Here is a 112,703-nt window from a genome sequence, read left to right on the forward strand (position 1 = left end):
AGCATCGCGTGCGGCGCACCGCGACGGCACCGTGGATCGAGGCGGAACTGGCCGCGGCGGTCGCGTCGGAAGACGTGGACCGGGCCGCGATGCTGATCGACCTGGCCCGCGATCTGGAACGCGACATCGACCTGTCGGCCGCGGAGGCGATGATCGCGGCCCGCGAGGGGTGGCTGGCGAGCGCCGGCGATTGCGCGGCCTGCATGGCGGACATCGCCGCCTGCCCCACGCTGGCGCATCTGGCGAGTTGCGCCGTGCCCTTCGAGATGTCGCCCCTGGGTGATGCGAACGCGCTGCGCCGCGCAGGCGTGGCCTGGGCCTCGGGCGCGGAGGTCGACAGGCTGGACGCGGGGTTGGCGCTGGTCGGGCTGGCGGCAACGGGGGCGGTTCTGGTGACCGGAGGCACGTCGGTCACGGTCAAGGCGGGGGCGGGCCTGCTGCGGACGGCGCGCCGGATGGGCAGCCTGACGCCGTCGCTGGCACGGCATCTGACGATCCCGGTGCGCTGGTCGGCGGTGCCGGCCTATCTGCGCGGCGCCGCGCCGCTGGATACCGTTACGGACATGGCCCGGCTGTCGGTCGCCACCGCGATCGCGGCCGACATGGGGCGGGTGCGCGAGGCCACTTCGACCGCGGAGGCGCTGCGCCTGGCGCGGCTGGTCGACACGCCGACGGACGCCGCGCGCCTGGCCCGCGTGGCCGAGGCGATGGGGCCGCGCACGGGCCGCACGCTGGCGGTCCTGGGCAAGGGTCGGGCGTTCCGGGCGACCCTGCGCCTGAGCCGCGCGGCGGCGGGGACGCTCGCGCTGGCCTGGCTCTGCATGGTGCAGATCGGGGCGATCCTGGCGGCGCGGCTGGGGGCCGCGGTGCTGCGGGCACTGACGCCAGCGCCGCGTGCGATGCCCGGAGCCCGTGCCGCGACGCCCGCCCTCGGCCCGGCCGGACCGCGACCGCGCCGCTAGCCAGTGGACAGCGCCCCGCCGCGGCGTCATTCTGCCCTTCGCCAAGTCCGGGGGAGCCCATGCGCAAGTTTCTGGTCGTTCTCGACGACAGCCGCGAATGCCTGAACGCGATGCGTTTCGCCTCGCTCCGCGCCCAGCACACGGGCGGCGGCGTCGAGGTCCTGTCGGTGATCCCGCCCGATGAGTTCAACCACTGGATCGGCGTCGGCGACATCATGCGCGAGGAGGCCCGCGAACGCATCGTCGCGCATTTCGAGGTCTTCGCGAAATGGATGCGCGACAAGCACGGACTGGAGCCGCACCTGGTCATCCGCGAGGGCGAGCCGGTGACCGAAATCCTGGCCCAGGTCAGCGAGGACCCCGAGATCGGCGTCCTCGTTCTGGGTGCCAGCGCCGACGGCAAGGGACCGGGGCCGCTGGTGTCGCAGTTGACCCGGTCGGCCGGGACCCTGCCGGTGCCGATCACCATCGTGCCGGGCGATCTGTCGAAGGAGCAACTGGAAGGGATCGCCTGAAATATCTCGGAATACTGGTTGAATGCCGCAGCCACGACCAACCCTTTCCGCGATCTCGACCGAATTACCTGCACCATGCAACGTATGATCCGCATTGCCCTTCTCCTTCTCCTGGTGGCGTTCCCGATACAGGCCGACCCCAGTGATCGCTTCGACGCAAACCGCCTGACGCGGGAGGATACGCGCTTCCTGCAGGCCGCGTTGTCCTTCAGTGGATTCTATGTGGGTCTGATCGACGGCGCGTGGGGCGCCCGAAGCGCGGACGCGTTGCGAGCGGCCGCCGGCCCGACGCCGACTGAGGCCGAAGTTCTACTTACTCTGCATCCGTTCATAGCCGACTTTGAGACCGCGACCTGGCAGGACCTGAACTTGGAAGGAACGTCGGCGCTGCTGCCAATAGGCATCTTGATCCGAGATGAGGGGCCTGACTACGCGGAGCTTCGGACCCCGGATCGAGATCTCATCGTGCGCCATATCTGGCGAACGGCAGACGGCACATCCGAAATGCACCGTTGGCTGGAGCAGGCCCACACAGCGCCCGTTCCCGTCTATCGAGCGGATACGGCCGAGGCATATGTAACGAAGGGCAGGCTCCCGTCGGGCGACGAGGTCTATCTGCGTACGATCACCCGCGGCGGATATTTCGAGACAGTCCTTGTGCAGTGGTCGAGGCGGCAGGCGGCTCGCGCCCGGGTCGTGGTCGCGAGCCTTACGAATAGCCGGGTCGATCCCCTTGTCCTACCGGACTATGGCTACTTCGCCGCCATGATGGAATCGCCGCCCCGGGGGTCCGCGCCGCCCGCGGCCGGCGTTTCGAACGAGCGCTCAACCGGCTCCGGTACGGGCTTCTATGTCAACGATACCGATATCGTCACTGCTGCCCATGTTGTCTCCGAATGCGCGCGGCTGTCTTTGGCGGACAACTCCCCGCTGCTTCTTCTGGCTGCCGAAAAAAAGACGGATCTCGCCGTGCTCCGCGCCGCCCGACGTTCGAACTCGTGGCTGGAACTCGGAACGGAAGTTCGCGCGGCACTCGGTGCACCCATCGTGGCGGTCGGTTTTCCCTATGCTGGCATGTTCCGACAAGGACTGAGCGTAACGCGCGGCAACGTCAGCGCCATGAAGGGACTGGCTGGTGAAGATCACGTCCTGACTTTCACGGCGCCCGTGCAACCGGGAAACAGCGGAGGTCCGCTTTTGGATGGCGATGGTCGAGTCATCGGCGTGATCAGTTATCGGGCATCGGACCTTTGGACCTTGGAGCAGTCCGGCACGATTCCCCAAAACATGAATGCGGCCACTGCCCTCGAGCCTCTACGCCAGTTTCTTGCTAAAGCCCGGGTTGAGTTTACCGTGCCTGATACCCCCAGCCGCGACCTTTCGCGCGGGCTTCCGATGGCGATCACAGACCCGGTTGTCGCAGTGCAGTGCCACCCTAGCTAAAGTAGTTCCAGCGCATTGGCCGGATGCGCACGGACTGCTGGGTTCGGATCCCGCAGCAGATGGGGGATTGCCAATGATTTGCAGGATACCTGCCGCCTTTGTCAGCGTCGTTCTGTGGTTCGTGACGGCGATCGGCGGTGCCAATGCACAGTCGATCTCGCTCGCGCAGGATTTCGACGCGCGCGACCTGACGCGGCAGGAGGTTCAGATCGTTCAGGCCGCGCTGGCGCATTACGGCACCTACGACGCGCTTCTGGACGGTGCCTGGGGTGGGGGAAGTCAGCGTGCGCTCGAGACCTACGTCACGCGCGAACGGGGCGGCGACGGCCCCGATTTCGACGACGTGCGCGCATTGCTTCGGGGGTTCGAGCGCGAGCGCCGCCTTGGCGGCTGGGCCCCGGTCTATCACGCCAGGGCGCAGGTCGGTCACCTGTTGCCGCTGGGCCGGCTGACGCGATCCGATACGCCAGAGGAGACGCGATACGCCACCTCGGACGGCGGGCTGGTCATCGTCAAGCGCAGCGGTTTCGTCCGCCCCTACGACCTGCACGACGCCATCGAGGCGGATTCGCAGCCGGGCACGACCCCCTACCGCACCGAGAGCGACCGCCGGATCATCACCGCGGCCCGCATGCGCGGCGGACGCGACGCCTATGTCCGCTCCGACCGCGACGATGGCGGATGGGAAACGCATATCGTGATCGCGGACGCGGCCCATGCCGACGATCTTCGACTGATCGCTTCCAGCTTCCAACGCGCGCCGGCGGTCGAATTGACGCCGCCTGCCGGGGGGACGCTGGACGCGCTGCTGCATGCCGATGGCGGTCGGCTGCCCGTCCCGGAACGCCCGCGCCCGCCTGAGCCGCGCGCGCCCGAACGCGAGGCCTCCTTCGAGGAGTTGCTGGTCGGGCTCATGGGGAGCGTCCTGGCCGAGACCTTGAGGCGCGAAAGCGACCGCGACCGCGACGAGGACGACCGCGAGGATTCCGAGGCCGAACGCCTGCGCGAACTGGCCCGCGAGCGGGAGCGCAGCCGGGGCGCGGCGTCGGGCTTCTATGTCAACACGACCGACATCGTCACGTCGGCCCAGGTTGTCGGGGCGTGCGAGCGGTTGGAACTGGTCGACGGGACGTCGCTTTCGGTGATCGGGCGGGACGACGCGGCCGGTGTCGCGGTGCTGGCCGCGCCGGGGCGGTCGGCGCACTGGCTTCCGGTATCGCCCCGCGCCGCAGAGCGCGGCGCACAGGTGCGCCTGCTGTCGCGCGCGGGCCTGGAGGGCGCGCGGGTCGCCGCCCGCGACGGCCGGATCCTGGGCGATGCCGACCGCCGGGGCCGGTTGCGTCATGACGTCCGCATCGCGCCGCGCGGCGATGGCGGCCCGTTCCTGTCGTCGGACGGACGGGTGATCGGCGTGGCTTTGCCGCCCAGCGGCGCCGCCGAGGATGGCGGGACGCTGTTGCGGGACGACGCGTTGCGCGGGCGGCTGGACGCGTTCGGCGTGCCCTATTCCGACGGGCACACCCGGCGCACCACGCTGACCCGCGACACGCCCCGCGCCCTGTCACGCGCCGTCGTCGCCATCCGCTGCGACGGATAGGGGCCGTTTAGAATCGTTCCAACTTATTGACAGACGGCGGACGGAGGATCACATAAGGCCCCTGAACCGGAGGTGCCCCATGTTCATCCAGACCGAGACGACGCCGAACCCGGCCACGCTGAAGTTCTTGCCGGGGCAGACGGTCCTCGACACCGGAACGGCCGATTTTCCGACGCCCGATGCGGGCGCGAAATCGCCCCTGGCACGGCGTATCTTCGACATTGGCGGCGTCACCGGTGTGTTCTTCGGCAACGATTTCGTGACCGTCACCAAGGATGACGACACCGAATGGGACCATGTAAAGCCCGCGATCCTGGGCGCGATCATGGAGCATTACCAGTCCGGCGAGCCGGTGATGGAAGGCGAGGCCCAGACCCAGCACGCCGCCAACCACGACGAGGCCGACAGTGCGATCGTGGGCCAGATCACCGAATTGCTGGACACCCGCGTGCGCCCCGCCGTCGCGCAGGATGGCGGCGACATCACGTTCCACGGCTTCGACCGGGGCGTGGTCTATTTGCAGATGAAGGGGGCCTGTGCGGGCTGCCCCTCGTCGACGATGACGCTGAAGATGGGCATCGAGAACCTGCTGCGCCACTATATCCCCGAGGTGCTGGAGGTGCGGCCCGTCGGGCTCTGACCCGTTGGTGCCGGTCTGACGCGGCACGGCCGATGACGAACGGCGCGGCGCGGCATCGCGCCTTCGGATAGGATTGGCAGGTCGCATGGACGCACCGATCGTTCTGGGCTTCGACACGTCGGGGCCATGGGTGGGAACCGCGCTGTTCCAAGACGGCGACGTGCGCGCGGCGGACTATACCGACATGGCGCGCGGCCAGGCCGAGCGTCTGCTGCCCGCGATCGAGGAGACGCTGGCCGAGGCCGGCGTGACGCTGCAGGACCTCGATTGCATCGGGGTCGGGGTCGGTCCGGGGAACTTCACCGGCATCCGCATCTCGGTTGCAGCCGCACGCGGCTTGGCGCTTGGTCTGGGCATTCCGGCAATCGGCGTATCGCTGCTCGACGCGCTGGCGTTCGATGCACCGCGGCCCGCCCTGACCACGCTGAACGCGCCGCGCGACCGGCTCTATATCCAGCGGCACGGCGCAGGAGCGGAGCGCGGGCCGGCCGTCATCGCGCGCGGCGATCTGTCCGGATGGGTCCTGCCGGGGATCACGCTGGTCGGGCAGGATTCACCCGACCTGTCCGCCGAATACGGCATCCCCCACGCGCCGGCCGCGTTCGCACCGGCATCGGCGATCGCGCGCATCGCGGCGCGGCGGTTCGGGGATCCACAGCCGCGCCCTGCCCCCCTCTACCTGCGTCCGGCCGATGCGGCCCCGCCCTCGGACGCGCCGCCGGTCATCCTGCCGTGACGCCCGATGAGATGGCCGCGTTGCAGGCGGCCGCCTTCGATGGCGCGACACGCTGGTCGGCCGCGAGCATACGCGCGGCATTGGCGGCGCCGGGCGGCTTCGCCGTCGTGCGCGCGGACGCGTTCCTGTTGGGCCGGGTGGTGGCGGACGAGGCGGAGTTGCTGACGCTGGTGGTGGGTGCCGGAGCGCGGCGGCGCGGCGTCGGCCGGACGCTCATGGCCGGGTTCGACGACGTGGCGCGCCGGCGCGGCGCCAGACAGGCATTCCTGGAGGTGGCGGCGGACAATGCCGCGGCGCTCGCGCTCTATCGCGGGGCGGGCTGGACCGGGGCGGGCCGCCGCGCCGCCTATTACGGCGACGTCGATGCCCTGATCCTGCGCAAGTCGTTCTGACGAGGGGTCACGGCCCCCAGACTCCGGTTGACCTTCGCCCTCCCCTGCGGCCTTATCGCCTGCATCAATCGCGGCGCGGGGGGCCGCCATCGGTCCAACCCCGCGCCCATTCGACGGGAGAGACCAATGACAATCACCAAGACCCTTCTGGGTGCGGCGGCGACCATCGCCCTGACCGCCGGCATGGCCACGGCCGAGCCGGGCCTGATCATCGACCTGGGCGGCAAGTTCGACAAGTCGTTCAACGAGAGCGCCTTCAACGGCGCGCAGCGGTGGGCCGAGGAGACCGGCTCCGACTATGTCGAGACCGAACTGGCCAACGAGGCGCAGCGCGAACAGACCATGCGCCGCATGGCCGAGCGCGGCGCGAACCCGGTCGTGGTCCTGGGCTTCGCCAACGGCTCGACCCTGGAAGCGGTCGCGCCGGACTATCCCGAAACCGAGTTCGTGATCGTCGACATGGTGGTCGACGCACCGAACGTGAAGTCGGTCGTGTTCTCCGAGCATGAGGGCAGCTATCTGGTCGGCATGATGGCCGCGATGGCGTCCGAGACGGGCACCGTCAGCTTCGTCGGCGGGATGGACGTGCCGCTCATCTCCAAGTTCGCCTGCGGCTATGCCCAGGGCGTCAAAGCGGTGAACCCCGACGCCAACGTCATCGTCAACATGACGGGCACCACGCCCACCGCCTGGAACGACCCGGTCAAGGGCGCCGAGCTGACCCGCAGCCAGATCAGCCAGGGATCGGACGTCGTCTTCGCCGCTGCCGGCGGCACCGGCATCGGCGTGCTGCAGGCCGCGGCCGACGCCGACATCCTGTCGATCGGCGTCGACAGCAACCAGAACCACCTGCATCCGGGCGAGGTCCTGACCTCGATGGTCAAGCGCGTGGACAACGCCGTCTACGACGCCTTCAAATCCGCGACCGAAGGCACGCTTGAGCCCGGGATCGCCGTCATGGGTCTCGACAACGAGGGTGTGGGCGTCGCGATCGACGAGAACAACGCCGACCTCGTCACCGAGGAGATGACCGCCGCCGTCGAAGAGGCGAAGGCCAAGATCGCCTCGGGCGAGATCGAGGTGCACGACTACCTTAGCGACAACAACTGCCCGGCCTACTGATGGGCGACGCGTCCCCCGGAGAGATGCTGCTCAAGCTCCTCTCGGCCTGGAACGAGGCCGATCCGGGGGCCCGCGACACGATCCTGGACGAGGCCCTCGCGGCCTCGTTCACCTATGAGGACCCGCACGCCCCCGACCCGATCCAGGGCGCGCAGGGGCTGGCCGGGTTCCTGACCATCTTCCGCAAGAACCTGCCGGACGCGATCCTGCTGCCGCAGGGCGCGCCGCGCGTCACGCATGACACCGCGATGGTCGCGGCACGGCTCGACCGGTCGGGCACGCCGTTCGCGCGCCTCGTCTTCGTCGGAAGCGCGGGGTCCGACGGCCTGACCCGCGTCACCGGCTTCGTGGAGAGCGAATGACGGACCACCGCGACACCGACCTCGCGATCGAACTGCGCGGCATCTCCAAGGCGTTCGGCCCGGTTCAGGCGAACAAGGACATCTCGATCCAGGTCAAGCGCGGCACGATCCACGGCATCATCGGCGAGAACGGGGCCGGCAAGTCGACGCTGATGTCGATCCTCTACGGCTTCTACCGCGCCGATGCGGGCGAGATCTTCATCGGCGGCCGGAAAACCGAGATCCCCGACAGCCAGGCCGCCATCGATGCGGGCATCGGAATGGTGTTCCAGCATTTCAAGCTGGTCGAGAACTTCACCGTGCTGGAGAACATCATCCTGGGCGCCGAGGACGGGCGGCTTCTGAAACCTTCGCTGAGCAAGGCGCGCAAGCTGCTGCGCCAATTGGCCGACGATTACGAGATGGATGTCGACCCCGACGCGGTGATCGAGGATCTGGGCGTCGGCCGCCAGCAGCGCGTCGAGATCCTGAAGGCGCTCTACCGCGAGGCGGACATCCTGATCCTGGATGAGCCGACGGGCGTGTTGACCCCTGCCGAGGCCGACCACCTGTTCCGCATCCTCAACGGGCTGCGCGACGAGGGGAAGACGATCATCCTGATCACCCACAAGCTGCGCGAGATCATGGAGATCACCGACACCGTCAGCGTCATGCGGCGCGGCGAGATGACCGCCACCGTCAAGACCGCCGAGACCTCGCCCGAGGAGCTGGCCGAGCTGATGGTGGGCCGCAAGGTCCTGCTGCGCGTCGACAAGGCGCCCGCCACGCCGGGCGATGTCGTGCTGGAGGTGGAGAACCTGCGCGTGGTCGACGACCAGAAGGTCGAACGCCTGCGCGGCATCGATCTGACCATCCGCAAGGGCGAGATTTTGGGCATCGCCGGCGTATCCGGCAACGGTCAGTCCGAGCTGCTGGAGGTGCTGGGCGGTTATGCCAGCGGCACCGGCACGATCCGGGTGAACGGTCAGCCGATCGACCTGACCGGCCATGCCAGCGACGCCCGCACCCGCCGCGCGCGCGGCATCGCGCACGTGCCCGAGGATCGCCAGCGCGAAGGCCTCGTCATGGATTACCGCGCTTGGGAGAACGTGGGCTTCGGCTATCACGACGACGCGCGTTTTTCATCCGGCCTGTTCATGGACAACGCCGCCCTGCGCGAGGACTGCGCCGGCAAGATGGAGCGCTTCGACGTCCGCCCGCCCGATCCAAACCTGGCCGCCAAGAACTTCTCGGGCGGCAACCAGCAGAAGATCGTCCTGGCCCGCGAGATCGAGCGGAACCCCGACCTGCTGCTGATCGGCCAGCCGACGCGCGGCGTGGATATCGGCGCGATCGAGTTCATCCACCAGCAGATCGTGGCCCTGCGCGACCAGGGCAAGGCGATCCTTCTGGTCAGCGTGGAGCTGGACGAGATCATGGCCCTGTCCGACCGGATCGCCGTCATGTTCGACGGCCGCATCATGGGCGAGCGCCTGCCGTCCGAGACCGACCAGGGCGAGCTGGGGATGATGATGGCGGGCATGGCCGGGAAGGACGCGGCATGAACGACGCGCTGCCGAAATGGGCCGACATCGCGCTGATCCCGCTGATCAACCTGCTGCTGGCCCTGATCGTCAGCGGTCTGGTCGTGGCCCTGATCGGGAAGGACCCGTTCGAGGCGCTGTATATCCTCGTCAACGGCTCGGTCGGGTCGGCCTATGGCTGGGGCTACACGCTGTTCTACGCGACGAACTTCATCTTCACGGGCCTCGGCGTCGCGGTCGCCTTCCACGCGCGGATGTTCAACATCGGCGGCGAGGGGCAGGCGGCCTTGGGCGGGCTGGGCGTCGCGCTGGTGCTGCTCTACGTGCCCTGGCCGCACTGGACGGTCGCGCTTTTGGCGGCCAGCATCGGCGCGGCGCTGTTCGGGGCGGCCTGGGCGGCGATCCCGGCCTGGCTGCAGGCGCGGCGGGGCAGCCATATCGTCATCACGACGATCATGTTCAACTTCATCGCCTCGGCGCTGATGGTCTATCTGCTGAGCCGCGTCCTGCTGGTGCCGGGCGCCGGCGGCTCGCCCGAGACGGCCCGCTTCGCCGAGGCGGTGCGCCTGCCCAACGCCTATGACGTCATGCCGTGGCTTGGCTTCAGCCGGTCGACGCCGCTGAACGTGTCGTTCTTCCTGGCGATCGCATCCTGCGTCTTCGTCTGGGCCCTGATCTGGAAGACACGCCTCGGCTACGAGGTCCGCGCCTTCGGCCATTCCGAGCCGGCCGCGCTCTATGCCGGCATCTCGCCCACGCGCATCATCATGGTCGCCATGCTGATCTCGGGCGGGCTGATCGGCCTGATGGCCACGAACTCGGTCATGGGCGAGGCCGAGCGTCTCGTCATCGACCCGGTTCAGGGCGCGGGCTTCGTGGGCATCGCGGTCGCGCTGATGGGCCGGTCGCATCCCGTGGGCGTGTTCCTGGCGGCGCTGCTCTTCGGCGCGCTCTACCAAGGCGGCGGCGAGCTGACCTTCGAGATGAACGGCATGACGCGCGAGATGATCCTGGTGATCCAGGCGCTCGTGATCCTGTTCACCGGGGCGCTCGACAACATGGTCCGCGCGCCCGTCGAAGCGATGTTCCTGTCGCGCCGTCGCCGCCCCGAAGCGGCCGAGCCGACCTCGCCCAAGGGTGCCGACAACGACCCCGTCACGAAGGTGGAGCCGTGATGGACCTCGCCCCCTTCCTGCCGGGCTTCGCCGCGGCCTACGCCATCCTGCTCGTGGCCGCATCCTCGCCCGGTCCGGCGGTGGCGATGCTGCTGGGCATCGGAACCGCGCGGGGCCGCGGGCCGGCGCTCGTCGCCTCGGCGGGGATCGCGACCGGCAGCGTGGTCATCAATGTGATCACCCTGGTCGGCGTCGGCCTGCTGCTGCAGCAGGCGGGCTGGGCGATGACGCTCCTGCGTCTCGCCGGGGCGGCCTATCTGCTCTGGTTGGCCTGGGGCTCCCTCCGCAAGGCCGTCGCGCCCCCGGACATCCGTGTGGCCGAGGTTCCGGCCGTGTCCGCATGGCGGTATTTCGTCATGGGAATGCTGATGCAGGTCACCAATCCCAAGGCGATCGCGTTCTGGCTGGCCATCGCCGCCGTCGGCGCGACCCGCGGCGGCGGGGCCTGGGTGATCGCGGCTTTCGTGGCCGGGGCCTGGCTGATCTCCTTCGCGTGCCACGGGGCCTGGGCGGTCCTGCTGTCGGCCGCACCGGTGCGCCGGTTCTACGCCCGGTTCCGCCGATGGGTCGAAGGCGCGCTTGGCGGGTTCATGGCGTTCATGGCCTTCCGCCTCGCCACTGAAAGGGGCTGAGATGGATATCGCCGACATCATCCAGATCCTCGACTCGACCCTGCGCCTGGCCACGCCGCTGCTGTTCGCCTGCCTCGCCGGCCTGTTCTCGGAACGCGCGGGCATTTTCGACATCGGGCTGGAGGGCAAGATCCTCGCCTCCGCCTTCATGTCCGCTGCGGTCGCCTTCTACACCGGCAACGTCTGGCTCGGCCTTCTGGCCGGGATCGGCGCATCCCTGGTGCTGGCGGCGATCCATGGCGTGGCGTCGATCACGTTCCGCGGCAACCAGTTGATCTCCGGCGTTGCGCTGAACTTCCTGGCTTCAGGGCTGACCGTCGTGATCGGCGAGGCCTGGTTCGGCCTCGGCGGGCGCACGCCGCAACTGGAAGGCGCCGGCCGCTTCCAGGAGGTCGCCCTGCCCTTCGAAGCGGCGCTGCGCGATGTCCCTGTGCTGGGACCGATCTATTCGGACCTGCTCTCGGGCCATTCCATCCTGGTCTATGTCGGGCTTCTCTGCGTGCCCCTGACCTGGTGGATCTTGTTCCGCACCCGGTTCGGCCTGCGCCTTCGCGCGGTGGGCGAGAACCCGGCCGCCGTCGACACTGCCGGCGTCAGCGTGATCGGCCTGCGCTATGCCGCGGTGATGATCTGCGGCGTCCTGTGCGGGCTTGCCGGGGCCTATCTGGCCACCGCGCTGTCGGCCGGTTTCGTCAAGGAGATGTCGGCCGGGCGCGGCTTCATCGCGCTGGCCGCGCTGATCTTCGCCAAGTGGCGACCCTGGTACGCGCTGGGGGCGACGCTGCTCTTCGGGCTGCTGGAGGCGCTGGGCAACCGGTTCCAGACGATCCAGCTGGGCGACCTGACGGTGCCGACGCAGTTCATGCAGGCGCTGCCCTATATCCTGACCGTCGTGATCCTGGCCGGTTTCGTTGGCCGCGCCATCCCGCCGCGCGCGGGGGGCGAACCCTACGTCAAGGAACGGTAACGGGGCGCGCCCTTTATGACCAACCGGGAAAAGGACGTAAGTCCAACGCACGCACCGGCGCAGCCTGCCCAACCCGGTATTTGACACCGGCGGCGGCAAACCGTTTAGAGAACGGGACCACCCCGCGAGGTGCCCGTTGCAGATCTACCTTCCCATCGCCGAGGTTTCGGTCAACGCGTTCCTGCTGCTGGGGCTGGGCGGATTGGTCGGCATCCTGTCGGGGATGTTCGGCGTGGGCGGCGGGTTCCTGATGACGCCGCTCCTGTTCATGATCGGCATCCCGCCCGCCGTCGCCGTCGCGACCGAAGCCAACCAGATCGTCGCCTCGTCCTTCTCGGGGGTGCTAGCGCATTTCAAACGGCGAACGGTCGATCTGCGCATGGGGGTGGTACTGCTGATCGGCGGCCTGATCGGCGCGGCGCTGGGCGTGCAGGTCTTCGCGATCCTGCGCGAGCTGGGTCAGGTCGATCTGCTGGTCAAGCTCTGCTATGTCGTTTTCCTGGGCGTCATTGGCGGCCTCATGTTCATCGAGAGCCTGAACGCCATCCGGCGGGCGCGCTCGGCGGGCCCGATGCAGCGCACCGTCCGGCGGCAGCGCGGTTGGATCCACGCGCTTCCGCTCAAGATGAAGTTCCGCACCAGCGGTCTCTACATCTCCGTCATCCCGCCGCTGCTCGTGGGCCTGTTCGTGGGCATCCTGGCGGCGATCATGGGCGTGGGCGGCGGCTTCATCATGGTGCCGGCGATGATCTACCTGCTGGGGATGCCGACCAAGGTCGTCGTCGGCACCTCGCTGTTCCAGATCATCTTCGTTACCGCCTTCGCCACGCTGCTGCACGCGACGACGAACTATACGGTCGACATGGTGCTGGCGGTCCTTCTGCTGGTCGGCGGCGTGGTCGGCGCGCAGGTCGGCACGCGGATCGGCACGCGTCTGAAGGCCGAACAACTGCGCATCCTTCTGGCGTTGATGGTGCTGGCGGTCTGCGGCAAGCTGGCGCTCGATCTGCTTCTGGAGCCGGCGGAACTCTACTCGATCGGTGCCGGGGGGGGTCACGGGTGATCCGCCTGCTCACCCTGCTCGCGGCCGTCCTGATCGGAACCGCACCCGCCCGTGCCGAGGATATCGTCGCCGATCTCAGCCAGGACCGGGTCGCCATCTCGACCAATTTCGACGGCTCGGAGATCCTGATCTTCGGGGCGATCCGACGCGAGGCGCCGCGCCGCTTCGACAGCAAGATGGCGATCATCGTGACCGTGGCCGGCCCGCCGGAGTCGGTGGTCGTGCGCCGAAAGGAGCGTCGTCTGGGCATCTGGGTGAACACCGCCTCGGTGGAGATGGCCGGGGTGCCCAGCTTCTATTCCATCGCCTCCTCCATCCCGCTGGCAGAGGCGCTGACACCCGAGGCGGACGCGCGCTGGCACATCACCACGGCCAGCGCCCTGCGCGGCCCGTCCATGGCCACGACCCCCGGCGGCGACCCCGACTTCCTGGAGGCGCTGATCCGCGTCAACCGCGCTTCGGGCGCCTATGGGCGCGTCGAAGGGGCGGTGGCCCTGCGCGACGGGACGCTCTTCTCGACCGAGATCGCGCTGCCGGCGGACCTGACCGAAGGCAACTACGACGCCCGCATCTTCCTGACCCGCGACGGAGAGGTCGTCGACAGCTATGCGACCTCGCTCTACGTCTCCAAGGTGGGATTGGAGCGGTGGATCTATGCGCTGGCCCATGACCAGCCGCTGATCTACGGCCTGCTGTCGCTGTTCATCGCCATCGTCGCGGGCTGGCTCGCCTCCGCCATCTTCCGCTTCGTCCGGGTCTAGCGGCGTCAGCCCCGGCCGACGAAGGGCATCGCATTGGCCATGATCGTCATGTTCAGGACGTTCGTCCCTTCGGGCAGCGAGGCCATGTGCAGGACGGCACGCGCCGCGTCCTCGGCCGACATCATCGGCACGCCGGCATCGCCCGCCGCCCGCGCGGCGGCGTCCAACTCCTCCAGCAGGGGCGTCCGCGCGTTGCCGATATCGATTTGGCCGCAGGCGATGTTCAGGTGGCGCCCGTCCAGCGCCAGCTGACGGGTCAGCCCGGTGATCGCATGCTTGGTGACGGTATAGCTGACGGCCCCCGGGCGCGGGGCGTGCGCGCTGACCGATCCGTTGTTGATGATGCGCCCGCCACCCTGCGCCCGCATGACGCCGAACGCGGCGCGGGCGGCCAGGAACATTCCCGTCAGGTTCACCGACAGGGCATGTTGCCAATCCTCGACCGAGGTCTCGTCGATCGGTGCCGCCGGCACGAAGACGCCGGCATTGTTGAACAGCACGTCGAGGCGCCCAGCGGCGCGCGCGAAATCCGCGACCACGCGCGTCACGGCGTCGGGGTCGGTGACGTCGCCCGGCAGGACGTGGGCGGCCGGATGACCCCCGGCCACGGCGGCCAGCGCATCGGCCCGCCGCGCCATCAGGCCGACCGCCCATCCGGCGTCCAGAAACAGGCGCGCGGTGGCCGCCCCGATCCCGGAGGAGGCGCCGGTGACGAGGATGCTGCGGTTCATTCGGTCTCCTCCTGCGAAAGGGTCAGGGGCGCGGGCTCGGCCCTAAGGTCCGACGTGTCCAGCGGCCTGCGGGGCATCGCCAGCGCATAGCGTCGCACCCAGATCAGCCGCGTGACGGCGCGCGTGATCGCGACATAGGCCAGGCGTTTCCAGAGTTGCTGCCCCGCCTCCATCCGGCCGGCGCGACTGGCGGCATAGAGGTCGGGCGCGAAGACCTGCACCGCGTCCCACTGGCTGCCTTGCGCCTTGTGCGTCGTGACGGCCGCGCCATGCAGAAAGGCCGCACCCATCCGCGCGGCGAAGGGCAGGAAGGGCTCCTCCTCCTCGGGGTGCTCGATCTTGACGATGGAACTGACGCTGATCTCGGGCTCGGGGGCGCCGACGACATGCAGCTTGCTGAAGCCGGGCTTGCGGCCGGGGCCCAGATAGACGACCTGCGCACCCTTGATGAGGCCCCGCGCCTCAAGGTCGATGCGCCGCTTGCGATGCTTCAGCGGCAGTTCCAGCCCGTCGCAGATCAACGGCTCCCCCGGAAGAAGCTGTGTGTCGTCGGCCCCGTGCGCCTGACGAAAGGCCCGGATCAGGCGGATGCGGGTGGCATTGCGCCAGACCAGGACGGGTGAGCGCGCCATCAGGTCGCTGTCGACGCGGGCGGCGACCTCGACCCGGTCATCGCGCGCGGCCGCGTCCTCGACCATCCGTTCGAAATCCTGGAAGTCCAGCGCCGGATCGCCCAGCGCATGCGCCAGGTCGAGGATCGGGCTGTCCGCCTCCTGCCGGTGGACACGATCGAGATGCAGGTGGTCGTCGCCCGCGAAGCGATCGAACACCATCCGGCCGGACTGGTTCACGGGGGCGAGCTGCGCCGGATCGCCGAAGAGGACGAGTGTCGGAAAGATCTCCTTCAGGTCCTCGTATTGCTTGTCATCGAGCATCGAGGATTCGTCGACGAACCCGATGTCGAGGGGGCTGTCCCGTCGTTTCCATCCGGTGATGAAATCCGATCCGCGCAAGCCCGCCGCGGCCAGTGCGCCGGGGACGGACCCGGTTTCGTCGAAAACACGCTTGGCCCGGTCCATCGCCTCGTCGGTCAGGCCCTCGACCGTGGTGGGCCGGTCGCGGTCTCCGGCCAGCCATTCGGCCAGCTTTTCGTATTCCGGGTCGTAGACAGGGGTGTAGAGGATGCGGTGGATCGTCGTCGCCGGCACGCCGCGCGTGCGCAGGACGCTGGCCGCCTTGTTGGTGGGCGCCAAGACGGCCAGCGTGCGGCGGTCGCGGCGCTTGCGCTCATAATCGCCCGAGACGAGGTCGAGCCCGGCCCCGCGCAGCGCCTGCACGAGCTGCGCCAGAAGCAGCGTCTTGCCCGACCCGGCCTTGCCGGTGACGGCGAGCACCCGGCTGTCGTCATCCTCGCGCGCGGCGGCGAAACCTTCGACCAGGTCGATCCCGCTCTCGCCCAGAACCTCGGCGATGCGGTCCCATGCACTGGCCTGATCGGCTGAGAGGGCGGGGGCGCTGCTGTCCACCGCCCCCTTCTACCCGGTCAGGCGCGGACGGGAAGGGGCAGCCCTTCCAGCGCGGTCTCGAAGGCGCGGCGCAGGGCCTCGGGCTCGATCCCGGTATCGGCGCAGAGCTTGGCATGCACCTCCTCGGAGAAGGTCCAGAGCCCGGCGGCGATGCCGTCGCGGTGCCCCAGCATCTCGGGCGACCAGCCCAACCGGCGATAGACGCGCACCATGGGCCGGTCGAACACGCCCAGCGACTGGCGCACGCCGATGGCGAGCCCCAGTTCGGATGCCGCGAGGAGCAGCATCTGCGCCACCCGGCCCGACGCGTTGGGCGACAGGCAGAAGCGCGTGCATTCCCAGACGTCCGGGCTGCTGATCGGGCGGTGGTCGACGAGATGCGGGAAGATCTCGGCCAGCATGGTCCGGCCGGTGGTAGGCAGGAACCGCATCGAGCCGGCGTGATGGCCCTTCTCGTCCTCGACCACGACATAAAGCGGGTCGAGAACGTCGTACTGGTCGGTCTCCCAACCCATGTCGTCCACGGTGACGTCCCACCCCATCCGGTCCCGGAACTGCGTTGCGCGATCTCGGAACATTTCCGCTGCCAGTTCGGCATGCTGTTCCATCTGTGAGCCGTAAAAGTAGCGGATCATTGGTCTCTCTCCTGTCAACAGTGACAGGATTGAGTCTGCGCGTTGAAGTTTAGGAAAGGTTAACGTGGCAAAAATTGGGCAAAAACCACGTGATTCCGCCGATATACGGCTGGATTTCCGGTCCGATCAGGGAATTTGTCGCCCCTTCGGGGACTGATTCGTTTACCTTTGGGGCGCATTTGCGGCGGCGCGACGCGGTGTGCAACCCGCGCCGCGTCCGCCTGATCGTCGGTCCCGCCCGGGGATCAGTCGGCCTTGCCGGCCTCCAGCACATCCTCCAGCGTCCGCAGGCCCGTCACGGGCGCCTGGACCAGCACCGCCATGTTGCCCGGCTTGTGCTGGTTGCGGCGCATCTTCATATGCGCCTCCGGCAGGTCGTCCCAGGCGAAGCATTCGGACATGCAGGGGTCGAGCCGCCGTTCCACCATCAGGTTGTTGGCCGCGCTCGCTTGCTTGAGATGCGCGAAATGGCTGCCCTGGAGCCGCTTCTGGTGCATCCACATGTAGCGGACGTCGAAAGTCAGGTTGTAGCCGGTCGTCCCGGCGCAGATCACGACCATGCCGCCCTTCTTGCACACGAAGGTCGAGACGGGGAACGTCGCCTCGCCCGGATGCTCGAACACCATGTCGACATTGTTGCCCTTGCCGGTGATGTCCCAGATGGCCTTGCCGAACTTGCGCGTCTCGGCGAACCAGGTGGCGTATTCGGGCGTGCCCACGGTCGGCAACTGCCCCCAGCAGTCGAAATCGTTGCGGTTGATGACGCCCTTGGCGCCCAGACCCATCACGAAGTCGCGCTTGCTCTCGTCGCTGATGACGCCGATCGCGTTGGCACCGGCGGTATTGATGAGTTGGATTGCGTAGGAGCCGAGGCCCCCCGACGCGCCCCAGACGAGGACGTTCTGGCCGGGCTTCAGGTCGTGCGGCTCGTGCCCGAACAGCATGCGGTAGGCCGTGGCCAGCGTCAGGGTGTAGCAGGCCGACTCTTCCCAGGTCAGGTGGCGCGGGCGCGGCATGAGCTGCTGCGACTGGACGCGGGTGAATTGCGCGAAACTGCCGTCGGGCGTCTCGTAACCCCAGATGCGCTGGGTCGGCGAATACATCGGGTCGCCGCCGTTGCATTCCTCGTCGTCGCCGTCGTCCTGGTTGCAGTGGATCACGACCTCATCGCCGACCTTCCACCGCTTCACCTTGTCGCCCACGGCCCAGACGATGCCGGACGCGTCGCTGCCCGCAATGTGATAGGGTGCCTTGTGGCCGTCGAACGGACTGATCGGCACGCCGAGCGAAGCCCAGACGCCGTTGTAGTTCACGCCCGCCGCCATCACGAGAACGAGGACGTCCTGGCTGTCGAGTTCGGGGATCTCGACGACTTCCTGCTGCATGGCGGTGTCGGGCTCGCCATGGCGTTCGCGGCGGATGGCCCAGGCATACATCTGCTTGGGGACATGGCCGAGCGGTGGCATCTCCCCCATCTCGTAAAGGTCTTTGGCCACGGCGTCGTAGGAAAGCGGGCCGGGTTGCGTGTCGAGCGCCATGTCAGTGCCTCCTGAAGCTATGCCGCGTCGCGGAATCGCAACGCTGCGCTGCAACAGCGCTAACATTCGTATCGCAACATTCCAACCCCGGGTCGGGACATTATGAAACTTTATGACCCATCTACAGATCCCGGAAGCGTGTTCGCGTAGAAGGCAAAGACGTCTTCCCACCCCTCCTCCGGCGTGATCGCGCCCCCGTCGAGGCGCAGCGCCCGGCGTACTTCCAGCATGCGGAGCGCGACCAGCGCGGTCTCCCGCGCCTCGCGGTTGGCGTGGTGGACGACGTGGCCGGCGGCGCGCCAGGCATCCGCGTGCGCGTCCAGATGGGCGGCGACTGCGCTCACGTCGCGGGCCCCGGCATGCAGCGCCTCGCAGACCAGCGCCATCGGCAGGACGGGCAGGACCTCGGCGATGCGGTCCATCAACTCCTGCCCGAGCGCGGCGGCCGGATCGGTCGCGCCCTGCCAGCGGAAACGGTGCAGCGACAGCGGCCGCCCGAAGGCCACGGCGGCATAGCCGAACCGGCTGAACCGTCCGGTCACGCGCAACTGGATGTGGCGCCAGAGATAGCGAACCACCATCCACCAACGCAGCCGGAACGCGCCTGCCCCATCCGTCCCGGCGGCGATCAGGACGCGGTCCTCCAGCACACGCTCGTAATTCACGGCCACCGGCACGAAGATCACGTCGCGCGCCTCCTCGATGTCGTGATCGGCCAGGATGTAGCTGAGGATGCCGAGCTTCGGCGGTTGCAGCGCCCCGTCACGCGACAGCCGACCCTCGGGGAAGACCGCCTGCGTCACGCCGTTCCGCGTGGCGATCTGGACGTAGCGCGCCAGGATCCGACGATAAAGCGGGTTGAGGTCGCGCCGTCGCACGAAATAGCCCCCCATCGCCCGGATCAGCGAACCCAACGGCCACCGGCGCGCCCATTCGCCCACCGCATAGGCCAGCGCCGTGTGCCGCGCCGCCAGCCAGGTAACGAGGACGTAATCCATGTTGCTGCGGTGGTTGAGCACGAAGATTACCGTTGCGTCCCCGGGCAGGTCCTCGGTCGCCTCGGCCTCGCCCGTGACGCGCACGCGGTAGAGGCTGCGCGACAGCCAGCGCGCCAGCCGCGTGGCGACGCCGAAATAGAGCTGCGCCGAGAAGCCGGGCACGATCTCACGGGCATAGCGCCTGGCGGTCTCGAAGGCGACGGCCTCGGGGATGCCGGTCTCGCGCGCGTGGTCGAGAATGGCCTGCGCGACCTGTGGATCATGGGTCAGCCGGTTGATGGTGTCGGTCCGGCGGGCCAGTTTGAACGGCTGGATCGGGCGCTTGAGGCGGGCGTTCAGGCGCGTGACGAGACGTTCGGCGCGGCGGCGGAAGAACCAGCGGACCGAGGGGAACAGGAAATGCGACGCAAAGGTCACCGCCGCGAAGGCGAGGAGGAGCAGAAGCGCCCAGAGCGGTATCTCGACAGTGCGGAACACGCCGCGATCAGGTCCCGCCGACCGATGGATGCGCGTTGGTCTTCGTCACGCGGGGCGGGGTGATCGAGCATCCATGGATCACCTATAACACCGTATCGGCGCGGTCATACAGCCACCCTTGCCGCATCGCAGCGAATTGACGGGGCTGGACATGTCCTATATTTCCGCCTGAGGGAAACAATATTGCGCAAAGGCTCACCGTGATGCAGAAGGATCGGCCCTGGCTTTTCCGGACTTACGCGGGTCATTCGACGGCCGCGAAATCCAACGCGCTTTACCGGGCGAACCTGGACCGCGGGCAGACCGGCCTGTCGGTGGCCTTCGACCTGCCCACGCAGACCGGATACGACAGCGACCACGTTCTGGCCCGGGGCGAGGTCGGCAAGGTCGGTGTGCCGGTGGCGCATCTGGGCGACATGCGCACGCTCTTCGCGGATATCCCGCTGGAGAAGATGAACACGTCGATGACGATTAACGCGACGGCGCCGTGGTTGCTCGCGCTCTATATCGCGGTGGCCGAGGAGCAGGGCGCGGACGTCGCGGCCCTTCAGGGGACGGTGCAGAACGATCTGGTGAAGGAATACCTGTCGCGGGGCACCTATGTCCTGCCGCCTGGACCGTCGATGAAGCTGATTTCGGATGTCGCGGCCTATTGCTATTCCGAGGTGCCGAAATGGAATCCGATGAATGTCTGTTCCTATCACCTGCAGGAGGCCGGCGCGACGCCGGAGCAAGAACTGGCCTTCGCGCTCGCGACTGCGACGGCGGTTCTCGATACGCTCCGCGACCGCGTCCCGGCTGAGGATTTTCCCCGACTGGTCGGCCGTATCTCGTTCTTCGTGAATGCCGGAATCCGTTTCGTCACCGAAATGTGCAAGATGCGCGCCTTCGTGGAATTGTGGGACGAGATCTGCCGCGAGAGATACGGTGTCGAGGATCCGAAATACCGGCGGTTCCGCTATGGCGTTCAGGTCAATTCCCTGGGCCTGACCGAACAGCAGCCCGAAAACAACGTCTACCGCATTCTGCTGGAAATGCTGGCCGTCACCCTGTCGAAGAACGCGCGCGCCCGCGCCGTGCAATTGCCCGCATGGAACGAGGCCCTGGGCCTGCCGCGACCCTGGGACCAACAATGGTCGCTGCGCATGCAGCAGGTGCTGGCCTATGAAACGGATCTTCTGGAATACGGCGACCTGTTCGACGGATCGCCGGTCGTCGCCGCCAGGGTCGAGGCGCTGAAGGACGGGGCGCGGCAGGAACTGGCGACGCTGGACGCGATGGGGGGTGCGGTGGCCGCGATCGGCTACATGAAGGGGCGGCTGGTGGAGTCGAACGCCGAACGGCTCGCCCGGATCGAGACCGGCGAGACGACCGTCGTCGGCGTGAACGCCTGGACCAATGGCGAGCCGTCGCCGCTTGTGGGCGAGGATGGCGGCATCATGACCGTGGACCCCACCGTCGAAGCCGAGCAGATCGCCCGGCTGGAGGCCTGGCGCGCCGGTCGCGATGCCGATGCCGTCGAAGGCGCGCTGGACGCGCTGACCCGCGCTGCCCGTGCCGGGGAGAACATCATGCAGCCCTCGATCGCGGCCGCGAAGGCCGGCGTGACGACCGGCGAATGGGCCGGCGTGATGCGCGCGGTTCATGGGGAATATCGTGGTCCGACCGGGGTTTCGGACGCGCCCTCGAACCGCACCGACGGATTGGAGGCACTGCGCGCGGCGGTCGATGCCGTGTCGGACCGCTTGGGGCGACGGCTCTCGTTCCTGATGGGCAAGCCCGGGCTGGACGGACATTCCAACGGCGCCGAGCAGATCGCCGTGCGCGCGCGCGATTGCGGAATGACGATCCGGTACGAGGGCATCCGCCTGACGCCGGAGGCCATCGTCGCCGCGGCCGCCGAGACGGGCGCGCATGTCGTGGGCCTGTCCATCCTGTCGGGCAGCCACATTCCGCTGGTCAAGGATCTGGTGACGCGGATGCGCACTGGCGGGCTGGGGCATGTCCCGCTGATCGTCGGCGGCATCATCCCCGAGGAGGACGCCGCGCGGCTGCGGGCCATGGGTGTGGCCGCCGTCTATACGCCCAAGGACTTCGAGTTGAATGCCATTATGGCCGATATCATCGAACTCGCCGATCCCGATCGGATGGCGGCGGAATGAACGTTCTTGATTTCTGGATGATTCCATTCATAAGACAGGGTGGGGAAATCCAGAAACCGGGAAACTTGGAATGGCGAAATACGAAAAGATGACACGCGATGAACTCGAGAAAGAGCGGAACGAGACCGAGGCCCGCCTGCAGGAGATCGCGCGTGCGCAATCGGAATATGACGGCCGCCGTCTGAAGGAATTGCGCGCCGAAATCGATGCGATGCTCGCCAAGGAAGGCTATTCCTTCGACGACCTGGCGGGCGGAAAGTCCGGCAAGCGCAATACGGGCGGGCGCGCCAAGGCCCCGGCGAAGTATCGCCACCCCGAGAATGGGTCGATCACCTGGTCGGGACGCGGGCGTCAGCCCGGCTGGTACAAGGAAGCCCTGGCCGGCGGCGCCAAGCCCGAGGACATGGCGGTCTAGACCTTTCATCGGATTAGACGGAAAAGGGGGCGATCACGCCCCTTTTTTCATTTCCGGAGCCGTCCATGACCCCCCATATCCGCGCCGAAAAGGGCCAGATTGCCGAAACCGTCCTGCTGCCCGGCGATCCGCTGCGCGCGAAATGGGCGGCCGAGACGTTCCTCGAGGCACCGGAACTGGTGAACGACGTGCGCGGGATGCTGGGGTTCACCGGCACCTGGCGCGGCAACCGGGTGACGATCCACGGGTCGGGCATGGGGATGCCGTCGCTGTCGATCTATGCCAACGAGATGATCGCGCAATACGGGGCGAAGACCCTGATCCGGATCGGGTCCTGCGGCGCGATGCAGGAGCATGTCGGCATCCGCGACGTGATCCTGGCCATGACGGCGACGTCGATCTCGACCCCCTCGCGCGGGATATTGCGGGACCTGAACTTCGCGCCCTGCGCCGATTGGGACCTTCTGTCGGCGGCGCATCGCGCGGCCGAAGGCAAGGGGTCGAAGGTGCATGTGGGCGGGATCTATTCGTCGGACGTGTTCTACGACGAGCGGCCGGACCTGAACGAGCAGCTCACGCGTCATGGCGTCCTCGGCGTCGAGATGGAGGCGGCGGAACTTTATATCCTCGCCGCCCGCCACAAATGCCGCGCGCTGGCCGTCCTTACCGTCAGCGATCACCTGCTGACGCATGAGGCGCTGCCGGCGTCGGACCGTCAGTCGTCCTTCGGCGACATGGTCGAGATCGCGCTGGAGGCGGCCTTCGCCTGAGACGGCTGCGGGCGGCGGCGAAACCCCCGCCCCGGGCCGTCGGGGCCGTACCAATCCTCGTTCCGGGTCAGGATGATGGTCAGGGTCAGCGCCGCGAAGGCCAGCGTCGCCCCGGCCAGCAAAGCCAGGTCGGTCGAGCGCAGGATCAGGTAGAGCACAGCGTAGAGCACGACCAGCAACGCCCCCAGCACCCAGGTCCGCGTCCCCAGCTTCAGCCCGATCCATCCGAACAGCGTCAGCAGGCCGATCGTGGCCGCCGCCGATCCGACATAGGCGGGCGTGAAACCGACCTGTTCGGCATAGCCGACCATCAGCAGGATGAAGACCGACTGCGCCAAGCCGATCAGGATGTACTGCACCGGATGCGTCGGCCGGTCCTTCCGATCGAGCAGCAGGACCGTCAGGAATGTCAACGCGATGAACAGGATGCCGTAACGCGCAGCCCGCCAGGCCTTCTGGTAGAAGTCGTTGACCTGCACGAACGCGGTGCCGAAGGCCGAGTTGGCGTCCACGAGGCCGTCGCCGCGCGACACCTGCGGCAAGGTCCGCGCCAGATGCGGGACCGACCAACGGGCAGCGAACCCCTCGGGCCCGACCTCGTGCGCGTCCGGCAGGAACGCCCCGGTGAACCCCGGATCGGGCCAATCTCCCGACATGGTGACATCATTGTCCCGGCCCACGGGCACGACGAGGATCTCCTGCGCGCCGTTCAGCTGTAGCGCGATGGTGAAGTCGGCCGTGCCGGTCAGCGCACCGGTCGCCCCCTGGATGCCGCCCGCGCCGGCATCGCCATAGGGTTCGAGCTCGAGCGCGCCGTCCGGGCCGGCCACCCGCGCCTCGCCGCGCAGGCCGGCATTGCCCGTCAGACCCAGACGCAGAACGGCCGCCGCGGGCAGCAGACGCTCCCCCGATCGCAGCGCATCCTCGACGCGCGACAGGTCGAACCGCATCTCGATATCGATATCGGCGGAATAGACCGGAACCTCGAATATGCCGCGCCGACGTATATCCGTCCGCGTGTCCGCCCCGAGGCGCAGCATGTCGGGCAGCAGCAGGACAGACGAGACGCGCCCCCGTTCGCGCAGGGTGACGGTCTCCACCGTGATCTCGCCCGTCGCCGGATCGGTCCTCTGCCGTCGCTCCTGCCGCGTGACGTCGCCCTCGACGGGAATTACCAGATAGGGTCCGGTCAGTGTCTGCGGCCCGCCCCATTCGCGTCCGACACTCAGCCGGGTCTGTTCGGCATGGAAGTTCCGCTCCTGCACGATGCTGCCCGCGAAGAAGAGCGGGACGAACATCAGCAACGTCAGCAGACCGACGACAAGAAACCGGAACCCGGCAGACCGCATGAACACACCCCCCCGCTTTGGACGGAAGGGTGCCAGTTTCGCAGGCGATCTCCTAGAGGTGACGCAGGGTCAGATGACGACGCAGTCCAGCGGCGGGAAGCCGTTGAACCCGACCGAGGAATAGGTCGAGGTGTAGGCCCCGCAATTGCGGATCACGATCTTGTCGCCGGCCCGCAGCGAAAGCGGCAGCTGGATCGGGCGCTTCTCGTAGAGCACGTCGGCGCTGTCGCAGGACGGGCCGGCCAGAACGCAGGCGCCCGTCTCCTCGCCGTCGCGCGGCGTGCCGATCTGATAGCGGATCGCCTCGCCCTCGGTCTCGGCCAGGCCCGAGAAGCGGCCGATGTCGAGATAGACCCACCGGTGCAGGTCCAGCTCCGACTTGCGCGACACCAGCAGCACCTCGGCGGCGATGGCCCCGCATTCGGCGACCAGGCCACGGCCCGGTTCGGCCATAATCTGCGGCACGTCGCCGAAACGGTCGGCGATCAGGTCCATCACCGATGCGGCATAGACCGTCGGATGCTGGATCGCCTCGCCGTAGTAGGCCGGGAAGCCACCGCCGATGTTCAGAAGCTGCAGGTCGAAGCCCGCGTCCCGGGCGCGGTGCCAGATCGCAGCCACCTGATCCAGCGTGCCGGTCCACATCCGCGCCTCGCGGGTCTGGCTGCCGACGTGGAAGGACAGGCCATGCGGGACGAGGCCAAGTTCGCGGGTCAGCGACAGCAGGTTCAGCACTTTGTCGCTGGCGCAACCGAACTTGCGCGACAGCGGCCAGTCGGCCTCGGGGTTGTCGACGATTACGCGGATATAGACGCGCGCACCCGGCGCGTTCTCGGCGATCTTGACCAGCTCCTCCTCGGCATCGGCGGCGAAGAGGGTCACGCCGGCCTGATGCGCGAAACGGATATCGGACGCCTTCTTGATGGTGTTGCCGAAGGAGACCTGATCGACGTCCGCACCCTGGCCCAGCACCAACTCGATCTCGCCGCGCGAAGCCGCGTCGAAGCCGGAGCCGAGCCGGACCAGGCGCTCGATGATGGCAGGATGCGGGTTCGCCTTGACGGCATAGTGGACATGCGCGCGGCCCAGACCGGACGACAGGGCACGGAACTGACGCTCGACCGCGTCGACGTCGATCACCAACGTCGGATGGGCGAAGTCGTGGTTCGCGATATAGGACTCGACGCGGGACGGCGTGACGAATTCCGGACGGCCGAGGCCGGTTACTGCGTTCATGGGTCATCTCCGATCAGACCCGGCCATACCGGATGTCCCGGCGAAGACCGCTCAGTTCCAAGGGAGACGTTACCGTCGCTACGTAACCGTGCGTGAGCCGTGCCAGAGGCGCGTGCGTTGGCGTCTATGCGCGGCCACATGGGGCCAATCGACGAGTCGGTCAAGATGGAATCTTGCGAAATCGCCGCCGATCGGATGCGTCAGGGAACTTCGACGGCTCCCGCCCGGTTGTCGAGACGATAGCCAAGAACGGAGATAGCCGATGTCCCTGCCCCTCAAGATGCTCACCGCCCTGCCCCTGATCGCCCTCACGGCCGGTTGCGTGGCCGGCGGCAACGACCGCGTCGACACCCTCAGCGAGATCGAGGCCACGACGGATGACGACATCGACGGCGACGGCACCGTCCCGCAGGGCGGCGTCGAGGTCGCGGCCTCCGACTGACGCCTTCGGCACTCAGAGCTGCCGCTCGACCATCATCTTCTTGATGTTCTGGATCGCGCGCGCCGGGTTCAGGCCCTTGGGGCAGGTCTTGGCGCAGTTCATGATCGTGTGGCAGCGATAGAGCTTGAATGGATCCTCCAGATCGTCCAGCCGCTCGCCTGTCGCCTCGTCACGCGAATCGATGATCCACCGATAGGCATGCAGCAGCGCCGCGGGGCCGAGGTAGCGGTCGCCGTTCCACCAATAGCTCGGGCAGGCGGTCGAGCAGGACGCGCACATGATGCATTCGTAGAGGCCGTCGAGCTTTTCGCGATCGGCGATCGACTGGCGCCATTCCTTGGCCGGCGTGTTCGACTTCGTTTCGAGCCAGGGCATGACGCTGGCATGCTGCGCATAGAAATGCGTCAGGTCCGGTATCAGGTCCTTGATGACCGGCATGTGCGGCAGCGGGTAGATCTTCACGTCGCCGCGAACCTCGTCGATGCCCCAGGTGCAGGCCAGCGTGTTCACCCCGTCGATGTTCATCGCGCAAGATCCGCAGATCCCCTCGCGGCAGGAGCGGCGGAAGGTCAGCGTCGGGTCGATCTCGTTCTTGATCTTGATGAGACCGTCCAGGATCATCGGGCCGCAGGTGTCGAGGTCGACCCAGTAGGTGTCGAGCCGCGGGTTCTTTCCGTCTTCGGGGTTCCAGCGGTAGATCTGGAACTTGCGCAGGTTATTCGCCCCCTCCGGTTTGGGCCAGGTCTTGCCCACGGTGATCTTGGAGTTCTTCGGCAGGGTGAATTGAACCATGGGGTCCTCCTAGAGGGTGTTCAGCAGCACCGGCAGACCTGTCGTCGCGATGCAGTCTATGGTGGCGGGACGGCCGGCGATGTCCAGCACGATCCGGGTGGCGGCATCGGATGCGCCGCCGGCGGACGTGGCGAGGGTCACGATCTCGGACGCGGTGGCGTTGTCGATGATGCAGTTCGTCGCGGGCTCCAGCGGGACACCGGGGAACCGCTGCGCGATGATGGGGTTCACCGCCGCCTTTGCCGCGCCGCGCGCGACCTCGTCGGCCAACGGCGTGTTGCACGCGGCAAGCGCCAGGGTAAGGGCCAGGGGTTCAGGCCGCATCGCGGATCTCCTTCAGCCAGGCGGTCGGGTGGCTCTCATAACCCAACGATACCAGCGCATCGCCGTGGCGTTCGGCATAGGCCCGCGCCACGGAACGCGGCAGCAGCCGACGCCATTGCGACGGGGCGCCATCCGTGACGTGTCCTCTCCGTGCGGGGTCGTCCGCCTTCGCCAAGCCGCCGAACAGGGCATTGCGCCAGAAGGCGCGCGCGCCCTCCTCAACCTCGGGCTCGGTCAGGCCGAGGTCGCGCAGATGTTCCCGGAAGGTCCGGCCGTCGGTATCGGCGATCAGCGTCTCGTAACGCGCCTCGATCGTGTTCGGCCGGTCGTAGGGCCAAGCCAGCATCTCGGCCAGGGTGCCGGCATGCTTGCCGGACATCTCGAACATCAGGCGTTCCTCGGGACCGTCCAGCGCCCGCAGATGCTGTTGATATGTCCGGCCGTCCAGATCGTCGCGGGGTTCGTGCAGGAATGCCTCCTCCGCCCGCGTGGTGGTCAGATGGTACCGCATGCCCGACAGAAGCACGTCGCGTGGATCGCGGATCAGGTGCAGGAAGCGCGCGTCGGGGCGGTCGTGCAGCGCCGGCTGGAAGGCCGAGGACCAGCTGACCAGGAAGGCCCGGTCGCGGTCGGGCACGAGGTGCAGGCCCGACCTGGCGAAGGCCGGGTAAAGGGCCACGCCGATCACGTCGGCCAATTGCCGGAACACGGCGCGCATCCACAGCGTGCCGGTCTTGTGATGCGTCCCGATGCAGAAGATACGCGGCGCGATCAATTCCATGTCAGCGACTCGCCCGGTCGGAGGTGCAGGCGAGGAGTCCGGCGATCTCGGCCTCGCTCATGGGGGCATCGGGGTCGGCGGCCACGTCCGGCCTGCCGATCGATGCGAGGCAGGAGGCGAGCCCCGGCGTGACCCCTTCACCGGCGACCAAGGCGCGCCCGCCGGGCTGGCAGCCCGTCAGGAGGACGAGCGAGAGGCATGTCGCCACCGCCTTCATCGGCGCGAGTCCCCGAGCGATATTCCGAAGGTGGTGGGCGCCGGGCGACCCGCGGTCCGCCGCGCGATGCAATCGGCCAGGAAATCCTCGGGCGCCTGCGGGTTCAGAACGCGGTTCGTGATCGTGATGTTGCCGGTCGCAACCGGACCGTCATTCGAAACGCCCGCCCCGACATTGCCCGAGATGCCGTCGGCCTGCCGCACCTCGGCCTGGCAGGCGCGCGCGGCCCGGTCGGGCGTCATCGGCGAGGGGTCGCAGGCCGCCAACAGCGGCAGGAGGGCGAGCCGGCGGATCATCGCGGCAGCGCCTCACACGCGTCGAGCCGGCGCAGATCGGCCGCGGACCGGCTGACGATGGTCCCGTCCCGAACGGTCACGCCCTGGTCGCGCGCGCAATCCAGATAGGCCGCGCGGCGCGCCTCGGGCCCCGCGGGCACGCAGGTCGCCAGCGCCGCGAGCGTCGCGGCACCGCCGGCCCATCGCAGGATCGCACGGCCCCCGATCATCAGTAGACGCGCGCCTTCGGTGCGATCTTCTTGAGGTCGATGCCGCCGTCGTTATGGCTGGTCAGCGGGTTCATGTGCACGCCGCGATAACCCAGATCGGCCGTCATCGCATCGCCCTTGAACCAGGTCAGCGAATGCTTGCGCCAGTTCTCGTCATCACGGTCGGGGAAGTCCTCATGCGCATGCGCGCCGCGGCTTTCCCTGCGGGCCTCGGCGGCGACGACGGTGGCGACGGCGTTCGGCATAAGGTTCGCCAGCTCCAGCGTCTCCATCAGGTCGGAGTTCCAGATCAGCGTGTTGTCGGTCACCTGCAGGTCGTCGAGCTTGCCGGCGATCCCCTCCATCTTCTCCTTGCCCTGGGCCAGCGTCTCGGAGGTGCGGAAGACGGCGGCGTCGTCTTGCATCGTCTTCTGCATCTCGAGGCGCAGCTCCGCCGTGGCGACCTGGCCGCGCGCATGGCGCAGCCCGTCGAACCGGGCGAGCGCCATCTCGACGGAGCGCATGTTGGGGCTGGGCACGGCGGCGTCGGGATCCACGATCTCGCCCGCGCGGATGGCCGCGGCGCGACCGAACACCACGAGGTCGATCAGCGAGTTGGAGCCGAGGCGGTTGGCCCCGTGCACCGATGCGCAACCCGCCTCGCCCACGGCCATCAGGCCCGGCGCCACGTGGTCGTCGTCGCCGGGCTTCGGCGCCAACACCTCGCCCCAGTAATTCGTCGGGATGCCGCCCATGTTGTAATGCACCGTCGGCAGGACGGGCACCGGCTCCTTCGTGACGTCGACGCCCGAAAAGATACGCGCGCTCTCGGAGATGCCAGGCAGGCGCAGGGCCAGCGTCTCGGGCGGCAAGTGGCTGAGATTGAGGTGGATGTGGTCGCCGTCCTTGCCGACGCCGCGGCCTTCGCGGATCTCCATCGTCATGCAGCGGCTGACGACGTCGCGGCTGGCCAGGTCCTTGTAGGTGGGGGCGTAGCGTTCCATGAACCGCTCGCCCTCGGAATTGGTCAAGTAGCCGCCCTCGCCCCGCGCGCCTTCGGTGATCAGGCAGCCGGCGCCGTAGATGCCGGTCGGGTGGAACTGCACGAATTCCATGTCCTGCAGCGGCAGGCCCGCGCGGGCCACCATGCCGTTGCCGTCGCCGGTGCAGGTATGGGCGGACGTGGCCGAGAAGTAGGCGCGGCCGTAGCCACCCGTCGCCAGCACCGTCATCTTGGCGCTGAACAGGTGCAGCGTGCCGTCGTCGAGCTTCCAGCAAAGCACGCCCTGACACACGCCGTCTTCGGACATGATGAGGTCGATGGCGAAGTATTCGATGAAGAACTGGGCTTGCTGCTTCAGCGACTGGCCGTAGAGCGTGTGCAGGATCGCATGGCCGGTGCGATCGGCTGCGGCACAGGTGCGCTGTACCGGCGGGCCCTCGCCGAACTCGGTCGTGTGGCCGCCGAAGGGGCGTTGATAGATCTTGCCCTCCTCGGTCCGGCTGAACGGCACGCCGTAATGTTCGAGTTCGTAGACCGCCTTGGGTGCCTCGCGGGCGAGGTATTCCATCGCATCCGTATCGCCCAGCCAGTCCGAACCCTTGACGGTGTCGTACATATGCCATTGCCAGCTGTCGGGGCCCATGTTCCCCAGGCTGGCGGCGATGCCGCCCTGTGCGGCGACCGTGTGCGAGCGGGTCGGAAACACCTTCGTCACGCAGGCCGTGCGCAACCCCTGTTCGGCCATTCCGAGGGTCGCGCGCAGGCCTGCCCCGCCGGCGCCGACCACGACGACGTCGTATTCGTGAGTCTCGTATTCATAGGCAGCCATAGCGGTTCTCCGAAGCTTACAGGGCCAGGCGGGCGAGCGCGTAGAGACAGGCGGCCGCCGCGGCGTAGCTGATGATATGCGTGACGACGATCAGGACCTTGCGGGTCATCCCGCGCGAATAGTCGGTGATCAGGACATGGACGCCCTTGGCGAAGTGCCACCAGCCGACGGCCAGCGTCAGCGCGGCCACGATCGCCGGGAAGGGCCGGGAGTAATAGGCCACGACCTCGGGCCAGGGCTCGCCCAGGGCGGCGCCGAAGGTAAACACAAAAAGCGGGACGAGGATGACCAGCGCCACCGAGGAGATCGTCACCCGCCAGTGCTGCGCGGTGCCGGTATGGGCCGAGCCGTAGAGGTCGACACGCTTACGGTCGGTCAGGAAAGTCTGTGCGGCGGATTTCATCTGTCGCCCCCTACAGCAGGATGACGGTCAGGACCGTCAGCAGGATCGAGCCGCCGATGCAGGCCCAGCCGAGCTTTTCGGCCGTTCCGATGTCGAGGCCGTGGCCGGTGTCCCAGATCAGGTGCCGGATGCCGGCCAGCGTGTGATACCACAACGCCCAGATCGAGCCGAGGAACACCAGCTTGCCGAACCAGGAGGTCAGCACCGCATCTGCGGTCGCGAACGCGTCGGGCCCGGCGGCGGCGGCCACGAACCACCACGTCACCATCAGGCCCGCCACCACCAGCGCGTTGCCGGAGATCCGCGTCAGGATCGAGGTGATGGAGGTGAGCTGCGGTCGATAGACCTGCAGATGCGGGCTGAGGGGGCGGTCCCCCCGGTTCACGTCGGCCATGCGGCGTCCTTCTTCTCTCGGCGTTCCGGAAGGGTTCTAGCGGTTTTGACGGCGGTGTCACGGGGTCGCGGGGTCGCAGCGCGCCGCCTCCCCTACCTTCGCAGGACCCGCCACGGCGTGTCGCGCCCCGTGCCCTCGCAAGGGCCGGCGCGGGGCGCACCGCGTGCGGGATCGCGGAACCCATGGGAAAATCACGGGTTCACCTCATCGAAGGACCGCACGAACGTCCTCGCCACGCGAGATCCGGAGAACACGATGATCGACCACGTAAGACATGACAGCCGCCAGGAGGCCGTCGCCCATGCCCGCGACCTGACCCATGACGGGATCGAACGGCTCTACGACAGTCGCGGGCGTGCCTCCTGGGGGGCGATCCTTGCCGGGACGGTCGTCGCGCTCGGCGTGTTCGTCCTGCTCAGCCTCGTGGGAATCGGCCTGGGCCTGTCCATCTTCGAGGCCGACGAGGCCACGCCGATGAACGGCAGCCTGACCACCACCGCCATCTGGCAGTTCCTGAGCCAGTTGATCGCGCTGGGCGCTGGGGGCTTCACGGCCGGACGCCTGGCCGGCGTGCTGCATTCCACCGGGACGATGCTGCACGGCGCGACCGTCTGGGCGCTGACGACGCTGGCCGCGGTCTGGCTGGCCACGCAAGCCACGATGGGCATCGTCAACGTCGCGGGCTCGGCGGTGACGTCGCTGGCAAGCGGGACGGCATCGGCGGCGCGCGCGGCGATCCCCGACGACTTCTCGCTGCCGGATCTGTCGCTCGGCTCCATCTCGCTCGACGATCTGCCCGAGGGCGTGCAGCAGACCCTACGCGAGAACGGCATCACGCCCGAGAACTTCCGCGCCGAGGCGCGCGAGGCGTTCCGCGCCGTCATCTCGCAGCAGGAGCAGGCCCGCATCCGCCGTCAGGCGAGTTCGACCGCACAGGACATCCTGTCCAATCCGACCGATGCCATGCAGGAGGCGGACCAGTTCGTCGAACAGGTGTTCGGCCGCGGCGGCGTGCTGGGCGAGGAAGACCGGGCCGAGGCCATCGCGGTGATGGAGGACCGGTTCGGGCTGAGCGCCGCGCAGGCCGAGGAATACGTCACCTATGTCCAGACCCGCGCCGAGGAGCTGCAACAGGAGGCCGCGGCCGCGATCGACGAGGCGCAGCAGGCCGCCGTGGACGCCGCGGATGCGGCCGCCGACGCCGTCGCGACCGCCGCCTGGCTGGCCGCGCTGGCCTCGCTGATCGGGCTGGGCGCCGCCGTGGCCGGGGCCGCCGCCGGACGTCCCGCCCGGGCCTGACCGGGCATCGCCACATCGGTCCGGGCGGTCCCGTCCCGCCCGGACACGAAATCTTCACCCGGTCCGTCGAAAGGAATCCCGCATGTCGAAATCACACGATCAGATCTGGGAGGAGTGGGGCGACCTGGTCAACATGGCCCCGAAGGAGCTGGAGGACTGGCTCGAGACCGAGGAGAGCAAGTCGGTCGGCGCGGATTCCGGCGACGGCGAGTCGAAGGGTCACAAGTCCGGCGAGCGCATCATCGAGATCAAGCGCACCAACAAGGACGACCTGAGCGACGATGACTGGGACCACATGGCGAAGGTCGTGGGCTACATCAAGCGCCACAAGGCGCAGGGCGGCCCGGATGACGACATGGAACATTCGGACTGGCGCTATTCGCTGATGAACTGGGGCCACGACCCCAAGAAGGACTGACGCTCAGCGACGCGCGCGGGCGCCCCGCATCAGGGCGTCGACCATCTCGTCGCAGATCACCATGCGGTCGTCGTAGTGGTAGTAGAAGGCGTTGTCCTCGCCACAGGCCTCGACCGTCAACGGGGTCCGACGCGGCAGGGCAATCATTCGGTTGAGGCGGTCGATATCCGGCGCCAACAGGTGCAGCGCCTTGCCGGCGCCCCGGACACGCAGCGTGGCCGAATCGGCCTCACTCGGCTTCAATCGTTCCAGGACCGGCGCCCAGGCCCGCCGCAGGCTGCGCGCGCTCGCCGCGCAGGTCCGTGCCACGAACGGGGGCATGCCGAGGGCGCGGGCCAGATCGCCCCGATGGGCCGGGGCCAGCCCGTACCACAGGCAGATCGCCCGGGCCGTGCGTTGCGCACCGGGCATGTACTCGGCCCAGGGGTCGAAGATCTCGGCCGCCGCCTCGTCGCGCCCCAGGAGCGTCACGTCGCGGATGATCCGGTCCATCTCCGCGTCGGAATGAAGCCGATCGGCCAAGAGCAGTGCGAACCCGTCCGCCGCCGTCTCCTCGGTGCTCATCAAGGGAACATCCGCCTGATCGATCACCGCGTGCCCCATTTCGTGATAGAGGGTCATGCGCAGGTTGTTCAACACGAACTCCGCCGCCGCCGGCGAGGCGGCGAGACAGGCGATGAGCAGGGTCGCGAGGCGAAGCATGCCCCATCTGACCCGGTGCGGGCAGGGCTGGCAAGGCCGCCCGGCGGCGGGTCACCCGGGCATCAGCACCCAGTAGTCGAGGTCCAGCAGGACGTCCGGCAGATAGGCACCGGCGTCATCACGCAGCGCGAAGGCCGCGCCCCGGGTCGCAACCGTGCGCAGCCGCAGCGCCCCGATCCCGTCGCGGAGCCGGGCCACGTCCAGCACCTCGGACCAGGCGCGCACGGTGTCGCCGGCAAAACACGGGTTGGCATGCGCGCCGGCATTTATCGCCGCGACGAACTGCGCGTTGGCCAGCCCGTTGAACGACAGCGCGCGCGCCAGGCTGATGATGTGACCGCCATAGATCAGGCGGCGGCCGTCGGCGCGATGGGTGGCGTCGAAATGCACCTTGGCCGTGTTCTGCCACAGACGGGTGGCCAGCATGTGCTCGGCCTCCTCGACGGTGACGGCGTCGACGTGGTCGATACGCTCGCCGATGGCATAGTCCGACACCCGGTGCGGCTCGCCGGCCAATGTGAAATCGTAGCCGTCGAAATCCAGGCCCTCGGGCACGCAGAGCGCATCGGCGGGCACGGCATCGCCGAGACCGGGGATCACCGTTTCGGGCGCGGGGGCGTCGATGTCCCGCTTGCGGACCATGACCCAGCGGACATAGCTCAGCACCGGGTCGCCCGTCTGGTTCAGCCCGGTCGTGCGCACCCAGACGACGCCCGATCTGCCGTTGGAGTTCTGCTTCAGCCCGATCACCTCGGACTCGGCGCGCAGCGTGTCGCCCGGCCAGACCGACCGCAGGAAACGCCCCTCGGCATAGCCCAGATTGGCCACCGCGTTCAGCGAGATGTCCGGAACGGTCTTGCCGAACACGGTGTGGAACACCGCGAGGTCGTCCATCGGGCTGCCGTCCAGCCCGCAATCCAACGCGAAGGCGTCCGAGGACTGCACTGCGAACCGCTGCGGATAGAGCGCGGCATAGAGCGCGCGCTCCCCCTCGGCGATGGTGCGCGGCACGGCATGGCGGATCGTCTCGCCCAGGCGGTAGTCCTCGAAGAAGCGGCCGGGGTTCGTCTTGCTCACTGTGCGCCCAGCTTCATGTCGGGGGCGTAGTCGGCATCGACATCCTTGGTCACGGCCTGCGCGCAACGCATCACGCCCGCCGCATGGTCCCAGGCATAGGCGGGCGAGCCATGCAGGACCCAACCCCTGGCCAGCGCCTCCGACACCTTGTGGCAGAAGGCGGACGTGTCCTCGGCGGTCAGCAGACGATAGAGCGTGGTCATCGGTTCCTCCGGTTCGGGTGTCAGATGCCGGCCGGCGACGGCCCGATCCAGCCATGGATCAGGAACACGACGACGAACAGCGCGACCGACGCGACGACGGCCGTGATCTCCTTGCGGATCGGCGGCGGATGGGCCGGGGTCCAGGCGGGCTGGACCCGGTTCAGCACCACGATCTCGGCCATGGCCCAGACCAGCAGGCCGCCGAACAGCAGGATCGACGCGACATCGCCGTTTGCCAACAGATGGGCCGCGGCCCAGACGATCACGGCGGTCAACTGCGGATGGCGAACCACCCGCGTCACCCGCGTCTTGGCACCACTGGCCGCGAACAGGTAGAACGCCCCCAGCACCGCCAGGTTGTTGACCGGATAGACCCAGGCCCCGAACGCCCAGACCGGGTCGTAGGGTGCCCATCGGTATCCGAAGATCATCACCAGGATCGACAGCAGCAGCAGACCCGTTACCAACCCCTTGCCCGCATCGCCCATCCGGGCGCGGATGTCGGGGGCCGCGCGCTTGAAGAAATGTGCGCCCGACCAGAGCGCGATGCCCAGCACGATCAGCAGATATCCCATCTCAGCCCTCCAGCGCCGCGATCGCGTCCATCCTTGCCAGCACCCGGCGGGCGCTGTCCACATGCAGGTTCTCGACGATGCGCCCGTCCAGCACGGCGACGCCCTGCCCTTCGGCCACCGCGGCGTCGTATGCGGCGATGCGGCGGCGGGCCAGGTCGACTTCCTCGGGGGTGGGGGCGAACACGGCGTTCGCGATTTCGACCTGTGCGGGGTGGATCAGGGTCTTGCCGTCCATCCCCAGGTCGCGGCCCTGCTCGCATTCCGCGCGCAAACCGTCCGCATCCTTAAAGGCGTTGAACACCCCGTCGATGCAGGGGATGCCGGCCGCCCGCGCCGCCAGCAGGCAGGTCTGCAGCGCCGTCATCAGCGGCAGCCGGTCGGCGCGGTCGCGGCAGCCGAGGTCCTTGGCCAGATCGTTCGTGCCCAGCACCAGTCCGCCCGTTCCCGGGGCGTGTGCGATGCGCGCGGCGTCGAGGATGCCCTGCGGCGTCTCCATCATCGCCCAGATCTGCGTGTTGTCCGACACGGCGCTCGCGGCGGCGGCGATGTCGTCGGGCCCGTTCACCTTGGGCAGCAGGATCGCGTCGGGCGCCAGCGGCGCGATGGCCGCCAGATCATCCGCGCCCCAGGTCGTGTCGGCACCGTTGATCCGCACGATGCGGAAGCGCGGTCCGTACTCGGCATGTCGCAGGGTCTCGGCCAGCGTCTCGCGGGCCTCTGCCTTCTCGTCGGGCGCGACCGCGTCTTCCAGGTCGAAGATGATCGCATCCACCGGAAGGGTCGCCGCCTTCGCCAGCGCGCGCGGCTTGGAGCCGGGGATATAGAGGACGGATCGAAAGGGGCGGTCGGCGGAATGCATCGGGGTCCTCCAGTCTGGCCGCTTGCAAGCATGCCGCGCAACGGATGGCAAGCGGAACGGCGGATGACGCATCTATGTTGCGGCGGCACCTGCTGCGATGCGGCAGGGGGGCCGGGCAGCGTTAACCAATTCTTCGGATTTCGACGTCAGGAGGTTCCGAGAAATTCCAACCACCGGAGGACCGTGTCCTTGACCCCGAACTCGATCCGCTTCGCCACGCTTGCCGCGATTGCCGGGGCCTGCCTCGTCACGCTTCCGGCAGTTGCCGGGGCCGATGACGCCTGCGGGCCGCGCGGGGGCATCGTCGAGCGTCTCGCCCGCCAGTTCGGAGAGACGCGCCGGGGCACGCGCCCGCGTGGCGATGGACAGATGGTGGAGCTCTTCGCCTCCGACGCCACGGGAACCTGGACGATGGCCGTGACCGCGTCCGATGGCCGGATGTGTCTTCTGGCCTCGGGCCGCGCCTGGGACGCGTCGTTGGCCGATGCGGCCGGGTCGGTCGAGGTTCGGACCTGAGGGCCGACGCCGCATCGAACCGCCTGCCGACGCCATCCCCGCCTGCCCCTTGCGCCCGGCCCTGCGCCCGCGATACCCCCGGCGAGGACAACCGACGGACATATCGGAGACGGAAATGGCCCGACCCAAGATCGCCCTCATCGGCGCAGGACAGATCGGCGGCACGCTCGCCCACCTCGCCGCCATCAAGGAACTGGGGGACGTCGTCCTCTTCGACATCAGCGAGGGCATTCCGCAGGGCAAGGCGCTCGACATCGCCGAGAGCGGACCGGTCGAGAAGTTCGATGTCAAGCTGAAGGGCACCAACGACTATTCCGACATCGCCGGGGCCGACGTCTGCATCGTCACCGCCGGCGTCCCCCGCAAGCCCGGCATGAGCCGCGACGACCTGCTGGGGATCAACCTCAAGGTCATGAAGGCCGTGGGCGAGGGGATCCGCGACAATGCCCCCGACGCCTTCGTCATCTGCATCACCAACCCGCTCGACGCGATGGTCTGGGCGCTGCGCGAGTTCTCCGGCTTGCCGCACCAGAAGGTCGTGGGCATGGCCGGCGTCCTGGACAGCGCGCGTTTCCGCCACTTCCTGGCCGAGGAGTTCGAGGTGTCGATGCGCGACGTTTCGGCCTTCGTACTGGGCGGGCATGGCGACACGATGGTGCCGCTCACGCGCTATTCGACCGTCGGCGGCATTCCCCTGCCCGACCTAGTCGAGATGGGCTGGACCAGCCAGGAAAACCTCGACGCCATCGTCCAGCGCACCCGCGACGGCGGTGCCGAGATCGTGGGCCTGCTCAAGACCGGTAGCGCGTTCTATGCCCCGGCCTCCTCGGCGATCGAGATGGCCGAGGCCTATCTGAAGGATCAGCGTCGGCTGCTGCCGGCCGCGGCCTGGGTCGACGGCGCGCTGGGCCTCAAGGGCATGTATGTCGGCGTGCCGACGGTCATCGGCGCAGGCGGCGTCGAGCGGATCGTCGACATCAAGCTGAACCGCGACGAGCAGGGCATGTTCGACAAGTCCGTCGACGCCGTGAAAGGTCTGGTCGAAGCCTGCCGCAGCATCGACAGCTCGCTCGGCTGATGCCCCGGACATCGCGCCCCGCCCCTCTCGGCGGGACGCGACACCCTCATGCGGGGGTGGATGCCCGCATAATGTGATCACGCCGCGTGAAAGCGTGATCACACCGCCTTGATTTCCTGTTTCAATCGTTCAAATCCGGGCATTTCCTGTTCCCAACCCGCCTGTCGTCATGCCAAGCCCGAGGGCGATCCATAACGAACCGAAGCGGGGCGCGACCCATGAACATCCACGAATATCAGGCCAAGGCCCTTCTGCGTGACTACGGCGCCCCGGTCAGCGACGGCGTCGCGGTGACGCGCGCGGCCGATGCCAAGGACGCGGCCAACCAGCTCGACGGCCCGCTCTGGGTGGTCAAGGCGCAGATCCATGCCGGTGGCCGCGGCAAGGGGTCCTTCAAGGAGGCCGACGCGGGCGAAAAGGGCGGCGTGCGCCTGGCCAAGTCCGTTGAGGAGGCCGCCGACGAGGCCAAGCGGATGCTGGGCCGCACGCTGGTCACCCATCAGACCGGCCCCGCGGGCAAGCAGGTCAACCGCGTCTATATCGAGGACGGCTCCGATATCGCGCGCGAGCTGTATCTCGCCTTGCTTGTCGATCGGCAGACCAGCCGCATCGGCTTCGTCTGCTCAACCGAGGGCGGCATGGATATCGAGGAGGTGGCGGCGAGCACGCCCGAGAAGATCGTCAGCTTCGACGTCGATCCCGCCACCGGCTTCCAGCCCTATCATGGCCGCCGCGTCGCCTTCGCGCTGGGGCTGGAAGGCGCGCAGGTCAAGCAATGCGTCGCCCTGATGGGCAAGCTCTATGCCGCCTTCACCGAAAAGGACATGGAGATGCTGGAGATCAATCCGCTGATCGTGACCGACAGCGGCGACCTGAAGGTGCTGGACGCCAAGGTCGGGTTCGACGGCAACGCGATCTACCGCCACAAGGACATCGCCGAGCTGCGCGACGAGACCGAGGAGGATCCAAAGGAACTGGCGGCCTCGAAATACGACCTGAACTACATTGCGCTCGACGGCGAGATCGGCTGCATGGTCAACGGCGCGGGCTTGGCGATGGCGACGATGGACATCATCAAGCTCTATGGCGCGGAACCGGCGAACTTCCTCGATGTCGGCGGCGGCGCGACGAAGGAGAAGGTGACCGAGGCGTTCAAGATCATCACTTCGGACCCGAACGTCAAAGGCATCCTGGTGAACATCTTCGGCGGCATCATGCGCTGCGACGTCATCGCCGAGGGCGTGGTGGCCGCGGTCAAGGAAGTCGGCCTGAAGGTCCCGCTCGTCGTCCGGCTGGAAGGCACGAATGTCGAGAAGGGCAAGGCGATCATCAACGAAAGCGGCCTCGACGTGGTTGCCGCCGACGACCTGAAGGACGGCGCGCAGAAGATCGTGAAGGCGGTGAAGGGCTAGGAAGATGGGGTTCAAGGACGCATTCGAGGCGCTGGGCTACACCCTCTCGAACCACCAGACGGACTGGTCCGCCGAGAACGCGGACGGCGTCTGCATCACGATATGGAAATGCGAGCTCAGCGAAGCGGCGAAGCCACATCTGGTCTACGATTTCGGCTTCGACGGAACGCCGCCGGATTGGACGAACAAGGTGGGACACACCAAGCGTCGCAAACACGTCGCCCGAGCGGTCGACGAGTTCGGCGGCAAGGTGGATGTCGTATTGCTTGACGGGCCGTCCGGCGGGCCGCAGACGGGTGCCCACCCCTGGATCAAGGAGACCCGCGGCAAGGGTTGGCGGATCACGCGCTTCAACGACATGGATCGCAGGCACGGATCGTTTCGGGCCGAGATCGACATGAGCCATGACCATGGGTGATCTGCCCGGAAGATCTCGCTATCTGGGCCTGGCCGCCGCGCTGGCGGCAATGGGACACGGGGTCCAGGCCGAGTCATCGGAGAAAGCGGCGCTTTCGGCCTTCGCCGACAACTGTCTTTCGCCGCACCTCACCGCGCGCGCAGCGAACGAAGCATTCGCCGGCCCGGAAATTCGCCACGACTTCTACGACCTCGACCCATTCTCCGCTCCCGCCCCTTCGCCGGCGGCCGGCATGCCCACCCCCGGCACCGACCGTCGCTGCGAAGTGACCTTCGACGGCGACCAGGGCGCGCAGGCGGCCGAGACTGCGCGGGCGGCGCTGGCAGCCGAGGGCATCACGACCGAAGCTCCGCTGCCCGCCACCCATACCGGTGCCCACCGGCCCGGCACGACGTTGCTGGCGGCGCGCGCGTTGAACCCGGGGCGCGTCGCGGTCGTTCACACCGGAACCCGCCCGGGCCCGAACGGCCCCGAGACATTCCTGCGCGTCGAACGCCTGACCCCCGAAGCCAGCCGCGAGGCCCTGAAATGATCCGCCTCCTTCCCGTGCTGCTGGCCCTCGCCGCCTGCGTGCCGGCCACCCAGGGCGGCTTCGGGCCCGGCGTCGCCGACATCGCCGCGCAACGGATGCGCTTCGCCGCCGAGGCGGTGTGCCTGAACAACCGGACCCGCGCCGGACAGGACCGTGCCGCCCGCGCGCTGAACTTCCCGGTTCGCGAACGCGACGGAGACGCGACCATCTACGCCAATCCCGGCACGCTGACCTTCGTTCGCATCGGCCCCGCCCCGGTGCAGACCTTCACTGACGACCAGGGCCGCCGGCAGGCCGTGGGCGGCGACGGCTGTTCCGTCGGCTCGCCCGCGGTGGGCACCGAACGGGCCAACCGCCTGGCCGGCGAAATCCTGGCGCCACGGCTGGTCGACGGCTCCGACACGCTGCTGGCGCCGCGGGGCGCGGGGCGCAACGTAGATGGCGGCGTCGGCTTCTTCTTCGACAACCTGTCCGTCACGCTGCCCGTGGCACGCACGACCTTCACCAATCCCGAAACCGGCGAGGGCGCGGCCTTCGACCATCCCGTCATCCTGATCGTCCACCGCTAGGGCGATCCGGCCCCGCGCGGGCCGCGACATCACACGACCAACGGAGGGGCCGATGGCCATTCTCATCGACGAAGAAACCAAGGTGATCTGCCAGGGCCTGACCGGGTCGCAGGGTACGTTCCACACCGAGCAGGCCATCGCCTACGGCACGAAGATGGTCGGCGGCGTGACGCCCGGGAAGGGCGGGCAGACGCATCTGGACCTGCCGGTCTTCGACAGCTGCCACGAGGCGGTGGCGAAGACCGGGGCGAACGCGTCGGTGATCTACGTCCCGCCGCCCTTCGCCGCGGATTCCATCCTGGAGGCGATCGACGCAGAGATACCGCTGGTGGTCTGCATCACCGAGGGCATCCCCGTCCTCGACATGATGAAGGTCAAGCGCGCGCTGGACGGATCGAAGACGCGTCTGATCGGGCCGAACTGCCCCGGCGTGATCACGCCCGACGCCTGCAAGATCGGCATCATGCCGGGCCATATCCACAAGCGCGGCAGCGTGGGCGTGGTGTCGCGGTCGGGCACGCTTACCTATGAGGCGGTCAAGCAGACCACCGACTTGGGGCTGGGCCAGTCGACGGCGGTGGGCATCGGCGGCGACCCGATCAAGGGCACCGAGCATATCGACGTCCTCGAGATGTTCCTGGCCGACGACGAGACGCAATCGATCATCATGATCGGCGAGATCGGCGGCACCGCCGAGGAAGAGGCGGCGCAGTTCCTTGCCGACGAGAAGAAGCGCGGCCGCTGGAAGCCCACCGCCGGTTTCATCGCCGGCCGAACCGCCCCCCCGGGCCGCCGCATGGGCCATGCCGGCGCCATCGTCGCGGGCGGCAAGGGCGATGCGGAGTCGAAGATCGAGGCGATGCGGTCCGCGGGGATCGTGGTGGCCGACAGCCCGGCGACGCTGGGCGAGGCGGTGAAGGAGGCGATTGGCTAGGGATGGGACCGCGCAAGGCAATCCTGACCGGGCTTCGCAGAACGTTTGACTTTACCGGTCGTTCGTCGCGATCGGAGTACCTATGGTTCGTCCTTATCATGACGGTCACGCTCGTGATTGCGATCGCCTTCTGTCATCTCTTCCTGGTGGGACCCTCGGCTTGGATCGGGACGGCCATCGTTGTGGCCCTGCTCTATGTTCCCGTCACATCGGCAGGGGTGAGACGCCTTCACGATGCGGGCTTTCGCGGTACTCTGATGCTTGATCCGCTCGTTCCAACGGCGAAACTTGCGATCGTCGTCGGCGTGCTTGCTCTCGTACCACCACTCTCGTGGTTAACAGGGGCTATATTCGGTTGGTCCATGGGTCTCGCCGTTGTTTTTCCGTTGCCGATCCTCGTGCTAGCGATCGGGATAGGGATTGGGCTGGCGATCACGGCAATCGGTACGCTCGTCGCTTTCACGAATACCGCCGCACATCTCCTGCTTCCCTCCAGGCGGACGCCGACATGATCCGCTCCGCTATGGCAACGGTTGTTCTCGTCACGGCAGCCACCCCCGCCCTCGCCGACCTCCCCGCGGCCTGCACCCAGGCCCCGACCTTCGCCGCCGCCCTCGCCCAGCTCGAAGCGGGCGGCTGGCAGACCCAGCCCCGCGACGCGACCTTCACCCAGGCCCAGACCGACGCGCTCGCATGGACGTTGATGACCCGCTACGTCGGCACCGATACCGGCGGCGAGGAGATCGCCACCCTCCTCGACCTGCAACGCGCCGCCGTCCCCGGCCTTCTCGCCCGCGTCGACGGCGACACGACTCTTTCTCGCGTCCTGCTCAACGGCGACGACGCCCTCACGATAACCCAGACGCGCACCGCGCCCGGCCGGATCGAACGCTCCTGTCGGCTGGCCTCCGCCGGGCCGGCGCCGGCAGGGCTCGACCTCATCGACACCAGCGGCATAGAGGGCGCGCCCGCGACGCTCGCCGAAACGCTCACCATCCTCCCCGAGGAATGATCCCATGACCGACCAGACTCCCAACGACGCCTTCCGCTCCACTTCCTTCATGCAGGGGCACAACGCGGAATATCTCGAACGGATGTATGCCCGCTATGCCGCCGACCCGTCCGCGGTCGACGAAAGCTGGGCGCAGTTCTTCGCGGCGCTTGAGGATGACGCCGCCGATGCGAAGGCCGAGGCGGCGGGGCCGTCCTGGGCACGCGCCGACTGGCCGCCGATGCCCGAGGGCGAGCTGACCGCGGCGCTGACCGGCGAGTGGCCGGCCGCGCCCGTCGACCCCAAGGAGGCACGCGCCGCCGGCGACAAGATCCGCACCAAGGCCGAGGAGACCGGGGCCGCCATCACCGACGAGCAGGTCCGCCGCGCCGTGCTCGACTCGATCCGCGCGATCATGCTGATCCGCGCCTACCGCATCCGGGGCCACCTTGCCGCCGACCTGGACCCGCTGGGACTGCGCGAACAGACCGACCATCCGGAGCTGGACCCCCGTTCCTACGGCTTCTCGGAGGAAGATCTCGATCGCCCGATCTTCATCGACAACGTGCTGGGACTGGAGGTGGCGACGCTCAACCAGATCGTCTCGATCCTGCGGCGCACCTATTGCGGGACCTTCGCGCTGCAATACATGCACATCTCCGACCCCGAGCAATCCGCCTGGCTGAAGGAGCGGATCGAGGGTCTGGGCAAGGAGATCACCTTCACCCAGAACGGCCGCCGCGCCATCCTCAACAAGCTGGTGGAGGCCGAGGGCTTCGAGAAGTACCTGCACGTCAAGTACATGGGCACCAAACGTTTCGGCCTCGACGGCGGCGAGGCGCTGATCCCGGCGATGGAACAGATCATCAAGCGCGGCGGACAGCTGGGCCTGCGCGACATCGTCATCGGCATGCCCCATCGCGGCCGGCTGTCGGTTCTGGCGAACGTGATGGGCAAGCCCTACAAGGCCATCTTCAACGAGTTCCAGGGCGGCAGCTTCAAGCCCGAGGACGTGGATGGATCGGGCGACGTGAAGTATCACCTCGGCGCGTCGTCCGACCGGGAGTTCGACGGCAACGTCGTCCACCTGTCGCTGACGGCGAACCCCTCGCATCTGGAGGCGGTGAATCCGGTCGTCCTCGGCAAAACCCGGGCCAAGCAGGATCAGCTGGGCGACCGCAACCGCACGCAGGTCGCGTCGATCCTGCTGCATGGCGACGCGGCCTTCGCGGGCCAGGGCGTGGTGGCCGAGTGCTTCGCGCTGTCGGGCGTGCGCGGTCACCGCACCGGGGGCACGATCCATATCGTCGTGAACAACCAGATCGGGTTCACCACGGCGCCGCATTTCTCGCGCTCCAGCCCCTATCCGACCGACAACGCGCTGGTGGTTGAGGCGCCCATCTTCCACGTCAACGGCGACGACCCCGAAGCGGTCGTGCACGCCGCCCGCGTGGCGACCGAGTTCCGTCAGAAGTTCGGCAAGGACGTCGTGCTCGATATCTTCTGCTATCGCCGCTTCGGCCATAACGAGGGCGACGAGCCGATGTTCACCAACCCGATGATGTACAAGCACATCAAGGGTCACAAGACGACGCTGTCGCTCTATACCGAACGCCTGGTCAAGGACGGCCTGATCCCCGAAGGCGAGATCGAGGACATGAAGGCCGCCTTCCAGGAGCGCATGGCCGAGGAGTTCGAGGCCGGGCGCGACTACAAGCCCAACAAGGCCGACTGGCTCGACGGGCGCTGGTCGCATCTGGACCGCCGCAACGAGGACGACTACGTCCGCGGCGAGACGGCCATCGCCCGCGACACGTTCGACGAGGTCGGACGCGCGCTGACCGCTGCCCCCGAAGGATTCCCGCTGCACAAGACCGTGGGCCGTCTGCTGGATGCCAAGCGCAAGATGTTCGAGACCGGCGAGGGCTTCGACTGGGCCACGGCCGAGGCGCTGGCTTTCGGCTCCCTCCTGACGGAGGGATACAAAGTCCGACTGGCCGGGCAGGACAGCACGCGCGGCACGTTCAGCCAGCGCCACTCCGCCTTCGTCAGCCAGCAGGACGAGGATCGCTACTATCCGCTCAACCACATTCGCGAAGGCCAGGCCCAGTACGAGGTGATCGACAGCGCCCTGTCGGAATACGCCGTCCTCGGCTTCGAATACGGCTATTCGCTGGCCGAACCGAACGCCCTGACCATGTGGGAGGCACAGTTCGGCGACTTCGCCAACGGCGCGCAGATCATGTTCGACCAGTTCATCTCCTCGGGCGAGAGCAAGTGGCTGCGCATGTCGGGCCTCGTCTGCCTGTTGCCGCATGGCTATGAGGGCCAGGGACCGGAACATTCCTCGGCGCGGCTGGAGCGGTTCCTGCAGATGTGCGGCTCCGACAACTGGATCGTCGCCAACTGCACGACGCCTGCGAACTATTTCCACATCCTGCGCCGTCAGCTGCACCGCGACTTCCGCAAGCCGCTGATCCTGATGACGCCGAAATCGTTGCTGCGCCACAAGCTGGCCGTGTCGACGACCGAGGAGTTCACCACCGGGTCCAGCTTCCACCGGGTGCTGTGGGACGACGCCCAGCAGGGCAATTCCGACACCAAGCTCGTACCCGACGACGAGATCAAGCGCGTCGTCATCTGTTCAGGCAAGGTCTACTACGACCTGCTGGAGGAGCGCGACGCCCGCGGCATCGACGACGTCTACATCCTGCGGCTGGAGCAATTCTACCCGTTTCCCGCGCTGTCGATGGTCAACGAGTTGGGGCGCTTCAAGCAGGCCCAGATCGTCTGGTGCCAGGAGGAACCCAAGAATCAGGGCGCCTGGACCTTCGTGGAACCCAACATCGAATGGGTCCTGACCCGGATCGGCGCGACCCATACGCGGGCCGTCTATGTCGGGCGCGCGGCGGCCGCCTCTCCGGCCACGGGCCTCGCCAGCCAGCACAAGTCACAACAAGCAGCGCTCGTGAACGAAGCGCTGAGCACGGAGTAATCCCATGACCGTCGACGTCAAAGTGCCCACCCTGGGCGAATCCGTCACCGAGGCCACCGTCGCCACCTGGTTCAAGCAGCCCGGCGATGCGGTCGCCACCGACGAGATGCTGTGCGAGTTGGAGACCGACAAGGTCACCGTCGAGGTGCCCAGCCCCGCCACCGGCACCCTGGGCGAGATCGTCGCGAACGAGGGCGATACCGTGGGCGTCGACGCGCTGCTGGCCACGATCCAGGAAGGCGCCGGCGCGCCCGCCTCCGACGAAGCGCCTGCGGCCGTGGCCGAACCCGGCTCCTCCGGCGACGCCGAAGACGGCGCGCCCACCGATGGCGGCGACGGCGAAACCGTCGACGTCATGGTCCCCGCCCTGGGCGAATCCGTGACCGAGGCCACGGTCGCCACCTGGTTCAAATCCGCGGGCGACAGCGTCGCGGCCGACGAGATGCTTTGCGAACTGGAGACCGACAAGGTCTCGGTCGAGGTGCCTGCCCCCGCCGCCGGCACCCTGACCGAAATCATCGCGAAGGAGGGCGAGACCGTCGCCGCCGGCGGCAAGCTGGCCGTCCTGACCGCGGGCGCCGGCGCCAAGCCCGCCGCGCCCAAGGCCGTCGATCCGACGCCCAACCCCGATGCCGGAAAGGCCGAAATTGAGGAGGCCAAGTCCAACGTGGCCGCGAAGGGCGATGTCGAGGACGCGCCTTCGGCCAGGAAGATGATGGCCGAGAAGGGGCTCTCCGCCGATCAGGTCACAGGCACCGGCCGCGACGGCCGCATCATGAAGGAGGACGTGCTGAAGGCCGCCTCCGCCGCGAAGGACGCCGTCGCGAGCCCGGCCCCCCGCGCGCCCAGCCCCGCCGGTGATGCCGACCGGGAGGAGCGGGTGAAGATGACCCGCCTGCGCCAGACCATCGCCCGCCGCCTGAAGGACGCGCAGAACACCGCCGCCATGCTGACCACCTACAACGAGGTCGACATGGGCGCGGTCATGGACCTGCGCGCCGAGTACAAGGACCTGTTCCTCAAGAAGCACGGCGTGAAGCTGGGCTTCATGTCCTTCTTCACCAAGGCCTGCGTCCATGCCCTGCGCGAGGTGCCCGAGGTCAATGCCGAGATCGACGGCACCGACGTCGTCTACAAGCACTTCGTCCATATGGGCATCGCCGTCGGCACGCCCACCGGCCTCGTCGTGCCGGTGATCCGCGACGCCGACGCCATGGGCTTTGCCGAGATCGAGAAGGCGATCAACGACATGGGCGCCAAGGCCCGCGACGGCAAGCTGTCGATGGCCGACATGCAGGGCGGCACGTTCACCATCTCGAACGGCGGCGTCTACGGCTCGCTCATGTCCTCGCCGATCCTGAACCCGCCGCAATCGGGCATCCTCGGCATGCACAAGATCCAGGACCGCCCCATGGTCGTCGGCGGCGAGATCGTCATCCGCCCGATGATGTATCTCGCGCTGAGCTACGACCACCGGATCGTGGACGGAAAGGGCGCGGTGACGTTCCTGGTGCGGGTGAAGGAGGCGCTGGAGGACCCGCGGCGGCTGTTGATGGATTTGTGAACACGCGAAAGGCCCCGTAAGAGCGGGCCCCACGAGGCTGGCCTGCAACTTGAAGTCGTCGCGACGGCCAGCCGCCCTGGTTAGGGTCTTAATGGGATACCGAAGCATTGCCCTGACATGCGAACAGATGGGCTGATATAGTCGTCATGTCAACGGCGGATCTCCAAGGCTGCACATGATACAAGTCACAATTTGGTTCAGATGAGCCTTGGAAAGCGTTGACGTCTGATATCTGCGCTTACCATTTTCGTCCTTTTTTCAAACGCAAGAGATCGAGCCTGTGAAATCCAACCGCGCAGATCATGTCGGCTTTCACCCTTCGGGGACGGTTTCCCCATGGCTCTGGAACGGGAAATGGGACATTTAACATGTAATGATAGCCCATGACTGGGTCAGGGGCCGTCGTACTCAAGGGAACGACAGTGCACAAACCAGCACGAACCTTTATCGGGCGGGAAACGACGATACAGAGACGGCGTTTCACCATCTCGGGGGCCTTGAAGCCTTGATCGAAATTGGCACACAGAATTGTTCCGCGTTTTGGGTGATATCTTATCGCCACGTAGGCTTTCCGTACTCTTCAGGATACCTTGCAAAGACCGGATAGGGAAACATCCCACCAACCTCAACGGACTTTGCCCCCATGAACCTCCTCACCCATCACACGCCCGCCTCCTACGACGCATGGAAAGCCGACTTCGATGCCCACACGGAGACCCGCATGAACGCGGGCCTCACCCTCCTTCAACTCTGGCGCGACATTGACGGCCCGGGCGTCACCGCGCTCTATGAGGTCAACGACCGCGGCAAGGCCGAAGGCTGGCTGGACCGCGAGGCCGCCACGGACGGGCCTATCGACGCCCGGTTCATGCGTACCGCCTGACCCTTCCGTCCGCCGCCCGCGCGGCCTAGATTGGGGCCATGCGCCTCGTCCTAGCCCTCTGCCTGGCCCTGCTGCCCGGACCCGCGCCGGCCGGGCCGCCCGACCTGGTGCCGCAGGACGCGCGGGCCGACCTGATCCGCGTCGACAAGTCCGGCCGGCGGATGGACCTGCTGCGCAAAGGGATGGTGATCGCGACCTATCCGATCCGGCTGGGCGAGGACGGCGATGACGGCCACAAGATGCGACAGGGCGACGAGCGCACGCCCGAGGGCAGATACACCGTCGACTGGCGCAACCCCGGATCGCGTTTCCACCTGTCGCTGCACATCTCCTATCCGAACGCCGCGGACCGGGCGCGCGCCGCCGCCGCGGGCGAGGATCCGGGCGGCGACATCATGATCCACGGCTTTCCCAACGGCTGGGGCCTGCTGGCCTGGCCGCTGCATCTTATGGGCGACTGGACCGACGGCTGCATCGCCGTCAGCGACGCCCAGATGCGCGAGATCTGGTCGCTGGTGCCCGACGGCACCCCGATCGAAATCCGCGCCTGATCGCCCACGACTCCACCCCGACAGATCGCCGCACTGGCACATGGTACCCCGAGCGGGCAAAAGGGGCCACGAAGACGATCGCCACAGGATGAAGACCGCGCCATGACACCCACGACCCGTGCCCTCGCCTTCTGGCTCGTCCGCGTCGGGATCGCCGTCGTGCTCGTCCTCGCGATCCGCGCCTGGCGCGGTCCGGACCCGATGCTGTGGTGGCTGGCGGGGGGCTATGCCCTGATCTCGCTCTTCACGACCTGGATGATGATCCGGGCGCGCCGATGACGCCCGAACTGACCGTCCTCGCGCTGGCGATCCTGCTGCAGGCCGTGCAGTTCGTGGCCTATGCCATCGGCGCCAACCGCGAATTGGGGCCCGGCTACACGATGTCGGCCCGCGACAGCGAGCCCAGCCGGTCGATGTCGCCCGCCACCGCCCGCCTGGGCCGCGCGTTCGGCAATCATTTCGAGGGGCTGATCCTGTTCACCGGCGCCGTCGTCCTCGTCACGCTGTCGGGGCAGGCGACGGGCTTCACCGCCGCCTGCGCCTGGATCTACCTCGCGGCGCGAGTCGTCTACGTGCCGGCCTATGCGTTCGGGTGGCGGCCGTGGCGGTCCTACATCTGGATCGTGGGGTTCCTCGCGACGGTCGCAATGGTTATCTCGACCCTGATCTGACCCGCTTCGCGTCCGCCGGGCGCAAAACGCAGACGATACGGGATTAATACGCGGCAGATACGCCGGCACCATTTCGGAGGCATCATGGCCCAATACGACGTCATCATCATCGGCAGCGGCCCCGGCGGCTATGTCTGCGCCATCCGCTGCGCGCAGCTGGGCCTGAAGACGGCGGTGGCCGAGGGGCGCGACACGTTGGGCGGCACCTGCCTCAACATCGGCTGCATCCCGTCCAAGGCGCTGCTGCATGCCAGCCATCAACTGCACGAGGCGGAACATAATTTCGCGAAGATGGGCCTCAAGGGCAAGACGCCATCGGTCGACTGGAAGCAGATGCAGTCCTACAAGCAGGACGTCATCGAACAGAACACCAAGGGCATCGAATTCCTGTTCAAGAAGAACAAGATCGACTGGCTGAAAGGCTGGGCCTCGATCCCGGCGGCGGGCAAGGTGCAGGTCGGCGACGAGACCCACGAGGCCAAGCACGTCATCATCGCCAGCGGCTCGGACGTGGCCCCCGTCCCAGGCGCCGATATCGAGGTCGACGGCAAGGTCGTGGTCGACAGCGAAGGCGCGCTGAGCCTGCCCAAGATCCCCGGCAGCATGGTCGTGGTCGGCGGCGGGGTCATCGGGCTGGAGCTTGGCAGCGTCTATGCCCGCCTGGGCGCCGAGGTCACGGTGATCGAATATCTCGACGCGATCACGCCGGGGCAGGACGCCGAGGTCGCCAAGCAGTTCCAGAAGCTTCTGCAGAAGCAGGGCCTCAAGTTCATCACCGGCGCCGCGGTGTCGAAGGTCGATACCAAGGGCGGAAAGGCCGCGGTGTCCTACAAGCTGCGCAAGGACGAGTCCGAGCACGACCTGAAGGCCGATATCGTCCTCGTCGCCACCGGTCGCAAGCCGCATACCGAGGGGCTGGGCCTCGACGCGCTCGGCGTCAAGCTGACCGGCCGCGGTCAGATCGCGGTCGATGACGACTACCGGACCTCGGTCGACGGGATCTATGCCATCGGCGACGTGATCGAGGGGCCGATGCTGGCCCACAAGGCCGAGGACGAGGGCATGGCCATCGCCGAAATCCTGGCCGGCCAGGCCGGGCACGTGAACTACGACGTAATTCCCGGCGTCATCTACACCCATCCCGAGGTCGCCAGCGTCGGCCTGACCGAGGAGCAGTTGAAAGAGGAGGGGCGGCCCTACAAGGTCGGCAAGTTCAGCTTCATGGGCAACGGTCGCGCCAAGGCCAATTTCGCCGCGGAGGGTTTCGTCAAGCTTCTGGCCGATAAGCAGACGGACCGCATCCTGGGCTGCCACGTCATCGGTCCCATGGCCGGCGACCTGATCCACGAGGTCTGCGTCGCCATGGAGTTCGGCGCCGCCGCCGAGGACCTGGCCCGGACATGCCACGCCCATCCGACCTATTCGGAGGCCATGCGCGAGGCCGCGCTGGCCTGCGGCGACGGCCCGATCCACGCCTGATCGGCCGGCCGAACGGGGGCGGGATTGCGGCGGCGCCGTCGCGTAAACCCCGGAAGAAAGTCATATTCGAGCGGCAGGTCTTCCCCGGTCCTGCCGCTTTCCCGTGACAGATATCCCGGATTGCCCAACACCACATCCATTTCCCGGATTACCCTTTGTACCGTCTGCCATTCCTCCTTTTCTCGCTGGCCGTGTTGCCGGCCGGACCGGCGTTCCCGCAGGGCGCCTGGGTTCCGCCCGATCTCGGTCGGCTGCCGGCCCCGGTCGCGGAATCCCTCCGTTCGATCCCGGTCGTCCCGATCCTTCTGGTCGTCCTGTTCGCGGCGGCCCTGGCCGTTGCCATCCGGCACAAGCTGCGCCTCCGGCGTCGCCAGATGCGGCAGAAGATCCTCGGCCTTCCGATCGGTCCGCGCTTCCTTGTCGTGGACGCGATGTGCCACGCATTGATACGATCGGGCCGGGTCGACCCCGACCATCTGGCGCGGGCGCATCAGATCGCGCGGGATACCACCGGGATGGATTTCACCAAAGATCATCTGCGCGAGGCGGCGCACCGGGCCGATCGCGTCCTGCTGCCGATGGATTTCCGCTGGATGCGCGCCGGTCTGACCCGCGAGGAAAAGCTGGTGATCTTCAATGCGACCGCCTCGGTCCTGCTGGTCGACGGGCCGTTGAAGCGGTCCGACCGTCGCTTCCTGCGGGTGCTGGTTCGCGGCCTCGGCGTCGGACGGCGCGAACTGCGTCGTCTCAGCCGCATGATCGACGACTGACGTCCGCGACCGCTCAGCCGGCGATCAGGCGCAGGCCCTGCGTCACGTCGGCCCGGACCGCCAGGCGCAATCCGGGTTCGTCGCCCGCACGCAGGGCCGCCACGATGAGGCGATGGTTCTTGGGCAGCTCGGTGCGGTTCAACCGCCCATAGAGCGCGCGCATCGTCGGGCCAAGTTGCAGCCAGACCGTTTCGGCCATGGCTAGCATCGCCGGCGCCTGCGCGCGCAGGTAGAGCGTGCGGTGAAACTCCAGATTGGTCCGGATGTATCCCGAGGCGTCGTGGCGCGCGATCTGTTCGGCGATGGCGCGGTTGATCGTCTCCATCCGGTCGACCAGCGCCAGATGGGCCCGAGGAAGCGCGCGCACCGCCAGCTCCGGCTCCAGCAGCGACCGAAGGGCGGCAAGTTCCTCAATCCGCTCGTTCGACAAGGCCGGCGTGGTCACCCGGCCCGAGGCCGAAAGCGACAGCGCCCCTTCGGCGACCAGCCGCCGCAGCGCCTCGCGCACGGGGGTCATGCTGACGCCGTAGTCGCGCCCGATCCCCCGCAGCGTCAACGCCGCGCCGGGTGCGAGTTCGCCATGCATGATACGGCTGCGGAGCGACCGGTACAGACGCTCATGCGCCGCCCCCGGCCCATCGGTCAACGTGTTCAGCATCATCGCGCCACCATGGCCCTAGCGCCCCCCGAAATCCACCGCATGCAGCGCCGCGCCCTCGCGCCGCAGCCAGTCACGCCGCACCGCGTAATCGGGCAGCAACGCCGCGACCTGCGCCCAGAATCGCACCGAATGATCCATATGCGCCAGATGCGCGACCTCATGCGCGGCGACGTAGTCCAGCACCTCCGGCGGGGCCATCAGCAGGCGCCAGCTGAACATCAGCTCTCCGCGCATCGAACACGACCCCCAGCGCGAGCGCGTGTCGCGCAGCGTCATGCGCGACGGCTCTCGCCCCAGAGCCGCGGCGTGCCGGTCGACCGCCGCGCGCAGATGGGTCTGGGCCATGGTCCGCATCAGCGCCCGCACGCGCGGACCGGCCCGGTCGTCATCCGCCACCGCGATCGCCGCGCCGGTATAGCGCGCCGATCGGCCGGGGCCCGCGATCACCGGGACCTCCCGCCCCAACAACGGCAGCGTACCACCTACCCGCACCATGCGCGGCGCGGGCGCGGCGGCCACGTTGCGACGGATCCAGTCCGCCTGCGTGGCCACGAAGGCCCGCGCCTCTGCGAGCGATGCGCAGGGCGGCAGCGTCAGGGTGACGCGCCCGTCCGAGCGGCCGACCCGCAGCGACAGTCGCCGGGCCCGCGCCGTCCTGCGAAGGATCACGGCGATTTCAGGTGCGCCGGGCACCGCGAGCGTGTCGGACATGCGCCCCTCCCTCGGGGCTTGCCACCCCTTGCGCGCTGTGGCATCCGCCCCCAATTCCCGGAACCCGGGGCGCACGGCGCGGCCGCGCCTGGACGAGATGAAGGAACCGACATGCCGAAGGAAGAATGGGGCGTCAAGCGGGTCTGCCCGACGACCGGCAAGCGCTTCTACGATATGAACCGTTCGCCCGTCGTCAGCCCCTATACGGGCGAGGCAGTCAACGTCGACACCGGAACCAAGACCCGGATCCTGGTCGCCGACAAGGATGACGCCGACAGCAAGAAGGCCAAGGCCGACGACGATCTGCTGCTCGATGACGACGATGTCGAGCTGGAGGAGGACGACACCGAGGAGGACGATACGGACGTCGTTCTCGACGATGATGACGACAGCGATACCGTCTCGCTGGACGAGATCGCCGATGTCGGCGGGGACGACGACGACGAGTGATCGCCGCCGCGCGATGACGGCGGCGGGGGCGGATTTTCCGCTTGCGCAGCCACCGGGCCTGTCCTAGATCGCAGGCCGGTCAGGGGCCTTAGCTCAGTTGGTAGAGCGCTTGCATGGCATGCAAGAGGTCAGGGGTTCGACTCCCCTAGGCTCCACCATCCTGCATTTTGATGATACGTGCCGGATAGTCTACGACTTCTGGCCATCGCGATCGTCTTCCAACCGTGTGGTGAACTTGACAGAACTGACGCGAACGGCGCCGCTCGTTACGTCTCAAGAGCGGTCGTTGGCAGAAAATGCGGCGAAGGTCTGCTTCGAGCCCAGATAGACCGATGCTGCGCCGAGAATGAACGTCCGGTTACGGCGTTGTCACACTTTGTCCGCCTTCCGATTGCCCGTAATTTGTCAGCGCTGCCAACCTTCCGTTGCCATAATGTCCTGTGCTTCACCTGAAACGAGAAAATCCACAAACTGTTGCGCCTCTGGATCGGCGTTCGGTGAAATGACGATGCTGACATCGCGATAAATAACGCGTTCTTCCGACATTTCGATCATCTCGAGATCGTCTTTCGTGATTGGCCAGTTTGGCCATGTAATCCAAGCATCAGCATCTTGATCGACAAACTGTTGATAACTCGCGCCCGAACCGAGCGCGTAGGCCACGATATTGCTGCGAAACTTCGCAATATCGTCCAGTCTGCCAAGGCGACCAGCAACGTCTTCCCAGACGCCGGTACCGGACGTGTTGTATACGCCAGCCCCTTCGGTCACGATGATCTTGACATCATCGGCTAGCAAATCTTCAAACCCATCGATCCCCAACGGGTTTCCGGCTTTCACGGCGATGACAGCGGGCCGCAGATAGATCGGCTCGACGTTGTCATGATCGAAGGCTGGATAGGTGAGCAAAAACGCGGTCATCGCCTGCTCGGCGGTGCCCCACAGAATGTCTGCATCGGCTTGCGCATCTGCCGTCCATGCCGCTTCAGGGCCAGCGACCACTTCCACGGTGTTGCCTGTCATCTCTTCCCAGACATCGGCCACTTGACGAAATGCCGTATGCGGTCCACCCGCGCCATACAGCTTGACGACACCATCGTTTGGAGCGTGCTCGATTGAAGCATCATGCAACTCGGTTTGACCCAATCTGTCAGCGAAAACATCTGCCTGTGCAGCGAGTGGGAGGACAAACGAAAGCGTCAGGGCAATCGGGAACGTGTTCGGTTTGAGAAGCATTGAAGTATCCTTGGTTCGAGAAAAGACCGTGATCGCTTCAATCTGAAATCGAGCGGGGAAGTCCGATATATTGGCAAACTCCCGGTTGGTCGCTTTGGTTCAAAACAATCAATGTCGTAGGCGCCCAGTTTACGGGAGAGCACAGGGACTTGAGCCCTGTTTCCGAGTTCTATTGGTCGATCCAAAGCAGTCATTCGAAACCAGATCGTCAACGACCGCTTCGTCCGCCTTGCGGACCTCTGCCTATGCCCCTCAATACGTCCGCTTTCGGCAGAAGTCGCAGTAAGGCATACAATCGGCAACGCCACAGCGGCGCAACTGATGGCCCATCTGGACACGGACCGCCCCGACATCCGCGCTGCCCTCGACGAGGGGCGGACAGGTCCGCTGCGCGAGGCTTTGTCCGACCTCGTCTGGCGCCATGGCCGCTCTCGCAGCCAGGTGGGGATCTTGGCGGGCATCGGCCGGGACCCGCGCGACCCGGGCGCGTACCTGACCTATCCGGGCACCAAGTTCGCCGGATAAGGGAAGCGTGGGGTCACGGGGCATGTGATCGGCATTCCGTCGTCTGTCGCCGGAGTCGATGCTGCCAGGGGGTCATGGGCAGGACGTCGAGGAACCGCGCCACGCCGCGTCATGGTGCATTTCTGATCTCGGGCCTCAAGAACGTCGATTTGTCCCGGAAGCCGGCGGACGGCGCTCGTCCATCCCGCGGTACGACCGAGGTCTCCCCTTGACGTGAGCGTCACGTTCGACAAGCTGAACCAATACGAAATTGGTTCGCAGGCAAATTCGTCGATCGGGGGCGGGGTGAGGGAAGGCTGGCAGACATCGAGACCGACCTGAATACGAAGAACCAGCCGCTCCTGTCGCTGGAAGGGCTGTCGCTGCGCTTCCGTGGGCAGGCGGCCGATGTGGTGGACGGCGTGTCGCTCGCGGTCGGGCGTGGCGAAGTCCTCGCGGTCGTGGGCGAGAGCGGGTGCGGCAAGAGCGTAACCGCCATGGCGCTGATGGGGCTTCTGCCCAAGGAGGCCGCGCGAATTTCCTCGGGCGCGCTGACGCTGGCGGAGGCGCGGTTCGATCTGAAGAGCGAGACGCTGCCGCGGGCGATGCGCGGCGACCGCATGGCGATGATCTTCCAGGAACCTATGACCTCGCTCAACCCGGTGTTTCGCATCGGGGACCAGATCGCGGAAGTGGTGCTTCGCCATCGCGGCGGCACCCGCGCCGCGGCCATGGACCGCGCGCGCAAGATGCTGGACCGCGTCGGGATCGCAGATCCCGGCCAGCGTCTGAACGAGTATCCGCACCAATCCTCGGGCGGCATGCGACAGCGCGTGATGATCGCGATGGCGCTGGCCAACGACCCCGAGATCCTGATCGCTGACGAGCCGACGACGGCGCTGGACGTCACCATCCAGGCGCAGATCCTCGACCTGATCCGCGACCTGCGCGACGACACCGGCATGGGCACGATCATGATCACCCACGATCTGGGCGTCGTCGCCGAGATCGCGGACACGGTGGCGGTGATGTACGGGGGCCAGGTCGTCGAGCGCGGACCGGTGGTGCGCGTCTTCGACGACCCGCAGCATCCCTATACGATCGGCCTGATGAGCGCGATGCCGCAACTCGACCGACCCGGCGGACGACTGGCCATCGTGCCGGGCACGGTGCCCACGATCGCGACCATGCCCGGGGGCTGCCGGTTCCGCACGCGCTGCGCCTTCGCCACGAAGACCTGCGCGGTGCGGCCCGCGCTGTCACGGACGGGGGCTGGCCACGAGGTCGCGTGCCACTACGCCCCGCTCGAGCACCACGTGTCCGTGGCGGAGGTCGCGACGTGACGGGGGAAATCATCCTCGAGGCGCGGGGCGTCACCAAGCATTTCGGCGGCGGAAGCTGGCTGCAGCCCGCGCCCCTGGTGCGCGCGGTGGATGACGTGTCGCTGCGGGTGCGGCGGGGCGAAACCTTCGCCATCGTGGGCGAAAGCGGTTGCGGAAAGTCCACGCTGGCGCGCGTGCTCATGCGCCTGACCGATCCGACGGATGGCAGCGTCACCTTCGAGGGGCGCGACGTGGGCGGCGCCTCGGGTGCCGATCTGCGCGCGCTGCGCGGCGAGATGCAGTTCATCTTCCAGGACCCGTTCTCCAGTCTCAATCCGCGCATGACCGTCGCGGCGCTCGTGGGGGAGCCGCTGGAAGTTCACGCACCGGGGATGTCGATCCGGGCCCGGCGCGACCGGGTCGCCGAGTTGCTGCGCCAGGTGGGTCTGCGCCCCGAGCATGGCGACCGCTATCCCCACGAGTTCAGCGGCGGTCAGCGGCAGCGTATCGGCATCGCCCGCGCGCTGGCTTCGGGGCCCAAGCTGATCGTGGGGGATGAGCCGGTCTCCGCGCTCGACGTGTCAGTGCAGGCGCAGGTTATCAACCTACTGGGCGATCTGTCGCGCGATCTGGGCCTGACGCTGATCGTGATCGCGCACGACCTGGGCGTGATCCGCCACATGAGCGATCGCGTGGCCGTGATGTATCTGGGCCGCATCGTCGAGAGCGGGACCACCGAAGAGGTCTATGCCAACCCGCGTCATCCTTACACGCAGGCGCTGCTGGCTTCGATCCCTTCGATGGCGGGCCGGACGGCGGACCACCGCGCGACCGTCATGGGCGAGATGCCCAGCCCGTCGGCGCCGCCGCCCGGCTGCCGCTTCCACACCCGCTGTCCGCACGCGCGCGACCGTTGCCGCAACGAGGTGCCCGATCTGGGGGATGACCCGGACGCGCACGGCACCGCCTGTCATTTCTGGCCCGAGATCGCGTTCGAGGCACCGCCTGCGGGCGGCGTGCGCCGGAGCCCCGCCGCCGAGGCGCGCCTTGCGCTGTGGCGCGCGGCGACCGAGGGCGCCCCCGTCACCCACCATCGGCTTATCCCAAGCGAGAGGACCTGACCCATGCCACATCTCAACACAGCCCTGATCGCGGCGCTGCTCGGCGCGACCGCGCTGAGCGCGACGCCCGCGATCGCCAAGGACCTTCGGATCGCGCTGCAATCCGATGCCGACGTGCTGGACCCCGATCAGTCGCGCACCTTCGTGGGGCGGATCGTCTACGCGTCGCTCTGCGACAAGCTGGTGGACATCACCCCCGACCTCGAGATCGTGCCGCAATTGGCCACCTCCTGGAGCACGTCCGAGGACGGCCTGCGCGTCACGATGCAGCTGCGCGAGGACGTGCTGTTCCATGACGGCACCCCCTTTGACGCGGACGCGGTCGCGCGCAACATCGAACGCTCGCAGACCCTCGAGGAATCGCGCCGCAAGTCCGAATTGGCCTCGATCACCGGCACCGAAGTGCTGGGTGAGTACGAGATCGCGCTCGACCTCGCGGGCCCCGACGCCACGCTGATGGCGCAGCTCGCCGACCGCGCCGGCATGATCATGTCGCCCAGCGCATTCGACGAGACGGGCGTCGACTTTGGCCTGAACCCCATTTGCTCGGGTCCGTTCGCCTTCGAAGAGCGCGTCGCGCAGGACCGGATCGTGCTGACGAAGTTCGACGACTACTGGAACGCGGATGCCATCCATTTCGATAGCGTCACCTTCCTTCCCATCCCGGACACGACCGTGCGTCTGGCCAACCTGCAGTCGGGCGATATCGACATGCTGGAGCGCCTGGCCGCCACCGATCTGGCGCAGGCCGAGGCCGATGACGGCATCGTCGTCGATAGCGCGGTGTCGTTGGGCTATCAGGGGATCACGTTCAATCTCGGCAATGGCGAACGAGGCGACAACCCCTGGGGCAACGACGCGCGGCTGCGTCAGGCGCTGAGCTATGCGATCGACCGCGAGGCGATCAACCAGGTCGTGTTCGACGGCGCCTTCGCGCCGGGCAACCAGTCCTTCCCGCCGACCTCGCCGTGGTACAATTCGGACCTGCCGGTCGAGGGTCGCGACGTGGAGCGCGCGCGCGAGTTGCTCGCCGAGGCGGGCTATCCCGACGGCCTCGAGCTGGAGGTGCAGGTCCCCAACACGACCGTGCCGCTGCAACTGATGCAGGTGGTCCAGGCGATGGCCGCCGAGGCGGGGATCGACATCTCGATCGTGTCCAAGGAGTTCGCGACACTGCTGGCCGACCAGTCCGCCGGTGACTACACCGCCAGCCAGGTCGGTTGGTCGGGCCGGGTCGATCCCGACGGGAACAACCACCAGTTCGCCACCACCGACGGGGGCATCAACGACTCGAGGTTTTCCGATCCGCGTGTCGACGAGCTTCTGAACGCAGCCCGTGTCGGCACGACCTTCGAGGCGCGCAAGGCCGCCTATGACGACGCGATGGCGATCATGCTCGAGGAGTTGCCGCGGCTGTTTCTCTACCACCAGACCTGGATCTGGGCCTATGACGACGCGTTGCAGGGCTTCGTGCCCTATCCGGACGGCATGATCCGCCTGGAAGGCGTCACCTGGGAGGAGTGATCCCCGCCCCCCGCGCCGGTCACGGCGCGGGGGTTCCCGTTCCTGCGTTCGGTGTCGCCCATGCTGCTGTTTCTGTTGCGCCGCATCCTGATCGCGGTGCCGACCATCTTCCTGATCTCGATATTCGTGTTCCTGCTGCAGAAGCTGCTGCCGGGCGATCCGCTGCTCGTGTTGGCGGGCGAGGAGCGGGACCCCGAGGTGCTGGAATTCCTGCGCGAGAAGTATCGCCTGAACGATCCGATCTGGCGGCAATACCTCGCCTGGATCGGCAATGCGCTGCAGGGCGATCTGGGCATCTCGCTTCGCACCAATCAGCCGGTGACCGAACTGATGGCCGAAAAGCTGCCGGTTACGATCCAGCTGGCGGTGATGTCGATGATCTTCGCGCTGACCATTGGGATTCCGGCAGGCATCCTGTCGGCGGTCAAGAAGGGCACGGCCACCGACTACGTCGCCAACGTCGTGGCGTTGTCGGGCCTGTCGATCCCGAATTTCTGGCTGGGCATCATGCTGATCCTGCTGGTGTCGGTGAAATGGCAGCTGCTGCCCGCGTCGGGCTACGTGCCGCTCTCGGAAGATTTCGGCCAGTCGATCCGCACCATGATCATGCCGGCCTTCGTGCTGGGCACGGCGTTGGCGGCGACGCTGATGCGGCATACGCGATCTTCCATGCTCTCGGTGCTCTCGGCCGATTACGTCCGCACCGCGCGGGCCAAGGGCCTGACCGAGCGGGTGGTCGTGCTGCGCCATGCGTTCCGCAACGCGCTGACGCCGATCGTGACGTTGACGGCGCTCCTCTTCGGAGAGCTGGTGGCGGGCGCGGTCCTGACCGAGCAGATCTTCACCATCCCGGGCTTCGGCAAGCTGGTGGTCGATGCGGTGTTCAACCGCGACTACGCCGTGGTCCAGGGCATCGTGCTGGTGACGGCGGTGGGGTTCATCGCGATGAACCTTGTGGCCGACATGCTCTATTTCGTGCTCAACCCGCGCCTGAGGGGGCAATGACATGACCGATGCCGCCACGCCCTCCACGATCACCGGCGCGACCGATCCCGTCCTCGCCGCCAAACCCGAGAACCGCGTCTGGAAGAAGTTCCGCCGCCACCGAAGCGCGCTGTTCGGCGGCGGCCTGGTGGTGTTCTTCGTTGCCATCGCGCTGCTGGCGCCGATTTTGCCGATCCCGGACCCGGCGGCAACCGATTGGTCCGCCGTCCGCCAGGCGCCCGGCTGGGATCACTGGATGGGGACCGACGAGATCGGGCGCGACGTGATGTCCCGCATGATCTGGGGCGCACAGGCGTCGCTGCTGGCCGGTGTGGTGTCGGTGGGCATCGCGGTGATGCTGGGGGTGCCGCTGGGCCTTGTGGCAGGGTATTTCGGCGGTTGGACGGATGCCGTCATCTCGCGTTGCACCGAGGCGCTCCTGGCGGCGCCGTTCCTCATCCTCGCCATTGCGCTGGCGGCGTTCCTCGGGCCGTCCCTGACGAATGCGATGATCGCCATCGGCATATCGGCCACGCCGATCTTTATCCGGCTGACCCGCGGGCAGGTTATCGCCGTCGCCTCCGAGGACTATGTCGAGAGCGCGCGGGCCATCGGGCTGCCCGTGCCGCGTATCCTGTCGCGCTACATCCTGCCCAACGTCCTGCCGCCGATCCTGGTGCAGGCGACGCTGACCATCGCGACGGCCATCATCGCCGAGGCGTCGCTGTCCTTCCTGGGCTTGGGGCAACAACCGCCGGCGCCGTCCTGGGGGTCGATGCTGAACACGGCCAAGAACTTTCTCAACCAGGCGCCGTGGATGGCACTCTGGCCCGGCGTCTCAATCTTCTTCGTCGTACTGGGATTCAACCTTCTGGGCGACGGGCTGCGCGATGCGCTAGACCCGCGCGAACATTGAACCGAGGCAAGGATGAGCGATTTCACCACCCGACCCGAGATACGCGGCACGTTCGGCGTCGCTACGTCGACGCACTGGATCGCCTCGGCCGTGGGCATGGGCATCCTAGAGCGCGGGGGCAACGCCTTCGACGCCGCCGTGGCCACGGCCCTGACGCTGCAGGTCGTCGAGCCCCATCTCAACGGCCCGGCAGGCGACATGCCCGCGATCTTCCATTCCGCCAAAACGGGGCGGACCGAGGTGCTCTGCGCGCAGGGGCCCGCCCCCGCGGCCGCCACGATCGAGCATTACCGTGCCGAAGGGTTGTCGCTGATCCCCGGATCGGGCCTTCTGGCAACGGTCGTGCCCGGCGCGTTCGACGGCTGGATGCTGATGCTGCGCGATCACGGCATCATGGAGATCTCGGACGTGATGCGCCCGGCCATCGACTACGCGCGCGACGGGCATCCCGTGCTGCCGCGCGTGGCGAACACGATCCAGGGGCTTGCCGGTTTCTTCGCGGAACACTGGCCCAGCTCGGCCGAAGTCTGGACCCCCGGCGGCGCGGTGCCCGAACCCCACGCCCTGTTCCGCAACCCCGACCTCGCGGCAACCTACGACCGTCTCGCATCCTCGGACGGCGACACCCGCGAGGCCCGCATCGACGAGGCGCGGCGGCAATGGCGTGAAGGGTTCGTGGCCGAGGCGATCTTCGACTATCTCGCGGATGCCGAGGTCCTGGATGTCTCCGACGCGAAACACCGGGCTGTCCTTGCCCCGGCCGACATGGCCGACTGGCGCGCCACCTACGAGGAGACGCTGACGCTCGAGTATCACGGCTGGACCGTCCACAAGACGCAGGCCTGGTCGCAGGGGCCGGTCCTGTTGCAGGCGCTGGCTATCCTGCGGGGCGTCGATCTCGGGGCGATGGACCCCAACGGCGCCGAGTTCGTCCACACCGTGATCGAGGCCGTCAAGCTCGCCTATGCCGACCGCGAGACCTACTATGGCGATCCCGACCACAGCAACATCCCGATGGATGAACTTCTGTCGGAAGATTACGCCGCCGCGCGCCGCGCCCTGATCGGGACGCAGGCCTCGACGGAGCAGCGGCCCGGCCGTATCCCCGGCTTCGAGGCGCAGGCGGATGCCTATCTCGACCGTGCGACCCGCGATTTCGGCGTGGGCCGCGTGGCCGCCCAGGAACCCACCATGTCGCACCTCACCGAAAAGCGCGGCGATACGGTCCATCTCGACATCATCGACCGCTGGGGCAACATGGTCGCCTCGACGCCTTCGGGCGGGTGGCTGCAGTCGAACCCGGTGATCCCCGGTCTCGGATTTCCGTTGAACTCGCGCGCGCAGATGTTCTGGCTGGACGAGGGGCTGCCCACTTCGTTGGCCCCGGGCCGCCGCCCGCGCACGACGCTGACGCCCAGCCTTGCCGAGAAGGACGGCCGGCGCCTCGTGTTCGGAACCCCCGGCGGCGACCAGCAGGACCAATGGCAGCTGATCTGGTTCCTCCGCTTTGTCCATCATGGGCTGGGCCTGCAGGAGGGGATGGATCAGCCGCTCTTCCATTCGATGCATTTTCAGGGCTCGTTCTTCCCGCGCGAAGTGCGCCCCGGCGAGATGATGATCGAGCCGGCCGTGGGCGAGGCGGTCATCGACGAGCTGCGTGCACGGGGCCATATCGTCACCGTGGCCGAGCCGTGGACCGTCGGCCGCCTGACGGCCGCCCTGCGCGAGGCGGACGGCACCCTTCGCGCCGCCGCGACGCCCCGGTTGATGCAAGCCTATGCGGTGGGCCGATGACCTTCTCCCTGATCGGACGCGACGACGACGGTGCCATCGGCCTGATCGTCGCCAGCAAGTTCTTCGCCTGCGGCGCCGTCGTCCCTTGCCTCTCGGGGCGGGTCGCGGTGGCCTCCCAGGCGTTCTGCAATCCGGTCTGGGGCACCGAAGGCCGCGCGCGGATGGAGGCCGGCGAGGGGGCCGAGGCCGTGCTGGCCGACCTCGTGGCCCGCGACGAGGGCCGGGCGATCCGGCAGGCCCATCTGATGGATGCCGAAGGCCGCTTCGCCGCCCATACCGGTGCCGACTGCGTCGACTGGGCCGGCCACCTCATCCGCGAGGATCATTCCGTGGCGGGCAACATGCTGACCGGTCCGAACGTGATCGAAGCGACCTCCGAGGCGTATGCGGCCGGCGGGGGCAAGCCTTTCCCCGAACGGCTGCTGTTCGCGATGCGCGCGGGCGAAGCGGCGGGCGGCGACAGGCGGGGACGCCAGGCGGCGGGCCTCACGATCCATCGGGGGGAGGCGCATGCCTGGCTGGACCTGCGCGCGGACGACGACGCCGACCCACTGTCCGAGCTGGGACGCCTATGGGACGTGGCGCAGGAGCGTTACGTACCGTTCTCCGAGGGCATGCCGACGGAGGATCGCTTTTCCGGCCACCCGATCCGCGAGGGCATCGACGCGGCCATCGCCGCCGCGGAGGCGCGGCGAAAGGCCGAGGGCCGGCCCAGCCGGTCGCGAGCGGTCGAGTACGAGTGAAGGACGGCGGCGACAGCACGGAGGCCGGCCTACGCGCCCGCCTGCTGGAGCTGATCGCCTCCGGCGGAGGCCTGGGCGAAGGCGGGCGTCTGCCCACCGAACGGGAGTTGGCGGAGCGGTTTGGCGTGGGCCGCCGCTCGGTGCGCCACGCGCTCGACACGCTGGAAGACGAGGGCCTCGTCTGGCGGCAGCAGGGCCGCGGGACCTTCGCCGGCCAGCCCGACGATCCGCTGAGCGATCTGGCGGCCGCCGTCATGACCGAGACGAACGCGCTCGAGGTGATGGAGGCGCGGTTGTGCATCGAGCCGGAGCTGGCCGCCCTCTGCGCGCAGCGCATGCAGCCGGGCGAGACGCTTCGCCTGCGCGCGCTGGCACAGCGGCGGCTGGAGGCCGACGACGCGGCGGCGATCGAGCTCTGGGACGGGTCGCTGCATCGCCTCATCGCGCGATGCGCCCGCAACCGGCCGCTGCTGACGGCGTTCTCGTTGCTGGATCGCATTCGCTCCGACCCCGATTGGATCGCCTTGCGCGCGCGCGGGCGGGATGAGGCCTCGATGCGGGCCTCCCATGCCGAACACATGACCATCATCGCCGCCATCGAGGCGCGCGATGCGGACGGCGCCCGCGCGGCGATGCGCGCGCATCTCGACACCCGGGCCGGTGCGCTGCGCAGCGGCGGGGCGCCGACCGGGGCCTGACATCCACCTGACGCTTCGGACCGTCGCCATGAGAAAATCGTTGACAAACACATCTCGGACTCACGACGATCAAGGCTAGTGAAACGTTTCAAACCCGGACGGGGGGCCAGGTTGCAGCCGTGATGCCGAAACTGTCCATGCGGGGTATCGTCAAGCGGTTCGGCGGTGTCGTCGCACTGGACGGCGTCGACTTCGACGTCCGGCCCGGTGAAGTCATGGCGCTCGTGGGGGACAACGGCGCAGGCAAGTCGACCCTCATCAAGACCTTGGCCGGCGCACACATGCCCGACGAGGGCGTGATCGAGATCGACGGCGCCCCCGTGCGGTTCACCTCGCCGCAGGACGCCTGGACGCGGGGCGTCGCCACCATCTTCCAGGAGCTTGCGCTGGCGGGAAAGATGACCATAGCCGACAATATCTTCCTAGGGCGGGAAATCACGCGCCGCATCGCGGGGGTGGAATTCCTCGACCGTCGCGCCATGCGCGACCGGGCGCATGCGCTGCTCAACGAACTCGACGTCGTGGTCCCCGACATCCACACTTGGGTCGAACATCTCTCCGGCGGGCAGCGGCAAGGCGTGGCCATCGCCCGCGCCCTCAATATCGACGCCGAGGTCATCATCATGGACGAACCGACCGCCGCGCTGGCCGTGGCGGAGGTCCGCAAGGTGCTGAACTTCGTCCGTACGCTGCGCGAGCAGGGCAAGTCCGTGATCCTGATCTCACACAACGTAGGCGACGTCCTAGAGGTCTCGGACCGCATTACCGTGCTCCGGCGCGGGCGGAGGACGGGGCTTCTGGAGACCGCGCGCACCACCCCAGAAGAGGTGGTGGCCCATATCACCGGCGCGGTGGTGAGCGAAGAGCGGGTCGAACCGGCCCCCTCCCCCTGAACCAGACCCAACAGGAGAGAGACCATGTCACTGAGAGCAACCATCGCGGGCGGCGTCGCCCTGACCCTGGCGGCCCTGCCGGTCGCCGCACAGGACGATACGACCCAGATCGCCTTCATCCCGCAGATCGCGGGCATTCCCTACTACATCGCCATGGAGGAGGGCGCCCAGCGCGCCGCCGAGGCTCTGGGCGTGGAATACGTGCAGGAAGGTCCGACCAGCACCAACGCCGCCGATCAGCTCCGGATCTTCGAAAGCTTCGTCAACCAGGGTTTCGACGTGATCGCCATCTCGCCGCTGGACGAGGAGACGCTGAAGCCCGCCATCTCCCGCGCCATCGAGGCGGGGATCGTCGTGCTGACTTCCGACGCCGACGCGCCCGGCAGCGACCGGCAGTTCTTCGTGGCCCAGGCGCTGGACCAGGATCTGGGCGAGACGCTGCTGAACGAGGCCGCGGACCGCATCGGCGAGAGCGGCAAGATCGCCATCGTCTCCGATTCACCCACGATCTCCTCGATGCAGAACTGGATCGCCGCGATCGAGGCGCGCGCCGCCGAGGCCTATCCCGACATCGAGATCGTATCGGTCGATCATACCGACGGTACGGCGCAGCGCGCCTATCAGTTCGCCACCGACGCCATGACACGCAACCCCGATCTCAAGGCGGTTCTCGGCATGGCGTCCACCACCTGCCCCGGCATCGCGCAGGCGGTCGAGGCGGCGGGCATGACGGGCGAGGTCCTGACCGCGGGCTTCTGTTCGCCCAACACCGCCCGCGACTACATCAAGTCGGGCGCGATGCCGTTCTCGGTGCTGTGGAACCCGGCCGATCTGGGCTACCTTACCGTCTGGGTCGGCAACCAGCTGGCCTCGGGCGGCACCATCGACGGCGACCTGACGGTCGAGGGGCTGGACGATCCCGTCCGCTTCCTGCCCGAGAACGACATCATCCTGCTGGGGCCGCCGGCGGTCTTCACCGCCGAGAACGTCGACGAATTTGACTTCTGAGGTCGCCCCCACGTCGAAGCGCCCCTCCCGCCCGGTTCGCATCGGGCGAGAGGGGCTCTTGCTGGTGGCGCTGGTCGTGCTGATCGCGGTCTTCGCCAGCCAGTCCGAATTCTTCCTGACCGAACGCAACCTGACGACGATCCTGCGAAACTCCGTCGATCTGGCGGTGATCTGCGCGGGCATGACCATCGTCATCATCCTGGGCGGAATCGACGTCAGCGTGGGGGGCATCCTCGCGGTGTCGGCGGTCCTGATCGGACGCGCCTACCAGATGGGGATGCCGGACTGGATCGTGGTGCCCGTGGGCCTCGCGGCGGGCGCCGCGCTGGGGGCGATGAACGGCGCGGTGATCGCGCGCACCCGGGTGCCGCCCATCGTGGCGACGCTGGGCACGATGTATATCTTCATCGCCGTCCTGTTCCTCGTGATCGGGGGCGTCTGGATCAGCGGCCTGCCCAACACCCTGTCGTTCCTGGTGCTGGGCGACGTGTTCGGCGTCCCGTCGGGGGTATTCATCATCGCGGGCGTCTACCTTGTGGCATGGGCGTTGCTTCGGCGGATGCCCTGGGGACAGCGGGTCGTGGCGATCGGCTGCGACGAGGGCGCGGCCCGTCTGGTCGGGATCCGCGTGGACCGCACCAAGATCGAGGCGTACGCGCTGCTCGGCCTTTTCGCGGGCCTGGCCGCCATCCTTTATGTCGCGCGTCTGCGCAACGTCGAGGTCAATATCGGCACCAACATCGCACTCGAAGCCATAGCCGCCACCATCCTGGGCGGCGCAAACATCCGCGGCGGCACAGGGTCGCTGCTGGGCGCGCTGATGGGCGTTGTCTTCATCAAGATGACCCAGAACGGCCTCGTCCAGATCGGCGTCTCGTCCCTGTGGGAAACCGTCGTCATCGGCGGCCTTCTGATCGTCGTACTGGTGCTGGACGCCATCGAGGAAAGGCGCGCCGGATGAGCGACCCTCTGAACCAGCGCCTTCTGTTCCTCGCCGGCCTTCTCGTCGCCGTCGCGGCCCTGGGCTCCGTGTTGTCGCCGTCCTTCCTTCAGGCTTCGACGGTGGGATACCTGCTGCAATACGTCCCCGTCCTGGGCGTTCTGGGCCTTGCACAGACCCTTGTCATGCTGTCAGGCGGGCCGGGGATCGACCTGTCCATCGGCGCGATCATGTCGCTCGTCGGGCTGGCCATCGCGGCGATGTTCGGCGCGGGCGTTCCGTTGTTGCTGGCCTGCCTGCTGGGCCTCGGGCTCGGCACGATCCTGGGCGCGGTGAACGCCGTGCTGGTTTGCGTGCTGGGCGTGCCGTCTCTCATGGGCACGTTGGCCACCTTCTTCGCCTATTCCGGGCTGGCGCTGGCCCTGACCGGCGGCGCGCCCATCGGCGGCATTCCCGACTGGTTCGGTACGCTGGCGCAGGGTCGGCTGATCGGCGTGCCGATCCACGTCTGGGCGGTGTTCATCCCGCTGGCGATCGCGCTGCATGTCCTGTTGTCGCACACCCGCACCGGGAGTCACATCTACGCTGCCGGAAACGACGAACGCGCGGCCTTCCTGTCGGGCGTCGCGGTCTGGCGGCTCCGATTCGGCCTGTATTGCCTTAGCGGGGCCATCGCGGGGCTTGCCGCGATCATGACCCTGTCCTGGTTCCAGGCCGCCCGTCCCGACGCGGGCGAGGGGATGGAGCTGCTTTCCGTGACCATCGCCGTGCTGGGCGGAGCGCATATCTTCGGCGGAATCGGGCGCATTTCCGGCACGGTACTGGCGATCCTGATCATCACGACGCTTCAGGTGGCACTGCAACTGGCGAACATATCCCAGGCGTGGCAGCTCGCCGCCATCGGTATCCTGCTCATCGGCAGCGTCGTCGCCGACAATGCCGTGGGCGACCGACTGCGCGCGCGCGCCCGACGCGCCTAGCCCTGCCAGCCGAACCAGTCGCGCTGCACCTCGGCCGCCGCCGTCCCCCGCCCGGGGTCGGTCACGTCCAGATCCAGCCGCTCGGCCACGGCGAGGCACAGCGCCTGACAGGCCAGCCCGGCGTCGAGCGCGGCCAGGAGCGGGTGGCCGTCGTCGAAGCCGGCCGCCCCCACCGTCACGCCCAGCCGCTCCAACCCGTGGCGCAGCGCCAGCGTCCGCGCATCGCCAGGGCCGCCATCGCCGCACAGCATGACGTGATCCCCCGGGCGCAGCATGAATTGGGCGCCATGGGCCACGTTCTCGCCCTCGAACGCCCAGGCGGGCAGGCCGCCGGCCTCGTGCATCTTGGCCGCCCCGTATTCCGCCGAGCCGAGCGCCGCGCCGCAGCCCAGGAAGACGAAGCGCGGCGCATCCGGCAGCCCCGCCGCCACTGCCCGCGCCGTGTCCAGGTGGGCGGACGTGCGCGCCGCGATTATCGTGCCGATGGCATCCGCATCCAAATCGCCCGCGAGCGCCGCGAGCGCGAGCACCGTCACGTGGTAGTCCAGCCCATGGGGGATTGCCCGGCTGATCGGTTCGTAGTCCAGTGGCAGCACCGCGTCCGCCACCTGCGCCAGTGCGCTGTCGGACTTCATCGTCACCGCCAGCGTCCGCGCGCCCGTCCGGGCGGCGGCCTGCACCGCGTCGACCGTGCGCCGGGTCGAACCGGAGATGGAGATCCCCACGACGAGGTCGCGTGCCGTAATCGGCGCATCCCATAGCATTTCCGCTGCGCTGGCAGGCCGGAGGTCGAGGCCCTGCCCCCGCCACAACCGCGCCACCGCGCGCGCCGCGAACAAGCTGTCGCCGCAGCCGCCAGACCAGACGGTCGTGCCGGGCGCGGGGCGCAGATCGCGCACGGCTCCGGTCAGGCGGGCGGCGATGGCGGGCAGAAGCTCCGGCTGCGCGTCCAGTTCGCGCTGCATCAAGGCATGGCTTTCCGTCGGGGTCATGGGCGGCTCCGGGTCAGGCATCGGGGCACAGGGCGGCCAGACCGTCGGGCGCCACCGGCCCGCGCTCCGTCAGGATCGAGGTGATCAGGGCGGGCGGCACGACTTCCAGTTCCGGCGCCTCGGTCGAGGCAACCTCGCCCGCGCGCAGCAGACCGTCGTAGCGGCGCGCCGCGGGCGACGGCAGGTCGGTGGCGTCCCGGTCGCCCACCTTGAACAGGTCCGCCGCCCCATGCACCGCCACGCCATGCGCCCGCGCCGTCCGCGCGGTCATGATCGAGCCGATCGTGTTCACGATGCCGCCGTCCCGCGACACGCTTTCCGCGCCCAGCAGCACCGCATCCGACCGGGCCATCGCATGGTCGATGGCCGCATCCGGCAGGAACAGGATCGGCACGTCCAGATCGGCCAGCGCGGTCATGTAGCGGCGCCCCCCGTCGATGGCGCGGCTTTCGGGAATGACGATCCGGTCCAGCCGCGCGGCAGAGGCGCGCACAAGATCGGCCACGGTACTGGAATAGTCGAAGATCAACGGTGCGCGCATCCCGGACAGCGCCCGTGCCCCGGCCGCAATCAGATCGCGGCGGCGGGTGGCGGCGGCCACGTCCCATTCGGCGGCCCGTGTGCGCAGCAGGTTGGCGGCGGCGGACGGGTTCATCCCATCCGCGCCCGCGATCTGCCACGACAGGGCGTTCGCCACGATAGGTGCCCCCTGCCCCCGCGTCTCCGCGATGAACCGCGCCAGCGAAAGTGCCTCGTCCCGCGCGGTCGCCCGCTCCATCGCGGCCAGCCGCGCCACCAGAGGTAGCGCCAGCGCGACATGGTTCGACGCGCCCAGCGTCCCCTCGTCGACGATATCCAGTAGCCCCTGCATCGTCTCCGCGTCGGGTGCGGGATGGCCCCGCGCCTGCGCCTGCGCGACGTAGTCGAACCGTCTGTCAGGCATCCCGCACCCCGTCCACATCGAGAAACGCCGCCATCTCGGCGGCGGTGGGCGCGCCTGCCTGCGCGCCGTAAGCCCGCGTGGAAAGGGCCGCCGCCGCGTTGGCCCGGCACAGGGCCGTGGCGTCGTCCGCGCCGTCCAGCATCGCCGACAGGAACGCACCCGCGAAGGCGTCGCCCGCGCCGGACGTATCTGTCACGGGGACGCGGTGGCCCGGGATCTGCGTGCGGGTGCCGCTCCGCTCCAGCATGGCGCCCTGGCGCCCGCGCGTCGTAATCACGGCCCGCCCCTCGGAGGTCAGCGGGCCCAGCACCGGCTCCACCGCCGCGCGGCTCCGGTCGCTGACGAACAACAGGTCGACGCTCGCCAGCAGGTCCGCCAGCGCGCCGCCCCCCTGCGGCAGGTCGGCAGGCAGGTCTGCGGCCTCGAGGTCCAGCGACAGCGTGGCCCCCGCAGCCCGCGCCATCGCCGCGACCGCCAGACCCGGATCGGCCCGCGCCACCGTCAGGTGGACATGGGCCACGCCCGCGAAAGCCGCTGCCATGATCTCGTCGGCGCGCGGCAGGAAGGCCGGGCTCATCACCTTGACCAGCGACTTCTCCCCCTCGTCGTCCACGAGGATCACGCAGAAGAACGTCGCCTCGCCGTGCCGCGTTGCCACATGGCTCAGATCCAGACCCTCGGACGTCAGCGCCGCCAGCGCTTCGCGTCCCAACGCGTCGTCGCCCACCGCCCCCAGAAGCCGCGTCCGCGTGCCAAGCCGCCGCGCGGCCACCGCAACGTTCGCGGCCATACCGCCGGGCGTCTGGGCGATCCGCCGCCCGTCCACCTTACCGTCGCGCGACGGCGGGGCCGGCACGCGTACGATCAGGTCCATGTCGATGTCGCCCACGCACAGGAGGCGGGCCGTCGCGTCCGCATCCATCCTAGACCCCCGCCGCGGCAGCCGCCGAAGCCCGCGTGCCCGTCAACGCCCCCTGCGCGCCCATCGTGGCGAGCGAGGCGCTGGCGCCCCGAACCGCCCGCGACAATGCGTCCTCCCCCATGTCCCCTGCCAGCCAGCCGGCGAGAAAAAGCCCCGTGAACGCGTCACCTGCCCCCGTCGCATCCACGACCTCCACCGGCGGGGCCGGACAATTCACCGGCGCCGCGCCGGGCCGAAGCAGCGTGGCCCCCTCCGCGCCCCGCGTCAGCACCAGCATCCCGCAGCAGGGATGGCCACCAGGCGGGCCGAAGGCGCGGCCGGGGTCGGCGGCGAGGTCGGGGGCGCGGGCGGTCATGGCCTCGAAGCTCTCACGGTTGAGCATCAGCACGTCGCAGAACCCCATCAAGGCGCGCAGCCCGTCAAGCGTCAGCCAGTCCGACGACAGCCCCGCCGAATGAACCGAGATACGGTGCCCCGCCGCGCGGAGCGATGGCTCCGCAGATTGCGCGATGTCGGCGTGGAACCCGTCGAAATGCACCACGACGGGCAACTCGCCGGGGGGGCGGCGGGCCAGATGGTCGACCAGCGTGTCGGCGCGGACCTGAAAAGGTTCGTTGATGATGGTGCGGCGGCCGCCCGGCTCCACCATGACGATACACCGCGAAAGGCGCGTCCCCGGCGCCTGCAGCGCGCCGCTCGGGTCGACGCCCCGTTCGGACAGCTGCTCCAGCGCCCAAAGGCTGTCGTCGTCGCGCCCGAGCTGGGTGACCATCTCGACGCCGATGCGTGCGGGGGGGTCTCCGGCTGCGGCGAAGGCGGCGACGTTCGCCGCGGGCCCGCCCAGCATCTTGGTAATGCCGTCGGAGGTGACGCGCTCGCCGGACTGGGGCGCGTTGCCCAGCATCACCATGTAGTCGATGGAAATGTATCCCACCGAGATCAGCCGTGGCAGGTCGGCCCGGGCCGGACGCCCGGGGACGGCGCGCCGCGAGATCAGGGAGCGTGCCATCGTGTTGGGCCGATATCCCAGGTCATCCGCCGCACAAGTCACCGCGCGCCGCGTGCCGTCAGACACGGCCTTGCTGCCATTGAGAACATGGGAAACGGTGCCCACGGACACGCCGGCCCGGCGGGCCACGTCCCGTATCGTGACGCGACGGGCGAACGGTTTGGGATCCGGTTCTGTCATGCCCAGCAAGCACCATGGCCTTTCGCGGACGCCACCCGTCCATCCGGTGAAACGGTTCACCAATCACGGGCCCATGTCAACGCCGCCGCGGCGCCTCGCAGGCTGGCCACCGTTGATGGCCGTGACGGCATCAGTTCCACGGCAATGGAGGGCGTCATCCTTCGTGCCAGGGCGTACCGGGGTCGGCGCCCTGAGGTGCGTGGTCGCCGCTGCCTCGTTCCCACCTCCGGAATACGTAGTCTTGCTTCCAAACGGGGGCATCGCCACGCCGCAATGCATCCATCTGGCCGCGACCTGCGTGCAACGCCCTTGTCTGGCCACGGGGGGGGCGATGGTCGCGGTCGAATGCAACGCGCCCGCCCCATCCGCGCCAGGCGCTCGGCCGAGCCGGCCCCGTGGATCTTCAGTCACGGCTGCGCCCCTGGATGAACGCGCGTGACACCGACGCCGATCCGGTCGGCGTGCCGGACGACACCTGCGCGGGTCAGACGCCGATCGATCAGGTTCGACAGGATGCCAAGCAGGGGCCGCGCCCGTCCAGTCCGCCGGGACCGACGCCACCTGTTCCGCCATGGAATTTATCGCTTCGGCACTCGTGACGTCCCGCGCGTCGGACTATCCGATGCCGATCACGTCCCCGCACCGAGGTGGTTGGTACCGTTCCGCTTCCGGGTCGACGTGGGGCTTGCCGCGATGCGGCGGCAGGGGCACGCGCTGGCCTGAAATACCTACCGGGACGCCTTCTGTAATAGCCCGATCAGCTCGTCGAACTTGGCGCGTTGTTCTTCGGGGTCTCCGCTCGCAATCGCGGACTCGACACAATGCTCGGCGTGGTTCTCCAGAACGAGCCTTTCGACGCCGAGTACGGCGGATCGTATCGCGGCCGTCTGCGCCAGGATGTCCATGCAGTAACGGTCGCTTTCGACCATCTTGGCGACACCGCGCACCTGTCCTTCGAGCCGTGACAGGCGATCCAGCGCCCTTTGCTTGTTGGCCTTCATGCGGCGGCACTCCTTTTTCGCGAAACCTTCGGGTGACATCTTGGCTATATACCCTATGCGGGTATATTGAAGTGACGGCAATGGCACAGCAGAACGACGCTACAATGGTCTTCAAAGCGCAGGTCATCACAGTGGCAGCGGCCAAGGCCGGTTCTTTGCGATGATCGGCGCCTCGACCTTGGTGATGCATGGCCCGATCCATCTCGATACCTACGCGCAGGACCACGTCCTTTTCTTGCAGACGCGGGCCCGGATGTCGCTCCACATGGGCGGCGTGCTGACGATCATCCAGGCGCGGCGAGATCGCGGAGATTGAAGCAGTCGGCGATGCAGCCCCCGGCACAGCCCGAACCGAACCCTGAGACGAAAGAGACCCATCATGCCCAAGGACACCCGAGACGTCGCCGATGTGACAACGGATCCCGCCACCGCCGCGACCGGCAAGACGGCCGTCCTCTACCGCATGGCCCTCCCGAACCATCTGTGCCCATCGGGCCAAAAGGCGCGCTGGCTCTTGAACCGCGAGGGCTTCGAGGTCGACGACCGCCTGTTCCGAGACCGCTCGGAGGTCGATGCATTCAAGAAGGAACACGACGTCTCCACGACGCCGCAGGTCTGGATCGAGGGCGAGCGGGTCGGTGGCTACGATGCCCTGCGCGCGCGTCTTACCGACCACGACCCGAACGCTAAGACCTACAGACCGGTGATCTACCTCTTCGCCGTGGCCGCCGCGACCGCGCTCACGCTGTCCATCGGTTTTCTCGGCGCCGTCACATGGCAGACGCTCGGGTGGTTCATCTCAGTCGCGATGATCCTGCTGGGGATGCAGAAGCTCCGCGATATCGAAGGCTTTACCACGATGTTCCTCAACTACGACCTGCTGGCGCGGAAATGGGTGCCCTATGCCTATATTTATCCCTGGGTCGAGACCGGGGCGGGCATTCTGATGACGGGCATGCTGCTGACCTGGCTTGCCGCCCCCGCGGCGCTCTTCATCGCCACGGTCGGCGCGATCAGCGTGTTCAAGGCGGTCTATGTCGACAGGCGAGAGCTGAAATGCGCCTGTGTGGGCGGCAACTCGAACGTGCCGCTCGGCTTCGTGAGCCTGACCGAGAACCTGATGATGATGGGGATGGCCATCGTCATGCTGATACTGATTGTCGTTTAAAGGGAGTGGCGGCAAACAGGGTTGCCGGTGACGGTGCGCGCGAAATGCGGCACGTCATATATCTCGACGAAGTTGCGGGAGCCGTCGCCTTCTACGCTGAGTATTCCGGTGTCCGCCCGCCACTTTCAGGGGCTATGTCGACCGCCAATCGATTGTGTACAAAACCGTCAGTCTGACGATCCTGCGGCACGACTAGAGATGGTTCCTGGCAAGGGACGTTGACGCGTTGCACAAGCGGAGAACAGGCAGCGCCGGCGAACGCGTAGCGGGCTACGCGTCGCGGAACGTATCACGGGCCGGCTCGCGACCTGCGCTTGTCACTCCACCTGAGAGTTCTCCTGCGCCGGCGCTGGTCCGGAAAGGCGTGGCCTATCCGGTGGTCGTGTAAGTCATGCCTCGGCTCCGTGAGGTCGCCTGAACTATGCCCTTAGGCAAGATAACTTGCATCTAAATGCCATACATGAAAGTATGCTTGCAGTTATTCCCGAGCCATCATGTCCCTCCTGCAGAAAATTTCCGGCCAGGCCCCGACCCTGACGCCCAGCGAGCGGCGACTGGTGGAGAACGTGATCGAGAGCCCCACGGCCGCGGCCCTTGGCACCGCGGGCGAACTGGCGCGCGCCGTGGGCGTACACGAGGCGACCGCGTCGCGACTGGCGAAGAAGCTGGGCTACGACAGCTATGCCGCCTTCCGCGACGCGCTGCGCGACGAGTTCATCGCCACGCGCGAGACCGCGACGCGGTTCGAGAAGACTATTGCGGAAGCCGGGTCCGACACGGTTCTCGGCAAGCTCGCGCGCGACGAGATGCAGGCCCTCGGCCGGATCGAGGAATTCATCACCCCCGACCGGATCACCGAAATCGCGGCCCTCCTGATGCGCGCCAACCGCATCTTCATCTACGGCTACGGCAATGCCGAGGTTCTCGCCCTGATGATGGTCAAACGGTTCCGACGCTTCGGCAAGGACGTCCAGCAACTCGACACCGACCCGAGGGGGTTGGCCGAACAGATGCTCGGCCTCGCGGCGGGCGACGTCGTGCTCAGCTTCGCCTTCCGCCGACCGCCGCGCGGCTATGCCGCCCTGATAGAGACGGCGCGCGAAATCGGTGCCGAAACGATCATCGTATCGGGCAAATCGGGCGCGCTTCTTTCGCCGCCCCCCGATCACATCCTGACCGCGCCCCGCTCCGGCGACCAGGATGCGTTCCAGACCCTGACCGTGCCGATGACGGTGTGCAACGCGCTCGTCATCGCCGCCGGCCTCACCGCGAAGGACGAGTCGCTCAAGAAACTCGACCGCCTGGGGCAATTGATCGAGCGCTTCGACTAGGAAAACGAGGATTCAAGGGAGGATCACATGACGTCCCGCAACGCAACGCGCCTCGGCGCGATCGGTATTCTGTTGTCTTCGGCCGCGCTGGCCGATGGCCATCTGGATGAAATGGGGCCGGAGGAGTTGCTGCCGCTGGCGCAGGAGGAAGGGACCGTGACGGTCTATTCCTTCACCAGCCGCATCGGCCGCGTGGAGACGGCCTTCGAGGAGGCCTATCCCGGCATCGACCTGCAGGGCTTCGACATCTCGTCGACCGAACAGATCGCCCGGCTTCGGGCCGAGGCGCAGGCCGGCGTGACCAACGCGGATGTCGTTTATACCTCGGACACGCCGGTTGTCCTGGGCGAGCTCCTGGAGACCGGCATTGTCAGGCCCTATGTTCCGCCGCGCGTCGCCGAGCGCGTGCCGCAGAACTACCGCGAACCCCTTCTCGCGCAACGCCTGTCCACCAAGGTCCTGATGTATAACGAGGAGGCCCATCCCGACGGCGCCCCCGTCACCAACCTGTGGCAATTGACGACGGAGGATTGGCGCGGGCGCGTCGTGATGGTCGATCCGCTGCAGCGGGGCGACTACCTCGACCTGATGACCGAGATCGTGCTGCGCGCCGACGAGATGGCCGGGGCCTACGAGGCGCAGTTCGGCAAGGCGCTCGCGCTGGATGGCGCGACCAATGCGGGCGAGCAATTCATCGTGGACCTGTTCGCCAACAACGTGATCCTGGTCGGGTCCACCGATGACGTGAACGTGGCCGTCGGCGCGACGGGGCAGGAGGCCCCGCCCGTGGGCTTCACCAGCTATTCCGACCGCTGCGACAACGAGGACGAGGGCTGGGCCCTGCAGGTCGCCAACGAAGTGGAGCCCGCGCCGGGCATCATCTTCCCCGCCGTTTTGGCCCTGGCGGCCGAACCCAACAACCCCGCCGCCGCGCGGCTCGTCATCGACTTCCTGATGGGCGACGAGAGCGAGACCGGCGGCCCCGGCCTCGCGCCCTTCTACGTCGCCGGGGACTACGTGACGCGGACGGACATTCCGCCGCATCCCGATGCGGTCCCGCTCGACACGTTCAACGCCTGGCGGATCGCACCGGCCGAGACGGCGACGATCCGGGCCGAGATCGGCGACCTGATCCTGACCCTGCAATAGCGGATCCCGCACCGGGGATGGCATTGGGTCCGCCCCCGTGCCGTTCTCGACCCACTGAACAGGGGTGATCTCGATGGCCAATGCTGCCGCGCGCCGACAGGGCCGCCGGGTGATCTTCCGGCAGGGCACCATTCTCAAGGCGGGCGTCCTGGCGATCCTGATCGCACTGATCGTCCTGCCGCTCCTGCGCACGGTGCTGTTCACGCTGCAGCCCGACACCATCCGCGCGTGGTCGGACGTGCTCACGGGGCGGCTTTCGACGAACCTGTTCTACAAGCCCCTGGGCAACACCCTGCTGATCGGCGTGGTGGTATCGACGGGCTGCGTGTTGCTGGGCGGGTTCCTCGCCTGGCTCGTGGTGATGACCAATGTGCCCTATCGCCGGATCATCGGCGTGATGGCCACCCTGCCCTTCATGATCCCGTCCTTCGCCGCCGCCCTGGCCTGGGGCGCGCTGTTCCGCAACGACCGCGTGGGAGGACAGGTCGGCTGGCTGCAGGGACAGGGACTCGACATCCCGGATTGGCTGGCCTGGGGCCTGGTACCGACGCTGATCGTGCTGACGCTGCACTATTTCAGCCTGGCCTTCACCATCATCGCCGCGGCGCTGGCCACCGTGAACTCCGATTTGGTCGAGGCGGCGCAGATCGCGGGCGTCAGGGGGCGGCGCATCCTGCTGGGCATTATCCTGCCGGTGACGATGCCCGCCCTGGTGGCCGCCGGATCGCTCTGCTTCGCGGGCGCGGTCTCGAATTTCGCCACGCCGGCGCTGCTGGGATTGCCGGTGCGGATGCAGACGCTGTCGACCCGTCTGTTCGGCATGATCGAGGTGGGACAGGTCGGGCGCGGCTACGTCATCGGCATCCTGCTGGTGCTGATCTCGGGGGCCTTTCTGTGGGCGGGCAACCGCATCGTCTCGGGGCGTCGCTCCTATGCCACGATTACGGGGAAGGGCGGGCGGGCCAAACGCTTCGACCTGCGCGGCGCACGCTGGCCGCTTTTCGGCGCGGCGATGGCCGTGCTGCTCGCTTCGACCGTGGTGCCGGTCATCGTACTGACCGCGTCCAGCCTCGCGCCCTCCTCGGCCAACCTCTTTTCGGGCTGGACCCTGCACTACTGGACCGGGCGGAGCGACCCGTCCTTCGCGCAGGGCATTCCCGGCATCGCTCATAACGAGGATATCGTGCGCGCGCTGACGGTCACGCTGGCACTCGGGCTCTGCGTGGCCATTACCGGCATGATCGTGGGGCTGCTTGCGTCCTACACAACGGCGCGGTTCCGCGAGGGCTGGATGTCGGCGGCCATCACGCAGATCAGCTTCCTGCCGCTCTTGGTGCCGGGCATCGCGTTCGGCGCGGCCTATATCGCCTATCTCGGGGCGCCCATCGGGCCGTTCCCCGCACTCTACGGCACCTTCGCGCTCCTGGTGATCGCGGGCACGGCCTACCTGCTGCCGTTCTCGGTCCAGACCGGGCGGGCCGTCATCCAGCAGGTCGGCGGCGAGCTGGAGGAGAGCGCGCGCATCACCGGGGCGGGCTTCGTGCGCAGGCTGGCCGCGATCACCGTGCCGCTTGCGATCCGCGGATTGACGGCAGGCGGCATCCTGATTTTCGTCAAGATCATCCGCGACCTGTCGTTGGTCGTGCTGCTCTTCACGCCGACGATGCCGGTCCTGTCGGTGCTGGCGTATCGCTATGCCTCCGAAGGGTTCGGCCAGTTCGCCAACGCGATCACGGTGGTGATCCTGTTCCTCTCGCTCGCCGCCACGCTGATCGCCAACCGCCTGCAATCGAAATCCCAGCCCTGGCTGCAAAACTGAAGGGACCCCATGCTTGAAATCCGACACCTCACCAAGCGTTTCGGCGATTTCGCGGCGGTCCGCGATGTCTCGATTTCGGTGCCCGGCGGCGCGTTCCTCGTCCTGCTGGGCCCCTCGGGCTGCGGCAAGACCACACTTCTCCGGATGCTGGCGGGACTGGAGTTGCCCAGCGAAGGGCAGATCGTGTTCGACGGTCAGACCGTGTCGGACGGCGACCGCGACTGGTCCGTCGATCCGGCCCGGCGCAATTCGGGGCTGGTGTTCCAGTCTTACGCGCTCTGGCCGCACATGTCGGTGCGCGGCAATGTCGAATGGCCGCTCAAGGTCATGCGGATGCCGAAGGCCAGGCGCGCCTCGCGCGTCGCCGAGGTCCTGAAGCTCCTCGATATCGACCGGCTGGCCACCCGATACCCCAACGAGATCTCGGGCGGGCAGCAGCAGCGCGTGGCCATCGCCCGGACCATCGCGCCCGAGCCGTCGGTCCTGCTGTTCGACGAGCCGCTGTCGAACCTGGATGCCAAGCTGCGGGTCGAGATGCGGACGGAACTCATGCGGCTGCACCGTGCGACGGGGGCGACGACGGTCTACGTCACCCACGACCAGATCGAGGCGATGACCATGGCCACCCATGTCGCCGTCATGAACGAGGGCCGCGTGCAACAGTTCGGCGCCCCCGCCGATCTGGTCGAGCGGCCGGAGACGGCCTTCGTCGCCACCTTCGTCGGCACGCCGCCGGGCAACATGGTTCCGGTCGTCAAGAACGGCACGGGCTACAGGGTCGGCGGGCAGCACATGCCGCTGACCCCACCCGCGGACGACTGCATGGCGATGTACCGCGCGGAAACCATGACGGTCGGTTCCGAGGAAGCCGAGACCACGCTGCCCATGGAACTGGTCGAGACGAGCGTCATCGCCGGGCGCACCATGGTCACCGGTCTTCGCGACGGCCTGCGGCTGACGGCCGTCGTCGATGACCCGCTCGCGGCCCGGATCGGGGAAACGGTCCAGTTCTGCCTGCCGGCCCGACCCGACGGCTGGTTCGGCCCCGACGGCGAGAGGATCGGCTGATGCGCCTGCTGCTGGTTCGTCACGGACAATCGGAATGGAACGCCGCACGGCGCCTGCAGGGCCAGGCCGACATCGCCCTGTCGCGCCTGGGTGCCGCACAGGCGGATGCCCTGCGCCCCGTGATCGCCGAGATCGCGCCCTGCCGCACCGTCTCCTCCGACCTGGAGCGGGTCCACGAAACCGCCCGTCGCATCGGCGCGACGGCGCCGCGCCTGACCCGCGACTTGCGCGAGATCGACGTGGGCGACTGGACGGGTCGCGCCATCGACGACATCCGGGCCGAGGACGAGGACGCCTATCAGGGCTGGCGGGCCGGCACCGCCGCGCCCCCGGGCGGCGAGAACTGGACGGCCTTCGTCGACCGGGTGTCCGGCGTGATCGAGCGAGAGCGCCGCGTTCCATGCCGAAACCTGCTCGTGGTCTGCCATGGCGGCGTGATCCGGGCGATCCTGCAACGGTATCTCGGGCTCGACCCCGCGCATATCATTCCGGTGGCCCCCGCGAGCCTCAGTGCATTGCGCCTCGGGAACGGCAAGCCCCCGCGGCTGGAATTGTTCAACCACCTGCCCCGTGGCCTGGAATTCGGCGCACCGGACTAGAGGTCGCTCAGCCTGCCGTCAGCCGGTTTTTTCGCCGAAGTCGCGCGCCATCTTCAGCACGCGGCGACGCGGCAGGAACGGCACCATCCAGTTCAGCATGAACCGCAAGCGGCGGTCGCTGATGACCAGCAGCTCTCCTCGCGTCATGGCGTCGTATCCGATCCGCGCGACATCCGAGGCCTGCGCGACGCCCTGTTGCACGCCCTTCATGTCCGCCATGTCGGCGCGCTCGAAGAATTCGGTGGCGACCGCACCCGGCGCCAGCACCGTGACGGTGACACCGGCGTCGGCCACCTCCTCGGCGATGGCTTGGCTGAAGGAATTCACGAACGCCTTGGAGGCGTGGTAGGTCGCCTGCAGCGGCCCGGGGATCATGCCGGCGGTGGAGCCCACGTTCAGGATGCGCCCCGCGCCGCGCGCCACCATGTCGGGCAGCACCAGCCGCGTCAGCGTCATCAGCGATTTCACGTTGAGTTCGACGATGGAAAGCGCGCGGTTGAGGTCCAGCTCGTGGAACGCACCGTGATGGCTGAAGCCGGCATTGTTGATCAGGACGTCCACCGGCAGCCCGGCAGCCCGCACCCGCGCGTGAAGCTCACGCGTCCCCTCCACGCTGCCTAAGTCGGCCGCGAAGACATGCGCCGTGATTCCGTGGGCCTGTTCGAGTTCGGCCTTCAACTCCCGCAACACGTCCTCGCAGCGGGCGACGAGAATGACGTCGCCACCCCGCGCGGCGTGAATGCGGGCCAGCTCCTTGCCGATCCCGGCGGAGGCACCCGTGATAAGGGCGGCTTCGCGTGCCATGACGTTCTCCTTGCCTCTATGTCGTCGACTGCTTACTCAAGTCGACGTCCGCTTACATATGCAGAACATTCAAGTCAACGACTGCTTACTAAATGAGTTGGAGGGTTCGTGACCCGACCAGAAACCGCCAATAGGCCGCGTCCCCGCGATGCCGAGGCCACCCGTGCGGCCATCCTCGATGCCGCACAGCGGCTTTTCACGCAGCGCGGGTACGACGGTGTCGGTACGCGCGAGATTGCGTCCCTCGCCGGGTGCAACGTCGCCCTGGTCAGCCGCTATTTCGGCCCGAAATCCGATCTGTTCCGCGCGGCCCTGAAGGGGTGCGTCGATTTCGACCCGCTGCTCGCGCTACCCCGCGAGCGCTTCGCCGAGGCGCTCGCGGATCATATCCTGGCCAAGCGCAAATCGCCTGATGCGGCCGATCCCATGTTCGCCGCCCTGCGTTCGTCGACCTCGCCCGATGCGACGCGAATCGTGCGCGAGGAACTCAGCGATCGGCTGACACGGTTGCTGACCGACTATCTGGCAGGAGAGCCCGCCGCCGAGGAAAAGGCCGCGCTTCTGCTCGGTCTGATGGCCGGGATGGACGTGGGCCGTCATCTGATCGGCAATCCGGCGCTGCAACCGAACCGCGACGACGATCTGCGCCCCCGGCTGGTGGCGGCGATCCGGGCCGTCTTGCAGGACGGGCCGGAGGGGCCCGGCGGTTGAGCGGTGCACCCGTTCGCCGCGGGCCGTTCTCAGGCCGCCGGAACCCCACCCCGAAGGACCGTGGCCATGCGCCCCGCGTCGATGTTGCCGCCGCACAGGATCACGGCGACATTCCGGCCCGACATGGCGTCCCGCTCCTGCATCAAGCCGGCCAGCGGGGCCGCGCCCGCGCCCTCCGCCGCGTTGTGCGTTGCGGTCCAGTAAAGGCGGATCGCCTCCGCCACCTCCGCATCCGACACCGATATGATCCGCGCGGCGCCCTTGGAATAGATGTCGAAGGCGGCCTGCACCGGCATCCGAACGGCCATCCCGTCGGCGAAGGTGTCCGCCGAATTGGTCTCGACCAGGTGCCCGGCTTCGACCGACAACTTGGCGCACATCGCGTTCTCGGACACGACGCCCACGATCTCGGCCCGGTGGTCCAGCGCATCCCGCGCGGCGATGCAGCCGCAGATGCCCGAGCCGCAGCCGATGGGCACATACAGCACCTCGATCTCCGGATGCGCCGACAGAAGTTCCCCGCCATAGGTCGCCACGCCGCGCACCAACTCGCGGTGGAAGGGCGGCACGATGGTCAGCCCCTCCGCTTCGGCCACGCGGAACGCCTCCTCCCGCGCGACGTCGAAATCGGCGCCATGCACCCGCAGGTCGGCCCCCCAGGCCTTCATCGCCGCGTTCTTCTCGGGCGAGTTGCCCTCGGGCACGTAGACCACGGCCCGCAGGCCGGCCGCCACCGCCGCGCGCGCCTGGCTCTGGCCGTGATTGCCGCGCGTGGCCGTGACGATGCCGGGGCTTTCGGGATGGGACCGGCGCAGCCAGTCGATGAAGGTCACGCCGCCCCGCACCTTGAAGGCGCCGGTGGGCAGGTGGTTCTCGTGTTTCACGATCACCCGCGCGCCGGTGGCGGCATCCAGCAGGGGCCAGTTCAGTTGCGGCGAAGCGGGCACCGTCCGGTGCACCAGGTCCGCCGCCGCGGCGAGTTCATTCAGGTCGAACATCCCATCTTCCTCTGGCCGGAAATACCTCGGGGGTGCGGGGGCTGGCCCCCGCGCGTCATATCAGGAACAGCGTGATCGCCGGAAACGCCACCAGGATCGCCACGCGCACGATGTCGGAGCCGACGAAGAACATCACCGCGCGATAGGTCTGCAGCATCGGGGTGCCCCGATCCATCGCGTTGATGACGAACAGGTTCATGCCCACCGGCGGCGTGATCAGCCCGACCTCGACCACGATCAGGACGAGGATGCCGAACCAGATCGCCACATGCTCCGCCGACATGCCGAAATCGAGCGCCGAGATGACGGGAAAGAAGATCGGGACCGTCAGGAGGATCATCGACAGCGAGTCCATCAGGCAGCCGAAGATCAGGTAGAAGACGAGGATCACGACCAGCACGGTGATCGGCGCGAAGCCTTGGCCCACGACCCATTGCGACATCTCCTGCGGAACCTGGGTCAGGGCGAGGAAGCCGTTGTAGATCGCGGCCCCCAGCACGATGAAGAAGATCATCGCCGAGGATTTCGCGGTGACGAGGAAGCTCTCGATCAGGGTCCGGCCGTTCAGCCCCCCGTTCAGGAGCGCGATCAGCCCGGTGCCGAGCGCGCCGACTGCGGCCCCCTCGGTGGGCGTGAAGATGCCGCCATAGATGCCGCCCACGACCGCGACGAAGACCAGCAGCACCGGCCAGACCGCCGCCAGCAGACGGAAGCGTTCGCCCATCGGGATCGCATCGCGCGTGCCCGCCGCTCCGGGGTTCAGCCGCACATAGACCGAGATCGCGATGACATAGCCGAGTGCCGCCAGAAGCCCCGGCAGGAAGGCCGCGAGGAACAGCTTGGCGATGTTCTGTTCGGTCAGGATGGCATAGATCACCAGCACGACCGAAGGCGGAATCAGGATGCCCAGCGTCCCCCCCGCCGCCAGCGTCGCGGTCGAGAAGCCGCCGTCATAGCCGTAGCGCCGCAATTCCGGCAGGGCCACGCGGCCCATGGTGGCGGCGGTGGCCAGCGACGAGCCGCAGATCGCGCCGAACCCCGCGCAGGCGCCGATGGCCGCCATCGCGACCCCCCCGCGCCGGTGGCCCAGGAACCCTTCGGCCGCGCGGAACAGGGCCTGGCTCATGCCGCCCAGCGTCGCGAAATGCCCCATCAGGAGGAACATCGGCACGATGGAAAGGGAGTAGGAGGAGAAGGTCGAATAGGTCTCGTTTTTCAACCGCGACAGCGCGACGAGGTTGCCGCCCGTCACGAGGTACAGGCCGACAATCCCCGTCAGGAACATCGCCAGCCCGATCGGCACGCGCAGGAAGATCAGGATCAGCAGCGCCGGGAAGCTGGTCAGGCCGATTTCGAGGTTGGTCAATGCGACGCCCCCCCGGGCGCGAGGATCGGCGCGCCGGTGACCAGCTCCACGATCCGCACGAGCGCGACATAGACCGCGACCAGCGCCGCCACGACCGCGCCCGACAGCGCCGCCGCATAGGCCCACCAGATCGGGAACTGGATCAGGTAGGTCGTCTCGCCATAGGCCATCTTGGCCTGCGTCCCCTGGCCCAGCTGCCAGGCGATCAGCACCATGACCGCCGCGAACAGCGCCGACCAGAGAACGGCCAGCACGCGGTTCGCCCGCACACCCAGGGCGTTCGTGAAGATGTCGACCGAGGCATGCCCGTCACGCAGCTGCGTGATCGGCAGGAAGGCGAAGATGGTGAAGGCCATCCCTGCCTCGACCAGCTCGAAATCGCCGTTGATCGGCCCAATTCCCGTGGCTTCGGCCACGCCGCCCAGGCCCGCGGAGTGCAGCCAACCGTTCAGGAACCGGCCCAGGACGGACAGGCAAGTCATCACGATCAGCGCGGTCAGGACCAGACCGCCGAGGATCGCCATGACCCGCGCGAGCGCCTCGATGATGCGGCTCAGCATGTGCCCGTCCCCCATGCGACGGGGCCGCGCGACATCCGCGCGGCCCCCCGCTTCGCCTTATGACGTCAGCCCTCGTAGGCGTCCATCAGTTCGCGGGCCTGGTCGATCAGGGCCTGCCCGTCGATGCCCTTGCCGTCCATCTCGGCGACCCAGGCGTCATAGACGGGCTGCGCCGCGTCGACCCATTCCTGCGCCTCCTCCTCGGTCAGCGTCAGGATGGTGTTGCCCGCATCCACCGCCAGTTGGCGCGACGGCCCGTCGGCGGCCGCCTGGGTGGACCCGGCGAAGACCGAGAACTCCAGCCCCGAATTGTCGTCGATCACCTGTTTCAGATCGTCGGGCAGGCTCTCGTACTTCGCCTTGTTCATCGCCAGAACGAAGGTCACCGTGTAAAGCATGTTGCCGTCGAACTCGGTGTGGTAGGTCACCAGTTCCGGCACCTTCAGCGCCTCGGTCACCTCCCACGGCATGGTGGTCGCATCGATGACCCCCTTCGATAGTGCCTCGGGCACCGCCGGGATCGGCATGCCGACCGGCGTGGCGCCCAGCGTCTCCAGAAGCTGGTTCACCATGCGCGACGCACCGCGGACCTTGACGCCCTGCAGGTCGGCCGGCGTGCGGATCTCTTTGTCGGCATGGATCAGGCCCTGGCCGTGGACCCAGGCGCCCAGCAGGTGGACGTTCGAGAACTCCTCCTGCATCTCGGACTCGTACATCTGCCAATAGGCACTGCTGGCGGCGCCGGCATCGGACACCATGAACGGCAGTTCAAACACCTCGGTGCGCGGATAGCGGCCGGGGGTGTAGCCGACGACGGTCCAGACCACGTCGGCCACGCCGTCGATCGCCTGATCCATCAGTTCCGGGGGCGTGCCGCCCAGCTGCATCGACGGGAAGCGCTCTACCGAGATGCGGCCCTCGCTCGCCTCCTCGACATTGTCGGCCCAGACGTCGAGGATCTGGACCGGCACGTTGGCCTGCGCGGGCAGGAACTGGTGCAGCTTCAGCGTCACCTCCTGCGCAAGCACGGGCAGCGCGGCCAGGCCGAGCGCGGCGCCGCCCAGAAGTCCGGTCAGCATACGGCGGTTCATCATTGTGTTCATCCTCCCTGAACGAATGTCGCGGGGACGACTCCCCCCGTCCTCCGCCCGCGACATCAGCATGAAAACCGGATCATTGCAAAAACAAAACCGTCCAAGCGGTCGAATATATGGGCCTCAGCGCCGGCCTTCGCGCAGCCAGGCGCAGGTCGCGAACCCCGCCGCCAGAAGCAGGAACAGCCAGGCCGGCACCAGCGACAGGATGCGGATATCGGCGGTCAGATAGGCGTCGCGCGGCGTCCAGCCGATCCAGCCGCGCCCGGCGGCGCGCCGCCCCTCGCGCACGGAGCGCAGGTCGGGCGCGCCGTCCTCGACGGCGATGGCGCCACCCTCCCGCGCGTCGATCGCATCGGTCAGGACGGCGTCGGTGGCGATCGTCTCCACGAATTCGCGGGGTGCGGCGGGGCCGAGGCCGATCACCGTGCTGCGCTCGCCCTCCGTCAGTCGGTAAAGTCCCTGCTCCGCCCCATCAAGGCGTCCGACGAAGCGGCCGGGCGCCTCCTCCTCCAGCGTCAGTTGGCTCTCGGTCCCGTCCGGCGCCGTGACCGTCACCGCGCCTGGCGCGTCGCCCAGCGTGCGACGGGTCACCGTGATCTCCTGCCCAAGCGCGGTCGCGGTCAGGGCCTCCTCCTCCAGCTCGGGCTCCTGCATCAGCCAGTGGGCCAGACGGCGCAGAAGCTCGGCCTGCGGCCCACCGCCCTCGAACCCGCGATCCCAGAGCCAGGCGTGATCCGATCCCAGCAACGCGACGCGCCCCGCCTTGACCCGGTTGAGGATCAGGAGCGGTTCCGCATCGGCGCCGTCCATGACGGTCTGCGTGTCGGGCAGGGTCTCGACCTGCACCTGACGGAACCAGCGGCCCCAGGGCGCGCCGTCCTCGCCGTAATCGTCGGGCAGGCCCTCGGTCACCGGATGCTTGGCCCCAAGGTCCGAGATCGCGGGCAGAAACCCCTCGTCAAGCACGATGGCCGTGGGCCGCGCGGGCAGGATCGGCGCCAGCGGCGAACGATAGATGCTGTCGGCGGACGCGAAATCGGGCCCCGCCGCGACCAGCAGCGCGCCGCCCTGTTCGACGTATTGGCGGACATTGTCGAGGTAGATCGACGGCAGGATGCCGCGCCGCTGGTAGCGGTCGAAGATGATCAGGTCGAACTCGTCGATCTTGTCGGAGAAGAGCTCGCGCGTCGGAAAGGCGATCAGGCTCAGCTCCGTCACGGGAACGCCATCCTGCTTGCCCGGCGGCCGCAGGATGGTGAAATGGACGAGGTCGACCGCCGAATCCGCCTTGAGCAGGTTGCGCCAGGTCCGCTGCCCCGGATGCGGCTCTCCCGAGACCAGAAGCACGCGCAGGCGGTCGCGCACGCCGTTGATCTGGACGATCGCGGCATTGTTGCGGTCGGTCAGCTCGCCCTCGGCCTCCGGCACGCGGAACTCGATCACGTTGCGGCCGCCATGCGGCAGGACCACGGGCAGTTGCAGATCCTCGCCCACCGGGATGCGATAGGCACGTGGCTGGCCGCCATCGATGGCCAGGACGATATCGGCGGTGTCGGCGATTCCGTCGGGTACGTCGCCCTGATCCTCGATCCGCAGGGTGATCGTGAATTCCTCGTCGAGGATCGCGAAGCTGGGCGCGTTCGACACGATCAGGCGCCGGTCCCAGTCGGTGTCGCGCCCGGTCCGCAACAGATGCAGCGGCGCCGGCAGATCGGGCGCGGCACCCGCGTCATGCACCCGCCCGTCCGAGATGACGACGGCCCCGGCGACACGGTCGCGCGGCACCTCGGCCAGCATCTCCGACAGGGCGGCCATGACCAGCGTTCCCTCGTCGCCCTCGCCGTCGACCACGCGCGCGACGCGGGTGTCGAGCCCATCGGCCCGCGCCTCGTCCAACAGGTCGGCCAGGGCGGCCTCGGTCTGGTCGCGGCGGTCGGAGAGGCCCTGGCTCGCGCTCTCGTCCACCGCGATCAGCAGGATGTCGGACAGTGGCTCCCGATCCTCGGTCTGCAGGCTCGGGTCCAGCAACGCCGCGGCCAGCACGCCCACGCCCAGCGCGCGCAGCCACCAGCCCGGCAGGCCCCGGAACGCCGCCAGGAGGCAGGCCAGCAGCGCGATGGCGACCAGCCCCGCGATCAGGGGCCATGGCAGCATCGGGTCGAGGATGATCTGGCGCGTCATGTCAGTTCCCCAGCCGGTCGAGCAGGGCGGGCACGTGCACCTGGTCGGATTTGTAGTTGCCCGACAGGACGTGCATCACAAGGTTCACGCCGAAGCGATAGGCGATCTCGCGCTGCTGTTCGCCGGCATAGCCGCGGCCCACGGGCAGGAGCGCGCGGCCGCCCTGATCGACGGCCCAGGCGGCAGCCCAGTCGTTGGCGCCGATCACCACAGGCGTCACGCCGTCGTTCAGGTTGCGGAAGGGCATGCCCTCCACCGCCTCCTCGGGCGGGGCGGCCTCGATCCAGACGTCGCGCGAATTGTAGCGGCCCGGGTAATCCTGAAGCAGATAGAAGGCGCGCGTCATGACGTGATCGTCGGGCAGCGGCTCCAGCGGCGGGATATCGAGCGGCGCGGCCAGATCGCGCAGGCGCTGCGAGGCGGGCGAGGAGGAGCCGAAGCCGCCCAGATCGGCGTCGCGGGTGTCGAACACGATCATGCCGCCGCCGCGAAGGTAGCGGTTCAGGCGCGCATAGGCCTCGTCCGACGGCGTCGGCTGCGCCTCGGTCACGGGCCAGTAGAGGAGCGGATAGAAGGCCAGCTCGTCCGTTTCCAGATCGACGCCGCGCGGCGCCTCCGGCTCGACCGAGGTGCGCTGTGTCAGGACGGTGGACAGCCCGCGAAGCCCGGCCTCGGATACCTCGTCGAGGGAAGGATCACCGGTGCGGACATAGGCCAGCGCGACCTCGGACGGGACGCCGGCATTGCCGTCCTGCGCGCGCGCCTCGGGCGGCGTCGACAGGAGCATCAGGCCCGCCAGCATCGCGACCGCCCCCCGCCGCAGCCGTCCGCCCAACCAGAGCGACGCGATCGCATCGAGCGTCAGCAGCAACAGCGCCGCCGCCAGCAGCCAGGGCGTCAGGTTCGTCTCGGCCTCGCGCGTCAGCCCCTCAATCGCGGTGCCGGCGGGCCAGGTCGCGGTGGCCAGCGTGGCGCCGGAGGCGAGGACGTTGACGGCCAGGCTCTGCCCCGGCCCCTCGTAGACGCCCGGCGGCAGGTCGGGGGACGGCACCGGGTCGACGATGCTCTCGCCTGGAATGCCGGCCAAAGTGCCCGCGTCGCGCGCCGTGCCGAACCCGTCGAGGACGACGCGCGGCACCCAGGTCGTGCCCTCCAGCGCCTCGGCCGAAAGCGCCGCGGGACGGGTGGAGACGGCCAGCCGTTCCAGCATCTGCACGAACAGGCCCGAAAGCGGCAGGTTCGACCATTCGGCATTGGCGGTCACATGGAACAGCACGACCTGCCCCTGCCCCACCGGCTTGCGCGTCACCAGCGGCGTGCCGTCGGCCAGCGCGGCCAGCGTGCGGTCGGCCAGCGTCGGGTCGGGCTGCGCGACGATCTGGCTGGTCACCGAAACCTCGCCGGTGACGTCGAGGCCGAAGAAGGGCGACGCCTCGTCGAACGGGCGCAATATCTTGGGTTCCCCCCAGGACAGCGCGCCCCCCACCGTGCGCCCACCCGAGCGCAGGCGGACCGGCATCAGCGGATCTTCCTCCGCACGCGAGATGTCGGAGGCGGCGAGGCGCGGTCCGGCGAAGCGCAAAAGGAGTCCCCCGCCGTCGACCCATTCGGTGACGTCCTGCGTCTCGGCCGGGGACAGGCGGGCGACGTCGGCCATGACCAGAACGTCCGGGTTCGCCGGCAGGAGCGTGGCCAGATCGCCCTCGATCAGATCGGCCGTCGGCTCCAGCGCGCGGCGCAGGTAGTAGAGCGGCGAGAGCAGGTCCTGCGACTCATCTTCGGCCTGCGTCAGGAGCGCGACCTCGCGCCGGGCGAGGCTGTCGTCAGTCAGGCTGATCGCGCCGGCGCTCCGCTCGCCCGCGATCTCGAACCGGGCGACGCGGTTGCGCAGCTCGGGCGGCAGGGACAGCTGCACCTCCGCCGCGTCCGCGCCGGCCTCGAACGTTGCGGTGGCGACGCCAAGCTGTGTCAGCGCGCCGTTCGGGCCGGGGCCGATGGCGCGCAGGTCGACGCCGCGCGCGGTCGTGTCTCCGGCGCGGACGGCCCGTAGGGTGATCAGTCCGTCCGCATAGGTCGCGGGCGTCAGGCCCAGAACGGGGCGCGTGCTTTCGATCACGCGGGCGGGCAGGGCATCGCGCCCGTCGCGGGCCAGGCCGTCGGAGACCCAGACGACCTCCGCCCCGTCCAGATCCAGCTCGGACAGTCCGGCATAGTCCGGCGCCCAGGCGCGCGGTGTGACGGAAGGCAGACGCTCCACCCAGGCGGCGGCAGATTGCCACGGGATCTCGTCGGGCAGCGGGTCGGTCAGGGGCAGCACGGCGGCCAGACGCCCGGCGCGGGCGGCATCGCGCAGCATCTGTTCCACCTTGGCGGTGCGCGCGGGCCAGTCGCGGGCAGAAGCCCAGCTCGCATCCATCACGATGAGCAGCGGGCCGGCGCCGGTGCCCGCCTGACGCGGGTTCAGGACCGGCCCGGCGAACCCCACGATCACCGCCGCGAGCGCCAGCATCCGCAGCGCCAGGAGCCACCATGGCGTCGTCGCGGTCTGGCTTTCGTCGTCCTTCAGGCCGAGCAGCAGCACGATGCCCGGAAACCGCCGCCGGATCGGTGCGGGCGGCACCGCGCGCAGCAGCCACCACAGGATCGGCAGCAGCAACAGCCCCAACAGCAGGAGCGGCGCGGTGAAGGCCAGCGCGCTCACCGTCCGCGTTCCAGCACGGTGTAGAGCGACAGGAGCGCCGCCTCGGCCGATGCATCGGTATGGTGCAGATGGAACCGCCAGCCGGTTCGGGCGCACAGGTCGCGCAGCGCCGCGCGCCGCGTCGCCAGCCGGTCGAGGTAGTCCTCGCGCAGGCGCCCGGCCTTCAGCGTCTCGAACCGGACGGCGCCGGACATGCTCTCGAACACGGTGCGGCCGTCATAGGGGAACGCCTCCTCCTCGGGGTCGAGGATCTGGACCAGCACGCCGCGCACGCCCCGGTCGGCGGCGGCGGTCAGCGCCTCGGCCACCGGCTCAGGCGGGCCCAGGAAGTCCGACAGAAACACCGCGCGCGATCCCATCGGCATCACCCGGGGACGCGGCGCGCCGTAATCGGGCACCTCGCCCCCCTCCATCAGCGCGTCGGCCATGCGGATCAACTGCGCACGCCCGCCGCGCGGCGGCTCGGGCAGCGCGGCGAGGCCGGTCCGCTCGCCGGCCTTCACGGCCAGCACGGCAAGCGCCAGCGCCAACGTCTGCGCCCGGCGCAGCTTGGACGGGCGTCCGGCGGCGGCGAAGGACATCGATGCCGCGTCGTCGACCCACAGCATCAGTGTCTGCGCCGCCTGCCACTCGGTCTCGCGCACGTAGTGCGCGTCGCCGCGCGCCGATTGCCGCCAGTCGATGGCGCGGCGCGCATCGCCCGGCTGCGCCGACCGGAACTGCCAGAATGCGTCGCCGGGACCGGCCCGCTTGCGGCCATGTTCGCCGAGAAGGATCGTCGCGGCCAGCCGCTCGGCCGACATCAGAAGGCCCGGCAGCCCGGCGGCGATGCCCTCGGACCGGGCGCGCAGGGTCGCCGGCGTATGGAGCGTCTCGCCCGCCAAACCGTCTAGGCCGCCCGTTCGACGCGGGTGACGCGGGCCGTGACCTCGTCGATCACCTCGTCCAGCACGACCCCCTCGGCGCGCGCGGCGAAGGACAGCGCCATGCGGTGCCCCAGAACGGGCCGCGCGAGGCGGGACACGTCGGAGGCGTCGGGCGCCAGCCGTCCCTCCAACAGGGCCTGGGCGCGCGCCAGCAACATCAGCGCCTGCGCGGCGCGGGGTCCGGGGCCCCAGGCGACGTGACGGCGCACGGCATCCGGCGCGTCCGTCCCATCCGGCCGGCAGGCCCGCACCAGGTCGAGGATCAGGTCCACCACGCTGTCGCCCACCGGCATCCGCCGCACAACACCCTGCGCGGCGATCAGGGCGGCGGGATCGAAGACCGCCAGCGCTTCGGCCTCGGTCGCGCCGGTGGTGGCCAGCACGATGTCGCGTTCGGTGTCGCGGTCGGGATAGGCCACGTCGATCTTGACGAGGAACCGGTCCAGCTGCGCCTCGGGCAGGGGATAGGTCCCCTCCTGCTCGATCGGATTCTGCGTGGCCAGCACGTGGAACGGGGCGGGCAGCCTGCGGGTCTGGCCGGCCACGGTCACCTCGCGCTCCTGCATGGCCTGCAGAAGCGCCGATTGGGTGCGGGGACTGGCGCGGTTGATCTCGTCGGCCATCAGCAGCTGGGCGAAGATCGGCCCCTCGATATAGCGGAACGCGCGGCTGCCATCGGGGCCGGTCTCCAGCACTTCGGAGCCCAGGATGTCGGCGGGCATCAGATCGGGCGTGAACTGGATGCGGCTGCCCTGCAGGCCCATCACCGTGGCCAGCGTCTCGACCAGCCGCGTCTTGCCAAGACCGGGCAGACCCATCAGCAGTGCGTGCCCCCCCGACAGCATCGCCGCCAGCGAAAGCTCCACCACGCGGTCCTGGCCGATGATGCGGGTGGCGACGGCCTGCCGCGCCTCGCCCAGCCTGAGGCCCAGGCTCTCGATTTCGGCTAGAAGATCATCGGCCATTGCATTGCTCCCGCCCGGGTTGTCTGTTGATCTTAGGTATGGCTGACGGATCGGGGGGCAAAGGGCAATGGGCGGACAAGATCGCGTGACCTCCTCGGCGGCGTTCCTGCAATCGGCGCAGGCCGCCGCTGGCAAGAGCGCCAAGGGGCCGCCGCCGGTGCATCTGTGGGACCCGCCCTATTGCGGCGAGATCGACATCACCATCAAGCGCGACGGCACCTGGATCCATGAGGGCACGCCGATCGGGCGGCCCGCGCTCGTGCGACTCTTCGCCTCGATCCTGAAGAAGGAGGGGGACCGGCATTTCCTGGTCACCCCGGTCGAGAAGGTGGGCCTCACCGTCGAAGACACGCCTTTCGTCGCCATCGACTTCGAGGTGGCCGACGGCGTCGTCACCTTCGAGACCAATGTCGGCGACCGCGTGGCGGCCGGACCCGAACACCCGATCCGCGTCGATCTAGCCGAAGACGGCGAACCCGCCCCCTATGTCGAAGTGCGTCGGGGTCTGGAGGCGTTGATCGACCGCAAGTCCTTCTACCGCCTGGTGGAGCTGGGCGAGCGGTCCGGGGGCCAGTTCGGCATCCGATCCGGCGGCACGTTCTTCGCGATCATCGACGCCGACGCCCTGGGCTAGTCTCGGCCAGGCGCTTCAGGATCGGCAGCAGGCGGTCCAGCGTGCGGGTCTTGCCGTGGCTGCGCCGCGCCGGGTCGGCGGGCACGGTGGACAGGATGCGTAGAAGTTCCGCCCGGACCAGCAGGTCCAGCGCCGGGTCGTCCATGGGCAGCAGGTCGTAGCCGCGCATGAAGGCCGCCAGCGTCTCGGGCGGGATGGGATGCTCCGCCGATATCTCGTCGGGAAAATGGAACAGCGTGGTGAAATCCGTCAGCAGTTTCGCCACGTCGATGGCCACGGGGCGCCAACCATGCGGGTAGAGGTCGAAACCCCAGGTGCCGCCGGCCTCGCCGCGGATGAAATTGCCCAGATGCGCGTCGCCATGCGGCAGGGCATAAGGCACGTCGAACGGCCCGTCCGCGGCCAGCTGCCCCGCGCGCCGACGCAGGTCGGCGGCGAGGCCCAGGAACAGCGGGCGCGCGGCGACACGTTCCGTCCGGGCGCGCACCGCCTCAGCCTTCTGGCGCCATTGCTGCACGGCGCCGCGCGGGTGGAACGGCGCCCGCCCCGGGTCGCCCGATCGATGCAGCGCCGCCAGCCATCGTCCCGTCCCCGTGAGCAGGGTCAGGCGTTCCCCATGCCAGGTCCGCCGCATCGCCTGCGACATCCGCAGGCCCGGAATGTAGCGGGTCGCGCAGGCCATCCCCGCGTCGTCGCGCCACAGCACCTCGGGCATGCCCAGGTCGCGCGAACGGGGGAAGGCGTCATAGGCGGCGGCATTGCGCGCGACGTCGGAGGCGAACTCCGCAGGATTGGCGGGTCGAAGCTGGGCCTTGACCACCATCGACGGCAACCCCGCGCGATCGAGACGCAGGACGGCCCGCACCAGCTGGTCATCATCGTGTAGGCCCAGCCTGGTCATGGACCAGCCGTCCGGCGGCAGGTCCAGCGCCGCAATCGCGCGATGCGCCATCGCGGTGACGCGGGCCAGCGGATCGCCGCGTCCCGTTCCGGTGATCCCCTCGCCGTCCATCGCGCGACTGTTCCAGAGGCGCGCGCGCCCCGCAAGACGCCCCCGAGACGTCAGCCGCGATGCGTGCCGCGGGGCGGGTAATCCTTGTCGGCGATGAAGTCGAGTTTCGACAGCAGCAGCTTCAGGTCGGGCCGAACGAAGGGCGCGCTCGACATCTCGGCCATGTATAGGGTGCCGTCGGGCTTCACGAGGAACAGGCCCGGTTCCGCGAACACGTCCGGCTCCTTCTCGCTCCGCGCCGCCGAGAGGTAGAGGCCCCAGGCCCGCGCCTGATCCTCGGTCAGCGAATGCGCCATCGGGATGGGCTCCAGCCCCCATTCCTCATGCGCCTCCCTGGCCCGCTCCTCGGCGTCCATCGAGACGTTGACGACCTCCACTCCCTTCGACAGGAAATCGTCGTACATGCCCCGCAGGTCCGACAGGTACGCCTTGCAGATCGGGCAGTGCAGGCCGCGATAGAACACGATCATGGTAAAGGCGCCGGGCGATTGGTCGGCCAGGTCCCATTCGGCACCGATGATCAGTTCCAGATGCAGATCGGGCGCGCGCCGGCCGGGCAGCGGCATGGTGGCGGTATCGGACATGGTCTTCTCCTGATGGGTCCCCCGACAACTGGGGCGGTCAGGACCCGGTTCCACCCCGGAACGGGCTGGGGCGAAGGCCGCGACCGGCACTTTCGACCACATCGGCGATGCGCTTCGCCCGTGTGGGCGCGGTCTTGGCAGATTTGATCCAGCCCAGCGTGCCGCGCGTCACGCTGCGCGGCCAATCGTCCCACACGGCACGCAGATCGCCCAGGGCCGCGTCCAGGTCCTCGGGCACGATGCCGGCCTCGACATCGTCGAGGAAGGCCCACATGCCGTTGGCCCGCGCCGCCGCGATCCTGGCCTCGCCCGCGGGCGTCATCGCGCCCGTCGCGCGCGCCTTCGCGACCAGGCGCTTGTTCACCGCCGACCAGGTCGAGGTCTCGCGACGCGGCGCGACCCGGTGTGCCGAGCGATCCGCGTCGACCCGCCGCACGACGGCATCGACCCAGCCCCAGCACAGCAGTTCCTCCACGACCTCGCCCCATGGCAGGTGATCGGGGTGATGCGCCTTGTAGGTGGCCAGCCAGATCGATCCCGACCGGTCGTGGTTCCGTGCCAGCCATTCGCGCAACTCGGCCCGCGAGGCGACGGTGAGGTCGGGAAAATCCGTCATATCGCCTGCCAAGTGCCCGGCGCCAGCCCGTCCAGCGTCCAGTCACCCACTTGCCAGCGGACCAGGCGCAGCACCGGCAGGCCGACATGGGCGCACATGCGCCGGACCTGACGGTTGCGCCCCTCGGTGATGGTCAGGCGCAGCCAGGCGTCCGGCACCGTCTTGCGCATCCGCACCGGCGGGTCGCGCGGCCAGAGCCAGTCGGGCGCGTCGACGGCGGCGACCTCCGCCGGCCGGGTTGCGCCGTCTTTCAGCGTCACGCCGCCGCGCAATGCCTCCAGCGCGCTCGGTTGGGGCCGGCCCTCCACCTGCGCGAGATAGGTCTTGGGCGTCCGCCGCGCCGGGTCGGTGAGCCGCGCCTGCATCCGCCCGTCATCGGTCAGGATCAGCAGGCCCTCGCTGTCGCGATCCAACCGTCCGGCGGCATAGACGCCGGCGACGTCGATCCAGCGTTTCAGGCCGGGCCATTTCCCCTCGTCTGTGAACTGGCTCAGCACGTTCATCGGCTTGTTGAACGCGATCAGCATATCCGTGGCTCCGGGACGGGACGGCTGCGGGGAGGGGCGTCGCGCAGAACGATGACGTCCGGCCCGTGTCGTCCCGCCGGGGGCGTCACGCCCCCGGACCCCCGTGAGGTATTTGCGCCAGAGGAAGGGCAAGGACGTCGCGACCCCCTGCGGCATCCGAGGCGCGCGGTCGCGTCGTGGCGAGGGCGTCCGCATCGTCCCGATCCATCGCGCGGTCCGGCATCAATGCGCCTCCGCCCAGGTCCGGCCCTGCCCCGCATCGACCACCAGCGGCACCGATAGGTCGACGACCGGCATGTTCGCCCCCTCCATCACGTCGCGCGCGCGGTCGATCAGGGCGTCGACATCCGCCTCGGCCACCTCGAACAGCAATTCGTCGTGGACCTGCAGCAGCATCTTCGCGTCCAGCCCTACGATCGCGTCCTCCATCCGCACCATCGCGCGGCGGATGACGTCGGCGGCCGTGCCCTGGATCGGGGCGTTGATCGCGGCGCGCTTGGCGAACCCCGCACCGGGGCCGCGCGCGTTGATCTCCGGCGTGTGGATGCGGCGGCCGAACAGGGTCTCGACGCGGTCGTGCTTCTTCGCGAAGGCCACCGTGTCGTCCATATAGGCGCGGATGCCGGGGAACCGCTCGAAATAGGTGTCGATGAAGGCCTGCGCCTCGGCCCGCGGGATCCGCAGGTTGCGGGCAAGGCCGAACCCGCTGATGCCGTAGATCACGCCGAAATTGATCGCCTTGGCCTGGCGGCGCACCTCGGGCGTCATCTGGTCCAGCGGCACGCCGAACATCTGGCTCGCCGTGATCGCGTGGATGTCCTGGCCTTCGCGGAACGCCTGCTTCAGCTCGTCGATGCCGGCGACATGCGCCAGGATGCGCAGCTCGATCTGCGAATAGTCGAGCGACACCAGCACCCGCCCCTCGGGAGCCACGAAGGCCTCGCGGATACGGCGCCCCTCCTCGGTCCGGACGGGGATGTTCTGCAGGTTCGGATCGGTCGAGGCGAGGCGACCGGTGTTCGCGCCCGCGATCGAATAGGACGTGTGGACGCGCCCCGTATTGGGGTGGATATGCACCTGCAGCGCGTCCGTATAGGTGGACTTCAGCTTCGATATCTGCCGCCAGTCCAGGATCAGGCGGGGCAGGTCGTGCTCGGTCGCCAGATCCTCCAGCACGTCGGCCCCGGTGCCCCAGGCGCCGGTCTTGGTCTTCTTGCCGCCGGCCAGACCCAGCTCGCCGAACAGGATCTCGCCCAGTTGCGAGGGCGATCCGACGTTGAAGGGGCGGCCTGCCTTGGCGTGGATGTCCTCCTCTAGCGCCGCCATCTTCTGCGCGAAGGCGCCCGACATCCGGCTCAGCACGTCGCGGTCGACCTCGACCCCCGCCATCTCCATCCGCGCCAGCACCGGGACGAGCGGGCGCTCAAGTGTCTCGTAGACCTGCGTGACACGCGCGGAATGCAGGCGCGGCTTGAACAGGCGGTGCAGGCGCAGCGTCACGTCCGCATCTTCGGCGGCATAGGGCGCGGCGCGGTCGATCTCGACCCGGTCGAAGGTGACCTGAGACTTGCCCGACCCGATCAGCGTCTTGATCGGGATCGGCTGATGGTTCAGGTAGCGATCCGCCAGCGTGTCCATGCCATGCGCGTGCAACCCGCCATGCTGCGCGTAGGACAGAAGCATCGTGTCGTCCAGCGGGCCGACCTCGATCCCCTCGCGGGCAAAGATCTTGAAGTCGTACTTCATGTTCTGCCCGACCTTCAGGATCGCCGGATCCTCCAGCATCGGCTTCAGCATCGCCAGTGCCTCAACCTTCGGCATCTGCCCCTCGGCCAGCGTCTCCGCATCGAACAGGTCGCCGCCGCCGGACCGATGCATCAACGGGACGTAGCAGGCGGCGCCCGGTTCGGTTGCGAGCGATATACCCACCAGTTCGGCACGCATCTCGTCCAGCGAGGTCGTCTCGGTGTCGATGGCCACGATGCCCGCAGCGGCGATCCGGTCCAGCCAGATCTGCAGCGCGGCCGCGCCCCGCACGATTTCGTAGGACGCGTGATCGATCGGCGCATCCTCGGATGCCGCGGGGGCATCCGCGACGGGCGCGGCCTCGGCCATGGCGGGCGGCTCGCGGTCGAAGCGCGCGGCGATCTTGCGCGTGAGCGTGCGGAACTCCATCCGGTTGAGGAAGTCCAGGAGCACGTCCGGCTCCGCGTCCCGTATCTCCAGATCATCCAGCCCGAAGGTCAGCGGGCTGTCGCAATCCAGCTCCACCAGGCGCTTCGACAGCTCGATCTGCGCGCGATGCTCGATCAGGGTCTGGCGACGCTTGGGCTGCTTGATCTCCTCGGCCCGATCCAGCAACTCCTCCAGCGAGCCGTATTCCTCGATCAGCTGCGACGCGGTCTTGATGCCGATGCCCGGCGCGCCCGGCACGTTGTCGACGCTGTCGCCGGCCAGGGCCTGCACGTCGACCACGCGGTCGGGATCGACGCCGAACTTCTGGCGCACGCCGTCCACATCGATGCGGACGTTCTTCATCGGGTCCAGCATCTCCACCCCGTCGCCGACGAGCTGCATCAGGTCCTTGTCGGAGGACACGATGGTGACGCGCCCGCCGGCATCGCGCGCGCGGCAGGACAGGGTGGCGATGATGTCGTCGGCCTCCCACCCCTCCATCTCCTCACAGGCGATGTTGAAGGCGACCGTCGCCTCGCGCGTCAGCGGGATCTGCGGGCGCAGATCCTCGGGCATCTCGGACCGGTTCGCCTTGTAGAGGTCGTACATGTCGTTGCGGAACGTGTGGCTGCCCTTGTCGAAGATGACGGCGACATGGGTGGCGGCGTCGGGGCCGGTGTTCCCCTCGACATACTTGTCCAGCATGTTGCAGAACCCCGCGACCGCCCCGATGGGCAGTCCGTCGGACTTGCGCGCCAAGGGCGGCAGCGCATGGAACGCCCGAAAGATGAAGGCCGAGCCGTCGATGAGATGCAGATGGCAGCCCTTGCCGAATTCCATGGTCGCGTCCTTTCGGGCAGGTTCGGCCCGTCATGCCACGGACGAAACGGCGGCGCCACAGGGCCGGGCACCGTTCAGTCCTTCAGCGCGATCGCCGTGGCCAGGGCCATGTAGCCGTAGAGCGTCCCGTCCTCGGCCCGCCGCTCGAACTCGGCGCGCATGGCCTCGGCCAGGGCCGGCCCGATCTGGCCCTCCGCGACCATTGCGGCGGTGGTCTGATCCACCCAGGTGGCCAGTCCCTTGCCGCCAGTCATGACCCGGCTGTCGACGGTGAAGTCCGAAAGGGTCAGCCCGGCCTCGGCGATCAGCGCGCGCAGGCGGCCCACCAGATGCGGATCGGTCACGAAATCCCGTACGAAGCGGCGGGCGCAGGCATCCAGCGGATCGTCCGCGAACCCGGCCAGCGTCGCCTTGGAGAAATCGGCATCGCAGACCACCAGCATGCCCCCGGGCCGCAACACGCGGCGGGCCTCGGACAGCAATGTCCCGGGATCGGGCACATGGGTCAGGACGGTGTGCATCACCACCGTATCGGCCGCACCGTCCGCCAGCGGCAGGGCGGCGCCGGAGGCCACTTCGAAGCGAAGGTTGGCGAGGTCGCCGACGCGGGCCCGCGCCTCGCGCACGAACCCCTCGGACGGGTCGAACCCAATCACGTCGGACGGGGCGGCGGCCTTGGCGATGCGCCGGCTGACCGCGCCCGCCCCGGCGCCCACCTCCACCGTCAGCCCGCCGTCGCGAAAGGTCATCTTCGACAGATAGGCCGCGACGATCCGTTCCATCGCCGGCTCCGCCTGCCGGGCATCCATCGTGTCTGCGAAGACGCCGATGAACTCGGCCCCCGCAGCGTCCACGTCCTGAAAGGGATCCGCCATCGGGGCCTCGCATTTACGTTAGGTCAACCACGCTAGAGAGGCAGGCGGCGGTCGTCAAACCGGCATCATCCGGGCGAACCGGTCAGACGATCCGCGTGGCCACCATGTGCCAGGTGATCGCGACGAAATACACGACCGATGCGGCGACGACGAAGCCGTGCCAGATCGCGTTGTGAAAGCGCATCCGCTCCAGCATCAGGAACGGCGTTCCCAGCGAGTAGAGGACGCCCCCCGCCAGCATCAGCCCGAAGACCGGCCAGGAGGTCGTCGCGATGACCTCGCCGCCGCCCACCAGGACCGCCCAGCCCATGCCCAGCCCGATCCCCACCGACAGGAGCGTCGAGCGGCGCTGCCGCAGGAAGGCGGTCGCGGTGGCCACGACGGCGACCGTCCACATCGCGCCCAGGAAGATCGCGCCCGTCCCCGAAAGCAGCGCGAAGGGCGTCACCGTGCCCGCGATCTTGAGGTAGATGGCCGACAGGTCCAGCCGCCGCAGACGGTCCTTCAGGTCGGGATTGTGAATATGGTTGTAGGCCAGCGAAGCCGACAGCATCGCGATCAGCGTCGCGCCATAGATCGAAACCGCAAGGATGCCGAGCGCGTCCCCCCGGAGCGTCGCCGTCAGCGTAATCAGGACCGGAACCGCGATCACGGCCAGCATCAGCCCGGCCAGATGGACGACGGCATCGCTGATCAGTTCCGCCCGGTCATAGGGGCGGGGGCCGATCGGCAAGGGTTCGGGTCCGGTATGGGTCATGTCGCCAGTCTAGCAGAGGATCGGATACCTGAAAGTAACGACGCCGTTGGTCCGCCGTTCCGTCATCGCCTAAAGATGAAGGGATACGGACAAGCGAACCGCCTGCGGCGTCGGCGTCCAGGCGCCGAAGCGCAGGCCGGCGGCGCGCAGCATCTCTCCGATCCAGACGTTGCAGGTACGCAGGAGATGGAACCGTCCATGCGCCGCAACGAAGGCGTCGGTCCGCGTGAAGCCCGGATGATCCAGCACCGGCCCGCCCTGCATGCCCGCAATGGCGGCCAGCAGGCGTTCGTATTGCGCGCCGCTCAGGCGCAGGCGCAGCGTCGCGGGGTCGTCGAAGGCCGGCCAGACATCGATGCGCAGCACCGATCCGTCGCCGGTGATCGCGCGCAAGACCGGCCCCGCGCCGATATCGGCATAGCGCCCCGTGCTGGTATAGAAATCATGCGCGCCCCAACCGACCAGGATCCAGGCCACCGCCGGGTCGTCGAGCGGCACGCCGGCCCGGCGCGCGAAACCCAGCGCCGCGCGCGTCTCGGGCGTGGCGGGAAGCAGGAAGTCGTAGTGGATCGCCGTCCCGACAAGACCGATCTCGACCTCCTCGCCGGGCGGTTCGCCCGCCACGGGGATCGCCGCGCCGAGCAGCCCCGCCATAAGCCAGACCGCGACAGCCCCGGGAAGCAACAGGAGCCAACGCAGATACCTCACGGACGACCGACGGTCGGGGCGTCTGCCCATGTTCGAGGAAGGATCGCGCGGATTCATCCGACCGCACCAGCAGGCAATCGCCGCCCGAACGCAACCCCGGACGGGCCGCGCCACGCCGGGCTAGCCGCCCGCGTCACCGAACCCCGCCGCCGCGAAATAGCGCGCGATGCACCGGTCCACGTGGTGCGCGATCAGGTCCTCGGGCCCCGTAGGCACATCGTCGAACCCGAGATCGGTGAAGAACTGCGACACCAGCGGCGCCGGCAAATCCAATGCAGACAGGTTTCCCAGAAGGCGGTCCAGCGCGGTCGCGACCTGCGCGTCGGACCAATAGTATCGGACCCGGTCGGAATAGCTGAACAGCTTCTGGCGCGCGATTTCCGCCGCGTCGCCGCGATAATAGGCCGACCAGTGGCGGTCGTCCTCGCGCATCCGGCGGTCGAGCGTATCGCGAAGGCCGGAAGGGCGGTCGACGGTCAGCGCATCCTCGATCCGCGACAGGGCGATGACCGCCTCGCGGAAACGGAACGTCAGTTCGGGGCCGACCTTCAGGAAGAAGAAGTGGTCGCCCACCAATGCGCGCAACAGGCGAGTCGGCTGGTAGTCTGTCGAATGCGCCTCGAAGGTCAGACCGTCCGTCCGCAAGATGGCCGCGCTCAGATCGCGGGTCGCCTCGGGCGTATAATCATAGACACGGGAATGGCCGAAATCGACGCCCGGCTGCGTCACGACCGACACGATGCGCCCCCAGGCCGCCTGAAGGCCGCGCGATGCGAAGGCCGCGCGATGCGTCTCGATCGTCTCCTCCAGCCGGGCCACGGTGGTCACGTCCAGCGCGTCCGGCTCCTCCGTCTCACCGCCGGGGATCGGCACCTCCGTCCCGATGACATAGATCAGGCGGTCCGGATCGGGGGCATGACGCTCGGCCACCGCGCAGAGTTCGGCCGCCCGCGTCGCGATGGTCTCGAAGGACGGCGGCCGCTCCCCACCCAGCGCCATGCTGGCGTCCAGATGGATCTTGGTAAAGCCCGCCTCGACATAGAGGCGGACCAGCTCGCCCGCCCGCGCCATCGCCTCCGCCGCCGGGGCGTCGCGCCAGGGGTTCGGCCCCAGATGGTCGCCCCCGAGGATCAGCCGGTCCATCGGCGCACCCACCGCATGTGCCATCCCGGTCAGCCATGACATGAAGCCCGCGGGATCCATCCCGGTATAGCCCCCGTCCTGGTTGACCTGGTTGCTGGTCGCTTCGATCACGGTGGGCGCCCCGGTCCGGGCGGCATGGGCCAGGATCGCGCGCAGGACATGCCCGTTCGCGGTGCAGAAGCTGGGCAGGCCGATCGCTTCGCCGGCACGGTTGCGCGCGATCATGTCGCGGATGTCGATCACGAGCCGCCCCCGTGCGCGGTCAGGAAGGCGTCGATTTCGGCGGGCGTGGAATTGCCTTCCATCGGCCCGCGCCGCGTGACCGCGATCGCCCCGGCGGCGTTCGCCCGGACCGCCGCCTGTCGCACCGACGCGCCCCGCGTCAGCGCGGCCAGGAACGTCCCGCAGAAGCAGTCGCCCGCGCCGGTCGGATCGACCTCCTCCACCGGATGTCCGGCCAGGTCGTGACGCCCCTCCGGGCCGGCGACCGTCGCGCCTTGCGCGCCACGTTTCAGGACCACGATATCGGCGCCCGAAGTCAGGATGGCCTCCATGGCCTCGGCCTCGGGCAGGTCGGGAAACAGGAAGGCCAGGTCGCCAATGCTGGGCAGCAGGATGCGGGCGCGGGCCATGACGTGGTCGAGCGCCGCCCGTGCCTCGGCGTCGCGCATCAGTTCGGGCCGGGCGTTCGGGTCGCAGGACACCGCGCCGCCCGCCGCGAGGACCGTATCGACCGCCGACAGGATCGCCGTGCGCAGCGGCGCGCGGCCCAGCGACGCGGCCGAGACATGCAACAGCGTGGGCCGGGCCGTCAGCGCCGCATCGGGGACATGCAGCCGCTCCGCCGCGGTGCCCGCCAGATGGAAGATGAAGTCGCGGCGCCCATCCCGGTAGTAGGACACGAAGGCCGTCCCGGTCGGCAGGTCCGGGGCGGTGGTCACAGCGTCCAGATCGACGCCGTCCGCGCGCAGGCGCGACAGAACCGCGCGGCCGAACCCGTCGGCGCCGACGCCACCGATCATCCTGCTCCGCGCCCCCTGGCGGGCGGCCTGGTCGGCGAAGATGGCAGGCGCGCCGCTGGGATAGGGGCCGGAATAGGGACCGATCCGCTCCAGCCCGCAATCGCGGACATGCGACACGAACTCGACCAGGATCTCGCCGATCGCGAGCAGGGCGTGATTACGGAACACGGCACTCCTCCCTTGCCAACAGGGTCGAGCTATAGGCATAGTTTTATCGCATGTCAAAATTCGACCTCTCGAGGCCGGATCATGTTCAGGGAGAGAAAAATGGGGCAGGACGGCGGAAAGGAACCGAACAAGCCGCGCATCCGAACGATGGAGGAGCTTTCGGTCGCGATCGGCGTCTCGCGTCCCACGCTGTCGCGCTATTTCCAGGACCCGGGCGCCGTCAGCCGCAGCTCCGCCGAGAAGATCCGCGGTGGACTGGACCGGGTCGAATACGTCCCCAATTTCTTCGCCACGCGGATGAACCGCAAGTCCACGGGCATCATCGGCGTCCTCATCCCCTATTTGAACGACCTGTTCTTCACCAAGTTGCTGGAGGCGGTGGAGCGGGCCGCGATGGAGGCCGGCTACACCGTCATCACCCAATGCTCCCACTCCGACGCCCGGATCGAGGCGCGTGCGGCCGAGACCTTCATGTCGATGAGCGTGGATGGCGCGCTGGTGGCACCGCTGGGCAACCACAGCGATCTGAAGGTTCACGAACGGCTGAATTCCCGACTTCCATTCGTGCTGGTCGATTCGCGGCCCGACTCGCTGTCGAATGTCGATTTCGTCGGCACCGATCATGCGCAAAGTACGGGTTTGATTACGGATTACCTGTGTCAGCGCGGCGATCCGCCGATCTTCCTGGCGATGCCGCGCGTCAACTTCAACGCGCTGGAGCGCGAGAACGCCTATGTCGCGCGGATGGAGGCCGCAGGGCATCCGCCCGTGGTCATCGGCACCGACGCCGTCGACGAGACCTGGCATTTCGAGGCCCATGGCGAGGCCGTGCTGGACGCCTGCTTCTCGCGCGGGGCGCACACGCGCGCCTCGATCCTCTGCGCCAACGACCGGCTGGCCATCGGGGCGTTGCGGGCGGCGGCGAGGCACGGGCTGGAGGCCGGCGCCACGCGGCATGGCGGCCTGCGGATCGCCGGGCATGACGACTATCCGCTCTGCCCCTTCCTGACGCCGTCGCTGACCACCGTCGCCCAGGACGTGGACGCAATCGGACGGGCCGCCGTCAGCCGTCTCGTTCACAAGATACGCGCGGAAGATGCCCCGTCGCAGCAGACCGTTCAGCTGTTCCCCGGGGCAATGAAAGTGCGGGAATCCGCCTGACGGGGGCGGATTGTTCCACCACGACCCTCCAGGAGACCAATAAATTCTTGACGCGAGGTAATCTCGCCGCGTATTGGTGAACGCGCGTAAAATTCTGCGCCAACACTGATGGGAGGAACATCATGACTGCCAAGCGCACCCTTACGGGATCCGTGGCGACACTGGCCATCGCGGCCGCCCTGCCCGCCGCCGCGATCGCCGAGGAAATCACGATCGCCACCGTGAACAACGGTGACATGATCATCATGCAGGAACTGTCTTCGCAATGGGAGGAGCAGACCGGCAACACGATCAACTGGGTCGTGCTCGAAGAAAACGTGCTGCGTCAGCGCGTCACCACCGACATCGCCACCGGGGGCGGCCAGTACGACATCCTGACCATCGGCTCCTACGAAGCGCCGATCTGGGGTGCGCAGGGCTGGCTGGAGCCGCTCGATTCGATCGAGGGCTACGACTACGACGACCTGATCCCCGCCGTGAAGGCCGGCCTGAGCCATGACGGCACGCTCTACGCGCTGCCCTTCTATGCCGAATCGTCCTTTACGATGTACCGCACCGACCTGTTCGAGGAGGCCGGGTTGGAGATGCCCGACCAGCCGACCTATGCGCAGATCGAGGAATTCGCCGCCGCCCTGACCGACAAGGAGAACGAGCAGTACGGCATCTGTCTGCGCGGCAAGCCCGGCTGGGGCGAGAACATGGCGTTCTTCTCGACGCTGGTGAACACCAATGGCGGCCGCTGGTTCGACGAGAACTGGGTCCCCCAGCTCGATCAGCCGGAATGGGCCGACGCGCTCGACTACTACTTGAACCTGATGACGAATTACGGCCCCCCGGGTGCGACCGCGAACGGCTATAACGAGAACCAGGCCCTGTTCCAGACCGGCAAATGCGCCATGTGGATCGACGCCACCTCGGCGGCCGGCCGCGTGTTCGATCCCGAACAGTCCGACGTCGCCGACCGCATCGACTTCACCGCCGCGCCGGTGGCCGATGTCGACAAGGGCAACGCCTGGTTCTGGTCTTGGTCGCTGGCCGTGCCGACCAGCACGCAGAAGGCCGACGTGGCCAAGGACTTCCTTTCCTGGGCGACCAGCGCCGACTACGTCAACATGGTGGGTGAGGCCAAGGGCTGGGTCGCGGTTCCGCCGGGCACCCGCGTCTCGACCTACGAGAACCAGAACTACATCGATGCGGCGCCCTTCGCCGAGACGGTCCTGAGCTCGATCCAAGCCGCCGATCCTTCGGACGCCACGGCCGATCCGGTCCCCTATACCGGCATCCAGTACGTCGCGATCCCCGAGTTCCAGGGCATCGGCACGACGGTGGGCCAGAACATCTCGGCCGCGCTGGCCGGGAACATGACCGCCGAGGAGGCGCTGGCCGCCTCACAGCAGTCGACCGTCGAGGAAATGGAGGACGCGGGCTACAACTGAGCCCCGCGCCTCCGGCGGGGCCTTCGGGCCCCGCCACGATCCGCCGAACCCCGCCCGATCCCGTCCCGTCGCGACCCTAGCGCAAGGATTCCCCGTCATGGCCACCGCCCATTCCCGCGCCGCCGCCCGCTGGATGATCGCCCCGGCGACGACCCTCCTGCTTGCCTGGATGCTGATCCCGCTGTGCATGACGCTCTATTATTCGTTCCGTCGCTACCGTCTGCTTACGCCGGAGCGTCAGGGCTGGGTCGGCTTCCGCAACTACGAACGGTTCCTGGGCAACCAGGCCTTCCAGGAGGCGTTCGTGAACACGCTCGTCCTCGTGCTGGGCGTTCTGATCATCACCGTGGTGCTGGGTATCCTGCTGGCGATCCTGCTGGATCAGCCGATGTGGGGCCAGGGCATCATGCGGATCCTGGTGATCGCACCGTTCTTCGTCATGCCGACCGTCTCGGCGCTGGTGTGGAAGAATATGTTCCTGAACCCGGTGAACGGCCTCTTCGCGCATGCGGCCGAGGCGGTCGGGCTGCAACCCTACGACTTCCTGGCGCAGGCGCCGCTGATGTCGATCATCGGCATCGTCAGTTGGCAGTGGCTGCCCTTCGCGACGCTGATCCTGCTGACCGCGATCCAGTCGCTCGACAGCGAGCAGATGGAGGCCGCCGAGATGGACGGCGCCGGGCCGATCTCGCGCTTCTTCTATATCACGCTGCCGCATCTCAGCCGGGCGATCACCGTGGTGATCCTCATCCAGACGATCTTCCTTCTGTCGATCTTCGCCGAGATCCTGGTGACCACGAATGGCGGCCCGGGGACCGCGTCGACGAACCTGACCTATCTCGTCTACGCCGAGAGCCTATTGAATTTCGACGTGGGCGAAGGCTCCGCCGGGGGCGTGATCGCCATCATCCTGGCCAACATCGTCGCGATCTTCCTGATGCGCGCCATCGGCAAGAACCTGGACGCTTGAGGAGGGACCGCAGATGGCACGCGCAATCACCACCCGCCGCAAGGTCTTCAACACCGCCCTGGCCGGCGTCCTGGGCCTGGCGATCTTCTTCCCGATCCTCTGGACGGTCCTGACCTCGTTCAAGAGCGAGGCGCAGGCCATCGCCGACCCGCCGATCTGGTTCTTCTTCGACTGGACGACCGAAAACTACGGCATCGTGCAGGCCCGGTCGGACTATTTCCGGTTCTTCTGGAACAGCGTCATCATCTCCTTCGGCTCGACCCTCCTGGGCCTCGCGATCGCGATCCCGGCCGCCTGGTCGATGGCCTTCGTGCCCGGCAAGCGCACGCGCGACGTGCTGATGTGGATGCTGTCGACCAAGATGCTGCCGGCCGTGGGCGTGCTGGTGCCGATCTACCTGATCTTCCGCAACCTCGGCGTGCTCGACAACGTCTGGGCACTGGTCTTCGTGCTGATGATGATCAACCTGCCGATCATCATCTGGATGCTCTACACCTACTTCAAGGAGATCCCCGGCGAGATTTTGGAGGCCGCGCGCATGGACGGCGCGTCCTTGCGCAACGAGGTCCTCTACGTGCTCACGCCGATGGCGGTGCCGGGCATCGCCTCGACGCTGCTGCTCAACGTCATCCTGGCCTGGAACGAGGCGTTCTGGACACTGAACCTGACGGCCGCCAATTCGGCCCCGCTGACGGCCTTCATCGCCAGCTATTCCAGCCCCGAGGGTTTGTTCTACGCCAAGCTCAGCGCCGCCTCGACCATGGCGATCGCGCCGATCCTGATCATGGGCTGGTTCAGCCAGAAGCAACTCGTCCGCGGCCTCACCTTCGGTGCCGTGAAATAAGGGAGGTCGCCCCCGTGGGACGCATCACGCTCGAGAACGTGCAGAAGAAATTCGGCGAGGTGGAGGTCATTCCGCCCCTCGACCTGACCATCGAGGACGGCGAGTTCGTGGTCTTCGTCGGCCCCTCGGGCTGCGGCAAGTCGACCCTCCTGCGCCTGATCGCGGGGCTGGAGGATGTCACCGCCGGCGAGATCCGCATCAACGGCAAGCCCGCCACCGCCCTGCCGCCGGCCAAGCGCGGTCTCGCCATGGTGTTCCAGAGCTACGCACTCTACCCGCATATGTCGGTGCGCAAGAACATCGCCTTCCCGATGAAGATGGCCGGCATGCCCGCCGAGGAGCAGGAGGCCCGCATCCGCAAGGCCGCCGAGGCGCTGAACCTGACTGACTATCTCGACCGCCGTCCGGGGCAGCTTTCGGGCGGGCAGCGTCAGCGGGTGGCCATCGGTCGCGCCATCGTGCGCGAGCCCGATGCCTTCCTTTTCGACGAACCCCTGTCCAACCTCGACGCCGCGCTGCGTGTCGGCATGCGGCTGGAGATATCGGAACTGCATTCCCGCCTCGACACCACGATGATCTACGTGACCCACGACCAGGTCGAGGCGATGACGATGGCCGACAAGATCGTCGTCCTGCGGGCCGGCAACATCGAACAGGTGGGCTCGCCGCTCGACCTCTACCGCAGTCCGCGCAATGTCTTCGTGGCGGGCTTCATCGGCAGCCCCAAGATGAACCTGATGACCGGCGCCCCGGCCGCCGCGCACGGCGCCCACACCATCGGCGTCCGACCCGAACATCTCGACGTCGTGCCCGAGGGCGGCAGCTTCACCGGCAAGATCGGCGTCTCGGAGCATCTGGGCTCCGACACTTTCTTCCACGTCCATTTGCCCGAGATGGAGGAGCCGATGACCGTCCGCGCCGGCGGCGAGGTCGGACTGCGTCACGGCGACACGATCCACCTGAAGCCGCAGGCCGACAAGATCCACCGCTTCGACGCGCGGGGTCTGCGCCTGCCATGAAACGCCTTGATGGGAAATCCGCGTTGATCACGGGGGCCGCCCGCGGTATCGGGACAGGCTTCGCCGAGGCCTACTTGCGTGAGGGCGCGACGGTAGCCATCGCGGATATCGACCTGGACGCGGCGCGTGCCACCGCGGAGGCGCTGGGCGACGGGGCCCATGCGGTCCACCTCGACGTCACCGCGCAGGACAGCATCGACGCCGCCATCGCCGCCACGGTCGAGACGGCCGGAAAGCTCGACATCCTGATCAACAACGCCGCGCTCTTCGATGCCGACCGGACCATCGACATCACCCGCGAAAGCTACGACCGGCTCTATGCCGTCAACGTGGCGGGCACGCTGTTCACCATGCAGGCGGCGGCGCGGCAGATGATCGCGCAGGGCCATGGCGGCAAGATCATCAACATGGCGAGCCAGGCCGGTCGGCGCGGCGAGGCGCTGGTCCTCGTCTACTGCTCGACCAAGGCGGCGGTGATCTCGATGACGCAATCGGCCGGGCTCGACCTGATCCGGCATGGCATCAACGTCAATGCCATCGCGCCGGGCGTCGTCGACGGCGCCCACTGGGAACATGTCGACGCCACCTTCGCCCGCCTGGAAGGCAAACCCATCGGCCAGAAACGCGCCGAGGTGGAGGCGGGCGTTCCCGCCGGCCGCTACGCCGTGCCCGCCGATCTGGCCGGCATGGCCGTCTTTCTCGCCTCGTCCGAGGCCGACTACATCGTCTCGCAAACCTACAATGTCGATGGCGGCCAATGGATGAGTTGACGCGCAACGCACGCGGGCCGGACGGGTCCGCGCCCGAACCGCTGTCGCTGGACGGCCTCGCCCGGCTGCCCGACACCATTGCCGTGCCGAGTTATGACCGCGCCGACCTGTCGCCCGGCATCGTCCATATCGGGCTGGGCAACTTTCACCGCGCCCACCAGGCCTGGTACACGCACCGCCTGATGCAGGACGGTCGGGCGCGGGACTGGGCGATCCTGGGCGCGGGCGTGCGGCCCGCCGACGCCGATCAGCGCGCGGCGCTTCTGGCGCAGGATTGCCTGACCACCCTGATCGAGCTGGACCCCGACGGACGATCGGCCGAGGTGACGGGCGCGATGATCGACTTTCTGCCGGTCGAGCCCGACAACGCCGCCCTGATCGCGCGCATGGCCGACCCCGAGATCCGCATCGTGTCGCTGACCGTGACCGAAGGCGGCTATTTCCGCACCGGCGATGGCGGCTTCGACGAGGATCACGACGACATCCGCCACGACGCGGCCGATCCCGACCGGCCGCGCACCGCCTTCGGCGCCATGGTCGCCGCGCTGGCCCGGCGCCGCGCCGCCGGGCACGGGCCCTTCACCTGCCAGTCCTGCGACAACCTGCAGGGCAACGGCGACATCCTGCGCCGCACGGTTACCGGCCTCGCCCGGCTGCACGACGCGGACCTTGCCGGCTGGATCGACGCCAACTGCACCTTTCCGAACGCCATGGTCGACTGCATCGTCCCGGCCACCGGCGAAGCGGAGCGCGCGTTGGCCCGGGATTTCGGCGTCGCGGATCGCGCGCCCGTCACGCATGAGCCGTTCCGGCAATGGGTGATGGAAGACCGCTTCTGCGCCGGCCGCCCCGACTGGGATCAGGCCGGCGCCACTTTCACCGACGATGTCCACGCCTACGAGGCGATGAAGCTGCGGCTCCTGAACGCCGGACATCAGATCCTGGCCAATCCGGGCGAGGTGCTGGGCCTTGCCACCATTGCCGACTGCATGGCCCATGACGCGGTCGGACCGCTGTTCCGCATTGTCGCCAGCCGGGAGATCGCGCCCCATGTCGCGGCCGTGCCCGGCATGACCCCCGCCGCCTATATCAAACTGACGGCGGACCGCTTCGCCAACCCCCAGATCCGCGACACCACCCGGCGCGTGGCGTTCGACGGCTCGGCCCGTCACCCGGGTTTCCTGCTGCCCGTCATCCGCGACGCGCTGGCCGCCGATGCCCCCATCGCCGGCCTGGCCCTGGTCGAGGCGGCCTGGGCGCGCATGTGTGCGGGCTTGCGCGAGGACGGAACGGAAATCGCGCCCAACGACCCGCATTGGTCGCGCCTGCAGGCAACCGCCCAGGCGGCCCGCGACCAGCCGGCCGCCTGGCTCGCGCAGCGCGACATCTATGGCGACCTGGCCGGCGAGCCGCGTCTGGAGGAGGCGTTCGCGCCCTGGCTTGCGATGATCTGGTCGGACGGCATGGAGGCCGCGATCGCGCACTACCTGCGGACGTCCGCGCCCCCGGCCTGACCCCCGCGCCGCTCCCGCCTAATGGGTCCAGGAGCCCCGGCGGTTGGTCGCGAAATTCTCGCCATAGCCGCCGGCGCGGATGTTGGCCTTGCGCCCCTGTGGGCGAAGCACGACGAAGTCGATGCCCCTGTCGCGGGCGTAGTCCTCGGCCTCTTCCTGCGTCTCGAACTGGAGGCGGACCTGCGCCTGCGTGTCGCGCGATCCGGTCCAGCCGGTCAGCGGGTCGATCTCGCGCGGGGCCTCGGGCACGAATTCCAGAACCCAGTCGCGGGTATTGGCCGTGCCGGACGACATGGCGGTGCGGGCGGGCTTGAAGATGCGGGCGCGCATGGTGAGCTCCGGTTCGGGGGTGTGACGGTCCGGCCCAGATAGCCGCGCGGGCCCGCCGGGGGCAAGGGCCCGCGCGGCCACCCTGCCATAGGCGGGCCGCGGGACGGGTTGAAGAACGTCCCCGGAACGTCACATGTATAGCCCTGCCCGTCCCGAGCCCCGAGATCCCCATGGCGCACAACAACACCAACCGCCCCAAGGGCGAGACGCTGACCCTGCCGCCCCGCGACGACGACGCGACCGGGCACCTGCCGATGATGCAGCGCCCCGCCGCCGCGCGCCCGAAGCTGGAGGGCGGCAAGCGGTTCCGCATGGCGACCGACTTCAAGCCCGCCGGCGACCAGCCCACCGCCATCGTCGAGCTGTCCCAGGGCATCGATGACGGCGACCGCGACCAGGTCCTGCTGGGTGCGACCGGGACCGGCAAGACCTTCACCATGGCCAAGGTCATCGAGGAGACGCAGCGCCCCGCGATCATCCTGGCGCCGAACAAGACGCTGGCGGCGCAGCTTTACGGCGAGTTCAAGGGCTTCTTCCCGGACAACGCAGTCGAATATTTCGTCAGCTACTACGACTACTACCAGCCCGAGGCCTACGTCCCCCGGTCGGACACCTTCATCGAAAAGGAATCCCAGATCAACGAGCAGATCGACCGGATGCGCCACTCGGCCACCCGCGCGCTGCTGGAACGCGACGACGTCATCATCGTGGCGTCGGTCTCCTGCATCTAC

The 112,703-nt window shown here is 68.1% G+C and carries 118 protein-coding genes and 1 tRNA gene (2 of these 119 only partly in view); 70 read left to right on the forward strand and 49 right to left on the reverse strand.

Annotated elements, in window-relative coordinates:
- The 15 genes from MWU52_RS11165 to MWU52_RS11235 all read left to right on the forward strand — a co-directional run.
- Window positions 1-962, forward strand: the 3' portion of a protein-coding gene (locus MWU52_RS11165) for a hypothetical protein (protein ID WP_246952026.1). 130 nt of this gene lie to the left of the window's left edge; the window shows 962 of its 1,092 coding nt (coding positions 131-1,092); its start codon lies beyond the left edge, outside the window; its stop codon occupies window positions 960-962.
- A 59-nt stretch (window positions 963-1,021) separates the two neighbouring features.
- Window positions 1,022-1,477 (forward strand): universal stress protein, encoded by a 456-nt coding sequence (locus MWU52_RS11170; RefSeq protein ID WP_246952028.1) that lies wholly within the window; start codon window positions 1,022-1,024, stop codon window positions 1,475-1,477.
- An 18-nt stretch (window positions 1,478-1,495) separates the two neighbouring features.
- Entirely contained in the window at window positions 1,496-2,920 is a 1,425-nt protein-coding gene (locus MWU52_RS11175) for a serine protease (protein WP_246952030.1), read from the forward strand.
- 73 nt (window positions 2,921-2,993) lie between these two features.
- Window positions 2,994-4,517: a serine protease gene (locus MWU52_RS11180; protein WP_246952032.1), complete on the forward strand. Its 1,524-nt coding sequence runs from the start codon at window positions 2,994-2,996 to the stop codon at window positions 4,515-4,517.
- Between the two features lie 79 nt (window positions 4,518-4,596).
- The gene (locus MWU52_RS11185; protein WP_246952034.1) at window positions 4,597-5,157 is read left to right on the forward strand and encodes a NifU family protein; all 561 of its coding nucleotides are present in this window, start codon (window positions 4,597-4,599) and stop codon (window positions 5,155-5,157) included.
- A gap of 85 nt (window positions 5,158-5,242) precedes the next feature.
- Entirely contained in the window at window positions 5,243-5,893 is a 651-nt protein-coding gene (gene tsaB / locus MWU52_RS11190; protein WP_246952036.1) for a tRNA (adenosine(37)-N6)-threonylcarbamoyltransferase complex dimerization subunit type 1 TsaB, read from the forward strand.
- Window positions 5,890-6,285, forward strand: a complete 396-nt coding sequence (locus MWU52_RS11195) for a GNAT family N-acetyltransferase (protein ID WP_246952038.1) — start codon at window positions 5,890-5,892, stop codon at window positions 6,283-6,285. The genes tsaB and MWU52_RS11195 overlap by 4 nt, the downstream gene beginning before the upstream one ends.
- 126 nt (window positions 6,286-6,411) lie before the next feature.
- Entirely contained in the window at window positions 6,412-7,407 is a 996-nt protein-coding gene (locus tag MWU52_RS11200; protein ID WP_246952040.1) for a BMP family ABC transporter substrate-binding protein, read from the forward strand.
- The gene (locus tag MWU52_RS11205) at window positions 7,407-7,769 is read left to right on the forward strand and encodes a hypothetical protein (protein ID WP_246952042.1); all 363 of its coding nucleotides are present in this window, start codon (window positions 7,407-7,409) and stop codon (window positions 7,767-7,769) included. Before MWU52_RS11200 ends, MWU52_RS11205 begins: the two co-directional genes overlap by 1 nt.
- Window positions 7,766-9,313: an ABC transporter ATP-binding protein gene (locus MWU52_RS11210; protein ID WP_246952044.1), complete on the forward strand. Its 1,548-nt coding sequence runs from the start codon at window positions 7,766-7,768 to the stop codon at window positions 9,311-9,313. Before MWU52_RS11205 ends, MWU52_RS11210 begins: the two co-directional genes overlap by 4 nt.
- A complete protein-coding gene (locus MWU52_RS11215; protein WP_246952046.1) occupies window positions 9,310-10,467 on the forward strand; it encodes an ABC transporter permease in 1,158 nt (385 codons plus the stop codon). The genes MWU52_RS11210 and MWU52_RS11215 overlap by 4 nt, the downstream gene beginning before the upstream one ends.
- Window positions 10,467-11,099 carry a LysE family translocator gene (locus MWU52_RS11220; RefSeq protein ID WP_246952048.1) on the forward strand — a complete coding sequence of 211 codons (633 nt, stop codon included), beginning with the start codon at window positions 10,467-10,469 and terminating at the stop codon, window positions 11,097-11,099. Before MWU52_RS11215 ends, MWU52_RS11220 begins: the two co-directional genes overlap by 1 nt.
- Before the next feature lies 1 nt (window position 11,100).
- A complete protein-coding gene (locus MWU52_RS11225) occupies window positions 11,101-12,066 on the forward strand; it encodes an ABC transporter permease (protein ID WP_246952050.1) in 966 nt (321 codons plus the stop codon).
- A 136-nt stretch (window positions 12,067-12,202) separates the two neighbouring features.
- Window positions 12,203-13,129, forward strand: a complete 927-nt coding sequence (locus MWU52_RS11230) for a sulfite exporter TauE/SafE family protein (RefSeq protein WP_246952052.1) — start codon at window positions 12,203-12,205, stop codon at window positions 13,127-13,129.
- Window positions 13,126-13,890 (forward strand): TIGR02186 family protein, encoded by a 765-nt coding sequence (locus MWU52_RS11235; RefSeq protein WP_246952054.1) that lies wholly within the window; start codon window positions 13,126-13,128, stop codon window positions 13,888-13,890. The genes MWU52_RS11230 and MWU52_RS11235 overlap by 4 nt, the downstream gene beginning before the upstream one ends.
- Window positions 13,891-13,895: 5 nt before the next feature.
- On the opposite strand, the gene MWU52_RS11240 is transcribed toward MWU52_RS11235, so the two are convergent.
- The 5 genes from MWU52_RS11240 to MWU52_RS11260 all read right to left on the reverse strand — a co-directional run bounded on the left by MWU52_RS11240 (window position 13,896) and on the right by MWU52_RS11260 (window position 19,795).
- Window positions 13,896-14,621, reverse strand: a complete 726-nt coding sequence (locus tag MWU52_RS11240) for an SDR family oxidoreductase (protein ID WP_246952056.1) — start codon at window positions 14,619-14,621, stop codon at window positions 13,896-13,898.
- Window positions 14,618-16,147: an AAA family ATPase gene (locus MWU52_RS11245; protein WP_246952058.1), complete on the reverse strand. Its 1,530-nt coding sequence runs from the start codon at window positions 16,145-16,147 to the stop codon at window positions 14,618-14,620. Before MWU52_RS11245 ends, MWU52_RS11240 begins: the two co-directional genes overlap by 4 nt.
- 17 nt (window positions 16,148-16,164) lie before the next feature.
- Window positions 16,165-16,782: an acyl-homoserine-lactone synthase gene (locus tag MWU52_RS11250; RefSeq protein ID WP_246952060.1), complete on the reverse strand. Its 618-nt coding sequence runs from the start codon at window positions 16,780-16,782 to the stop codon at window positions 16,165-16,167.
- Between the two features lie 245 nt (window positions 16,783-17,027).
- A complete protein-coding gene (gene ccrA, locus MWU52_RS11255; RefSeq protein WP_246952062.1) occupies window positions 17,028-18,320 on the reverse strand; it encodes a crotonyl-CoA carboxylase/reductase in 1,293 nt (430 codons plus the stop codon).
- Between the two features lie 110 nt (window positions 18,321-18,430).
- Window positions 18,431-19,795: a 1-acyl-sn-glycerol-3-phosphate acyltransferase gene (locus tag MWU52_RS11260; protein ID WP_246952063.1), complete on the reverse strand. Its 1,365-nt coding sequence runs from the start codon at window positions 19,793-19,795 to the stop codon at window positions 18,431-18,433.
- A 203-nt stretch (window positions 19,796-19,998) separates the two neighbouring features.
- On the opposite strand from MWU52_RS11260, the gene MWU52_RS11265 reads away from it, so the two are divergent.
- The 3 genes from MWU52_RS11265 to deoD all read left to right on the forward strand — a co-directional run bounded on the left by MWU52_RS11265 (window position 19,999) and on the right by deoD (window position 23,142).
- On the forward strand, window positions 19,999-21,957 hold the full coding sequence (locus tag MWU52_RS11265; RefSeq protein WP_246952065.1) for a protein meaA: 1,959 nt from the start codon (window positions 19,999-20,001) through the stop codon (window positions 21,955-21,957).
- 88 nt (window positions 21,958-22,045) lie between these two features.
- A complete protein-coding gene (locus tag MWU52_RS11270; protein ID WP_246952067.1) occupies window positions 22,046-22,372 on the forward strand; it encodes an H-NS histone family protein in 327 nt (108 codons plus the stop codon).
- Window positions 22,373-22,437: 65 nt separating this feature from the next.
- Entirely contained in the window at window positions 22,438-23,142 is a 705-nt protein-coding gene (deoD, locus tag MWU52_RS11275) for a purine-nucleoside phosphorylase (RefSeq protein WP_246952069.1), read from the forward strand.
- Here deoD and creD read toward each other — a convergent pair.
- A complete protein-coding gene (gene creD / locus MWU52_RS11280; RefSeq protein WP_246952071.1) occupies window positions 23,088-24,491 on the reverse strand; it encodes a cell envelope integrity protein CreD in 1,404 nt (467 codons plus the stop codon). The two genes, deoD and creD, sit on opposite strands and share 55 nt — an antisense overlap.
- A 69-nt stretch (window positions 24,492-24,560) precedes the next feature.
- The gene (locus MWU52_RS11285) at window positions 24,561-25,727 is read right to left on the reverse strand and encodes a type III PLP-dependent enzyme (protein ID WP_246952073.1); all 1,167 of its coding nucleotides are present in this window, start codon (window positions 25,725-25,727) and stop codon (window positions 24,561-24,563) included.
- 262 nt (window positions 25,728-25,989) lie between these two features.
- On the opposite strand from MWU52_RS11285, the gene MWU52_RS11290 reads away from it, so the two are divergent.
- A complete protein-coding gene (locus tag MWU52_RS11290) occupies window positions 25,990-26,169 on the forward strand; it encodes a hypothetical protein (protein WP_246952074.1) in 180 nt (59 codons plus the stop codon).
- Between the two features lie 12 nt (window positions 26,170-26,181).
- On the opposite strand, the gene MWU52_RS11295 is transcribed toward MWU52_RS11290, so the two are convergent.
- Genes MWU52_RS11295 through sdhC form a run of 9 tightly spaced genes read right to left on the reverse strand, consistent with a single transcriptional unit; the run spans window position 26,182 to window position 31,396 of the window.
- Window positions 26,182-26,961: a succinate dehydrogenase iron-sulfur subunit gene (locus tag MWU52_RS11295; RefSeq protein ID WP_246952076.1), complete on the reverse strand. Its 780-nt coding sequence runs from the start codon at window positions 26,959-26,961 to the stop codon at window positions 26,182-26,184.
- Between the two features lie 9 nt (window positions 26,962-26,970).
- A complete protein-coding gene (locus MWU52_RS11300) occupies window positions 26,971-27,285 on the reverse strand; it encodes a hypothetical protein (protein WP_246952078.1) in 315 nt (104 codons plus the stop codon).
- Complete coding sequence (locus MWU52_RS11305; protein ID WP_246952080.1) at window positions 27,275-28,066, reverse strand: sulfotransferase domain-containing protein; 792 nt, start codon at window positions 28,064-28,066, stop codon at window positions 27,275-27,277. Before MWU52_RS11305 ends, MWU52_RS11300 begins: the two co-directional genes overlap by 11 nt.
- Window position 28,067: 1 nt before the next feature.
- The gene (locus tag MWU52_RS11310; RefSeq protein ID WP_246952082.1) at window positions 28,068-28,274 is read right to left on the reverse strand and encodes a hypothetical protein; all 207 of its coding nucleotides are present in this window, start codon (window positions 28,272-28,274) and stop codon (window positions 28,068-28,070) included.
- Window positions 28,275-28,279: 5 nt separating this feature from the next.
- On the reverse strand, window positions 28,280-28,579 hold the full coding sequence (locus tag MWU52_RS11315) for a hypothetical protein (RefSeq protein ID WP_246952084.1): 300 nt from the start codon (window positions 28,577-28,579) through the stop codon (window positions 28,280-28,282).
- Window positions 28,576-28,788 carry a hypothetical protein gene (locus MWU52_RS11320; protein WP_246952085.1) on the reverse strand — a complete coding sequence of 71 codons (213 nt, stop codon included), beginning with the start codon at window positions 28,786-28,788 and terminating at the stop codon, window positions 28,576-28,578. The genes MWU52_RS11315 and MWU52_RS11320 overlap by 4 nt, the downstream gene beginning before the upstream one ends.
- Entirely contained in the window at window positions 28,788-30,599 is a 1,812-nt protein-coding gene (gene sdhA / locus MWU52_RS11325) for a succinate dehydrogenase flavoprotein subunit (protein WP_246952087.1), read from the reverse strand. The genes MWU52_RS11320 and sdhA overlap by 1 nt, the downstream gene beginning before the upstream one ends.
- Window positions 30,600-30,615: 16 nt before the next feature.
- Window positions 30,616-31,002, reverse strand: coding sequence for a succinate dehydrogenase, hydrophobic membrane anchor protein (locus MWU52_RS11330; protein ID WP_246952090.1), 387 nt, complete (start codon window positions 31,000-31,002; stop codon window positions 30,616-30,618).
- 10 nt (window positions 31,003-31,012) lie between these two features.
- Entirely contained in the window at window positions 31,013-31,396 is a 384-nt protein-coding gene (sdhC, locus tag MWU52_RS11335) for a succinate dehydrogenase, cytochrome b556 subunit (protein WP_246952092.1), read from the reverse strand.
- 255 nt (window positions 31,397-31,651) lie between these two features.
- On the opposite strand from sdhC, the gene MWU52_RS11340 reads away from it, so the two are divergent.
- Both MWU52_RS11340 and MWU52_RS11345 read left to right on the forward strand, forming a co-directional pair.
- Entirely contained in the window at window positions 31,652-32,695 is a 1,044-nt protein-coding gene (locus MWU52_RS11340; protein ID WP_246952094.1) for a hypothetical protein, read from the forward strand.
- Between the two features lie 82 nt (window positions 32,696-32,777).
- Window positions 32,778-33,113 (forward strand): DUF3140 domain-containing protein, encoded by a 336-nt coding sequence (locus MWU52_RS11345; protein WP_246952096.1) that lies wholly within the window; start codon window positions 32,778-32,780, stop codon window positions 33,111-33,113.
- Between the two features lie 3 nt (window positions 33,114-33,116).
- Here the strand turns inward: MWU52_RS11345 and MWU52_RS11350 are convergent, their stop codons facing one another.
- From MWU52_RS11350 to MWU52_RS11370, 5 genes are read right to left on the reverse strand one after another with little or no spacing between them, the layout of a single operon-like run.
- Window positions 33,117-33,815, reverse strand: a complete 699-nt coding sequence (locus MWU52_RS11350; protein ID WP_246952097.1) for a DUF4344 domain-containing metallopeptidase — start codon at window positions 33,813-33,815, stop codon at window positions 33,117-33,119.
- A gap of 51 nt (window positions 33,816-33,866) precedes the next feature.
- Window positions 33,867-34,892, reverse strand: coding sequence for a MaoC family dehydratase (locus MWU52_RS11355; protein ID WP_246952099.1), 1,026 nt, complete (start codon window positions 34,890-34,892; stop codon window positions 33,867-33,869).
- Window positions 34,889-35,095, reverse strand: a complete 207-nt coding sequence (locus tag MWU52_RS11360) for a DUF1737 domain-containing protein (RefSeq protein WP_246952101.1) — start codon at window positions 35,093-35,095, stop codon at window positions 34,889-34,891. The genes MWU52_RS11355 and MWU52_RS11360 overlap by 4 nt, the downstream gene beginning before the upstream one ends.
- A gap of 20 nt (window positions 35,096-35,115) precedes the next feature.
- Window positions 35,116-35,670: an NnrU family protein gene (locus MWU52_RS11365; RefSeq protein WP_246952103.1), complete on the reverse strand. Its 555-nt coding sequence runs from the start codon at window positions 35,668-35,670 to the stop codon at window positions 35,116-35,118.
- Window position 35,671: 1 nt separating this feature from the next.
- Window positions 35,672-36,529, reverse strand: a complete 858-nt coding sequence (locus tag MWU52_RS11370) for a CoA ester lyase (RefSeq protein WP_246952104.1) — start codon at window positions 36,527-36,529, stop codon at window positions 35,672-35,674.
- Between the two features lie 183 nt (window positions 36,530-36,712).
- Between MWU52_RS11370 and MWU52_RS11375 the strand changes: the two genes are divergently transcribed.
- The 17 genes from MWU52_RS11375 to MWU52_RS11455 all read left to right on the forward strand — a co-directional run bounded on the left by MWU52_RS11375 (window position 36,713) and on the right by MWU52_RS11455 (window position 51,892).
- Window positions 36,713-37,045, forward strand: a complete 333-nt coding sequence (locus MWU52_RS11375; protein ID WP_246952106.1) for a hypothetical protein — start codon at window positions 36,713-36,715, stop codon at window positions 37,043-37,045.
- Window positions 37,046-37,160: 115 nt separating this feature from the next.
- Window positions 37,161-38,123 (forward strand): malate dehydrogenase, encoded by a 963-nt coding sequence (mdh, locus tag MWU52_RS11380; RefSeq protein ID WP_246952108.1) that lies wholly within the window; start codon window positions 37,161-37,163, stop codon window positions 38,121-38,123.
- 218 nt (window positions 38,124-38,341) lie between these two features.
- A complete protein-coding gene (sucC, locus tag MWU52_RS11385) occupies window positions 38,342-39,535 on the forward strand; it encodes an ADP-forming succinate--CoA ligase subunit beta (RefSeq protein WP_246952110.1) in 1,194 nt (397 codons plus the stop codon).
- A gap of 4 nt (window positions 39,536-39,539) precedes the next feature.
- Entirely contained in the window at window positions 39,540-39,953 is a 414-nt protein-coding gene (locus MWU52_RS11390; RefSeq protein ID WP_246952111.1) for a hypothetical protein, read from the forward strand.
- Window positions 39,946-40,485 carry a succinyl-CoA synthetase subunit beta gene (locus MWU52_RS11395; RefSeq protein WP_246952112.1) on the forward strand — a complete coding sequence of 180 codons (540 nt, stop codon included), beginning with the start codon at window positions 39,946-39,948 and terminating at the stop codon, window positions 40,483-40,485. Before MWU52_RS11390 ends, MWU52_RS11395 begins: the two co-directional genes overlap by 8 nt.
- Window positions 40,482-41,054, forward strand: a complete 573-nt coding sequence (locus MWU52_RS11400) for a hypothetical protein (protein ID WP_246952113.1) — start codon at window positions 40,482-40,484, stop codon at window positions 41,052-41,054. The genes MWU52_RS11395 and MWU52_RS11400 overlap by 4 nt, the downstream gene beginning before the upstream one ends.
- 52 nt (window positions 41,055-41,106) lie before the next feature.
- On the forward strand, window positions 41,107-41,988 hold the full coding sequence (gene sucD / locus MWU52_RS11405; protein ID WP_246952115.1) for a succinate--CoA ligase subunit alpha: 882 nt from the start codon (window positions 41,107-41,109) through the stop codon (window positions 41,986-41,988).
- A 2-nt stretch (window positions 41,989-41,990) separates the two neighbouring features.
- Complete coding sequence (locus MWU52_RS11410) at window positions 41,991-42,500, forward strand: DUF805 domain-containing protein (RefSeq protein WP_281493949.1); 510 nt, start codon at window positions 41,991-41,993, stop codon at window positions 42,498-42,500.
- Window positions 42,497-43,000: a hypothetical protein gene (locus MWU52_RS11415; RefSeq protein ID WP_246952119.1), complete on the forward strand. Its 504-nt coding sequence runs from the start codon at window positions 42,497-42,499 to the stop codon at window positions 42,998-43,000. Before MWU52_RS11410 ends, MWU52_RS11415 begins: the two co-directional genes overlap by 4 nt.
- Before the next feature lie 4 nt (window positions 43,001-43,004).
- Window positions 43,005-45,974, forward strand: coding sequence for a 2-oxoglutarate dehydrogenase E1 component (locus tag MWU52_RS11420; protein ID WP_246952121.1), 2,970 nt, complete (start codon window positions 43,005-43,007; stop codon window positions 45,972-45,974).
- Between the two features lie 4 nt (window positions 45,975-45,978).
- Window positions 45,979-47,538: a 2-oxoglutarate dehydrogenase complex dihydrolipoyllysine-residue succinyltransferase gene (gene odhB / locus MWU52_RS11425; RefSeq protein ID WP_246952123.1), complete on the forward strand. Its 1,560-nt coding sequence runs from the start codon at window positions 45,979-45,981 to the stop codon at window positions 47,536-47,538.
- Between the two features lie 643 nt (window positions 47,539-48,181).
- Window positions 48,182-48,421, forward strand: a complete 240-nt coding sequence (locus tag MWU52_RS11430; RefSeq protein WP_246952125.1) for a DUF3303 family protein — start codon at window positions 48,182-48,184, stop codon at window positions 48,419-48,421.
- Window positions 48,422-48,459: 38 nt separating this feature from the next.
- Window positions 48,460-48,972 (forward strand): L,D-transpeptidase family protein, encoded by a 513-nt coding sequence (locus MWU52_RS11435; RefSeq protein ID WP_246952127.1) that lies wholly within the window; start codon window positions 48,460-48,462, stop codon window positions 48,970-48,972.
- A gap of 102 nt (window positions 48,973-49,074) precedes the next feature.
- On the forward strand, window positions 49,075-49,251 hold the full coding sequence (locus MWU52_RS11440) for a hypothetical protein (protein ID WP_246952129.1): 177 nt from the start codon (window positions 49,075-49,077) through the stop codon (window positions 49,249-49,251).
- Entirely contained in the window at window positions 49,248-49,643 is a 396-nt protein-coding gene (locus MWU52_RS11445; protein WP_246952131.1) for an MAPEG family protein, read from the forward strand. The genes MWU52_RS11440 and MWU52_RS11445 overlap by 4 nt, the downstream gene beginning before the upstream one ends.
- Before the next feature lie 84 nt (window positions 49,644-49,727).
- Entirely contained in the window at window positions 49,728-51,122 is a 1,395-nt protein-coding gene (gene lpdA / locus MWU52_RS11450) for a dihydrolipoyl dehydrogenase (protein ID WP_246952133.1), read from the forward strand.
- Window positions 51,123-51,277: 155 nt separating this feature from the next.
- Window positions 51,278-51,892 (forward strand): hypothetical protein, encoded by a 615-nt coding sequence (locus MWU52_RS11455; protein WP_246952135.1) that lies wholly within the window; start codon window positions 51,278-51,280, stop codon window positions 51,890-51,892.
- Between the two features lie 13 nt (window positions 51,893-51,905).
- Here the strand turns inward: MWU52_RS11455 and MWU52_RS11460 are convergent, their stop codons facing one another.
- Both MWU52_RS11460 and MWU52_RS11465 read right to left on the reverse strand, forming a co-directional pair.
- Window positions 51,906-52,553: a GntR family transcriptional regulator gene (locus tag MWU52_RS11460; protein ID WP_246952137.1), complete on the reverse strand. Its 648-nt coding sequence runs from the start codon at window positions 52,551-52,553 to the stop codon at window positions 51,906-51,908.
- A gap of 15 nt (window positions 52,554-52,568) precedes the next feature.
- Window positions 52,569-53,264 carry a SprT family zinc-dependent metalloprotease gene (locus MWU52_RS11465; RefSeq protein WP_246952139.1) on the reverse strand — a complete coding sequence of 232 codons (696 nt, stop codon included), beginning with the start codon at window positions 53,262-53,264 and terminating at the stop codon, window positions 52,569-52,571.
- 111 nt (window positions 53,265-53,375) lie between these two features.
- On the opposite strand from MWU52_RS11465, the gene MWU52_RS11470 reads away from it, so the two are divergent.
- Both MWU52_RS11470 and MWU52_RS11475 read left to right on the forward strand, forming a co-directional pair.
- The gene (locus MWU52_RS11470; protein WP_246952141.1) at window positions 53,376-53,714 is read left to right on the forward strand and encodes a TIGR02300 family protein; all 339 of its coding nucleotides are present in this window, start codon (window positions 53,376-53,378) and stop codon (window positions 53,712-53,714) included.
- Window positions 53,715-53,796: 82 nt separating this feature from the next.
- A tRNA-Ala gene (locus tag MWU52_RS11475) sits at window positions 53,797-53,872 on the forward strand.
- A 247-nt stretch (window positions 53,873-54,119) separates the two neighbouring features.
- Here MWU52_RS11475 and MWU52_RS11480 read toward each other — a convergent pair.
- Window positions 54,120-54,950: a substrate-binding domain-containing protein gene (locus MWU52_RS11480; protein WP_246952143.1), complete on the reverse strand. Its 831-nt coding sequence runs from the start codon at window positions 54,948-54,950 to the stop codon at window positions 54,120-54,122.
- A gap of 294 nt (window positions 54,951-55,244) precedes the next feature.
- Here MWU52_RS11480 and MWU52_RS18100 point away from each other — a divergent pair, with 294 nt between their 5' ends.
- The 13 genes from MWU52_RS18100 to MWU52_RS11545 all read left to right on the forward strand — a co-directional run bounded on the left by MWU52_RS18100 (window position 55,245) and on the right by MWU52_RS11545 (window position 68,377).
- Complete coding sequence (locus MWU52_RS18100) at window positions 55,245-55,475, forward strand: hypothetical protein (RefSeq protein ID WP_348645519.1); 231 nt, start codon at window positions 55,245-55,247, stop codon at window positions 55,473-55,475.
- A 401-nt stretch (window positions 55,476-55,876) separates the two neighbouring features.
- A complete protein-coding gene (locus MWU52_RS11490; RefSeq protein ID WP_246952147.1) occupies window positions 55,877-56,797 on the forward strand; it encodes an ABC transporter ATP-binding protein in 921 nt (306 codons plus the stop codon).
- A complete protein-coding gene (locus tag MWU52_RS11495) occupies window positions 56,794-57,897 on the forward strand; it encodes an oligopeptide/dipeptide ABC transporter ATP-binding protein (RefSeq protein WP_246952149.1) in 1,104 nt (367 codons plus the stop codon). The genes MWU52_RS11490 and MWU52_RS11495 overlap by 4 nt, the downstream gene beginning before the upstream one ends.
- 3 nt (window positions 57,898-57,900) lie before the next feature.
- Entirely contained in the window at window positions 57,901-59,421 is a 1,521-nt protein-coding gene (locus tag MWU52_RS11500; RefSeq protein ID WP_246952151.1) for an ABC transporter substrate-binding protein, read from the forward strand.
- A 60-nt stretch (window positions 59,422-59,481) separates the two neighbouring features.
- A complete protein-coding gene (locus MWU52_RS11505) occupies window positions 59,482-60,426 on the forward strand; it encodes an ABC transporter permease (protein WP_246952153.1) in 945 nt (314 codons plus the stop codon).
- A 1-nt stretch (window position 60,427) separates the two neighbouring features.
- A complete protein-coding gene (locus MWU52_RS11510; RefSeq protein ID WP_246952156.1) occupies window positions 60,428-61,321 on the forward strand; it encodes an ABC transporter permease in 894 nt (297 codons plus the stop codon).
- A 12-nt stretch (window positions 61,322-61,333) separates the two neighbouring features.
- Window positions 61,334-63,115 (forward strand): gamma-glutamyltransferase family protein, encoded by a 1,782-nt coding sequence (locus MWU52_RS11515; protein WP_246952158.1) that lies wholly within the window; start codon window positions 61,334-61,336, stop codon window positions 63,113-63,115.
- Complete coding sequence (locus MWU52_RS11520) at window positions 63,112-63,858, forward strand: DUF1028 domain-containing protein (RefSeq protein ID WP_246952160.1); 747 nt, start codon at window positions 63,112-63,114, stop codon at window positions 63,856-63,858. Before MWU52_RS11515 ends, MWU52_RS11520 begins: the two co-directional genes overlap by 4 nt.
- Window positions 63,855-64,556, forward strand: coding sequence for an FCD domain-containing protein (locus MWU52_RS11525; protein WP_246952162.1), 702 nt, complete (start codon window positions 63,855-63,857; stop codon window positions 64,554-64,556). Before MWU52_RS11520 ends, MWU52_RS11525 begins: the two co-directional genes overlap by 4 nt.
- 122 nt (window positions 64,557-64,678) lie before the next feature.
- Entirely contained in the window at window positions 64,679-65,449 is a 771-nt protein-coding gene (locus MWU52_RS11530) for an ATP-binding cassette domain-containing protein (protein ID WP_246952165.1), read from the forward strand.
- A gap of 24 nt (window positions 65,450-65,473) precedes the next feature.
- A complete protein-coding gene (locus MWU52_RS11535) occupies window positions 65,474-66,457 on the forward strand; it encodes an autoinducer 2 ABC transporter substrate-binding protein (RefSeq protein ID WP_246952167.1) in 984 nt (327 codons plus the stop codon).
- 64 nt (window positions 66,458-66,521) lie between these two features.
- Window positions 66,522-67,418 (forward strand): ABC transporter permease, encoded by an 897-nt coding sequence (locus MWU52_RS11540; protein WP_246952873.1) that lies wholly within the window; start codon window positions 66,522-66,524, stop codon window positions 67,416-67,418.
- Complete coding sequence (locus MWU52_RS11545; RefSeq protein ID WP_246952169.1) at window positions 67,415-68,377, forward strand: ABC transporter permease; 963 nt, start codon at window positions 67,415-67,417, stop codon at window positions 68,375-68,377. The genes MWU52_RS11540 and MWU52_RS11545 overlap by 4 nt, the downstream gene beginning before the upstream one ends.
- On the opposite strand, the gene MWU52_RS11550 is transcribed toward MWU52_RS11545, so the two are convergent.
- The 5 genes from MWU52_RS11550 to MWU52_RS11570 form a co-directional block, all read right to left on the reverse strand.
- Window positions 68,374-69,369 (reverse strand): SIS domain-containing protein, encoded by a 996-nt coding sequence (locus MWU52_RS11550; RefSeq protein ID WP_246952171.1) that lies wholly within the window; start codon window positions 69,367-69,369, stop codon window positions 68,374-68,376. The two genes, MWU52_RS11545 and MWU52_RS11550, sit on opposite strands and share 4 nt — an antisense overlap.
- Before the next feature lie 13 nt (window positions 69,370-69,382).
- Window positions 69,383-70,312: a hypothetical protein gene (locus MWU52_RS11555; protein WP_246952173.1), complete on the reverse strand. Its 930-nt coding sequence runs from the start codon at window positions 70,310-70,312 to the stop codon at window positions 69,383-69,385.
- Window positions 70,305-71,234, reverse strand: a complete 930-nt coding sequence (locus MWU52_RS11560) for a carbohydrate kinase family protein (protein WP_246952174.1) — start codon at window positions 71,232-71,234, stop codon at window positions 70,305-70,307. Before MWU52_RS11560 ends, MWU52_RS11555 begins: the two co-directional genes overlap by 8 nt.
- Window position 71,235: 1 nt before the next feature.
- Entirely contained in the window at window positions 71,236-72,423 is a 1,188-nt protein-coding gene (locus MWU52_RS11565) for a PfkB family carbohydrate kinase (protein WP_246952176.1), read from the reverse strand.
- Between the two features lie 728 nt (window positions 72,424-73,151).
- Window positions 73,152-73,424, reverse strand: a complete 273-nt coding sequence (locus MWU52_RS11570) for a metal-sensitive transcriptional regulator (protein WP_246952178.1) — start codon at window positions 73,422-73,424, stop codon at window positions 73,152-73,154.
- A gap of 160 nt (window positions 73,425-73,584) precedes the next feature.
- On the opposite strand from MWU52_RS11570, the gene MWU52_RS11575 reads away from it, so the two are divergent.
- The 7 genes from MWU52_RS11575 to MWU52_RS11605 all read left to right on the forward strand — a co-directional run bounded on the left by MWU52_RS11575 (window position 73,585) and on the right by MWU52_RS11605 (window position 80,558).
- The gene (locus MWU52_RS11575; RefSeq protein WP_246952180.1) at window positions 73,585-73,740 is read left to right on the forward strand and encodes a hypothetical protein; all 156 of its coding nucleotides are present in this window, start codon (window positions 73,585-73,587) and stop codon (window positions 73,738-73,740) included.
- 63 nt (window positions 73,741-73,803) lie between these two features.
- A complete protein-coding gene (locus tag MWU52_RS11580) occupies window positions 73,804-74,592 on the forward strand; it encodes a MauE/DoxX family redox-associated membrane protein (protein WP_246952182.1) in 789 nt (262 codons plus the stop codon).
- A gap of 494 nt (window positions 74,593-75,086) precedes the next feature.
- Window positions 75,087-75,923: a MurR/RpiR family transcriptional regulator gene (locus MWU52_RS11585; RefSeq protein ID WP_246952184.1), complete on the forward strand. Its 837-nt coding sequence runs from the start codon at window positions 75,087-75,089 to the stop codon at window positions 75,921-75,923.
- A gap of 27 nt (window positions 75,924-75,950) precedes the next feature.
- Window positions 75,951-77,072 carry an ABC transporter substrate-binding protein gene (locus tag MWU52_RS11590; RefSeq protein ID WP_246952186.1) on the forward strand — a complete coding sequence of 374 codons (1,122 nt, stop codon included), beginning with the start codon at window positions 75,951-75,953 and terminating at the stop codon, window positions 77,070-77,072.
- Window positions 77,073-77,145: 73 nt separating this feature from the next.
- The gene (locus MWU52_RS11595; protein WP_246952188.1) at window positions 77,146-78,891 is read left to right on the forward strand and encodes an iron ABC transporter permease; all 1,746 of its coding nucleotides are present in this window, start codon (window positions 77,146-77,148) and stop codon (window positions 78,889-78,891) included.
- Between the two features lie 9 nt (window positions 78,892-78,900).
- Window positions 78,901-79,959 carry an ABC transporter ATP-binding protein gene (locus MWU52_RS11600; protein ID WP_246952190.1) on the forward strand — a complete coding sequence of 353 codons (1,059 nt, stop codon included), beginning with the start codon at window positions 78,901-78,903 and terminating at the stop codon, window positions 79,957-79,959.
- A complete protein-coding gene (locus tag MWU52_RS11605; protein ID WP_246952191.1) occupies window positions 79,959-80,558 on the forward strand; it encodes a histidine phosphatase family protein in 600 nt (199 codons plus the stop codon). The genes MWU52_RS11600 and MWU52_RS11605 overlap by 1 nt, the downstream gene beginning before the upstream one ends.
- A gap of 18 nt (window positions 80,559-80,576) precedes the next feature.
- Here MWU52_RS11605 and MWU52_RS11610 read toward each other — a convergent pair whose 3' ends face one another.
- Window positions 80,577-81,362, reverse strand: coding sequence for an SDR family oxidoreductase (locus MWU52_RS11610; RefSeq protein ID WP_246952193.1), 786 nt, complete (start codon window positions 81,360-81,362; stop codon window positions 80,577-80,579).
- A 108-nt stretch (window positions 81,363-81,470) separates the two neighbouring features.
- On the opposite strand from MWU52_RS11610, the gene MWU52_RS18105 reads away from it, so the two are divergent.
- A complete protein-coding gene (locus MWU52_RS18105; protein WP_246952195.1) occupies window positions 81,471-82,073 on the forward strand; it encodes a TetR/AcrR family transcriptional regulator in 603 nt (200 codons plus the stop codon).
- 29 nt (window positions 82,074-82,102) lie between these two features.
- On the opposite strand, the gene MWU52_RS11620 is transcribed toward MWU52_RS18105, so the two are convergent.
- The 8 genes from MWU52_RS11620 to MWU52_RS11655 all read right to left on the reverse strand — a co-directional run bounded on the left by MWU52_RS11620 (window position 82,103) and on the right by MWU52_RS11655 (window position 92,867).
- On the reverse strand, window positions 82,103-83,071 hold the full coding sequence (locus tag MWU52_RS11620; RefSeq protein WP_246952197.1) for a threonine dehydratase: 969 nt from the start codon (window positions 83,069-83,071) through the stop codon (window positions 82,103-82,105).
- 55 nt (window positions 83,072-83,126) lie between these two features.
- A complete protein-coding gene (locus MWU52_RS11625; RefSeq protein ID WP_246952199.1) occupies window positions 83,127-84,437 on the reverse strand; it encodes a TRAP transporter large permease in 1,311 nt (436 codons plus the stop codon).
- The gene (locus tag MWU52_RS11630) at window positions 84,434-84,997 is read right to left on the reverse strand and encodes a TRAP transporter small permease (protein ID WP_246952200.1); all 564 of its coding nucleotides are present in this window, start codon (window positions 84,995-84,997) and stop codon (window positions 84,434-84,436) included. Before MWU52_RS11630 ends, MWU52_RS11625 begins: the two co-directional genes overlap by 4 nt.
- 65 nt (window positions 84,998-85,062) lie before the next feature.
- Window positions 85,063-86,091, reverse strand: a complete 1,029-nt coding sequence (locus MWU52_RS11635; RefSeq protein ID WP_246952203.1) for a TRAP transporter substrate-binding protein — start codon at window positions 86,089-86,091, stop codon at window positions 85,063-85,065.
- Window positions 86,092-86,214: 123 nt separating this feature from the next.
- Complete coding sequence (locus tag MWU52_RS11640) at window positions 86,215-88,275, reverse strand: hypothetical protein (RefSeq protein WP_246952205.1); 2,061 nt, start codon at window positions 88,273-88,275, stop codon at window positions 86,215-86,217.
- A gap of 1 nt (window position 88,276) precedes the next feature.
- Entirely contained in the window at window positions 88,277-90,976 is a 2,700-nt protein-coding gene (locus MWU52_RS11645) for a DUF4159 domain-containing protein (protein ID WP_246952207.1), read from the reverse strand.
- The gene (locus MWU52_RS11650) at window positions 90,973-91,860 is read right to left on the reverse strand and encodes a DUF58 domain-containing protein (protein WP_246952209.1); all 888 of its coding nucleotides are present in this window, start codon (window positions 91,858-91,860) and stop codon (window positions 90,973-90,975) included. The genes MWU52_RS11645 and MWU52_RS11650 overlap by 4 nt, the downstream gene beginning before the upstream one ends.
- 5 nt (window positions 91,861-91,865) lie before the next feature.
- Window positions 91,866-92,867: a MoxR family ATPase gene (locus MWU52_RS11655; RefSeq protein WP_246952211.1), complete on the reverse strand. Its 1,002-nt coding sequence runs from the start codon at window positions 92,865-92,867 to the stop codon at window positions 91,866-91,868.
- A gap of 67 nt (window positions 92,868-92,934) precedes the next feature.
- Between MWU52_RS11655 and MWU52_RS11660 the strand changes: the two genes are divergently transcribed.
- A complete protein-coding gene (locus MWU52_RS11660) occupies window positions 92,935-93,501 on the forward strand; it encodes a DUF1285 domain-containing protein (protein WP_246952213.1) in 567 nt (188 codons plus the stop codon).
- On the opposite strand, the gene MWU52_RS11665 is transcribed toward MWU52_RS11660, so the two are convergent.
- The 10 genes from MWU52_RS11665 to MWU52_RS11710 all read right to left on the reverse strand — a co-directional run bounded on the left by MWU52_RS11665 (window position 93,476) and on the right by MWU52_RS11710 (window position 103,928).
- Window positions 93,476-94,513, reverse strand: a complete 1,038-nt coding sequence (locus MWU52_RS11665) for an aminoglycoside phosphotransferase family protein (RefSeq protein ID WP_246952214.1) — start codon at window positions 94,511-94,513, stop codon at window positions 93,476-93,478. The genes MWU52_RS11660 and MWU52_RS11665 overlap by 26 nt on opposite strands.
- Before the next feature lie 50 nt (window positions 94,514-94,563).
- Complete coding sequence (locus tag MWU52_RS11670; RefSeq protein WP_246952216.1) at window positions 94,564-95,097, reverse strand: peroxiredoxin family protein; 534 nt, start codon at window positions 95,095-95,097, stop codon at window positions 94,564-94,566.
- Window positions 95,098-95,134: 37 nt separating this feature from the next.
- Window positions 95,135-95,713 (reverse strand): YdeI/OmpD-associated family protein, encoded by a 579-nt coding sequence (locus MWU52_RS11675; RefSeq protein ID WP_246952218.1) that lies wholly within the window; start codon window positions 95,711-95,713, stop codon window positions 95,135-95,137.
- Window positions 95,710-96,240, reverse strand: a complete 531-nt coding sequence (locus MWU52_RS11680) for a pseudouridine synthase (RefSeq protein WP_246952220.1) — start codon at window positions 96,238-96,240, stop codon at window positions 95,710-95,712. The genes MWU52_RS11675 and MWU52_RS11680 overlap by 4 nt, the downstream gene beginning before the upstream one ends.
- 222 nt (window positions 96,241-96,462) lie before the next feature.
- Window positions 96,463-99,255: a DNA polymerase I gene (polA, locus tag MWU52_RS11685; RefSeq protein ID WP_246952222.1), complete on the reverse strand. Its 2,793-nt coding sequence runs from the start codon at window positions 99,253-99,255 to the stop codon at window positions 96,463-96,465.
- A gap of 74 nt (window positions 99,256-99,329) precedes the next feature.
- On the reverse strand, window positions 99,330-100,130 hold the full coding sequence (locus MWU52_RS11690; RefSeq protein WP_246952224.1) for a methyltransferase domain-containing protein: 801 nt from the start codon (window positions 100,128-100,130) through the stop codon (window positions 99,330-99,332).
- Between the two features lie 82 nt (window positions 100,131-100,212).
- Entirely contained in the window at window positions 100,213-100,887 is a 675-nt protein-coding gene (locus MWU52_RS11695; RefSeq protein WP_246952226.1) for a hemolysin III family protein, read from the reverse strand.
- Between the two features lie 69 nt (window positions 100,888-100,956).
- Complete coding sequence (locus tag MWU52_RS11700; protein WP_246952228.1) at window positions 100,957-101,595, reverse strand: DUF2459 domain-containing protein; 639 nt, start codon at window positions 101,593-101,595, stop codon at window positions 100,957-100,959.
- 120 nt (window positions 101,596-101,715) lie between these two features.
- The gene (locus MWU52_RS11705; protein WP_246952230.1) at window positions 101,716-102,981 is read right to left on the reverse strand and encodes a class II D-tagatose-bisphosphate aldolase, non-catalytic subunit; all 1,266 of its coding nucleotides are present in this window, start codon (window positions 102,979-102,981) and stop codon (window positions 101,716-101,718) included.
- On the reverse strand, window positions 102,978-103,928 hold the full coding sequence (locus MWU52_RS11710) for a sugar kinase (RefSeq protein WP_246952231.1): 951 nt from the start codon (window positions 103,926-103,928) through the stop codon (window positions 102,978-102,980). Before MWU52_RS11710 ends, MWU52_RS11705 begins: the two co-directional genes overlap by 4 nt.
- 99 nt (window positions 103,929-104,027) lie before the next feature.
- Here MWU52_RS11710 and MWU52_RS11715 point away from each other — a divergent pair, with 99 nt between their 5' ends.
- The 7 genes from MWU52_RS11715 to MWU52_RS11745 all read left to right on the forward strand — a co-directional run bounded on the left by MWU52_RS11715 (window position 104,028) and on the right by MWU52_RS11745 (window position 111,642).
- Window positions 104,028-105,089, forward strand: a complete 1,062-nt coding sequence (locus tag MWU52_RS11715; RefSeq protein WP_246952233.1) for a LacI family DNA-binding transcriptional regulator — start codon at window positions 104,028-104,030, stop codon at window positions 105,087-105,089.
- 122 nt (window positions 105,090-105,211) lie between these two features.
- Window positions 105,212-106,525 carry a sugar ABC transporter substrate-binding protein gene (locus MWU52_RS11720; protein ID WP_246952235.1) on the forward strand — a complete coding sequence of 438 codons (1,314 nt, stop codon included), beginning with the start codon at window positions 105,212-105,214 and terminating at the stop codon, window positions 106,523-106,525.
- Between the two features lie 97 nt (window positions 106,526-106,622).
- Window positions 106,623-107,495 carry a sugar ABC transporter permease gene (locus MWU52_RS11725; protein ID WP_246952237.1) on the forward strand — a complete coding sequence of 291 codons (873 nt, stop codon included), beginning with the start codon at window positions 106,623-106,625 and terminating at the stop codon, window positions 107,493-107,495.
- Window positions 107,496-107,508: 13 nt separating this feature from the next.
- On the forward strand, window positions 107,509-108,339 hold the full coding sequence (locus tag MWU52_RS11730) for a carbohydrate ABC transporter permease (protein WP_246952239.1): 831 nt from the start codon (window positions 107,509-107,511) through the stop codon (window positions 108,337-108,339).
- 14 nt (window positions 108,340-108,353) lie between these two features.
- Window positions 108,354-109,358 carry an ABC transporter ATP-binding protein gene (locus MWU52_RS11735; protein WP_348645512.1) on the forward strand — a complete coding sequence of 335 codons (1,005 nt, stop codon included), beginning with the start codon at window positions 108,354-108,356 and terminating at the stop codon, window positions 109,356-109,358.
- The gene (locus MWU52_RS11740; protein ID WP_246952241.1) at window positions 109,355-110,128 is read left to right on the forward strand and encodes an L-iditol 2-dehydrogenase; all 774 of its coding nucleotides are present in this window, start codon (window positions 109,355-109,357) and stop codon (window positions 110,126-110,128) included. The genes MWU52_RS11735 and MWU52_RS11740 overlap by 4 nt, the downstream gene beginning before the upstream one ends.
- Window positions 110,116-111,642 carry a mannitol dehydrogenase family protein gene (locus tag MWU52_RS11745; protein ID WP_246952243.1) on the forward strand — a complete coding sequence of 509 codons (1,527 nt, stop codon included), beginning with the start codon at window positions 110,116-110,118 and terminating at the stop codon, window positions 111,640-111,642. The genes MWU52_RS11740 and MWU52_RS11745 overlap by 13 nt, the downstream gene beginning before the upstream one ends.
- A gap of 18 nt (window positions 111,643-111,660) precedes the next feature.
- Here the strand turns inward: MWU52_RS11745 and MWU52_RS11750 are convergent, their stop codons facing one another.
- Complete coding sequence (locus MWU52_RS11750) at window positions 111,661-111,972, reverse strand: ETC complex I subunit (RefSeq protein ID WP_246952244.1); 312 nt, start codon at window positions 111,970-111,972, stop codon at window positions 111,661-111,663.
- 254 nt (window positions 111,973-112,226) lie between these two features.
- On the opposite strand from MWU52_RS11750, the gene uvrB reads away from it, so the two are divergent.
- A protein-coding gene (uvrB, locus tag MWU52_RS11755; protein WP_246952877.1) for an excinuclease ABC subunit UvrB crosses the window boundary here: on the forward strand, window positions 112,227-112,703 show its beginning. Its footprint extends 1,689 nt past the window's final position; the window shows 477 of its 2,166 coding nt (coding positions 1-477); the start codon lies at window positions 112,227-112,229; its stop codon lies off the right edge, out of view.

Origin of the sequence: Jannaschia sp. S6380 (genome assembly GCF_023015695.1) — a bacterium.
Taxonomy (GTDB): Bacteria; Pseudomonadota; Alphaproteobacteria; order Rhodobacterales; family Rhodobacteraceae; genus Jannaschia.

Coding starts and splice junctions, on each gene's coding strand:
- MWU52_RS11170 (WP_246952028.1), top strand. CDS start 1,022: ATGCGCAAGTTTCTGGTCGTTCTCGACGACAGCCGCGAATGCCTGAAC.
- MWU52_RS11180 (WP_246952032.1), top strand. CDS start 2,994: ATGATTTGCAGGATACCTGCCGCCTTTGTCAGCGTCGTTCTGTGGTTC.
- MWU52_RS11185 (WP_246952034.1), top strand. CDS start 4,597: ATGTTCATCCAGACCGAGACGACGCCGAACCCGGCCACGCTGAAGTTC.
- tsaB (WP_246952036.1), top strand. CDS start 5,243: ATGGACGCACCGATCGTTCTGGGCTTCGACACGTCGGGGCCATGGGTG.
- MWU52_RS11200 (WP_246952040.1), top strand. CDS start 6,412: ATGACAATCACCAAGACCCTTCTGGGTGCGGCGGCGACCATCGCCCTG.
- MWU52_RS11205 (WP_246952042.1), top strand. CDS start 7,407: ATGGGCGACGCGTCCCCCGGAGAGATGCTGCTCAAGCTCCTCTCGGCC.
- MWU52_RS11210 (WP_246952044.1), top strand. CDS start 7,766: ATGACGGACCACCGCGACACCGACCTCGCGATCGAACTGCGCGGCATC.
- MWU52_RS11215 (WP_246952046.1), top strand. CDS start 9,310: ATGAACGACGCGCTGCCGAAATGGGCCGACATCGCGCTGATCCCGCTG.
- MWU52_RS11220 (WP_246952048.1), top strand. CDS start 10,467: ATGGACCTCGCCCCCTTCCTGCCGGGCTTCGCCGCGGCCTACGCCATC.
- MWU52_RS11225 (WP_246952050.1), top strand. CDS start 11,101: ATGGATATCGCCGACATCATCCAGATCCTCGACTCGACCCTGCGCCTG.
- MWU52_RS11240 (WP_246952056.1), bottom strand. CDS start 14,621: ATGAACCGCAGCATCCTCGTCACCGGCGCCTCCTCCGGGATCGGGGCG.
- MWU52_RS11250 (WP_246952060.1), bottom strand. CDS start 16,782: ATGATCCGCTACTTTTACGGCTCACAGATGGAACAGCATGCCGAACTG.
- ccrA (WP_246952062.1), bottom strand. CDS start 18,320: ATGGCGCTCGACACGCAACCCGGCCCGCTTTCCTACGACGCCGTGGCC.
- MWU52_RS11265 (WP_246952065.1), top strand. CDS start 19,999: ATGCAGAAGGATCGGCCCTGGCTTTTCCGGACTTACGCGGGTCATTCG.
- MWU52_RS11270 (WP_246952067.1), top strand. CDS start 22,046: ATGACACGCGATGAACTCGAGAAAGAGCGGAACGAGACCGAGGCCCGC.
- deoD (WP_246952069.1), top strand. CDS start 22,438: ATGACCCCCCATATCCGCGCCGAAAAGGGCCAGATTGCCGAAACCGTC.
- creD (WP_246952071.1), bottom strand. CDS start 24,491: ATGCGGTCTGCCGGGTTCCGGTTTCTTGTCGTCGGTCTGCTGACGTTG.
- MWU52_RS11285 (WP_246952073.1), bottom strand. CDS start 25,727: ATGAACGCAGTAACCGGCCTCGGCCGTCCGGAATTCGTCACGCCGTCC.
- MWU52_RS11290 (WP_246952074.1), top strand. CDS start 25,990: ATGTCCCTGCCCCTCAAGATGCTCACCGCCCTGCCCCTGATCGCCCTC.
- MWU52_RS11295 (WP_246952076.1), bottom strand. CDS start 26,961: ATGGTTCAATTCACCCTGCCGAAGAACTCCAAGATCACCGTGGGCAAG.
- MWU52_RS11300 (WP_246952078.1), bottom strand. CDS start 27,285: ATGCGGCCTGAACCCCTGGCCCTTACCCTGGCGCTTGCCGCGTGCAAC.
- MWU52_RS11305 (WP_246952080.1), bottom strand. CDS start 28,066: ATGGAATTGATCGCGCCGCGTATCTTCTGCATCGGGACGCATCACAAG.
- MWU52_RS11315 (WP_246952084.1), bottom strand. CDS start 28,579: ATGATCCGCCGGCTCGCCCTCCTGCCGCTGTTGGCGGCCTGCGACCCC.
- MWU52_RS11320 (WP_246952085.1), bottom strand. CDS start 28,788: ATGATCGGGGGCCGTGCGATCCTGCGATGGGCCGGCGGTGCCGCGACG.
- sdhA (WP_246952087.1), bottom strand. CDS start 30,599: ATGGCTGCCTATGAATACGAGACTCACGAATACGACGTCGTCGTGGTC.
- MWU52_RS11330 (WP_246952090.1), bottom strand. CDS start 31,002: ATGAAATCCGCCGCACAGACTTTCCTGACCGACCGTAAGCGTGTCGAC.
- sdhC (WP_246952092.1), bottom strand. CDS start 31,396: ATGGCCGACGTGAACCGGGGGGACCGCCCCCTCAGCCCGCATCTGCAG.
- MWU52_RS11340 (WP_246952094.1), top strand. CDS start 31,652: ATGATCGACCACGTAAGACATGACAGCCGCCAGGAGGCCGTCGCCCAT.
- MWU52_RS11345 (WP_246952096.1), top strand. CDS start 32,778: ATGTCGAAATCACACGATCAGATCTGGGAGGAGTGGGGCGACCTGGTC.
- MWU52_RS11350 (WP_246952097.1), bottom strand. CDS start 33,815: ATGCTTCGCCTCGCGACCCTGCTCATCGCCTGTCTCGCCGCCTCGCCG.
- MWU52_RS11360 (WP_246952101.1), bottom strand. CDS start 35,095: ATGACCACGCTCTATCGTCTGCTGACCGCCGAGGACACGTCCGCCTTC.
- MWU52_RS11365 (WP_246952103.1), bottom strand. CDS start 35,670: ATGGGATATCTGCTGATCGTGCTGGGCATCGCGCTCTGGTCGGGCGCA.
- MWU52_RS11370 (WP_246952104.1), bottom strand. CDS start 36,529: ATGCATTCCGCCGACCGCCCCTTTCGATCCGTCCTCTATATCCCCGGC.
- mdh (WP_246952108.1), top strand. CDS start 37,161: ATGGCCCGACCCAAGATCGCCCTCATCGGCGCAGGACAGATCGGCGGC.
- sucC (WP_246952110.1), top strand. CDS start 38,342: ATGAACATCCACGAATATCAGGCCAAGGCCCTTCTGCGTGACTACGGC.
- MWU52_RS11390 (WP_246952111.1), top strand. CDS start 39,540: ATGGGGTTCAAGGACGCATTCGAGGCGCTGGGCTACACCCTCTCGAAC.
- MWU52_RS11395 (WP_246952112.1), top strand. CDS start 39,946: ATGGGTGATCTGCCCGGAAGATCTCGCTATCTGGGCCTGGCCGCCGCG.
- MWU52_RS11400 (WP_246952113.1), top strand. CDS start 40,482: ATGATCCGCCTCCTTCCCGTGCTGCTGGCCCTCGCCGCCTGCGTGCCG.
- sucD (WP_246952115.1), top strand. CDS start 41,107: ATGGCCATTCTCATCGACGAAGAAACCAAGGTGATCTGCCAGGGCCTG.
- MWU52_RS11410 (WP_281493949.1), top strand. CDS start 41,991: ATGGGACCGCGCAAGGCAATCCTGACCGGGCTTCGCAGAACGTTTGAC.
- MWU52_RS11415 (WP_246952119.1), top strand. CDS start 42,497: ATGATCCGCTCCGCTATGGCAACGGTTGTTCTCGTCACGGCAGCCACC.
- MWU52_RS11420 (WP_246952121.1), top strand. CDS start 43,005: ATGACCGACCAGACTCCCAACGACGCCTTCCGCTCCACTTCCTTCATG.
- odhB (WP_246952123.1), top strand. CDS start 45,979: ATGACCGTCGACGTCAAAGTGCCCACCCTGGGCGAATCCGTCACCGAG.
- MWU52_RS11430 (WP_246952125.1), top strand. CDS start 48,182: ATGAACCTCCTCACCCATCACACGCCCGCCTCCTACGACGCATGGAAA.
- MWU52_RS11435 (WP_246952127.1), top strand. CDS start 48,460: ATGCGCCTCGTCCTAGCCCTCTGCCTGGCCCTGCTGCCCGGACCCGCG.
- MWU52_RS11440 (WP_246952129.1), top strand. CDS start 49,075: ATGACACCCACGACCCGTGCCCTCGCCTTCTGGCTCGTCCGCGTCGGG.
- MWU52_RS11445 (WP_246952131.1), top strand. CDS start 49,248: ATGACGCCCGAACTGACCGTCCTCGCGCTGGCGATCCTGCTGCAGGCC.
- lpdA (WP_246952133.1), top strand. CDS start 49,728: ATGGCCCAATACGACGTCATCATCATCGGCAGCGGCCCCGGCGGCTAT.
- MWU52_RS11460 (WP_246952137.1), bottom strand. CDS start 52,553: ATGATGCTGAACACGTTGACCGATGGGCCGGGGGCGGCGCATGAGCGT.
- MWU52_RS11465 (WP_246952139.1), bottom strand. CDS start 53,264: ATGTCCGACACGCTCGCGGTGCCCGGCGCACCTGAAATCGCCGTGATC.
- MWU52_RS11470 (WP_246952141.1), top strand. CDS start 53,376: ATGCCGAAGGAAGAATGGGGCGTCAAGCGGGTCTGCCCGACGACCGGC.
- MWU52_RS11480 (WP_246952143.1), bottom strand. CDS start 54,950: ATGCTTCTCAAACCGAACACGTTCCCGATTGCCCTGACGCTTTCGTTT.
- MWU52_RS11500 (WP_246952151.1), top strand. CDS start 57,901: ATGCCACATCTCAACACAGCCCTGATCGCGGCGCTGCTCGGCGCGACC.
- MWU52_RS11505 (WP_246952153.1), top strand. CDS start 59,482: ATGCTGCTGTTTCTGTTGCGCCGCATCCTGATCGCGGTGCCGACCATC.
- MWU52_RS11510 (WP_246952156.1), top strand. CDS start 60,428: ATGACCGATGCCGCCACGCCCTCCACGATCACCGGCGCGACCGATCCC.
- MWU52_RS11515 (WP_246952158.1), top strand. CDS start 61,334: ATGAGCGATTTCACCACCCGACCCGAGATACGCGGCACGTTCGGCGTC.
- MWU52_RS11520 (WP_246952160.1), top strand. CDS start 63,112: ATGACCTTCTCCCTGATCGGACGCGACGACGACGGTGCCATCGGCCTG.
- MWU52_RS11530 (WP_246952165.1), top strand. CDS start 64,679: ATGCCGAAACTGTCCATGCGGGGTATCGTCAAGCGGTTCGGCGGTGTC.
- MWU52_RS11535 (WP_246952167.1), top strand. CDS start 65,474: ATGTCACTGAGAGCAACCATCGCGGGCGGCGTCGCCCTGACCCTGGCG.
- MWU52_RS11545 (WP_246952169.1), top strand. CDS start 67,415: ATGAGCGACCCTCTGAACCAGCGCCTTCTGTTCCTCGCCGGCCTTCTC.
- MWU52_RS11550 (WP_246952171.1), bottom strand. CDS start 69,369: ATGACCCCGACGGAAAGCCATGCCTTGATGCAGCGCGAACTGGACGCG.
- MWU52_RS11555 (WP_246952173.1), bottom strand. CDS start 70,312: ATGCCTGACAGACGGTTCGACTACGTCGCGCAGGCGCAGGCGCGGGGC.
- MWU52_RS11560 (WP_246952174.1), bottom strand. CDS start 71,234: ATGGATGCGGACGCGACGGCCCGCCTCCTGTGCGTGGGCGACATCGAC.
- MWU52_RS11565 (WP_246952176.1), bottom strand. CDS start 72,423: ATGACAGAACCGGATCCCAAACCGTTCGCCCGTCGCGTCACGATACGG.
- MWU52_RS11570 (WP_246952178.1), bottom strand. CDS start 73,424: ATGAAGGCCAACAAGCAAAGGGCGCTGGATCGCCTGTCACGGCTCGAA.
- MWU52_RS11575 (WP_246952180.1), top strand. CDS start 73,585: ATGATCGGCGCCTCGACCTTGGTGATGCATGGCCCGATCCATCTCGAT.
- MWU52_RS11580 (WP_246952182.1), top strand. CDS start 73,804: ATGCCCAAGGACACCCGAGACGTCGCCGATGTGACAACGGATCCCGCC.
- MWU52_RS11585 (WP_246952184.1), top strand. CDS start 75,087: ATGTCCCTCCTGCAGAAAATTTCCGGCCAGGCCCCGACCCTGACGCCC.
- MWU52_RS11590 (WP_246952186.1), top strand. CDS start 75,951: ATGACGTCCCGCAACGCAACGCGCCTCGGCGCGATCGGTATTCTGTTG.
- MWU52_RS11595 (WP_246952188.1), top strand. CDS start 77,146: ATGGCCAATGCTGCCGCGCGCCGACAGGGCCGCCGGGTGATCTTCCGG.
- MWU52_RS11600 (WP_246952190.1), top strand. CDS start 78,901: ATGCTTGAAATCCGACACCTCACCAAGCGTTTCGGCGATTTCGCGGCG.
- MWU52_RS11605 (WP_246952191.1), top strand. CDS start 79,959: ATGCGCCTGCTGCTGGTTCGTCACGGACAATCGGAATGGAACGCCGCA.
- MWU52_RS11610 (WP_246952193.1), bottom strand. CDS start 81,362: ATGGCACGCGAAGCCGCCCTTATCACGGGTGCCTCCGCCGGGATCGGC.
- MWU52_RS11620 (WP_246952197.1), bottom strand. CDS start 83,071: ATGTTCGACCTGAATGAACTCGCCGCGGCGGCGGACCTGGTGCACCGG.
- MWU52_RS11630 (WP_246952200.1), bottom strand. CDS start 84,997: ATGCTGAGCCGCATCATCGAGGCGCTCGCGCGGGTCATGGCGATCCTC.
- MWU52_RS11635 (WP_246952203.1), bottom strand. CDS start 86,091: ATGATGAACCGCCGTATGCTGACCGGACTTCTGGGCGGCGCCGCGCTC.
- MWU52_RS11640 (WP_246952205.1), bottom strand. CDS start 88,275: ATGACGCGCCAGATCATCCTCGACCCGATGCTGCCATGGCCCCTGATC.
- MWU52_RS11655 (WP_246952211.1), bottom strand. CDS start 92,867: ATGGCCGATGATCTTCTAGCCGAAATCGAGAGCCTGGGCCTCAGGCTG.
- MWU52_RS11660 (WP_246952213.1), top strand. CDS start 92,935: ATGGGCGGACAAGATCGCGTGACCTCCTCGGCGGCGTTCCTGCAATCG.
- MWU52_RS11665 (WP_246952214.1), bottom strand. CDS start 94,513: ATGGACGGCGAGGGGATCACCGGAACGGGACGCGGCGATCCGCTGGCC.
- MWU52_RS11670 (WP_246952216.1), bottom strand. CDS start 95,097: ATGTCCGATACCGCCACCATGCCGCTGCCCGGCCGGCGCGCGCCCGAT.
- MWU52_RS11675 (WP_246952218.1), bottom strand. CDS start 95,713: ATGACGGATTTTCCCGACCTCACCGTCGCCTCGCGGGCCGAGTTGCGC.
- MWU52_RS11680 (WP_246952220.1), bottom strand. CDS start 96,240: ATGCTGATCGCGTTCAACAAGCCGATGAACGTGCTGAGCCAGTTCACA.
- polA (WP_246952222.1), bottom strand. CDS start 99,255: ATGGAATTCGGCAAGGGCTGCCATCTGCATCTCATCGACGGCTCGGCC.
- MWU52_RS11690 (WP_246952224.1), bottom strand. CDS start 100,130: ATGGCGGATCCCTTTCAGGACGTGGACGCTGCGGGGGCCGAGTTCATC.
- MWU52_RS11695 (WP_246952226.1), bottom strand. CDS start 100,887: ATGACCCATACCGGACCCGAACCCTTGCCGATCGGCCCCCGCCCCTAT.
- MWU52_RS11715 (WP_246952233.1), top strand. CDS start 104,028: ATGGGGCAGGACGGCGGAAAGGAACCGAACAAGCCGCGCATCCGAACG.
- MWU52_RS11720 (WP_246952235.1), top strand. CDS start 105,212: ATGACTGCCAAGCGCACCCTTACGGGATCCGTGGCGACACTGGCCATC.
- MWU52_RS11725 (WP_246952237.1), top strand. CDS start 106,623: ATGGCCACCGCCCATTCCCGCGCCGCCGCCCGCTGGATGATCGCCCCG.
- MWU52_RS11730 (WP_246952239.1), top strand. CDS start 107,509: ATGGCACGCGCAATCACCACCCGCCGCAAGGTCTTCAACACCGCCCTG.
- MWU52_RS11740 (WP_246952241.1), top strand. CDS start 109,355: ATGAAACGCCTTGATGGGAAATCCGCGTTGATCACGGGGGCCGCCCGC.
- MWU52_RS11745 (WP_246952243.1), top strand. CDS start 110,116: ATGGATGAGTTGACGCGCAACGCACGCGGGCCGGACGGGTCCGCGCCC.
- MWU52_RS11750 (WP_246952244.1), bottom strand. CDS start 111,972: ATGCGCGCCCGCATCTTCAAGCCCGCCCGCACCGCCATGTCGTCCGGC.